Origin of the sequence: Haloarcula quadrata (genome assembly GCF_003634715.1) — an archaeon.
Lineage (GTDB): Archaea > Halobacteriota > Halobacteria > Halobacteriales > Haloarculaceae > Haloarcula > Haloarcula marismortui.
Genome location: NZ_RBWW01000002.1, coordinates 1 through 113,811, shown reverse-complemented (window position 1 = coordinate 113,811; position 113,811 = coordinate 1). Strand labels below are relative to the sequence as shown.

General features: G+C 57.2%; 103 protein-coding genes and 18 pseudogenes (1 of these 121 only partly in view). 60 read left to right on the top strand and 61 right to left on the bottom strand.

Translation table 11 applies throughout. The features are described from left to right. From BDK61_RS17760 to BDK61_RS23570, 3 genes are all read right to left on the bottom strand, one after another. On the bottom strand, positions 1 to 1,745 hold the 5' portion of the coding sequence (locus tag BDK61_RS17760; protein WP_121304013.1) for a GAF domain-containing sensor histidine kinase. 247 nt of this gene lie to the left of the window's left edge; the window shows 1,745 of its 1,992 coding nt (coding positions 1-1,745); it begins with the start codon at positions 1,743 to 1,745; its stop codon lies off the left edge, out of view. Positions 1,746 to 1,921: 176 nt separating this feature from the next. Continuing rightward, positions 1,922 to 2,950: a sulfite exporter TauE/SafE family protein gene (locus BDK61_RS17755; RefSeq protein WP_011224898.1), complete on the bottom strand. Its 1,029-nt coding sequence runs from the start codon at positions 2,948 to 2,950 to the stop codon at positions 1,922 to 1,924. A 3-nt stretch (positions 2,951 to 2,953) separates the two neighbouring features. After that, entirely contained in the window at positions 2,954 to 3,115 is a 162-nt protein-coding gene (locus BDK61_RS23570; protein ID WP_004966626.1) for a DUF7512 family protein, read from the bottom strand. 378 nt (positions 3,116 to 3,493) lie between these two features. On the opposite strand from BDK61_RS23570, the gene BDK61_RS17750 reads away from it, so the two are divergent. Next, positions 3,494 to 4,333, top strand: a complete 840-nt coding sequence (locus tag BDK61_RS17750; protein WP_121304012.1) for a universal stress protein — start codon at positions 3,494 to 3,496, stop codon at positions 4,331 to 4,333. Between the two features lie 8 nt (positions 4,334 to 4,341). Here the strand turns inward: BDK61_RS17750 and BDK61_RS17745 are convergent, their stop codons facing one another. From BDK61_RS17745 to BDK61_RS17730, 4 genes are read right to left on the bottom strand one after another with little or no spacing between them, the layout of a single operon-like run. Beyond that, a complete protein-coding gene (locus BDK61_RS17745; protein WP_121304011.1) occupies positions 4,342 to 5,523 on the bottom strand; it encodes an inorganic phosphate transporter in 1,182 nt (393 codons plus the stop codon). Positions 5,524 to 5,542: 19 nt separating this feature from the next. Continuing rightward, positions 5,543 to 6,013, bottom strand: coding sequence for a YeeE/YedE family protein (locus BDK61_RS17740; RefSeq protein WP_004966623.1), 471 nt, complete (start codon positions 6,011 to 6,013; stop codon positions 5,543 to 5,545). Further along, complete coding sequence (locus BDK61_RS17735; RefSeq protein WP_004966622.1) at positions 6,013 to 6,504, bottom strand: YeeE/YedE family protein; 492 nt, start codon at positions 6,502 to 6,504, stop codon at positions 6,013 to 6,015. The genes BDK61_RS17740 and BDK61_RS17735 overlap by 1 nt, the downstream gene beginning before the upstream one ends. 6 nt (positions 6,505 to 6,510) lie before the next feature. Beyond that, positions 6,511 to 7,752 carry an MBL fold metallo-hydrolase gene (locus tag BDK61_RS17730; RefSeq protein WP_121304010.1) on the bottom strand — a complete coding sequence of 414 codons (1,242 nt, stop codon included), beginning with the start codon at positions 7,750 to 7,752 and terminating at the stop codon, positions 6,511 to 6,513. 249 nt (positions 7,753 to 8,001) lie between these two features. On the opposite strand from BDK61_RS17730, the gene BDK61_RS17725 reads away from it, so the two are divergent. From BDK61_RS17725 to BDK61_RS17715, 3 genes are read left to right on the top strand one after another with little or no spacing between them, the layout of a single operon-like run. Continuing rightward, a complete protein-coding gene (locus tag BDK61_RS17725; protein WP_004966620.1) occupies positions 8,002 to 8,247 on the top strand; it encodes a sulfurtransferase TusA family protein in 246 nt (81 codons plus the stop codon). A gap of 1 nt (position 8,248) precedes the next feature. Continuing rightward, positions 8,249 to 8,821: a DsrE/DsrF/DrsH-like family protein gene (locus BDK61_RS17720; protein WP_004966619.1), complete on the top strand. Its 573-nt coding sequence runs from the start codon at positions 8,249 to 8,251 to the stop codon at positions 8,819 to 8,821. Between the two features lie 41 nt (positions 8,822 to 8,862). Then, the gene (locus tag BDK61_RS17715; protein ID WP_121304009.1) at positions 8,863 to 9,573 is read left to right on the top strand and encodes a type 1 glutamine amidotransferase; all 711 of its coding nucleotides are present in this window, start codon (positions 8,863 to 8,865) and stop codon (positions 9,571 to 9,573) included. Between the two features lie 9 nt (positions 9,574 to 9,582). On the opposite strand, the pseudogene BDK61_RS24375 reads toward BDK61_RS17715, so the two are convergent. After that, a pseudogene (locus BDK61_RS24375) lies at positions 9,583 to 9,714 on the bottom strand (aminotransferase class V-fold PLP-dependent enzyme); the annotation flags it as partial. 183 nt (positions 9,715 to 9,897) lie between these two features. Between BDK61_RS24375 and BDK61_RS17705 the strand changes: the two are divergent. The 3 genes from BDK61_RS17705 to BDK61_RS17695 are packed head-to-tail and all read left to right on the top strand — an operon-like array spanning position 9,898 to position 11,698. Beyond that, on the top strand, positions 9,898 to 10,146 hold the full coding sequence (locus BDK61_RS17705) for a sulfurtransferase TusA family protein (protein ID WP_121304008.1): 249 nt from the start codon (positions 9,898 to 9,900) through the stop codon (positions 10,144 to 10,146). Further along, the gene (locus tag BDK61_RS17700) at positions 10,143 to 11,288 is read left to right on the top strand and encodes an NAD(P)/FAD-dependent oxidoreductase (protein WP_121304007.1); all 1,146 of its coding nucleotides are present in this window, start codon (positions 10,143 to 10,145) and stop codon (positions 11,286 to 11,288) included. The genes BDK61_RS17705 and BDK61_RS17700 overlap by 4 nt, the downstream gene beginning before the upstream one ends. Positions 11,289 to 11,299: 11 nt before the next feature. After that, positions 11,300 to 11,698: a hypothetical protein gene (locus BDK61_RS17695; RefSeq protein ID WP_007188601.1), complete on the top strand. Its 399-nt coding sequence runs from the start codon at positions 11,300 to 11,302 to the stop codon at positions 11,696 to 11,698. Positions 11,699 to 11,820: 122 nt separating this feature from the next. On the opposite strand, the gene BDK61_RS17690 is transcribed toward BDK61_RS17695, so the two are convergent. The 3 genes from BDK61_RS17690 to BDK61_RS17680 all read right to left on the bottom strand — a co-directional run bounded on the left by BDK61_RS17690 (position 11,821) and on the right by BDK61_RS17680 (position 14,065). Further along, on the bottom strand, positions 11,821 to 12,045 hold the full coding sequence (locus tag BDK61_RS17690) for a YgaP family membrane protein (protein ID WP_004966614.1): 225 nt from the start codon (positions 12,043 to 12,045) through the stop codon (positions 11,821 to 11,823). Between the two features lie 220 nt (positions 12,046 to 12,265). Beyond that, a complete protein-coding gene (trxA, locus tag BDK61_RS17685) occupies positions 12,266 to 12,676 on the bottom strand; it encodes a thioredoxin (protein ID WP_004966613.1) in 411 nt (136 codons plus the stop codon). 324 nt (positions 12,677 to 13,000) lie between these two features. Then, positions 13,001 to 14,065 (bottom strand): ABC transporter substrate-binding protein, encoded by a 1,065-nt coding sequence (locus BDK61_RS17680; protein WP_121304006.1) that lies wholly within the window; start codon positions 14,063 to 14,065, stop codon positions 13,001 to 13,003. 197 nt (positions 14,066 to 14,262) lie between these two features. On the opposite strand from BDK61_RS17680, the gene BDK61_RS17675 reads away from it, so the two are divergent. Continuing rightward, entirely contained in the window at positions 14,263 to 15,498 is a 1,236-nt protein-coding gene (locus BDK61_RS17675; protein ID WP_121304005.1) for an ABC transporter substrate-binding protein, read from the top strand. Between the two features lie 96 nt (positions 15,499 to 15,594). Here BDK61_RS17675 and BDK61_RS17670 read toward each other — a convergent pair whose 3' ends face one another. After that, entirely contained in the window at positions 15,595 to 15,939 is a 345-nt protein-coding gene (locus tag BDK61_RS17670) for a GNAT family N-acetyltransferase (RefSeq protein WP_338036083.1), read from the bottom strand. Positions 15,940 to 16,052: 113 nt separating this feature from the next. Then, positions 16,053 to 16,166 (bottom strand): annotated as a pseudogene (locus BDK61_RS17665) (IS6 family transposase); the annotation flags it as partial. Between the two features lie 180 nt (positions 16,167 to 16,346). On the opposite strand from BDK61_RS17665, the gene BDK61_RS17660 reads away from it, so the two are divergent. Further along, entirely contained in the window at positions 16,347 to 17,912 is a 1,566-nt protein-coding gene (locus tag BDK61_RS17660; RefSeq protein ID WP_121304003.1) for an ABC1 kinase family protein, read from the top strand. A gap of 355 nt (positions 17,913 to 18,267) precedes the next feature. Here BDK61_RS17660 and BDK61_RS17655 read toward each other — a convergent pair whose 3' ends face one another. Both BDK61_RS17655 and BDK61_RS17650 read right to left on the bottom strand, forming a co-directional pair. Further along, complete coding sequence (locus BDK61_RS17655; RefSeq protein ID WP_244209796.1) at positions 18,268 to 19,602, bottom strand: IS4 family transposase; 1,335 nt, start codon at positions 19,600 to 19,602, stop codon at positions 18,268 to 18,270. A gap of 42 nt (positions 19,603 to 19,644) precedes the next feature. Further along, a complete protein-coding gene (locus BDK61_RS17650; RefSeq protein ID WP_121304002.1) occupies positions 19,645 to 20,496 on the bottom strand; it encodes an IS5-like element ISHma10 family transposase in 852 nt (283 codons plus the stop codon). Positions 20,497 to 20,656: 160 nt separating this feature from the next. On the opposite strand from BDK61_RS17650, the gene BDK61_RS17645 reads away from it, so the two are divergent. Then, complete coding sequence (locus BDK61_RS17645; protein WP_121302948.1) at positions 20,657 to 21,802, top strand: ISH3 family transposase; 1,146 nt, start codon at positions 20,657 to 20,659, stop codon at positions 21,800 to 21,802. Between the two features lie 276 nt (positions 21,803 to 22,078). Next, positions 22,079 to 23,317, top strand: a complete 1,239-nt coding sequence (locus BDK61_RS17635) for an MgtC/SapB family protein (RefSeq protein ID WP_121304001.1) — start codon at positions 22,079 to 22,081, stop codon at positions 23,315 to 23,317. Positions 23,318 to 23,450: 133 nt separating this feature from the next. Here the strand turns inward: BDK61_RS17635 and BDK61_RS17630 are convergent, their stop codons facing one another. The 4 genes and pseudogenes from BDK61_RS17630 to tnpC all read right to left on the bottom strand — a co-directional run bounded on the left by BDK61_RS17630 (position 23,451) and on the right by tnpC (position 30,047). After that, positions 23,451 to 25,871, bottom strand: coding sequence for a heavy metal translocating P-type ATPase (locus BDK61_RS17630; protein ID WP_121304000.1), 2,421 nt, complete (start codon positions 25,869 to 25,871; stop codon positions 23,451 to 23,453). Between the two features lie 59 nt (positions 25,872 to 25,930). Beyond that, positions 25,931 to 26,680 (bottom strand): helix-turn-helix domain-containing protein, encoded by a 750-nt coding sequence (locus BDK61_RS17625; RefSeq protein ID WP_121303999.1) that lies wholly within the window; start codon positions 26,678 to 26,680, stop codon positions 25,931 to 25,933. 215 nt (positions 26,681 to 26,895) lie between these two features. Further along, the gene (locus BDK61_RS17620; protein ID WP_121303998.1) at positions 26,896 to 28,083 is read right to left on the bottom strand and encodes an orc1/cdc6 family replication initiation protein; all 1,188 of its coding nucleotides are present in this window, start codon (positions 28,081 to 28,083) and stop codon (positions 26,896 to 26,898) included. 490 nt (positions 28,084 to 28,573) lie between these two features. Next, positions 28,574 to 30,047 (bottom strand): annotated as a pseudogene (gene tnpC / locus BDK61_RS17615) (IS66 family transposase). Positions 30,048 to 31,939: 1,892 nt separating this feature from the next. Between tnpC and BDK61_RS17605 the strand changes: the two are divergent. Further along, positions 31,940 to 32,590, top strand: coding sequence for a metallophosphoesterase family protein (locus BDK61_RS17605; RefSeq protein ID WP_121303996.1), 651 nt, complete (start codon positions 31,940 to 31,942; stop codon positions 32,588 to 32,590). A gap of 408 nt (positions 32,591 to 32,998) precedes the next feature. Here the strand turns inward: BDK61_RS17605 and BDK61_RS17595 are convergent, their stop codons facing one another. After that, entirely contained in the window at positions 32,999 to 33,577 is a 579-nt protein-coding gene (locus BDK61_RS17595; RefSeq protein ID WP_121303995.1) for a type IV pilin, read from the bottom strand. A 95-nt stretch (positions 33,578 to 33,672) separates the two neighbouring features. Beyond that, positions 33,673 to 34,380: pseudogene (locus tag BDK61_RS17590) on the bottom strand (IS1595 family transposase); the annotation flags it as partial. Positions 34,381 to 34,413: 33 nt separating this feature from the next. Between BDK61_RS17590 and BDK61_RS17585 the strand changes: the two are divergent. After that, positions 34,414 to 35,559, top strand: a complete 1,146-nt coding sequence (locus BDK61_RS17585; RefSeq protein WP_121302321.1) for an ISH3 family transposase — start codon at positions 34,414 to 34,416, stop codon at positions 35,557 to 35,559. Between the two features lie 174 nt (positions 35,560 to 35,733). Here the strand turns inward: BDK61_RS17585 and BDK61_RS17575 are convergent. Continuing rightward, a pseudogene (locus BDK61_RS17575) lies at positions 35,734 to 35,937 on the bottom strand (transposase); the annotation flags it as partial. Between the two features lie 762 nt (positions 35,938 to 36,699). Continuing rightward, complete coding sequence (locus BDK61_RS17570; protein WP_275040188.1) at positions 36,700 to 37,245, bottom strand: GNAT family N-acetyltransferase; 546 nt, start codon at positions 37,243 to 37,245, stop codon at positions 36,700 to 36,702. 277 nt (positions 37,246 to 37,522) lie between these two features. Here BDK61_RS17570 and BDK61_RS17565 point away from each other — a divergent pair, with 277 nt between their 5' ends. Both BDK61_RS17565 and BDK61_RS17560 read left to right on the top strand, forming a co-directional pair. Next, positions 37,523 to 37,957, top strand: coding sequence for a hypothetical protein (locus BDK61_RS17565; RefSeq protein WP_232508582.1), 435 nt, complete (start codon positions 37,523 to 37,525; stop codon positions 37,955 to 37,957). 116 nt (positions 37,958 to 38,073) lie between these two features. Next, positions 38,074 to 38,415, top strand: a complete 342-nt coding sequence (locus BDK61_RS17560; RefSeq protein ID WP_121303994.1) for a VOC family protein — start codon at positions 38,074 to 38,076, stop codon at positions 38,413 to 38,415. 2,268 nt (positions 38,416 to 40,683) lie between these two features. Here the strand turns inward: BDK61_RS17560 and BDK61_RS17545 are convergent. Both BDK61_RS17545 and BDK61_RS17540 read right to left on the bottom strand, forming a co-directional pair. After that, entirely contained in the window at positions 40,684 to 41,295 is a 612-nt protein-coding gene (locus BDK61_RS17545; RefSeq protein ID WP_011225071.1) for a hypothetical protein, read from the bottom strand. 131 nt (positions 41,296 to 41,426) lie between these two features. Then, positions 41,427 to 41,897, bottom strand: coding sequence for a hypothetical protein (locus BDK61_RS17540; protein WP_004966527.1), 471 nt, complete (start codon positions 41,895 to 41,897; stop codon positions 41,427 to 41,429). 494 nt (positions 41,898 to 42,391) lie between these two features. On the opposite strand from BDK61_RS17540, the gene BDK61_RS17535 reads away from it, so the two are divergent. Continuing rightward, positions 42,392 to 42,784, top strand: a complete 393-nt coding sequence (locus BDK61_RS17535) for a hypothetical protein (protein WP_049939204.1) — start codon at positions 42,392 to 42,394, stop codon at positions 42,782 to 42,784. A gap of 267 nt (positions 42,785 to 43,051) precedes the next feature. Here the strand turns inward: BDK61_RS17535 and BDK61_RS17530 are convergent, their stop codons facing one another. From BDK61_RS17530 to BDK61_RS17505, 6 genes and pseudogenes are all read right to left on the bottom strand, one after another. Continuing rightward, complete coding sequence (locus tag BDK61_RS17530; RefSeq protein ID WP_121303993.1) at positions 43,052 to 43,498, bottom strand: hypothetical protein; 447 nt, start codon at positions 43,496 to 43,498, stop codon at positions 43,052 to 43,054. A 374-nt stretch (positions 43,499 to 43,872) separates the two neighbouring features. Continuing rightward, a pseudogene (locus BDK61_RS23085) lies at positions 43,873 to 44,148 on the bottom strand (hypothetical protein); the annotation flags it as partial. 18 nt (positions 44,149 to 44,166) lie between these two features. Further along, a pseudogene (locus BDK61_RS17520) lies at positions 44,167 to 44,712 on the bottom strand (IS4-like element ISHma1 family transposase); the annotation flags it as partial. A 5-nt stretch (positions 44,713 to 44,717) separates the two neighbouring features. Then, a complete protein-coding gene (locus BDK61_RS17515; RefSeq protein ID WP_121302811.1) occupies positions 44,718 to 45,683 on the bottom strand; it encodes an IS1595 family transposase in 966 nt (321 codons plus the stop codon). A 67-nt stretch (positions 45,684 to 45,750) separates the two neighbouring features. Continuing rightward, a pseudogene (locus BDK61_RS17510) lies at positions 45,751 to 46,494 on the bottom strand (IS4-like element ISHma1 family transposase); the annotation flags it as partial. Positions 46,495 to 46,605: 111 nt separating this feature from the next. Beyond that, positions 46,606 to 46,785: pseudogene (locus BDK61_RS17505) on the bottom strand (archaellin/type IV pilin N-terminal domain-containing protein); the annotation flags it as partial. Positions 46,786 to 46,805: 20 nt separating this feature from the next. Between BDK61_RS17505 and BDK61_RS24370 the strand changes: the two are divergent. The 4 genes and pseudogenes from BDK61_RS24370 to BDK61_RS23565 form a co-directional block, all read left to right on the top strand. After that, positions 46,806 to 46,928: pseudogene (locus tag BDK61_RS24370) on the top strand (radical SAM domain-containing protein); the annotation flags it as partial. Between the two features lie 258 nt (positions 46,929 to 47,186). Then, positions 47,187 to 48,038: an IS5-like element ISHma10 family transposase gene (locus tag BDK61_RS17495; RefSeq protein ID WP_121301968.1), complete on the top strand. Its 852-nt coding sequence runs from the start codon at positions 47,187 to 47,189 to the stop codon at positions 48,036 to 48,038. Positions 48,039 to 48,231: 193 nt separating this feature from the next. After that, complete coding sequence (locus BDK61_RS17490; protein WP_004966533.1) at positions 48,232 to 48,630, top strand: hypothetical protein; 399 nt, start codon at positions 48,232 to 48,234, stop codon at positions 48,628 to 48,630. A gap of 150 nt (positions 48,631 to 48,780) precedes the next feature. Further along, a pseudogene (locus BDK61_RS23565) lies at positions 48,781 to 48,924 on the top strand (hypothetical protein). A 149-nt stretch (positions 48,925 to 49,073) separates the two neighbouring features. Here the strand turns inward: BDK61_RS23565 and BDK61_RS17485 are convergent. From BDK61_RS17485 to BDK61_RS17475, 3 genes are all read right to left on the bottom strand, one after another. Beyond that, complete coding sequence (locus tag BDK61_RS17485) at positions 49,074 to 49,400, bottom strand: DUF7521 family protein (RefSeq protein WP_004966534.1); 327 nt, start codon at positions 49,398 to 49,400, stop codon at positions 49,074 to 49,076. Continuing rightward, positions 49,400 to 49,765: a winged helix-turn-helix domain-containing protein gene (locus tag BDK61_RS17480; RefSeq protein WP_232508581.1), complete on the bottom strand. Its 366-nt coding sequence runs from the start codon at positions 49,763 to 49,765 to the stop codon at positions 49,400 to 49,402. The genes BDK61_RS17485 and BDK61_RS17480 overlap by 1 nt, the downstream gene beginning before the upstream one ends. A 107-nt stretch (positions 49,766 to 49,872) precedes the next feature. Then, positions 49,873 to 51,135 carry a hypothetical protein gene (locus tag BDK61_RS17475; protein ID WP_121303991.1) on the bottom strand — a complete coding sequence of 421 codons (1,263 nt, stop codon included), beginning with the start codon at positions 51,133 to 51,135 and terminating at the stop codon, positions 49,873 to 49,875. Between the two features lie 136 nt (positions 51,136 to 51,271). Here BDK61_RS17475 and BDK61_RS17470 point away from each other — a divergent pair, with 136 nt between their 5' ends. The 6 genes from BDK61_RS17470 to BDK61_RS17445 all read left to right on the top strand — a co-directional run bounded on the left by BDK61_RS17470 (position 51,272) and on the right by BDK61_RS17445 (position 56,136). Continuing rightward, on the top strand, positions 51,272 to 51,508 hold the full coding sequence (locus BDK61_RS17470) for an antitoxin VapB family protein (protein WP_121303990.1): 237 nt from the start codon (positions 51,272 to 51,274) through the stop codon (positions 51,506 to 51,508). After that, entirely contained in the window at positions 51,441 to 51,773 is a 333-nt protein-coding gene (locus tag BDK61_RS17465; RefSeq protein WP_244209872.1) for a PIN domain-containing protein, read from the top strand. The genes BDK61_RS17470 and BDK61_RS17465 overlap by 68 nt, the downstream gene beginning before the upstream one ends. A gap of 67 nt (positions 51,774 to 51,840) precedes the next feature. Further along, on the top strand, positions 51,841 to 52,863 hold the full coding sequence (locus BDK61_RS17460) for a hypothetical protein (protein ID WP_148709160.1): 1,023 nt from the start codon (positions 51,841 to 51,843) through the stop codon (positions 52,861 to 52,863). A gap of 1,008 nt (positions 52,864 to 53,871) precedes the next feature. Continuing rightward, complete coding sequence (locus tag BDK61_RS17450; RefSeq protein ID WP_121303987.1) at positions 53,872 to 54,780, top strand: acetamidase/formamidase family protein; 909 nt, start codon at positions 53,872 to 53,874, stop codon at positions 54,778 to 54,780. 280 nt (positions 54,781 to 55,060) lie between these two features. Then, positions 55,061 to 55,198, top strand: a complete 138-nt coding sequence (locus tag BDK61_RS23560; protein WP_164734791.1) for a DUF7129 domain-containing putative zinc-binding protein — start codon at positions 55,061 to 55,063, stop codon at positions 55,196 to 55,198. Positions 55,199 to 55,284: 86 nt separating this feature from the next. Then, positions 55,285 to 56,136 carry an IS5-like element ISHma10 family transposase gene (locus BDK61_RS17445; RefSeq protein WP_121301968.1) on the top strand — a complete coding sequence of 284 codons (852 nt, stop codon included), beginning with the start codon at positions 55,285 to 55,287 and terminating at the stop codon, positions 56,134 to 56,136. Here the strand turns inward: BDK61_RS17445 and BDK61_RS23080 are convergent. Beyond that, the gene (locus BDK61_RS23080) at positions 56,093 to 56,797 is read right to left on the bottom strand and encodes a hypothetical protein (RefSeq protein WP_148709159.1); all 705 of its coding nucleotides are present in this window, start codon (positions 56,795 to 56,797) and stop codon (positions 56,093 to 56,095) included. The two genes, BDK61_RS17445 and BDK61_RS23080, sit on opposite strands and share 44 nt — an antisense overlap. Then, the gene (locus BDK61_RS17440; RefSeq protein WP_148709158.1) at positions 56,710 to 57,225 is read right to left on the bottom strand and encodes a hypothetical protein; all 516 of its coding nucleotides are present in this window, start codon (positions 57,223 to 57,225) and stop codon (positions 56,710 to 56,712) included. Before BDK61_RS17440 ends, BDK61_RS23080 begins: the two co-directional genes overlap by 88 nt. A 135-nt stretch (positions 57,226 to 57,360) precedes the next feature. On the opposite strand from BDK61_RS17440, the gene BDK61_RS17435 reads away from it, so the two are divergent. The 6 genes from BDK61_RS17435 to BDK61_RS17410 all read left to right on the top strand — a co-directional run bounded on the left by BDK61_RS17435 (position 57,361) and on the right by BDK61_RS17410 (position 63,541). Further along, a complete protein-coding gene (locus BDK61_RS17435; RefSeq protein ID WP_121303985.1) occupies positions 57,361 to 58,287 on the top strand; it encodes a transcription initiation factor IIB in 927 nt (308 codons plus the stop codon). 372 nt (positions 58,288 to 58,659) lie between these two features. Then, positions 58,660 to 58,947: a hypothetical protein gene (locus tag BDK61_RS23075; RefSeq protein ID WP_148709157.1), complete on the top strand. Its 288-nt coding sequence runs from the start codon at positions 58,660 to 58,662 to the stop codon at positions 58,945 to 58,947. Between the two features lie 35 nt (positions 58,948 to 58,982). Beyond that, a complete protein-coding gene (locus tag BDK61_RS17425; RefSeq protein WP_121303441.1) occupies positions 58,983 to 59,813 on the top strand; it encodes an IS5 family transposase in 831 nt (276 codons plus the stop codon). Between the two features lie 13 nt (positions 59,814 to 59,826). Then, complete coding sequence (locus tag BDK61_RS17420) at positions 59,827 to 60,216, top strand: hypothetical protein (protein WP_121303983.1); 390 nt, start codon at positions 59,827 to 59,829, stop codon at positions 60,214 to 60,216. Positions 60,217 to 60,392: 176 nt separating this feature from the next. Then, positions 60,393 to 61,019 carry an RAD55 family ATPase gene (locus BDK61_RS17415; RefSeq protein ID WP_121303982.1) on the top strand — a complete coding sequence of 209 codons (627 nt, stop codon included), beginning with the start codon at positions 60,393 to 60,395 and terminating at the stop codon, positions 61,017 to 61,019. Further along, a complete protein-coding gene (locus BDK61_RS17410) occupies positions 61,004 to 63,541 on the top strand; it encodes a hypothetical protein (protein ID WP_148709156.1) in 2,538 nt (845 codons plus the stop codon). Before BDK61_RS17415 ends, BDK61_RS17410 begins: the two co-directional genes overlap by 16 nt. A gap of 406 nt (positions 63,542 to 63,947) precedes the next feature. On the opposite strand, the gene BDK61_RS17400 is transcribed toward BDK61_RS17410, so the two are convergent. The 3 genes from BDK61_RS17400 to BDK61_RS17380 all read right to left on the bottom strand — a co-directional run bounded on the left by BDK61_RS17400 (position 63,948) and on the right by BDK61_RS17380 (position 66,214). Continuing rightward, positions 63,948 to 64,661, bottom strand: coding sequence for an HAD family hydrolase (locus tag BDK61_RS17400; RefSeq protein WP_121303979.1), 714 nt, complete (start codon positions 64,659 to 64,661; stop codon positions 63,948 to 63,950). Positions 64,662 to 65,156: 495 nt separating this feature from the next. Further along, positions 65,157 to 65,645 carry a hypothetical protein gene (locus BDK61_RS17385; protein WP_121303977.1) on the bottom strand — a complete coding sequence of 163 codons (489 nt, stop codon included), beginning with the start codon at positions 65,643 to 65,645 and terminating at the stop codon, positions 65,157 to 65,159. Positions 65,646 to 65,662: 17 nt separating this feature from the next. After that, positions 65,663 to 66,214: a DUF7342 family protein gene (locus tag BDK61_RS17380; protein ID WP_121304408.1), complete on the bottom strand. Its 552-nt coding sequence runs from the start codon at positions 66,212 to 66,214 to the stop codon at positions 65,663 to 65,665. Between the two features lie 136 nt (positions 66,215 to 66,350). Between BDK61_RS17380 and BDK61_RS23555 the strand changes: the two genes are divergently transcribed. Further along, complete coding sequence (locus BDK61_RS23555; RefSeq protein ID WP_167467393.1) at positions 66,351 to 66,491, top strand: hypothetical protein; 141 nt, start codon at positions 66,351 to 66,353, stop codon at positions 66,489 to 66,491. A 60-nt stretch (positions 66,492 to 66,551) separates the two neighbouring features. Then, positions 66,552 to 66,725, top strand: coding sequence for a hypothetical protein (locus BDK61_RS23550; protein ID WP_167467396.1), 174 nt, complete (start codon positions 66,552 to 66,554; stop codon positions 66,723 to 66,725). 191 nt (positions 66,726 to 66,916) lie between these two features. On the opposite strand, the gene BDK61_RS17375 is transcribed toward BDK61_RS23550, so the two are convergent. After that, the gene (locus tag BDK61_RS17375) at positions 66,917 to 68,251 is read right to left on the bottom strand and encodes an IS4 family transposase (protein ID WP_244209796.1); all 1,335 of its coding nucleotides are present in this window, start codon (positions 68,249 to 68,251) and stop codon (positions 66,917 to 66,919) included. A 200-nt stretch (positions 68,252 to 68,451) separates the two neighbouring features. Between BDK61_RS17375 and BDK61_RS17370 the strand changes: the two genes are divergently transcribed. The 5 genes from BDK61_RS17370 to BDK61_RS17350 all read left to right on the top strand — a co-directional run bounded on the left by BDK61_RS17370 (position 68,452) and on the right by BDK61_RS17350 (position 71,570). Continuing rightward, positions 68,452 to 68,832, top strand: a complete 381-nt coding sequence (locus BDK61_RS17370) for a hypothetical protein (protein ID WP_121303976.1) — start codon at positions 68,452 to 68,454, stop codon at positions 68,830 to 68,832. 69 nt (positions 68,833 to 68,901) lie between these two features. Further along, entirely contained in the window at positions 68,902 to 69,564 is a 663-nt protein-coding gene (locus BDK61_RS17365) for a DUF6735 family protein (protein ID WP_121303975.1), read from the top strand. Positions 69,565 to 69,638: 74 nt separating this feature from the next. Next, a complete protein-coding gene (locus BDK61_RS17360; protein WP_121303974.1) occupies positions 69,639 to 70,061 on the top strand; it encodes a hypothetical protein in 423 nt (140 codons plus the stop codon). A gap of 103 nt (positions 70,062 to 70,164) precedes the next feature. Beyond that, complete coding sequence (locus BDK61_RS17355) at positions 70,165 to 70,665, top strand: PX domain-containing protein (RefSeq protein WP_121303973.1); 501 nt, start codon at positions 70,165 to 70,167, stop codon at positions 70,663 to 70,665. Positions 70,666 to 70,718: 53 nt separating this feature from the next. Then, on the top strand, positions 70,719 to 71,570 hold the full coding sequence (locus BDK61_RS17350) for an IS5-like element ISHma10 family transposase (protein ID WP_121301968.1): 852 nt from the start codon (positions 70,719 to 70,721) through the stop codon (positions 71,568 to 71,570). Here the strand turns inward: BDK61_RS17350 and BDK61_RS17345 are convergent. Beyond that, positions 71,457 to 72,872, bottom strand: coding sequence for a PAS domain S-box protein (locus tag BDK61_RS17345; protein WP_121303972.1), 1,416 nt, complete (start codon positions 72,870 to 72,872; stop codon positions 71,457 to 71,459). The genes BDK61_RS17350 and BDK61_RS17345 overlap by 114 nt on opposite strands. A gap of 315 nt (positions 72,873 to 73,187) precedes the next feature. On the opposite strand from BDK61_RS17345, the pseudogene BDK61_RS17340 reads away from it, so the two are divergent. After that, positions 73,188 to 73,736, top strand: a pseudogene (locus BDK61_RS17340) (transposase); the annotation flags it as partial. A gap of 56 nt (positions 73,737 to 73,792) precedes the next feature. Further along, positions 73,793 to 74,473, top strand: a complete 681-nt coding sequence (locus BDK61_RS17335) for an IS6 family transposase (RefSeq protein WP_011224962.1) — start codon at positions 73,793 to 73,795, stop codon at positions 74,471 to 74,473. A 653-nt stretch (positions 74,474 to 75,126) separates the two neighbouring features. Here BDK61_RS17335 and BDK61_RS17330 read toward each other — a convergent pair. Both BDK61_RS17330 and BDK61_RS23545 read right to left on the bottom strand, forming a co-directional pair. Next, entirely contained in the window at positions 75,127 to 75,495 is a 369-nt protein-coding gene (locus tag BDK61_RS17330) for an ASCH domain-containing protein (RefSeq protein ID WP_121303971.1), read from the bottom strand. Next, positions 75,492 to 75,638: a hypothetical protein gene (locus tag BDK61_RS23545; RefSeq protein ID WP_167467395.1), complete on the bottom strand. Its 147-nt coding sequence runs from the start codon at positions 75,636 to 75,638 to the stop codon at positions 75,492 to 75,494. The genes BDK61_RS17330 and BDK61_RS23545 overlap by 4 nt, the downstream gene beginning before the upstream one ends. 81 nt (positions 75,639 to 75,719) lie before the next feature. Here BDK61_RS23545 and BDK61_RS17325 point away from each other — a divergent pair. Further along, positions 75,720 to 76,340 (top strand): annotated as a pseudogene (locus BDK61_RS17325) (Tm-1-like ATP-binding domain-containing protein); the annotation flags it as partial. A gap of 106 nt (positions 76,341 to 76,446) precedes the next feature. On the opposite strand, the gene BDK61_RS17320 reads toward BDK61_RS17325, so the two are convergent. The 3 genes from BDK61_RS17320 to BDK61_RS17310 form a co-directional block, all read right to left on the bottom strand. Beyond that, the gene (locus BDK61_RS17320) at positions 76,447 to 76,836 is read right to left on the bottom strand and encodes a DoxX family protein (protein ID WP_011224959.1); all 390 of its coding nucleotides are present in this window, start codon (positions 76,834 to 76,836) and stop codon (positions 76,447 to 76,449) included. Positions 76,837 to 76,911: 75 nt separating this feature from the next. Next, a complete protein-coding gene (locus BDK61_RS17315) occupies positions 76,912 to 77,493 on the bottom strand; it encodes a VIT1/CCC1 transporter family protein (protein ID WP_121303970.1) in 582 nt (193 codons plus the stop codon). A gap of 6 nt (positions 77,494 to 77,499) precedes the next feature. Next, entirely contained in the window at positions 77,500 to 77,790 is a 291-nt protein-coding gene (locus tag BDK61_RS17310; RefSeq protein ID WP_007190508.1) for a DUF211 domain-containing protein, read from the bottom strand. 340 nt (positions 77,791 to 78,130) lie between these two features. Between BDK61_RS17310 and BDK61_RS17305 the strand changes: the two genes are divergently transcribed. Beyond that, entirely contained in the window at positions 78,131 to 79,015 is an 885-nt protein-coding gene (locus BDK61_RS17305; RefSeq protein ID WP_004966677.1) for a universal stress protein, read from the top strand. A gap of 125 nt (positions 79,016 to 79,140) precedes the next feature. Further along, on the top strand, positions 79,141 to 79,755 hold the full coding sequence (gene rdfA / locus BDK61_RS17300; RefSeq protein WP_121303969.1) for a rod-determining factor RdfA: 615 nt from the start codon (positions 79,141 to 79,143) through the stop codon (positions 79,753 to 79,755). An 83-nt stretch (positions 79,756 to 79,838) separates the two neighbouring features. Here rdfA and BDK61_RS24490 read toward each other — a convergent pair whose 3' ends face one another. Next, positions 79,839 to 80,117 carry a DUF7576 family protein gene (locus BDK61_RS24490; RefSeq protein ID WP_121303968.1) on the bottom strand — a complete coding sequence of 93 codons (279 nt, stop codon included), beginning with the start codon at positions 80,115 to 80,117 and terminating at the stop codon, positions 79,839 to 79,841. A gap of 1,250 nt (positions 80,118 to 81,367) precedes the next feature. On the opposite strand from BDK61_RS24490, the gene BDK61_RS24265 reads away from it, so the two are divergent. Continuing rightward, positions 81,368 to 81,499: a hypothetical protein gene (locus BDK61_RS24265; RefSeq protein ID WP_255458705.1), complete on the top strand. Its 132-nt coding sequence runs from the start codon at positions 81,368 to 81,370 to the stop codon at positions 81,497 to 81,499. Positions 81,500 to 81,700: 201 nt separating this feature from the next. On the opposite strand, the gene lpdA is transcribed toward BDK61_RS24265, so the two are convergent. The 10 genes from lpdA to BDK61_RS17240 form a co-directional block, all read right to left on the bottom strand. Continuing rightward, the gene (gene lpdA / locus BDK61_RS17285) at positions 81,701 to 83,134 is read right to left on the bottom strand and encodes a dihydrolipoyl dehydrogenase (RefSeq protein WP_121303967.1); all 1,434 of its coding nucleotides are present in this window, start codon (positions 83,132 to 83,134) and stop codon (positions 81,701 to 81,703) included. Beyond that, on the bottom strand, positions 83,134 to 84,663 hold the full coding sequence (locus BDK61_RS17280; protein ID WP_121303966.1) for a dihydrolipoamide acetyltransferase family protein: 1,530 nt from the start codon (positions 84,661 to 84,663) through the stop codon (positions 83,134 to 83,136). Before BDK61_RS17280 ends, lpdA begins: the two co-directional genes overlap by 1 nt. A 1-nt stretch (position 84,664) precedes the next feature. After that, positions 84,665 to 85,681 carry an alpha-ketoacid dehydrogenase subunit beta gene (locus BDK61_RS17275; RefSeq protein WP_004966546.1) on the bottom strand — a complete coding sequence of 339 codons (1,017 nt, stop codon included), beginning with the start codon at positions 85,679 to 85,681 and terminating at the stop codon, positions 84,665 to 84,667. Then, positions 85,678 to 86,826 carry a pyruvate dehydrogenase (acetyl-transferring) E1 component subunit alpha gene (gene pdhA, locus BDK61_RS17270; protein WP_004966548.1) on the bottom strand — a complete coding sequence of 383 codons (1,149 nt, stop codon included), beginning with the start codon at positions 86,824 to 86,826 and terminating at the stop codon, positions 85,678 to 85,680. Before pdhA ends, BDK61_RS17275 begins: the two co-directional genes overlap by 4 nt. Positions 86,827 to 87,492: 666 nt before the next feature. Next, the gene (locus tag BDK61_RS17265) at positions 87,493 to 88,197 is read right to left on the bottom strand and encodes an ABC transporter ATP-binding protein (RefSeq protein ID WP_121303965.1); all 705 of its coding nucleotides are present in this window, start codon (positions 88,195 to 88,197) and stop codon (positions 87,493 to 87,495) included. After that, positions 88,194 to 89,021: an ABC transporter ATP-binding protein gene (locus BDK61_RS17260; protein ID WP_049939231.1), complete on the bottom strand. Its 828-nt coding sequence runs from the start codon at positions 89,019 to 89,021 to the stop codon at positions 88,194 to 88,196. Before BDK61_RS17260 ends, BDK61_RS17265 begins: the two co-directional genes overlap by 4 nt. Further along, positions 89,014 to 90,321 carry a branched-chain amino acid ABC transporter permease gene (locus BDK61_RS17255; RefSeq protein ID WP_121303964.1) on the bottom strand — a complete coding sequence of 436 codons (1,308 nt, stop codon included), beginning with the start codon at positions 90,319 to 90,321 and terminating at the stop codon, positions 89,014 to 89,016. Before BDK61_RS17255 ends, BDK61_RS17260 begins: the two co-directional genes overlap by 8 nt. Beyond that, a complete protein-coding gene (locus tag BDK61_RS17250; protein WP_004966553.1) occupies positions 90,318 to 91,415 on the bottom strand; it encodes a branched-chain amino acid ABC transporter permease in 1,098 nt (365 codons plus the stop codon). Before BDK61_RS17250 ends, BDK61_RS17255 begins: the two co-directional genes overlap by 4 nt. Positions 91,416 to 91,708: 293 nt before the next feature. Further along, a complete protein-coding gene (locus BDK61_RS17245) occupies positions 91,709 to 92,827 on the bottom strand; it encodes a pyridoxal phosphate-dependent aminotransferase (protein ID WP_121303963.1) in 1,119 nt (372 codons plus the stop codon). Positions 92,828 to 93,011: 184 nt separating this feature from the next. After that, positions 93,012 to 94,211 (bottom strand): ABC transporter substrate-binding protein, encoded by a 1,200-nt coding sequence (locus tag BDK61_RS17240; RefSeq protein ID WP_007188558.1) that lies wholly within the window; start codon positions 94,209 to 94,211, stop codon positions 93,012 to 93,014. A gap of 1,260 nt (positions 94,212 to 95,471) precedes the next feature. On the opposite strand from BDK61_RS17240, the gene BDK61_RS17235 reads away from it, so the two are divergent. From BDK61_RS17235 to BDK61_RS17210, 6 genes are all read left to right on the top strand, one after another. Beyond that, positions 95,472 to 97,175: a thiamine pyrophosphate-binding protein gene (locus tag BDK61_RS17235; RefSeq protein WP_121303962.1), complete on the top strand. Its 1,704-nt coding sequence runs from the start codon at positions 95,472 to 95,474 to the stop codon at positions 97,173 to 97,175. 61 nt (positions 97,176 to 97,236) lie between these two features. Beyond that, complete coding sequence (locus tag BDK61_RS17230; protein ID WP_121303961.1) at positions 97,237 to 98,199, top strand: NAD-dependent epimerase/dehydratase family protein; 963 nt, start codon at positions 97,237 to 97,239, stop codon at positions 98,197 to 98,199. 113 nt (positions 98,200 to 98,312) lie between these two features. Continuing rightward, entirely contained in the window at positions 98,313 to 99,581 is a 1,269-nt protein-coding gene (locus BDK61_RS17225) for a M24 family peptidase (RefSeq protein ID WP_121303960.1), read from the top strand. Positions 99,582 to 99,667: 86 nt separating this feature from the next. Beyond that, positions 99,668 to 100,672 (top strand): LLM class flavin-dependent oxidoreductase, encoded by a 1,005-nt coding sequence (locus BDK61_RS17220; RefSeq protein WP_011224944.1) that lies wholly within the window; start codon positions 99,668 to 99,670, stop codon positions 100,670 to 100,672. A 163-nt stretch (positions 100,673 to 100,835) separates the two neighbouring features. Then, positions 100,836 to 101,219, top strand: a complete 384-nt coding sequence (locus BDK61_RS17215; protein ID WP_007188563.1) for a PaaI family thioesterase — start codon at positions 100,836 to 100,838, stop codon at positions 101,217 to 101,219. 53 nt (positions 101,220 to 101,272) lie between these two features. Then, positions 101,273 to 103,273, top strand: a complete 2,001-nt coding sequence (locus BDK61_RS17210) for an AMP-binding protein (RefSeq protein WP_121303959.1) — start codon at positions 101,273 to 101,275, stop codon at positions 103,271 to 103,273. Between the two features lie 113 nt (positions 103,274 to 103,386). Here BDK61_RS17210 and npdG read toward each other — a convergent pair whose 3' ends face one another. Then, positions 103,387 to 104,058: an NADPH-dependent F420 reductase gene (gene npdG, locus BDK61_RS17205; protein WP_049919470.1), complete on the bottom strand. Its 672-nt coding sequence runs from the start codon at positions 104,056 to 104,058 to the stop codon at positions 103,387 to 103,389. A gap of 134 nt (positions 104,059 to 104,192) precedes the next feature. Next, a pseudogene (locus BDK61_RS17200) lies at positions 104,193 to 105,562 on the bottom strand (NAD-dependent succinate-semialdehyde dehydrogenase). Positions 105,563 to 105,669: 107 nt separating this feature from the next. Here BDK61_RS17200 and BDK61_RS24365 point away from each other — a divergent pair. The 6 genes and pseudogenes from BDK61_RS24365 (at position 105,670) to BDK61_RS23915 (ending at position 110,364) form a co-directional block, all read left to right on the top strand. Beyond that, a pseudogene (locus tag BDK61_RS24365) lies at positions 105,670 to 106,396 on the top strand (EthD family reductase). 1 nt (position 106,397) lies between these two features. Then, a pseudogene (locus BDK61_RS17190) lies at positions 106,398 to 106,983 on the top strand (HD domain-containing protein). Between the two features lie 872 nt (positions 106,984 to 107,855). Continuing rightward, positions 107,856 to 108,686 (top strand): IS5 family transposase, encoded by an 831-nt coding sequence (locus tag BDK61_RS17185; protein WP_121303441.1) that lies wholly within the window; start codon positions 107,856 to 107,858, stop codon positions 108,684 to 108,686. A gap of 33 nt (positions 108,687 to 108,719) precedes the next feature. Then, positions 108,720 to 109,684, top strand: a pseudogene (gene hutI, locus BDK61_RS17180) (imidazolonepropionase); the annotation flags it as partial. Positions 109,685 to 109,729: 45 nt separating this feature from the next. Then, positions 109,730 to 110,146 (top strand): aromatic amino acid ammonia-lyase, encoded by a 417-nt coding sequence (locus tag BDK61_RS23920; protein WP_244209869.1) that lies wholly within the window; start codon positions 109,730 to 109,732, stop codon positions 110,144 to 110,146. Positions 110,147 to 110,214: 68 nt separating this feature from the next. Next, positions 110,215 to 110,364, top strand: coding sequence for a hypothetical protein (locus tag BDK61_RS23915; protein ID WP_244209868.1), 150 nt, complete (start codon positions 110,215 to 110,217; stop codon positions 110,362 to 110,364). Positions 110,365 to 110,373: 9 nt separating this feature from the next. On the opposite strand, the gene BDK61_RS23910 is transcribed toward BDK61_RS23915, so the two are convergent. Then, positions 110,374 to 110,538, bottom strand: a complete 165-nt coding sequence (locus BDK61_RS23910; RefSeq protein WP_244209867.1) for a hypothetical protein — start codon at positions 110,536 to 110,538, stop codon at positions 110,374 to 110,376. 15 nt (positions 110,539 to 110,553) lie between these two features. Here BDK61_RS23910 and BDK61_RS23905 point away from each other — a divergent pair, with 15 nt between their 5' ends. The 3 genes from BDK61_RS23905 (at position 110,554) to BDK61_RS24260 (ending at position 111,380) form a co-directional block, all read left to right on the top strand. After that, a complete protein-coding gene (locus BDK61_RS23905; RefSeq protein WP_244209929.1) occupies positions 110,554 to 110,610 on the top strand; it encodes an aromatic amino acid ammonia-lyase in 57 nt (18 codons plus the stop codon). A gap of 91 nt (positions 110,611 to 110,701) precedes the next feature. Then, positions 110,702 to 111,280, top strand: a complete 579-nt coding sequence (locus BDK61_RS23900; RefSeq protein WP_244209866.1) for an aromatic amino acid lyase — start codon at positions 110,702 to 110,704, stop codon at positions 111,278 to 111,280. Continuing rightward, positions 111,258 to 111,380: a hypothetical protein gene (locus tag BDK61_RS24260; protein ID WP_279629724.1), complete on the top strand. Its 123-nt coding sequence runs from the start codon at positions 111,258 to 111,260 to the stop codon at positions 111,378 to 111,380. Before BDK61_RS23900 ends, BDK61_RS24260 begins: the two co-directional genes overlap by 23 nt. 7 nt (positions 111,381 to 111,387) lie before the next feature. On the opposite strand, the pseudogene BDK61_RS24360 reads toward BDK61_RS24260, so the two are convergent. After that, positions 111,388 to 113,811, bottom strand: a pseudogene (locus tag BDK61_RS24360) (AAA family ATPase); the annotation flags it as partial.

The window sequence follows — 113,811 nt, the reverse complement described above, 5'->3', positions numbered from 1 at the left end:
GAGAGCGTTACTGTAATCTGTCCATTCGAGTCGGGAGTAGCATCGGCGGCGTTTCCGAGTAATTCACTGACCGCTTCGCGCATGACAGTCGGGAGGTGTGGTGTCACACCATCTGGCAGGTCGTTCCTGATTCTTGTCTCGGCGACGAACTCGTCAGCTCTGGCGGTCGCGTGGGCAACGAGTTCGTCTACCGCCGTGGTGGCTTGCGAGTGTCGTTGTTCTTCAAGCACCTGTCCAATCTGCCGTGTCTTTTCGGTCATGTCGGTCCACTTATCCAGAATCGCTTCAATGCGCTCGAAGTATCTCGACTGCGCTTCCGAATCAGGCAGGGTGTACAGCGCTCCAGTGAACCCCCGGAGCTTCGTCAGGTCGTTGCGCATATGATGTCGCATCACACGCTGCATGACCTGTAGATGATCTCGATGTCGGCTCTGTTTTGTGATGTCCCGCCCCTCGACCACCAACATATTTACACACCCGTCTTCGTTGGTCACGGGCTTGACGGTGAAGTCGATAGTCCCGACTTCCTGACTGTCCCGAACTTCTGTCTCGTAGCGGGCAGACTCACCGTCGGCCGCGCGCTTGAGAGCGTCCCAGACACGGTCACGGACGGTTTCAGAGTGACTCCACCATGGCGCTTCAGCGAAGGGTTTCCCAACCATATCTGCACGGTTGAAGCCACCGAATTCGAGGGTCGCATCGTTGGTCTCGATGACCGTTCCATCGGGTTCGAGCAGTACAGTGAACTGATAGGTCTGGTTGAACACACTGTCAAAAAGTCGGGCTCGTTGTTTGCTGGCAGTCGTGCCGCGGGTATGAGATAACAGGTCATCAACTGCGTCGGTTTCAAGTGCGTGGGCCGGCTCATCAACAGTTTCCAGTGCCATTTCACACCGTTCCAACCGTTTGCTCTGTCTCTCCTGCTCGATTTTACTCCCGAGCCACTGTGCAGTGAAGTCGACAAACTCCCGTTCGGACTGCCCAAACGCACCTTCGCGTGTCGCCAGACCAGTGAATTCAATGACACCGTAGGTATCTTCACCGACTGCCACGGGTGCGCCGGCGTACGCTCCGTGCGCGTCTAGAGAGCTGTGCTGGCCTTCGCCCACGACAAACGTGGCAGGATCCGTTACGGCACCAGTGATTACTTCACTGGCGATAGTCTCACCGAGGGGCATTGACTGCCCCGGTTCGTACACGGCGGATTCACTGCTGGTATACTCAACCGTGTACGTGGCATCGTCGATGCGTGCAAGCGCGCCGGCGTCAGCTCCAAGGTAGTCACATCCCAGCGTCAGCAATCGCTGTGCGGTGTCTGCAACGCTCTCGCTCTCCATCGCAGCTTTATGCAGTCGTCGGAACGCATCCTTTCCCGGCAGCGTCAACGACTCAGGTTCTGCCGCTGGCAGCCGAAGCGTCGTGCAGACGTATGTTTGCGGCCCGATACGAACCGTGTAGCTATGCTGTTCGACGGTTGTCCGCGTCCCGTCGGCACATTCAAGAACTACATAAGATCGTCCGTCCGTCTCGGATAACGCCGTCCCAACTTGCTTGTCGGAATCATCCGTACCTGCGGCACAGAACAGGGCAGATAGTGGCATCGCAAGCAACTCTGCTTTTGAGTAGCCGGTCACCCGTGAGACCAGCCCAGTTGTCTCAACGATTTCCCCGCCAGAAGCACTCACAACCAGCCCTTCATTAGTGCCAATGTCTGGACGTGGACTCCCGCACTCGTTGTTACTCATGTGAAAAACTTCCCCTGAGTTCAGTCACGTTTAGGCGGGCCATTGGGGAAAGAACGCAATGTTTCCACTTAACGAGTTGCGAACTGTGCAGTGAGGCAGGGACATACTCGGAAGTAAGTACCGGCTCAATTGAGGGTGCGTGTCAGACCGTGAGAAAAAAGTGGTCTGACGCACCCTCACGCGGGCGATGACGACTGACGCTCTTCCCGGAGCGCAGTGATGCTGCTGTAGACGACAGCACCACTGACCAGCAACGCGGAGCCGAGGATGAGCACCAGACTGACCGTGTTCAGGGCGTCGATACCGTAGACGTTGCCGATTTCACGGACCGCGACAGCGAGGGCGCCGCCGAGCAGCATTAGCCCGAAGTACACCTTGATTTCGTCTTCGTCGACGATGCTCGTCGCAGCGGAACCCACACGGGCCCCGAAGGCGCTCCCTGCCAGCAGCGGGAGCACAATGGAGAGGTCGACACCACCGTCCAGCGCGTACAGGAAGCTCCCGAGCCCGCCTGAGAAGACGATCTCGAAGAGGTCGGTCCCGACAGCGATGGGGACGGGAACTCCGATGAGATAGAACAGCGCGGGCATACGGATGAATCCGCCGCCGACACCGAGGAAGCCCGAAAGCAGGCCGGTAACGAACGCGACGCCAAGTATCATCCAGAGGGAGACGCTGACGCCGCCGCGAAGCGATATCATCGGCGGGATGCGGTACGATTGAATCTTCTTTGCGATGTCCGGGATGTCGTCGGCGTCGACGTCGCCCTCCGCGGCATCGTGGTCGATCCCCTCGCCGCCATCGCCACCTCGAAGTGCCTCGTAGGTGACGAACGCGCCGATACCGCCCAGAAGGACGACGTACGTGACGCTGATGATACTGCCAGCCAGCCCGAGCGTTTCCAGATGGAGGACTATCTCTTTCCCGGCTTCGATGCCGGCGGTCGTTCCGGCGATCATCAGCACCCCCAGTTTGTAGTCGACCTGCCCCATATCTCGGTGCTTCAGTGTAGCGATAACCGATGTGCCAAACACGAATGCGAGCCCGCTCCCGACGGCAACACGGGTGGGATACCCCATCACCAGCAGTGCCGGGGTGACCAGGAACGACCCACCCATCCCGAAGAAGCCAAACAGGACGCCGATGAGCAGGCCGAACCCGACAAACAACACCACCATCGCCAGGCTGAGTCCCAGTATCTCCATTCGTCACTCCCCTCGTAACCGCTCAACGACACGCTGTCCGAATGCCTCTTCTACTGCCCCGTACCCGACGTAGAGGATGGCCGCCTCCAGCAGCACCGCGCCGATGAGCATTGCCGCGTCGATGCCGTCTGCGCCCATCGATGTGAAGGCCGCGAGGTCTACCATGGGGATTCACCTCTGATATTGTGCTGTCGTGAACGTATCATACTTTTCTACTCAATCACCCCTAATCGGAGGGTACTGATAACAGTTTTGGGACTGTCAAACAATATTATCGACGGGTATCACACCGCTATCCCACGGAGATATCTGCATACGTTATACAAATATCGGCCACATATGGTCACTGTTCAAAACCCTGCTTCTTGCCTGTAATAATGTTGCGCGCGCTGTTCTGTCGCGTTTATGTAATCGGCTCTCAGTACGGCGTGGCTACCTAGATTGACCTACCGTCAGGTGAGACAGCAGCTCTACAGACCAATCCAAATCTGACTGTCTTGTACAAACAAAACAATATTAACAGTTGGTCGCGTACCGTCGAGTATGAGAGCCATCTATGCGACAGACCTCTCGGCGGCGAGTGAAGCGGCGATACAGAACGAGACCTGTCTCGAGTGCCTCGGACGCATCGGTGTCGATACGGTCCACCTCGTCACCGTCATCCCATCGAACGTCCACGCAGGGATGCCGGGAATGAACTTCAGCAAGCGGCGCAAACAGGGACTTACGCGGTACCAGAATGTGATGGAGGACGCCGGGTTCGACACTGAGACCCACGTCGTGCGTGGGACTCCCCACCGCCGCATCAACGGTATCGCGGAGGCAGAGAAAGCCGACGTGACAATAATCGGGTCCCGGGGGCAGAGTCCACTCAATAACCGCGTCATTGGTTCCACTGCTCGGAACCTCGCGCGAACCACGGTGGTGCCGTTGCTGGTCAACCGCATCGAACGCAGTACAGACGAACCGGACGTGCTCAGGGAGCACCTGTTCCAGCGGGTGCTCTACGCGACTGACTTCTCTGAGAACGCAACGCGTGCCTTCGACGCGTTTCAGTATCTCCGCCACGCGACCCAGGAAGCGACGCTTGTCCACGTGGAATCACCGAAAGATGCGACGAGCGAGGCGGACCCAGCTGAACAGCTTGCGTCGCTCGCCGACACACTGTCACAGTGGGACATCGAAACGAACGTCGAGGTCCGCCGTGGCGACCCCGCTGAGGAGATTCTCGATGTCGAAGCGGCCGTGACGCCAACGACAACGCTCGTCGGCTCTCGTGGCCAGAGCCGGATGCGCCGGCTGTTGCTCGGCAGCGTCTCCGAGGATATTGTCGCGCAGGCGACCGGGAACGTCTACCTCGTCCCGCCGCCACGAACCGCCTGAAACGGGGGTCAGAGCGCGCCCATCGCGGTCATTAACCCGAAGCCAACGGCCAGCGCAAGCGTGAACGACCCGGCCCACGCGCCAACCGTGACCACAATTTTCTGTGGGTCAACCGCCTCGCTGCCGCCGACTGCGGCACCGCTTCCGATGATCGCACTGACGATAATCTCGTTGAACGACACCGGCACACCGAGGAAGACGGCGAGTTGCGCGATGAGGAACGAGGGGACGAGCGCGGCGATAGAGCGCCGCGGGCCCAGCGAAGAATAGTCCTGTGCGAGCGATTTTATCATCCGTGGCGCGCCGGTCCACGACCCGACCAGAATTCCGAGGCCACCCCCCAGCAGGACGACCGCTGGCGAGAGCGCCCCAACCTCGTCCAGCAATGGGAGCAACGGACCGACCGCCAGCCCGACCTGACTCCCACCGGCTGAAAAGGCGACCAGAGAACCGAGCGCTAGCAGGACGTGTCTGAGTCCGCCCGCCTCGTCGTGGCGGATGTCTCGGTACACCGCGGCCCACACCACGGCGGCGACAGTGCCGGAGAGAACGACTGTCGCCACGACGCCGTCGATGCCGAGCAGTCGCTGGCCGAGGCTCGTCAGCGAACCGGGGCCGCCGCCGGACCCGAGAAACGCGAACTCGACGTTGGCCAGCACGACGCCGACCAGCGCCGCGAGCGTCGGAATGGTGGCCTTTTCGGGGGCATCAGACCGCGGCAGCACGCTCGCGATGGCGTAGGCGAAACCGCCGCCGACGACCGGTGTCAGGACCCAGACGGCACCGATTTGCTGGTACTTCCCCCAGACGGGGGTGCCACCGAGGGCCAGCCCGACACCGATGATTGCGCCGGTCACAGTAAACGCCGTCGCGATGGGGTAACCGGTGTAGATACCGACGGCCATGAGCCCAGCGCCGGCCAGCAGCGCGACGATGACCCCAGTGGCGGGAAGGGTGACGCCGCCGATGAGGCCGCGGCCGACCGCTTCCGAGACGTTCGCCCCCTGTGTCACCGCGCCCGCGAGCCCGAAGATGCCGACGATGAACGCCGCCCGCATCGTCGAAATGGCGTTGGCACCGACAGCGGGCGCGAACGGCGTCGCGCCGCTAGAGCCAGCACCGATAACCCACGACATGAACAGGCTCGCGAGACCGGCGGTCAAGAAGAGCGCGAGAAGCTGGAGTTCCATTGTGAAAATCGGGGTACGTTCAGTCCGCTCCCGTGGGGGACGGGTCGACGCCGTCGGTTGCGCGGCTTCGCCACCACCCCTGGAGGTACGCACCGAGGAACATCCCCGCGAGCGCCCACAGAATAGTCACGTTTCCGATGCCGAGGCTGGCATAGGCGGCACCCGGACAGATCCCGGAGAGCCCCCAACCGACGCCGAATATCGCGCCGCCGATCAGCACGTTCCGGTCGAAGGACTTCAGCCGACGTTCGAATGGGTCGCCGGTCAGCGGTGCCCGGTCCAGCACGCGCGGCATGACAAAGAACACGATCCCTGTCACGGCCGCGCCGCCGAACATCACGAACAGCAGGCCGAAGTCCTCGAACTGGAGGAAGTTCAGCACCACCTCGGGACGGGCCATGTGGCTGTAGCCGAGGCCGAAGCCGAAGATGAGCCCGCCGACCAGCACGAGCGGGATGAACAACGGGTGTCGGTCCGTCGACGTCGCCATTACGGCGTCACCCCCAGTGCGGCGACGACCTGTGCAGTCAGTATCGCGACCAGCAGGAAGGCGAGGACGCCCGCCAGTGACGTTTTCGAGGCCGATCCCACGCCACAGACGCCGTGGCCCGAGGTACAGCCCTTCCCGACGCGGGTTCCGATACCGACGAAGATGCCACCAAGCAACAGCCGCCACCAGGAGACATCCGTTGTCCACGCGCCACCCTGATAGACGACCGCGTACACGGCCGCGCCGAGGATGATGCCGAGCGTGAACACGAGCCGCCAGTCCCGAGAGGCGACGTACTGCTGGAACCGCGACTGGCCGGAGACGTACGACAGCGTCGATTCGAGGAACGTGCTCGCGCCGGCGCTAATGCCGGTGCCCACGTAGATTACCGCCGCGCCGAGACCGACGAAGAGGCCGCCGATGGCGTACCGGCTGATACCGTTGGGGAACAGCTCGGCGGCCAGTTGCAGCGGGACAGGGTCAGCTACCATCGACGGTTAGTCACCCGCGAGCGATTCCTGGCTCGCCGCGCAGTTGTTCGGTCCGAGTTCCAGCGTGAACGCCTCCTCGTCGTCGACGGTGTTCTGGCCGAGGTTCGTCGCGATGATGTTCTCGTAGTTCGCCGGTCGCGGTGGCATATCGGCCAGAATCGTCTCGACGAAGTCGTCCTCGTCCATAGTGAGAGCGTCCATCTCCTCGACAAGCTGGCCGATCGGTGCGGTGTAGGTGCCGTCGTTCGCCGGTTCGGCCGCGTCGCTGAAGTGCGCGCCACCGATGAGCGTATCATCGGGCAGTGTCAGCACGCGCTCCTGCAATGACTCATAGAGCATCCGAGCTGCGTCGGGTGCGCCCTCGTCGCCCTCTTCGAGGTCCGGTCGGGCGACACTCTCGATGAAAAGCCCGTCACCGGTGGCGAGCAGGCTGTCGTCGACGAGATACGAGGTCATCCCGGTCGTGTGGCCGGGTGTCGCGACGGTCTCGATGGTGACGTCGCCAACCTCGAAGGTGTCGCCGTCCTCGGCAGTCGTCAGGCCGTCGGCGTCCTGCCGAGCTTGCGAGACAGGGCTCGCGGAGCTCTGCTCCGCGGCGTAGGTGACCCCGCGGTCCACGGCGGCTGCGGGGATGACGCCCTCGACGCCCGCCGCATCGAGGCCGCGGACCCCCGAAATGTGGTCCGCGTGGATGTGCGTGTCAAGCGCGTATTTCAGGTCGACGCCCAGCTCGTCAGCATCGTCGAAGTATCGGTCGGCAAAGGCGCGCAACGGGTCGATGATAGCGGCTTCGCCGTCGTCGTAGACCAGATAGCCGAGACAGCCGGAGGACAGCCGCTGGTACTGTAGGAGTGTGCCGGCTCCGACGTAGTCAGTGACTTCGACGGTCTCGTAGATGCGCGCCCACCCGTTCATGCCGTCTTCGAGGTGGTGAACGTCGTAGCCGCGGTCTGCGAGTGTGCCCGCGACGTACTCGCTGGCCCCGCCTTTCGCACAGAGAACCGTAACCTCGCGGTCGTCCGGAACATCCGCGATGATGTCTGCATCTAGCTCGTCTTCCAGAAAGTGGAAGTACGGGACGTTGATGGATTCGACGTTTTCCCCGTCGATGTGCCATTCCTCGTAGTCCCCGGACATACGCGCGTCGAGGATCGTGACCGACTCTCCGTCGTCGATACGCGATTTCAGCGTTTCGGGCGTGACCGATTCGACGTCTGCGTCCGGCGTCGGGAAGTCTTCAGCGTTCATGTAGTACACTCATTGCTACAGGGTTGAGGCATAAAAGAGTTTGTATAGAAATTCCCAATATATACAATATCATTCCGTTAGAGAACACCGATAAAGTACAGTTATGGTGTAAGAGGCTCCCTGGAAGCTATTTGGGAGCTCATTGTCCAAAGTTGGTGTTGCTAGAATAGCACAATAATCGATATTCTTTTAACCATCCACCCGATATTGTGTAGTAGCTCCAATACAGTAGCTGGAGTCTTTCCAACAATGAGTGAAGCATTCGACATCGCAGAGACGCTCGACGTGAAAGGTGCATCGTGCCCAATGCCGGTCGTCAAGACGAAACAGGCGATAGACGACCTCGCCGAGGGGTCAGTACTGGAGGTCATCGCGACCGACAGTGGCAGTATGAGTGACATCGAGGGCTGGGCCGAGGGAACGAACGGCGTGGCACTACTCGAACAGGTCGACGAAGGCGACGTGTACAAACACTACGTCGAGAAGACGGACTAAAATGAGCACGGACACACCATCGGCGGGCGACGGCGATTCGATGACCGAGGCGGAGCTGCAGGCTCGGATCGAAGAGCTCGAAGAGACCGTCGCTGACTTGGAAGCCGACGACGAGCAAAAGAAGATGACTATCGTCGCGACCCAAGGGTCGTTTGACATGGCATATCCGCCGCTCATTCTCGCCAGCACCGCGGCCGCGTTCGGCTGGGACGTGGTCGTGTTCCACACGTTCTGGGGTCTGGATATCCTCCACGAGGAGAAGTCCGAGAACCTCCAGTTGTCGGCCGTCGGCAACCCGAACATGCCGATGCCGAACGCGCTCGCGGCGCTGCCTGGCATGGACCGCATGGCAACGCGGATGATGGAAAAGCGTATCGACGACAACGGGACGGCGACGATCGACGAACTCATCGAGTTGTCGCTGGACCAGGGCGTCGAACTGCAGGCCTGTCAGATGACCATCGAACTGATGGACTACGACGAGGACGACTTCTACGACGACGTTACTGTCGGCGTCGGGGCGGCCACTGCGCTCCAGCATATGGCCGAGTCCGACATCCAACTGCTCGTCTGAGCGACGAGAGCCACTGAGCGGCTTTTCCCGGCCCCCCAAACATGAACCAGACAATCGCAATCGTCGATGCATCAGTCGGTGAGACACCCGCAGAACGAAATCTGACCCGGTCGCTTGACGCCGAGACGACGGTGTACAAAGTCAGCGATGGTCATCTCCCACCGGTGCCCGCGGGCGGCGACTGGCGGTACGACGGCGTGGTTATCAGTGGGTCACAGACATCGGTGTACGACGACCACGGCTGGATTCACGACCTCACGTCGTGGGTCCGGGACGTCCACCGGGCGGACGTACCAACCCTGGGGATTTGCTGGGGCCACCAGTTCCTTGCGCAGTCTCTCGGTGGGCGCGTGGTCGACATGGGCGAACACGAACTCGGATACCGAACAGTTCACCGGCGAGACGAGGATCCGCTGTTTGCCGATATGTCGCCGTCGTTCACCGCGTTCCAGACACACTCTGACCGCGTCGCCGAACTGCCTGCGGGTGCGGTAGAACTGGCGCGAAACCAGTACGGCATACAGGCGTTTCGGCTCGGCACACGCTACGGCGTGCAGTTCCACCCCGAGTACGACCGCGAGACAGCCGAGTGGGTCATCGGCAACAAGGACCTCACCGACGAACGGCGGGAGGCAGTAACGGCAACGATCACTGATGAGTCGGTCGCAGCCGCCCGGGAGGCGACGACGGTGTTCGAGAACTTCCTCGGACTGGTCGCCACCCATCAGCGGCGACCGGGTCGACTCGACTGACTCGGTACGTCAGAATTCCGCCGTCAGTGCCGTCGCAAGCCGGTCGACTTCTGACTCAGTATTGACTGCGTGTGTCGACGCCCGCACCGCCGATGGCTCGGGTAGCGAACGGACGACGATGCCTTCATCGGCCAGCCGTTCGTCGGCCCCACCGGATTCTTGCCATCCTCCCCGCTCTGAAGGGCGGCACGTTCGCCCCGAACTTTACTTAAACTGGTGTGTGGTCACCGAGGGTGTTTGCGTATAGATAAACTGCTTTCTCACAGTCTTGGAACACCCATACATTATTAAATTCATAGCTTGCCTATGTACAGATGAGAAAGCATGACCACCAATCAAAGTCACACTGAGGCTGACACGACTGTCGACGCTCGGGGCGCGACCTGTCCGGGTCCGCTGATGGACCTCATCTCGGAGGTTCGGGCCGTCGGCACCGGCTCCGTTATCGCCCTGTTGAGCGACGCTGAGGAGTCGCCGTCGGAGGTCCAGGAGTGGGCCGACGAGTCCGGCAACGAAGTCCTTGACATCGCCGATGAAGGCGACCACTACAGGATTCACGTGAAGAAACTATGACCGAACATATCGCAATCGTCGGTGGCGGCACCGGTGGTACCGTACTGGCGAACACCCTCGTGGAGAAACTCGATGCGGAGCTAGCCGCCGGCGAGGTCGAGATCACGCTATTCAACGACAGTGGGGACCACGTCTACAAGCCGGTCTGGCTCTACGTCGCTTTCGGACAGCGCGAACCTGCGGACGGCCGCCGGCCCCTTCGAGAGGTCGTCGATAACCGCGTCACCATCCGGCAGGACTACGTCGTTGATGTTGACCACGAGCGCAAGGAACTCGAACTTGTCGACGCTATCGACCCTGCGCCGTACGACAAACTTGTCGTCGCGACAGGGGCACAGCTCGAACCAGAGCGGGTTCCGGGCCTCGCCGAGGGCGGGCACCACTTCTACGGCGAAGACGGTTCCCAAGCTCTCCGTGATGAACTCTTGGAAATGAACGGCGGCCACATCGTCCTGAGCGTTGTCGGGACGCCACATATGTGTCCGGCCGCGCCGCTTGAGTTCACGTTCATGGTCGACGACTGGCTCCGAGAACGCGGCCGTCGGGACGCGTTCGACATCACCTACACCTACCCCATCATGCGGGTCCACGGAAACGAACATATCGCGGAGTGGGCCGACCCGCGACTCCGGGAGCGCGATATCGCCATTGAGACGATGTTCAACGCCGAGGCTGTCGACCCCGATGCGGAGACGATTACGTCGATGGAAGGGACGGAGCTGGACTACAACCTCCTCGTCGCCATCCCGCCACACACCGGCAGCGACTTCGTCGAGTCGGCCGGCCTCGGCGATGGAGGGTGGGTAGATGTCGACAAGCACACGCTCGAAGCGACCGGCTTCGACGACGTGTACGCCATCGGCGATGCCGCCCAGACCGGGGTCCCAAAGGCCGGGAGCGCGGCGCACTATCAGGCCCACGTCGTCGCTCAGCGACTCGCGAGTGAGGTCCGCGGCCAGCCAGCGACAGCTGTCTACGGCGGCAAGACCGTCTGCTTCATCGAGACTGGGATGGATGACGCCACGTTCGTCGAGTTCGACTACGAACGCCCGCCTGAGCCGAGTGAACCGAGTCGGGCCATGCACTGGTCGAAGCTTGCGTACAACGAATCCTACTGGCTCACAGCGCGGGGGCTACTCTGAGGTGACAAACAATGAGTGAACAACAATCATCGGCTGACGATCTGAGCGAGGAACTGACCACCGCCATCGAGGAGAACCCCGAGGCCTTCGCCACGTTCGTCCGCAATCTCGATACGGTCAACGAACTGGTCGAAGTAGCCGAACTCGGGACCGCTGCGATGGACGACGAGATGGTCACCTCCCTCGCCGGGACTGGCGCCTCGCTCGGCGAACTCGCCGAGACAGCCGCCAGTGATGACACACGAGGCGCGCTACAGACTGTCCTCGGCGCACTCGGCGACGCGAACTCCAGCGGGCCAGTCGATCTGCACGATGTCTGGGATGGGATCCGAAGCGGCGAGTTTCTTACCGGCATCCGATACGTGCTCGCCATCGTCCGGTCGCTCGGTCGTGCGGTCCAGAACCAGTGAAATCGTATTTTTCGTCATTGCCAGATGCCTGGCCACCTGTCTGAGAATAGGCTGACCGGGAACCTCGATTCGAAGAATCAGTCGCTGCTTGGCGTGAGCCGATCAGGCCCCGCCCCGATTGTTCACCGGGTGTCGACAGAGCAGGTGTCGACACCCAGGAGTCCGTACAGCCCGCAGAATCCGGTGAAGCCAGTGACGAGCAACAGCACCGCGGCGAGCCCGAGCACAGGTGCAAGTATTGCTGGCAGCGGAACGGTGCTGGCGAGGATACCGAGCGATACCAGCCCCGCGATGGCACCGATGAGGATTCTGGCAGTCTTGTCTGTCGAACCGACGTTACGCTCCATACAACACGGTTAGTCCTCCAAGAACAATAAATCTTTGATTGTACAATATAAACAATAGTAGCTCTGTTGAAACACTGGGTCGCTACCAGCGCTCAGAAGCCATACTGGCTAAAGTCTAAGCCGGTTAGCGATCTTCCGCTGGCGATTGAGACGTGAATCCACCAATACACCAGATGTGACTCCAGTGCGGTAGCAAACTGGGATGACACAGCCGAGAGAATCAGGTGTAGCTCTCGATGAGCGACCGGAGTTGCGGTTCCTGTTGCATCCCCACTAAGCGCTCGACCGGCTCCCCATCAACGAACAGCAACAGCGTCGGTACGCTACGGACGCCGTATTTGGCTGCCAACTGCTGGTTTGCGTCGATGTCGACTTTCGCTACGGTCGCGGCGGTGCCAGCGGCGATGCGCTCGACGACGGGTTCGAGTTGCTTGCACGGGCCACACCAGTCGGCGTAGAAGTCCACGAGGACGACCCCATCATCAACGGTGTCCTGTAGGTCGCCTGCGCCGTGGACGTGGACTGGTTCGGCTGCCGACTCGCTGTTCTCGTTCTCAGCAGCGGTCCCTCGCTCTCCGTTTCGGAGCTCTTCGAGCTTCTTCTGTCGGATCTCTGCTAGCTCGTCGGTCATCACCGTTTAGTATGCGCTCGCGGCGTTTATTTGTTTTGTAGCTAACGCACAATACCGCTCTCTGGAACGGGGGCCCTGAGTTCGTTGCGACACACTCGCGAGTCATCTCGCCGACACCTGTGTTCGCCAGGTAGTTCGGACACGCACAGACTAATTTCCGATTATGACTGTTCATCTGTCCACCACTCCACATTTCCTGTGAAATCTGGTCGCTATCTGGTGGTATTTTACTGGAAACAGTGGTGTGTCCAGAACCGTGGCAGTAGCGTGATAGCGCTCGCCATCGATGACACTGGTTTCATGTCTGGCCGTCACCGCAGTCAGTCAGGTAGAGCCGGTGATGATATCTGCCACCCGCTGCCGGTCGAACACTGTCTCCTCGGAAAACTCGTCGGAGTAGATCCGCTGGGCCGCGGCTTCGGTCTGGAAGAGGTTGATGATCGGCCCCTGATCAAGATATCCACCACGGTAGACTGCGTCGTTCTGGACAGCGGTCAGTTCGCTGGCGACAGGGTTGTTCCGCAGCGAGTCGACGATGGTCTCCTCGAAGGTTGCCTGATCCTTTTCAACCTGTCCACGGACCAGCAGAACATCCGGATCAATATCCAGCAGCGTCTCGAAATCCACCTTGAGACTCGTGTTGCCCGAATAGTGTCCTACGTCGGTCCCCTCGAAAGCGTCCCGGAGCCGTAGATCACGCCAGTGTTTCTTTCCGACACCACCGTCATAGAGCTGGTAGGGGTAGAACGTCTCCGGTGTCTTGTCTGCGGGGTAGAGCAGTGCCGCCTCTGGAGTCGTTTCGGGCAGTCGCTCCTGGAGGTTGGTCAGGAACTCCTCGTGGAACGACGCGAACTGCTGGTAGCGCTGCTCGCGGTCCAAGACCTGTGCAATCTTCTCGAAGGCCCCGTACAGCGAGTAGTACGGGTAGTCGTGCCAGTCGTCGCTACGCCGCCGGATGAAGTTCCCGAAGAAGGGACCGATGTTCTCTTTGACTTCCCGAATGTCTCGGTCGTCCCAGTCGTACCAGTTGCGTAGCTGGTTTGGTTCCATGAAGTGGATGTCGGCATCTATCTCGTAGAACAACTCTTTATCGACGCCATCCTGATAGAGGGTCGTCACCGCATCGGGGTCGTACTCGACACCGGGGAGTTCTTCGTAAAACTCGGTGGCATACCGGTATGGCAACTGTATTCCGAGCGTCTGGCCTGCGTCGAGGGCCATCCCCATGTCGGCGTAGCTCGGGAGCAGTGCCACCCAGTCTTCCGGAGGCCCGTCAAAGGTCACGGGCCCCATCGGTTCCATCGAGACAGTGTAAGAGTCGGCCGATTCGGGCGTTGACTCACTCTCACTGCTCCCACTACTACAGCCCGCCAGCAGGCCGCTTGCCATTACTGTTCCACTTGCGATATAGGTTCGTCGTCGCATATTTTTAGGCTAGCCTAAAAACACAAAGTCCTATTGGAATCTCTCTCTGGCTGAAATCAGTCTGCGCTGCTGTGCAGCATCACAGCGTGCTCCGCCAGTTGCCGTGATTCCGGCGTGTCCGAAGCACAACGCTTATTATATTTAGGCACGCCTAAAATTCTATGGATGATAGCGAAGCGACATTAGTGACGCGGCGTCGCATCCTGCGAACGAGCGTCGGTACTGTTGGGACGCTGGGGGTAGCTGGTTGCCAGTCCGGGGCCGAAGAGGCGGCGTCCGCGACTGGAGACACGCCAGCAGAGAACGAGGACACGGCGACACTCACCGATGAGCAGCGGACCACGGCCGAGGACGCGGCGACCGCGAGCAGTTCTTACTCAGTGTCGATGGAACCGGTCGGGGAGGTCACCTTCGAGTCCGTCCCCGACCGCTGGATGACCTACTACAGCACGTACGGGGATATGGGGATTGCCCTCGGCCACCTCGACGGCCTCGCCGGGCTGTTCTACGTCGGTGACTGGCCAACCGACTTCTACGACCGGCTCCCTGGTGTCGGCGTCTCCCTTGAGGACGTCCAGAAAATCAGTGCGAGCGATGGTATCGACCGCGAGGTGTTCTACGAGATGGATTGCGATGTCCACCTGATGGATCCAAACATGCTGACCTGGATCGACGACAACTGGAGCGAATCCGATGTCGAGGACGTCCGAACCGAGGTCGGCCCCTTCGTGGGCAACCACATCCGTCGTCGCGGGTATGAGTGGCACAATTACCGGCCGTACTCGTTGTACGAGGCCTTCGAGACCGTGGCCGAGGTGTTTCAGGAACACGATCGATACGAGGTCCTGCGCGAGGTCCACGATGGGCTGCTCGCCGACCTGCAGGCGGGCCTCCCGCCGGAGGACGACCGCCCCTCAGTCGGCTTCCTTTCGGTCAACTCCGATTTCGAGTCCGGGACGTTTTACGCCTATCCGCTCGGAGCGGGCAACGGCAAGAAACAGTACCGTGACGTTCGCATCGACGACGCCTTCGCGGACGACATCGACGGCGCGTTCGCCGAGTGGGACTACGAACAGTTGCTGTCGGCTGACCCGGACGCACTCGTATTCCTCTATGGCTTCTCACACACGAGCGCCGAAGACTTCGAGTCCGGAGTCGAGCAGATGCGTGACGACCCGGTCGGGAGCCAACTGACCGCCGTCGACGAGGGCCGACTCTACCGCGGCGGCACCGAGTACCAGGGCCCGATCATCAATCTCTTCCAGACCGAAGCCGCCGCAAAGCAACTGTACCCCGACCAGTTCGGCGCGTGGAACGGGCTCGAAGATCCCATACCCGAAGCGGAGCGCCTGTTCGACTATCACCGCGTTGCGGACGTCATCAACGGTCTGGCCTGAGGCGAAGCGACTGACGCTGTGTCAGAGCCTGCGCCTCTTCCCGGGATAGCGATGTTTGGAGCAGTTCTCTGTGCGCTTGTGTCCGACGTACTGCCACTACTCGTGGTTCATCCGGGCTTCTACGCTGGCTACCATATGACACTTCGTCTGTTCGAACCCGAGCTTCTCGTAGAAGGCGTTGGCTCGGTTGTTGTCGACATGCGGATCGAGACTGAACTCTTCACACCCGGCGTCGTGTGCCCAGTGTCTGAGACGGTCAAACAGGTCCTCTGCCAATCCCGTTCCACGATACGGTTCGTCAACGTAGATGTCACAGATGAACAGTCGGTCGGGGCGGTCAAAGACACGCGGCGCTTCGTCGATTTCGGCCGCGATATACCCGGCAAACTCACCGTCGATATCGGCGAGCGGAGTCCCATCGGTGAATCCATCGACGGCGATCCATGTTCGATAGTCCGGCGAATCGAGGCGGTCGACGCGGAATGGGAGTTCCGCCGCGACGAGGTCGATGTCGTCGGCGAGTGAGAACGCATCAACGGTCGATTCGAGTTCACCGCAGTATGGAGACGCACCCCAAACCGCCGGACGGGTGTCGGGGTGCGCTCATTCTCCCAAACGTCTTGGCTGTCCTCATCTAACGTTTCTCTGAGGAGGTCTGCGAGTTGCATGGACACTTCTCGCTACGACCTCCTCGTTTCTCAAACTCGCCCAACTAGACAGTGCCTGCAATCCTAAGAGACTAAATATCCGAGGGGATCCAGTTTTCCTCCATTTATATATGCCACTTGATCGAAACCAATGTATGTACTGTCAATTGACGCTCCTCGACCGCTATTCACTCCGATAGAATGAGCGGGTTGTTTCGCCGGTACTTGGTCGTTCTCGTCCGGTTTTTCCCATTCGCGCTGGCATTTCTCCGCGATCGACGGCGGTTCATCCTGTTTGGCTCACGAAGGCAGGTCCCGGACGAGGCCCATCGACAGCGAGCCGAGCAGATCCGGGATACGATGCTCGAACTCGGACCAGCGTTCATCAAAGTCGGGCAGGTACTCTCGACACGCCCCGATATCGTCCCGCCGGTCTATGCCGACGTATTCGGAACCCTCCAAGACGAGGTCCCCGAGGGCGCGGGGGGAGATCCAAAGCACGTCATTGCACAAGAGCTTGGCGACGAACTCGATCAGTCGACACTCGAACCGGTCGCCGGCGGGTCGCTCGCGTACGTCTATACGGCGACCTACCGAGGTGAGCGAATCGCACTGAAGATGCGACGTCCTGAACTGAAGCCCATGATTACGCGTGACCTTCGGGTCGTCCGGGGACTGGTTCCGTTGATTCGCCCCTTCGCTACCGAGCGCCAGCAGTATTCGATCGAAAATGCGGCTGACGATTTTGAGGACATAATTCTGGACGAACTGGACTTCGACCGCGAAGCGACGGTCATGGCTGACATCAGGGAGAATTTCGACGGCGATGAGCGAGTCGTGATCCCTGCCGTCTATGAAGACCTGTGCTCGGAACGAGTGCTAGCGATGGAGTATCTGACCGGGCAGAAAGTAACTGACGGCAACGCCTTCGACGGTATCGATATGACGCCACACGAGATGGCGACACGGATCATCAATGTGTATCTGCAGATGGGACTCGTCGACGGCGTGTTCCACGCTGATCCCCATCCGGGTAACCTCGCCGTCACAGACGACGGCCGTCTGTTGCTCTTCGATTTCGGCATGAACGAACGCCTTCCACCCACGGTTCAGGAGGACATTGTCGCGCTCTATCGGGCACTCGTCCGTCGTGACGTGGATGATCTGGTAGATGCGCTTGTCGCGCTCGATGTCCTTGAGCCACACGTCAACCGTGCTGAGGTCGGCCGGGTGCTTGCGCTCGTCATCGAGAACCTCGAAGGCCGCTCGGAAGTCACTTGGCGGATGATAATTACGGAATTGACGACAAATCTCCGTGCGTTCCCGTTCCGGATTCCGCCGGACGTAATGTTACTCATCCGGGTCGGGACCGTCGGTGAGGGTGTCTGTCGGCAGCTCGATCCGGAGTTTGACTTTCTCGCCGCTGTGCGCTCATTCCTCGTCGAACAGGGGCTCATCGAGAACGAACTCAATGCACTCATCGAGGAAACGCGGGCAGATATTCGCCGGTCGCTTCCTGCACTGGCACGGGTCCCCTCTCGGGTCGATAGAACGTTGTCCCGGCTTGAGCGGGGCGAACTGGTCGTCCGTACAGACCCGGTTGAGGGACGCGGAACGGGTGCACAGAAGCTCGGCTACGCGGTGGTCGCTGGCGCGCTCATCGTGGCCGCAGCGATTCTGACGTTCCACGAGCGCCCGTACGAAATCCCCGTGGGTGCCGCCGCCGCCGGCTTTCTGCTGTTCTATCTTGTCGACATCAGGTCATAATTTTCAGATTCACCGGGTCCCAGAAGAACAGACGGCAATTCGCCCGAGGAACAGGACAGAGAGTGACAGCACGGGGAGACGGTCATCTGAAATGGCTCGTCCAGTTTGCTGCTCTCCAAATAACTCGAACCGAGCATGGCCCCATAGCACCCCATCCGTTCTAGTCTAACTTGATTCGGCTGACAGAGATTGTGCCAGAGCTGGTGATACATCTACGGTGAATAACTGGCGCTGAAGATTCGATCTGCTCGTGTGTGACAGCCTGAACTTCTCTCAGGAGGAAGAAGCACTGAATTGCCCATCTGGACCGAGTAGCGCAGCTAACCAGCGACGCGAATCCAGCGTTCTCGCTGGATTACGCGAGCTTGGCGTCAAACGAGTTGTACTGTACCTCCTCAAGCAATAAGGTACGGTGAGCGTTCGGGTTCAATCCGTCGTTCATCAGCGATTTGACGAGACTTGGCGTCTCATAGCCGAGTCGCCGAGCGACTCGGCGGAGTATCCGATCATTCCGGCGGCTCACAGCCTTTGCCCAGCGCTCTCGTGGCAGCAGTGACGACGGCTCAATGTCGTCGTCACTGCAGTTGTCTTCGAGAATCTCGATGAACAGTTCTCGAAGTGTCCGGCTCACAACGAGTGAAATGAGGCTGATCAGAATGAGCGCTTCAACGACCTCTGGTTTGGTTGTATCCATCTTGTCAAGGGCGTATGTAGTCTTGAGTTCACGGAAGAGAAGCTCTACTTCCCATCTAGCTTGGTAGAGCTTTGCGATATCTGAGGCAGCGTAGTCGTCAGCTGGAAGATTCGTGATGTAGAGGTGGTACTGCTGTTGGTCCTCGTTCCAGACACCAACGACGCGAAACGTCTCAACGGCACGGCTGCGCGTGCCGTTGTAGACGCGTCGCTTGAACTCGACCTCGCTCTTGGCATCAATCACGTCACGATGCAGATCGTCCAGAATATCCTGAACTTTTTCTCCCTCCAGAGAAATGGCGTTGCCACGCCATTCCCTGAGTTCGTCGACGATCTTCGGTTGTGCGTTTGGCTTCAACCGCGTCAGGAACCAGCCGCCGTTAGTGTCGATCAAGTCCATCGTCCGGTACTCGAAGTACGCCTGATCGTACAGCAGCAGTGCGTTCTCCAGCCATGGTCCAGTCGACAACTGCGTTGACTCGTGCGTGCGAGCGTCTGTGATAGAAAACTCGGTAGGGAGGCCTGTACTGGTTGATTCGACCACGTGGAGCTTCGCTCCAGCGTGGTCGTCACCAAAGCCAGGGAACTCATCAAACAGCTCCTGGAACAGCGTAATGACTGTCATATCCACGATGAAGACTTCACGGAACTCCTCAAACCGTCCTTGGAGACGGTCGCTCTCGTGATCGAGGTCCTCAAGGGCCTCCTTGAGGACCTCTCGAAGGAATGTACACAGTTCAGGCGTGAACCACTCGTAGAAGGATGAGTACCTGATCGTGCCACCAAAGGTATCGATGTAGGTTTGGCGGAACGCTTCGATTGTTCTGTGCCCGGCTGAGAGAAATCCGAGCGCAAGCGCCCAGAACAGAGCGTCAGCTTCCAACTTCCCGCCGTCGCGCTGCACCAGTCCGGTTGCGCGAGCCAGCTCGCGCAGCCGGCTGTTTGGAAAAGTATTCACCAACCGCTCTTCGATTACCTCATCCGGTGGTAGTTTCATTCACTTTCCACGGCTCAATTGAATCCGGCGAATTTCGGCGTTTCAGCGTTCAGTTGCCTGCTCCACGTTGTAAACGCCGGCTATGAGCGTTATCTCCCGGAACTGGCGGAACCAGTCACGCGCTCGGACGGCGGAGCCGTGCGAGCGCTTGATTGAGGAGTTGACGGACTCGGTCTGTGATCGCTGACCATAGAGCTCGTCGTCTATTCGGGCGTTGTGTGCGTGATCGTAAGGAGCGAAAACACGGTGCTTTATCAGCGGACGAATCCCGGCGTTTCGAAGCTCCTCACGGAAGCTCATGTCATCATAGCCTTTGTCAGCGGCCAAGCTTCGAAGGTCGCCCGCGTTCCGCAGGGCGACCTTCGGGCCGATCTTGGTTTCGTCAGGCCACTTCGTGCTGCAGTGTAAGTCAAGAATTGCTCCCTCAGCTGTATCTACGAGAAACGTCGTCTGGATCGTTTTGACGGAACGATCAATCCGTCGCAAGTAGTGAGACGATGCTTGCTGACGGTCGAAGTAGGTGGCATCAATTGCGGCGTGACCATTCTGGTCCAGCAGCTCCGCCGACCGGCGGAGCAGCTGTCGCCAGACAGTCATCGATGCCCGTTTGAACGCCTTACACAGCGTCGAAGGCGCGGGAAACTCTCCGCGTTGAAGATTCAATACCGCTCGAACACGTTCCATCTCTTCGGCCCAGTCGATGATTTCCTCGTACTCCGCGCTCATGTGTTCGCGCAGATAGAGCAAGACTGCGTGCTTCCAGCCGGCAAACCCGTTGCCGGCTGGATCACTCAGTTCCATCAGCGCAGCGTCAGTAAGCTTTTGAGCGAGTGAAGCCACTTGCTTCACGAAGCGGAAGAGGGTGTTGTGCATAACATTACTCTCCCGCTTCATACCCGTGATTCTAACGACCTATCCCGGCGCCGTCTGTGGATTCAATTGAGCCCTTTCCACCGGTTTCTCATCCCGGTAACATCTGGTGGTTTTCCTGCTAACTCAGCCTTAGCCTCAGTCGATCACATCGGGTTAGAGGAAGCGTCTACTTGGGAAGAGTGTGGAAGCCACCCAAGCAGACAGCGAGATAGAAGAAGAGCACCTGCTTAATTTTGTCGTCAATAGTCTTGACGAGGAACTTTCATTAGATCTCGGCGAGAATGTCAAGGTCACGGCAGAGACGCTCTATGAGGTCCTCGCCGGCGCCAGCGCCGGCGGGACCTCGATCAATCACGTCTGCGAAACGACTGACGACTCACCACACGCTAATACCGTCCGTGGACATCTCAGCGATCAGTTTGAACTGGATTCGGTTGAATCGGTTGGAGACACGCTGCTTCAACGAGATACGCTTGAGACACTTCCAGATCGACCGGTGGAGGTCTGCGCAGACCTCCACCTCGATCCCTACTACGGTGATGAGGACGAAACCGAGGCTCTGTACTCCTCACAGGCCAAGCGTGGAACAACGACGTTTCACGCCTATGCAACGCTCTACGTGCGCGTACGCAACAAGCGATACACGCTGGCGGTTCGCCAGCTCGTTGCTGGCGAAACCACCAGCGATGTCCTCGGTGAGTTTCTTGAACTCCTTGACGGCCTTGACCTCGGCGTCAAGGCCGTCTACCTTGATCGAGGTTTCTACAACAGCACCTGTCTCAAGCTGCTGTACGCGCACAATTACGCCTATGTGATGCCGATCGTCAAGTGGGGTGAGACGATTCAAAACAAACTCAGCAAAGGCTGGAGCCGCGAGATCGAACACGATCTCGCTGGCGAGGTGGAGTTCCCTGTGTTCATCGACTGCGTGTACCAGCAGGGACGGTACGACGAACACGGGGTGGCGCGTCACGGCTACGCCGCTGACGCGCCCTTTATCGACACGCCACGAGATGCACGAGATCACTACAGCAAGCGCTTCGGCATCGAATCAAGCTACCGATTAGCCAAGCAGAGCCTCGCTTTCACTAGTTCTCAGGATGCTGGACTACGGTTGGTAATGTTTGTAGTGAGCCTACTGCTTCAGAACAGCTGGCGATATCTCCACTGGAGGTACGTGGCGGCGCCCCGCCGTGGGGGGCGCCGCCTCTTGCAGTGGTCGTTCACGGAGTTTTGCGAAATGACGCTTCGCGCAGCTTGGACAGCACTTGGTGTCCGCAGGTCTGTTCCAGCGAATCAACCACTTGACGGCCGGTTCTTCCGGTAGCTGTCCATCGGGCCGGACGGCGGTCGTCAGTGGTGACACTGTCGCGTCGGCGGCAGTCCGCCGCCGACAGCGACGGTCCATCCCGAAAATCATGCTCACCAGCGGTTCGAAGATGCTCCACAGCTAGTTCGGTTTAGTTCACCGTAATCAAACGGGGTTACGCGGCTGTCGATGTGATCGACTGAGCCTAGAACGGATGCATAGCACCCACAGTAGACAATTGATTCCGGGCCTCACACCCGAAGTTTGACAACTTGGAGGACTGAACTCTAGAGAATGGTCGAGATCATCGACTCGCTTCTCCTTCGTCTCCTCGTTGCATTCGGTATTGGCGCTCTCATCGGACTGGAACGGGAACAGGCGGAATCTGGGGGAATGTTCGCCGGCAGCCGGACGTTTCCGCTGTTTGCCCTCGCCGGCGCAACCGTTCAGGCGTTCTTTCCTGCCCTCTTCCCTGTCACAGTCCTCGCTATTGCAATCCTCCTGACCGTCGCGTATGCCGGGAAAGTTCTGACCGAAGGAGATATCGGACTCACGACGGTGACTGCTGCATTGCTCACTGTCCTTCTGGGCGCGTTAGCAGTGTCCTCCGAACGCGGGACGGTCTTCGCGATCATTCTCGGCGGGCTTGTCACTATCCTCCTGTCTGCGAAGCCGACGATCCACAGGTTCGTCGACAAAATTGACGAACGTGAACGCCGTGCGTCCCTCAAATTCATCCTCGTCGTGTTGGTCGTGCTGCCAATTCTGCCTGATCGTGAACTCGATGTGCTGTATGGTCTCAATCCACGGTTTATCTGGGTGATGGTCGGCTTTGTCACCGGGCTGAGCTTCGTTGCCTACATCCTGAGTCGGGCTGTCGGAGCCAAGCGAGGAATTGCCCTCACGGGAATCCTTGGCGGATTCGTCTCTTCAACCGCGACGACGGTCTCGGTGGCCGAGCGAATCAGTGAAACTCCCGACCTCTACAGGATCGGCTCGTTTTCGGTTGTTGTCGCATCGATTGTCATGTTTCCGCGCGCACTCCTCGAGGTCGCTGTCGTGAACCGGGCACTCCTCCCTCAAGTCGCTGTGCCGCTCGGAGTGATGACTGGTGTTGGCGTGTGTATCGCCGGCATCGTCTACTGGCAATCGACCACAGAGTCGGCGGTCGAGACCGATCTCACGAACCCGTTTCGTCTCCGACCGGCACTGTTTTTCGGCGCTGTCTTCGCAATCGTGCTCCTGGTGTCCCAGTCCGCAAATACCTGGTTCGGCGATTCGGGTATCTACGTGACTGCGTTTCTTTCGGGGCTTGCTGACGTCGATGCGATCACGCTTACGCTGAGCGCACTCGAAGCGGACGGTGAGATCTCTGCCAGAGTCGCAACTACCGGTATCGTCATCGGTGCTATTGCGAATACGCTCACAAAGGCCGGCCTCGCGTGGCTACTGGGGACGGTCGAACTGGGCCGGCGGGTGACGGCCGCTCTTGGGGTCGTCGCCGCCGCTGGCATCGTTGTCGTCGTCCTGTGATTCGCTACGCTAGCGGAGCTACGTCGCTCTCAAGAGAGCGCGTCTAAAAGCCTGTACCGACTGCGGTCACACAACTCTGGTGTCGCGACGGTCTCAGAATAGCTATGGACGTGAGTGGTGAGGTGGCGAAACGTCAGGCGTCGAAAAACCGGTCAGGCTTGATTCGCGATAGCCGCATCGCGTTTCCGGTGACGCCGAGGCTCATCCCCATGTCGCCGACCACGACCGCGAGCGCGACGCTTACCAGTCCCAGTGGGACGCCCAGTGCGAGCAGGAGCTTCACGCCGAGGCTCACCCAGATATTCTGTCGGATCACGTCGGTGGCGGTGTGTGACAGCTCGTACAGGTAAGGGAGCTTCCCGATGTCATCGCCCATCAGTGCGATATCCGCAGTTTCCAGCGCGGTGTCGGTGCCGGCAGCACCCATTGCAATGCCGACCTCTGCGGTGGCGAGTGCTGGTGCGTCGTTGATCCCGTCGCCGACCATCGCCACCGTACCGTACTCCGCCTGCAACTCCTCGACCGCGTCGACCTTCTCGTCTGGCAGGAGTTCGGCGCGATACTCGTCGACACCGACCGTGTCGGCGATGGCGCGGGCGGTGCCTTCGTTGTCGCCAGTCAGCATCACGACACGCTCGATACCGAGCGCCTGTAAGCGCTCGACAGCCTGTTTTGAGGCGGGCCGTACCTCGTCGGCGATAGCGATGGCACCCAGCAGTTCCGAGTCCGTTCCGACGATAATGACTGTCTTGCCCTCCCGCTCCAGTGCGGCGAGTGTATTCCCGGCGAATGCCCCGCCACCGGACACAGGTGTCTCTTCCGACACGACGCCACCGTCAGACCGATGATCTGAGGAGTCCCCGGTCGCTCCGCTCCTGAGGACACCGTCTGCCTCGCGGCGAGTACGTGAGAGGTCGAAGCCCACCTCCTCGAAGAGCGCAGGCTTGCCCGCGTAATATATCTCGCCGTCAATCTCTCCGCGGATACCCTTTCCGGTGAGAGTCTCGAAGCCAGTCACTGCAGGCAGGTCCTCTACACCGTCCTCGGTGGCACGGGTGAGAATCGCCGTGGCGATCGGATGCTCGCTGTGACGTTCCAGTCCGGCGGCGTGACTGAGGAGCGTCGCCGCGTCGGTGTCGCCGGCAGGGACAACATCGGTGACAGCGAGTTCGCCTTTCGTGAGCGTCCCCGTCTTGTCGACGGCGACAGCGTCGACCTCGCCCATCGCCTCGAGATAGTTGCCGCCTTTGATGAGAACGCCGTTCTTTGCGGCGCTGGTGATGCCCGAGACCACCGAGACGGGCGTCGAAATAACGAACGCACAGGGGCAGGCAATCACCAGCAGCGTGAGCCCACGGATGAACCACGTCTGCCAGTCGCCGACGAACGTGACTCCATACCCCGCTACAGCCACTGACACTGGGTCGGCGATGACCAGTGGCGGGATGGCGGCGGTCAGAATCGCCAGCACAACGACGGCTGGCGTGTAGTAGCCCGAGAACCGGTCGACAAACTGCTCAGTGTCGGTATTTTTCGCCTGTGCGCCCTGCACCATCTCGATAATGCGCGAGAGCGTCGAGTCGCCCGCCGTCGACGTGACCGTCACTTCGAGGTATCCCTCTTCGTTGATTGCGCCGGCGTAGACCTCGTCACCGGCGACCTTGTCGACGGGAACACTTTCGCCGGTGATCGGTGACTGGTCGACCGCGCTCTCGCCCTCGACGACCGTGCCGTCAAGCGGGATCTTGTCACCGGGGCGGACGGCCACAGTCTCACCCACCTCTACCTCGTCGGCGGGCACCGTCACTTCCTCGCCATCGCGCACAACGGTGGCCTCGTCAGGTGACAGTTCCATCAGTTCACGCAGAGAGTCTCGTGCCCTGTCCATCGCGTAGTCTTCGAGCAGTTCTGCAATGCTGAACAGGACGGCCAGCGTCGCAGCCTCAACGAAATAACCGATGCCGGTCGCGGCGATGATAGCCGTGCCCATCAGCAGGTCGATATCGAGACTTAGATTCTTCGCAGAGTAGTAGCCACTGCGGACGACGGGGACACCGCTGACGGCGACGGCTCCCAGAAACAGGGCGTCGGCAACGGACAACGGATACCCGAGAGCGCTTGCTACCGCGACGTTCTGTGCCGTCAGGAGAAATTTGAACAGGAGACCGAACGTGACCAGCGCTGCGCCGAGCCACGTCTTCTTCGCGCGGGGACTCGTCCAGACCTCCGACGGCGGCGCGATATCGGCACCGCCACCCGTCTCCGCTTGCTCATCGGCGTCGGAGTCCGGGCCGCCGCTGACCTCGTAGCCAGCGGCCTCAATCGCCTTGACCACGTCTGTCCCGCTGGTGCGCTCAGGGTCGTACGTGACAGCGGCCGTTCCCGTGGTCGGCTGGAGGGTGGCGTCGACAACGCCGTCAACGCGCTGGAGGCTCTTATCTACCTTCTGGGCGCAGGAGGGACAATCCATCTCGGGGACTGTGAGGCGGACAGTCCGCTCCTGTCGCTGACCGTCGCCACCCGCCCCCTCCTCCGCATCCGGATTCTCTGTCATTACTTCATGATTGGTGCGTGAGTTCGATAAGGCTTTATTGGAATATTCCAAACCGAGCGTCAGCGTGATACCGGCGGCTCTTCGGTCAGTCGCCTGCCTGCGACGTACTGTTTTGCCAACTGTTCCTCGGCCCGACGCAGTCGGTAGGTCAGCGTCGACCGCGGGACATCGAGGTGCTCGGCTAACTCGCCGCCGTCGACTTCCCGGGGTGACTCGTAGTAGCCGTGCTCGACGGCGGCCTGGAGTGCGGCCTCTTGTTCCGGCGATAGAGCGCTCTGTGTCCCGTTGGCTTCTCGCACCGACGCCGTCGTGTCGGCAGTACGGAGTATCTCCATCTGAGCACGTTCCCCGACGGCCGCCGCGAGCTCGTCGAAGAACGCGGCCACGTCACCGTCGCCGGAGTGAATGAGTCGCCACGTGTAGTGACGCCCCTCGTGGCGCGTCTCGAACAGCACCCCGTCGCCCAGGTGGTCCTGAGCGATGTGGGGAACCGAGGCACAGGCAGGGGTGCGCTCCCAGTCAGAGTAGAGGACGAGCATGTCATCGGCTCGGTCAAGGACGCGAGTGGTCTGTGTGGCACCGCAGTCCTCGGTGGCAAGACAGTCAGCGTAGTAGTCGCTGGTGAGGAAGGCGTCCTCGATGGCGGTGAGTGCGGCTGGCGTTCCAGTCGCGTGGTCAACCCGCCAGAGACGGTCAGCAGTGGCGTGCAGCGACAGCGAGCGGACGCGGGCATCGGGATGCTCGGCGAGGGCGTCTGCAACCCTGTTACAGCCCGGTTCGTAGTCAAGGGCGAAGACGAGTTCGCGCATACGCATCATACAGCCCGGTTCGATAAAACACGTCGGCACGGTACTGGCCAGCGCCAGTGAAAGTCAGAGCACGCCATCGGTATCGGGTAAGTCCTGTATTCGGCGGCTTTCGGTAGGCTGGTACCCGTCCAGAGTTACGTCACTGTGGGTAGTATAGTTCTGCTCTCTGTCTAACAGCGGAACCGGTGGGGTGGCTAACAGCGGAAGCAGTGGGGTCACGGGCTTTTTTTCAGGAGTTCTGAGAGGCCCGTTTTGATTGAACTGATGGATTGCTCTAACTCGAACTTCTTGTACTTGCCGCCGCCTTTCCCCCGGTTATACTCCGTCGAAGACACAATTCCGAGTTGTGTGAGTCCACCGAGATAGTCACGGACCGACCGCTCTGAAACCGGGTCCAGACCCTCCTCACGTGCTAACTCCTGATATGCACCCATGATATCCCGTGTCCGTGCCGGGGTGTCATCTTCCTCGGCGAGCCCAGTGAGTGCATAGAGAACGAGTTGCCCGTGGTCAGAGTAGTTGCGGATCCCTTCGACGACTTGGTCAGTTTGAAGCCGTTGCCGGGCTTCACGTACGTGGTGTTCAGTTACGAGCTCGTCGTCATACTTTCGAGCAAGGTCGCCGGCCTCAAGTAGGAGATCCAGAGCCTGACGGGCGTCTCCGGAGTCTTTCGCACCGTACGCAGCACACATTTCTATAACGCCGTCGTCAAGGACATCATCCTGAAACGCGACGGCCTCGCGCTGTTTCAGAACTAGCTGTAGCTCATTGGCATTGTATGCCGAGAACGACACTTCCTTTTCACAGAGACTCGACCGGACTTTTGAGGACAACTGGTTGCGGAAGTCGAGGTCATTTGAGATACCGATGACACCCAATTTCGCTTCGGAGATGTCACCGTTCGATCTGGCGCGGGGGAGTTTGTACAGCAGCGAATCGTCCTCAATGTGATCGACTTCGTCGAGAATGATAAGCACCGTTCCGCCCAGATCGTCGAGTGCATCGAAGAGGAATTGATACACTGAAGCCTGTGGATACCCGGTGTTTGAGATTTGATTCGCTGGATCACGAAGCGTGTTGACGATTGCGACCGCGGCCTGATAGCTCGAATTGAGTCCATCGCAGTTGACTTCGACCGTACTGAGGTCTAGTCCGTCGACATCTGCTGCATCACGTTCCAGAGCGGAGAGAAGGTATCGAGTGGCAGCGGTCTTCCCGACTCCGCTTTTTCCGTACAGAAAGATGTTTGACGGGGTTTCGTTGTTGATGACTGGCTGGAGCGCAGCGTGATACTTCTGGAGCTCCTCGTCACGTCCGACAAGCTCCTCAGGTGTCCACTCTTCAAGCAGTGCCTCGCGTTGTTCAAATATTGTGGATGTCGGCGAGAAAGTAATGTCGCTCATTTGTCTATAATTGTAACATGAAATGACTTAACCTTTGGTTCCGCTGCTTCCGCTGTTCGGTTGGCTATATAAGTGGACGACCCCACTGCTTCCGCTGTTAGATGAGAAATGGGCAGCTGCCCCACTACACCCCCACCCCACCGCTTCCGCTGTTAGGAGGGTGGCCAGGTGGTGCGTTTTTTGAGGAACGGGACCGGATAATTATGAGTAGGTAGACAGCGGGGTTGCAGTAACGGAGCGACACACCCACCCCACCACTTCCGCTGTTAGCTCGACAAAACGGGAGTGGGCTGACACAGCCCACTGCGTCTCCAGTCTGTACGGACCGAGCAACGCTGGTTTTTCCAGTCTATACAGGGCGAGTGTCGCGGTTTTTGACTCTCAGAGGATACACCACCCCCGCTCGAGGGATTTTTTGAGATGAGGGAGTCGGTATCCCAGAACCTCCCTCACGAATTATCAGTGCAGAGTCTGCTGTATAAGTATGTGTTTACCCTGTGGATTCAACGACCGGTACAGCGCGAGCTCGTGAGATCATCTCGTTGTCCCGAACGACTCGCTTGAGTTCCTCATAGGGATTGCGTCCCTGCTGGCTCCACGTTGCCAGCAGGGAGAAGAGGGTTTCGTGGACGAACATTCCGCGGTCGTTCCGGAGTGTCCCGATGATTTTCCGAAGAACGACTGGTTCACGTAGCGCGTTTTCCGCAGCGTTGTTCGTCGGCGAGACCGCTGGCTCACCGACGAAGGTGAGCCAGTGGTCGAGGCCTCCTTCGATCTTCCCGAGTAGTGTTGCCACTGGTCCGTCGGGGACCGACCGCTCAATCAACGATTCGAGTTCTCTCCGCGCGACACGCTGTAATTCTGCCCGCTCGCGCAGTGTCAAGTCGCTCTCCAGCTGAGTCTGGAGAGCGGCATACAACTGTGTGAGCGCTCGGTAGATCGGTTCGCCTTCTTCCTGCTGTTCGGCAGCATCCTCGGCCTCCCGGAGAATGTGCGCCCAACACCGCTGGAGTTTCTTGCTGAAAGCTGGGTACGCTGTCCACCCGTCACAGATAATCGTTCCTGCGAAGTCCTCCCCGAGGACTTCCGCAGGAACATCGTGGCCACGACTTTCCCGGACGGCGTACAGCGTGTGCTTGTCCGTTCGGAACGTCCAGAGCCACGCTTGGTCTCCGTCGCGCTTGATTCCCGTTTCATCAACGTTGACCACGTCGGCCTGTTGAATCTGTCTACGTATCTGCTCGTACTCCGAGCGACCGGCGCGCGCTGCGCGCTCGGTCGCATGCCACGCGGACGCGCCCGAAAGGTCCAATCCGTGGAGTTGGTTGAAACGATCAGCGATCTTTCGGTAGGGAAGCCGGTGATCGTACCGGGAAAGAGCCGCCTGCGCGATGACGTTCACCCCGAACTGCCCCTCATCGGGGCAGTCGGGGTGTGATGCCACCGTCTCGGTTCCGCACGAGTCGCACTCGTAGTAATGGCGGTTGTACTGGGTAGCTTCCACAGGCTGCGGATCAGGAATCTCTTCGACGAGTCGCGGGCTGACGCCCTCCGACTCATCGAACTGCTCACCACAGTCAGGGCAACAGTCACACGTGACTTCGACCTCCTCATCTGGATCGGGTGCAGACCGCCACTCGGGATTATGGCCGGATTTTCGACCCGGTGTCCCGCCGTCAGTACGAGGTTCTTCGTCGTCCTCGTCGGATGAAGACGAGGACGACTCCTCAGAGTCAGATTGTTTCTGACTGGAGGGGGTGTGCGGTCCTTCGTGCCAGCGAAGTTTGGCTCTGAGCCGCTTGTTCTCTTCGCGGAGGTGTTGATTCTCCTGTTCAAGCTTCTCAACACGATTTTTGAGCGCAAGAAGTTCCTCACGCGAAACCTCAACGCTGTCATCTGAGGAAGTCACGCGACTGCACTCCCCAAAGCAGACGACACGGGATGGTCTCTGTCAGAGAGACCATCCCTCACAATCGCCTTTGTCGCCTGCATTGACCTACTGGCAGGTCAGGGGCAATCTACGAGAGAGTACCGAAATCGTTCTGGGGGTAAACCGATGCGATTTAGCGACCTATCCCGACGCCGTCTAGTGATTCAACAGAGCCGTTTGCGAGGAACCTATGCAGCCTGCGAGGGCTTGCACGTGTGGTGGTTGTGGTGATGCTAGTCACAGCGAGCGGATGTAGTGCAATCGGGAGTTTATCCAGTGAGAATGAGGAGCTCCCATCAGAGGATGAGGCAACAGACCGCTACGCGTCGGTAAATGCCGTCAACGCAACAGTAACTACAGTCCAAACCCGGAACAACAAAACAGCCACAATCGTCACTCAAAAGCGGGAACGAGTTGGTTCGTTTGCGTATTTTGAACGAGTGATGTCGGTTAATAGAGCAGAGGAGATGAGACAACCACGGGTTGGTGAAGGTGGATTTATTATTGCGAACGGATCAACGCTTGTTTCCTATGATCCAGAGTCGAATGAGCTTCATCGAATGTCATTCCAGACCGATAATAGCTCTACAGAGGCGACGTATCCAGAACTCCTCGCCGCTGCGAAGAATAACCGCCCTGTCCCTCAGCCAACGGCGACACCGGGCATTTCACCCCTGCCAGTAGTGCCACAAAAAAACGAGTCTGGAGAAAACAGTTCGTCTGCGTATCGTGGCGGGAATGTGACAGTCCTATACAATGGGACAGAATCGATTGACGGGCGAGAAGCCTATCGGCTAGAGCTAGCTCCGGCCAGTGAAGATATGTCGCTGCGGTCACAGACGCTGTGGCTAGATACTGAGTCCTTATTTCCAATCAAACGACAGACAGAGTTCGTTGCCTATGGTGATGACTATGAGTATATAGTCACATATCGGAATGTAACGTTCAATCCGACATTCGAACCTGGAACGTTCCAACTTGAACCACAAGAGATTCCGGACGACGCACAACAAATTCAATTTAATAACTACGAGTCGCGAGCAGCGCTGGCCGACGCTGCTTCACTCCCAGTACCAGACCCGAACATGCCAGCAGAATTCGAGTTAGAAGTTGCTTCACACCGCACATCTGATCCCGAAGTGGCGACACTCAGGTATGAGGCCACTGGCAATGACACCCAGTACAGGATTTGGATTCTCAACGGGACACAGAATACGACTACGGGAGTGCCCGTGCAAGTGGGTGAGTTTGAGGCAAGGCAAACGCGTACAAACAGGACGGTACGCATTAGTTGGTCGGTGGATGGGACCACCTATTACGTGAGCAGGTACCCAGCCGACACAGCCAATAATAGCACGCTACGGCGTGTTGCACGCTCGGTTGCTAGAACTACGTGACAGCCATCTGATTTGATATGTCGCTATCTCAGTCTTTGCAGCCACTCATAGGTCACGGTCAGCCGTTTAATTAGAGCGCCACACAGTCGTAGCTGAACGAGGTGGGTCCTGTGTTAAAAATGTTCCAGACAGGTTATCTAGATGCAGGCGTGGCACTTTCGACTGTGGTCAGATGACCAGACATCTTCTCGATTCACAAAACCGACTTCAAGATGTGTCTTGTTGAATTGAAAAAGTCCGATGGCAGCGACAGAGCGGTTGGCCAATTGCTCAGATACGTTGGTTGGACCCGTGAGCACCTTGACAGCCTATAGAATGCCAGTGAGGCTGCTAACAAAGGCCAATTGACCGTCAGTGAACCAACTAAGAAACTGGAATGGGCATTATCACCCCGCTCTAGACCACACACATCGCCAGTACAATGTTGATGTGAAGCTCAGAACACCAGACTTAGCTGTCGACCAATGATCACACGCCGATGGCTGGCCCGTAGGTTAATTACGGTCCACATGTCAAATTTAGGAATGCGATGACCGAGGCGACGCGCATCGGGTTGCTCTCCGATATTCATGCCAACGCTGTTGCATTGAGGGCGGTCCTTGACGATATGGAACCTGTCGATGCACTCCTCTGTGCCGGTGACATTGTCGGCTACGGGCCATCGCCCCAGGCGTGTCTAAACATGGTCAGGGACCGAAGTATCCCGACCGTCGTGGGAAACCACGATCGCAATGTCGTCAGGGGGATGACTTGGGAGTCTGGCGACGAATATGCTCGTCGAGTCCTTTCGACGGACGACCTCGAGTGGTTAGAGGATCTTCCCCGCGAACTCCAACTGTTCGACGAGCGACTCAAAATCGTGCATGACCATCCTGACGAGCAAGACCGATACACAGAACCGGCTGACTTTTCGCCAACACTCCTTGAGGACGAGGATGTCCTCGTTTTGGGCCACACGCACATCCAACACGCCGAGACATTCGATGACGGACTCGTGATCAACCCCGGCAGTGTCGGCCAGCCTCGTGACGGCGATCCAGATGCTGCATATGGAGTCGTCGATTTATCCGACCTGTCTGTCGATCTCTGTCGGGTTCCATACGACATCGAACGCGTCCAACAGCGTATCGAAGGGACTTCGATTTCTGGCCGGAATGGAGAGCGACTGGTGTTCGATTAGAGGGGGAAGGAACCGAACGCCCCGCCACCGATGACTTACTGGCAAGCACTGATACGCTCCAGCAGACCGGTGTGTCAGTATTCGTCTCAATATCACCCAGATACCCAACGATGGACGGGAACGACTTTAGCCCGGGACGGCGAGTCCGTCGAACATCTCATCTAACGACCAGCACATCGGCAGAACATACACCACGGCCCACGCTCAACCGACTAGTTTGTGAACTATATGCAGTTAGCTAGCCAACTGTCGAGGCAATTGCACCACCAAGGCCGATTGGGAGGCGGGAGAGCAACCGTCACAGATGACCTTCTCGACTTGCCACGGGTTGGACCCCCTGCCAGCAACAGTGAAACGTAGCTAGTATTCCCATGGCGGGAAGCCGCTCCGTTCACAGCGCAGAGGATATCATTGAGCTGTCAGTTCTGTATCGATCATCACCGTATTTGTGGGCGAATGGACTACCATGACTTCGATCGTCTCGCCAGCAGCCAGTGAACACGCGCCATTGGTTATTCGAAACTCGAAGGACGACCCGGCAGCAAACGTGTTTGTCGTGTCTTCGTGGAGAACACCTGCATCCCAAGATTGACCGACTGTTCCCTCACTAAGCAGGTCTTGGTTACCTTGGAAATTCCCCTCATCGAACGGGAAATACGTCGGCGTCGACGCGGTCCGCGTCGTCGGAGCAGGCAAATTAATGAGTCTAGTTGCTTTCCCACACGCCCTGACAACGAGTTCCATTTCAGACACTGCAACGGAGTCACCGGCGATATGTGTAATTCGGACGATTTGATCATCTGCACCGCTCCTGTCGCCAATAAATTCCGCAGTAGATTGTCCGACCACCGGGCCGGCATCGTTTAGATCATCGGTTACCCCCAGAGCAAGGACGGAGATCGTTGTTCCAAGAATCACGACAGTTGCTACCAACAAAATGGTTGAAACAACTGGAGAGACAGCGCGCGGCGACTGTGGGATCTCCATACTATACTCTCAGCATGTTTCAACGGGAATAGCTATTGGAAGCAGTCATGCAATTCCTGTATTCTCTACGCTCTTGTGAAGCACGTTGTTGATTTTTAGAGGGCGGCGTCGATAGCATGTTTGAGCGCGTCGTCACCTGGTTTTCTGTAGAGTTCACAACGGAGCTGAAACGCTCTGAGATACGGCGTTAGCTTGTCTTTTGACACTCCTCGGTGGGGTGAGAGCCACCGTCGCGTCAGCGACGCGTGGCTCTCGCAGGTGTTGACGTGAACGTCGCCGTCAACGTATTCTCCGTCGCCGTGGACGACGTATTCACGGGTGAATGCGTCGTCTTTTTCGAGCGGTTCGTACGCTCGAAATCCGTCCGTATAGACGGTCAACGACTCCTCGTCGTGGTCAGCAAGCAGGAGTCGAATGGTCGATTCGTCGGCGGATTTCGCTGGCACGACGTAGCGCTCGTCCGAGCTACGATCGACCAGCGTGAACACCGGTGGTTTGTCGCCGTTGTACGACCCTCGTCCGCGTGTGGATAAGCCACGCGAGCGCGACTCTTGGTCGCGCTCGCGGCCTTTGAGACCGGCAGAGACGTACACTTCGTCGATTTCGACCGGTCCAGACAGTGTGATCGAAGGCGCGTCGAGCGCGCTGGCGAAGCGCTCGACGCGCCGTCTCACCGTTCTGTACGAAAGATCGAGCTCCGCCTCGATCTGCCGAATACTCGTATTGAACCGTAAGAACACGTAGATCGTGAAGTACCACTCTTTCAGCGAAAGCTTCGAATGAGCAAAGATCAGTCGATCACATCGGGTTAGAGTAAGCGTCTGCTTGGAGAGGATGTGCAGTCAACCCAAGCAGACAGCGAGATAGAGGAAGAGCACCTGCTTAATTTTGTCGTCAACAGTCTCGAAGAGGAGCTCACGGTAGACCTCGACGAGAACGTAGAGGTCACGACAGAGACATTGTGCGAGGTCCTCGCCGGCGCCAGCGCCGGCGGGACCTCAATCAACCACGTCTGCGAAACGACTGACGACTCACCGCACGCCAATACCGTGCGTGGACATCTTACCGATCAGTTTGAGCTTGATTCGGTTGAGGCGGTTGGAGACACACTGTTACAACGAGATGCGCTTGCGACACTGCCAGATCGACCGGTGGAGGTCTGCGCAGACCTCCACCTCGATCCCTACTACGGTGATGAGGACGAAACTGAGGCTCTGTACTCCTCACAGGCCAAGCGTGGAACAACGACGTTTCACGCCTATGCGACGCTCTACGTGCGCGTACGCAACAAGCGGTACACGCTGGCGGTTCGCCAGCTCGTCGCTGGCGAAACCACCAGCGATGTCCTCGCCGAGTTCCTGGAACTCCTTGACGGCCTTGACCTCGGCGTCAAGGCCGTCTACCTTGATCGGGGTTTCTACAACAGCACCTGTCTCAAGCTGCTGTACGCGCACAATTACGCCTATGTGATGCCGATCGTCAAGTGGGGTGAGACGATTCAAAACAAACTCAGCGAAGGCTGGAGCCGCGAGATCGAACACGATCTCGCTGGCGAGGTGGAGTTCCCTGTGTTCATCGACTGCGTGTACCAGCAGGGACGGTACGACGAACACGGGGTGGCGCGTCACGGCTACGCCGCTGACGCGCCCTTTATCGACACGCCACGAGATGCACGAGAGCACTACAGCAAGCGCTTCGGCATCGAATCAAGCTACCGATTAGCCAAGCAGAGCCTCGCTTTCACTAGTTCTCAGGATGCTGGACTGCGGTTGGTAATGTTTGTAGTGAGCCTACTGCTTCAGAACAGTTGGCGATATCTCCACTGGAGGTACGTGGCGGCGCCCCGCCGTGGGGGCCGCCGCCTCTTGCAGTGGTCGTTCACGGAGTTTTGCGAAATGACGCTCCGCGCAGCTTGGACAGCACTTGGTGTCCGCAGGACTGTTCCAGCGAACCAGCCACTTGACGACCGGTTCTTCCGGTAGCTGTCCATCTGTCCGGACAGCGGTCGTCAGTGGTGACACTGTCGCGTCGGCGGCAGTCCGCCGCCGACAGCGACGGTCCATCCCGAAAATCATGCTCACTAGCGGTTCGAAGATGCTCCACAGCTAGTTCGGTTTGGTTCACCGTCATCAAACGGGGTTACGCGGCTGTCGATGTGATCGACTGAAGATGGTGCCGGTCTTGTCGTTGAACGTCCGGCCGCAATTCTTACACAGATACCGCTGATACTCCCGATAGCTGCCGTTTCTGACCGTCAGGTCAGAACGGCAGCGGGGGCACTCGACGCCATCACGCCAGCGAACCTGCTGCAACAGGTCCGCTGCAGCCGATTCCGACACGAACCGGCTTATTGGGAACATATCGGGCACCGCTGGCGCGGTGCCCTTGCCCTCTTCGACTTTCAGCCACAGTTCTCGCTATCAACAATCTACTTCGCAAGAGCGATTCTCTAAAACATAAAGTGGTATAAGACGAGATACGCCGCAGTAACGTCTGGAAAACCGAAATCTGAAAGAGAGAACTATCGCTGCTATTTATAAGAAGCAAGCGAATGATGGAGAAAATTTATATCTACAACTTCTCTTCTTCAGATCGCTTAGTTCGCAACCGCCCAGTGAGATGGACGGATGCGAATGCTGCCTACGCGGCCCCGGAAACCACAGCTGCGAGGAAGAGCAACATAACCACAATCCGCAGTGCGGTATGAGAGCACTCAAGCATCAGCTTGAGTACCCGGAGGCGGCGTCGAACCTGTTCCGAAGTCAATTCGTGATCGTTGCTACTCATTTTTTATGGCTTTCAGCATCGGAGGAGGTCAACCGTGTTTTCCGGCCCCTCCGGGCCTGCCGCCAGCTGAGACGGATGTTCTTACTATTTTAGCCGTAACTGCTTGTTTGTAAAGTATACTAATACTTCGTCCAATAGTCAGTTTCATCTGATTGTCAATAACATACCAAGTAAAATTGACGAGATGAGATTGGGTGATTATGGCAAAAGGAAGACAGCCTCAGTATAGATTGAACAGAACCAGTGAATAGCGAAACCACGGTTTGAAAAAGGAATTTACGGCTGTATAATCGCTTGGCAGAGAGGGTGAGAAGTATTACATGACACGCTGCTGCTTAGAGCAACCTGGACATCCGGTACGTCATTCCTGATGAGTTGACTAGGGAGAATCCTGCCCGATTGTAGAACTGCTGTTGGTATCGTTTTCTTTTCTCAACGGAGAGCCAAACGTATGTTACACCAGCCTGTTCTGCATGGCCGAGCCCAGCGGCTATCAGGTCACTTCCGATGCCTGCTTGCTGATAATCCGGATGGACAAATATCATGAGTTCGTGCCGGCCCGTTCCGTCGGGTACGAACCCAATATGGCCGACAATTTTGTTATTAACAGCGGCTACAACATGTATTCCGTCAAGGGCGTCAGAGAGCCATTCGCGAATAGCTTCAACGCTACGTGGCGGAACGCCCTGTGCACGTTGTGTTGGGTCGAAGTCGTCGTACATTGTGACCAGTGAATTGCGGTCACTTTCAGAATATTGACGAATCTGAACTTCTCGATCATTGGCATCAGTGACAGTCACGGGTGGGACAATGGGTCTAATCCGACGTGGTCGAAGACTGGCGGTGAGTGTCCGGATACTGTTCAGCAGTCGCGTGACCATGGTCGCCTCTTCTGGATCCTCAGTACTCATTGGATTTCGAAAACCTCCTATTTTTTCTCCAAAATAGGTGTATCTTCATGATTTCTTACGGCTAGTAGTAAACATCTGGCTCAAATTATATAAGTTCTTTGTGCGAATATTCAAATAACCTTCAGAAGAGGCCTTATCGCTAATAATTCATAGATAAACGCTGTACGCTCCTCATACTCTGGGTTGTCTACAGGCCCTACGCACGTCCGAACTTGACTGACACTCTGATCGTCATATCCTCCCGCTAGTGTACCAACCACTGACACTAACTCGCGTCGTGTCGTGGGGCTTTTCGCCGGCCATTCCACTGTTGATTATTGGTGCTTCGGTCGTCCCTGGTGCAACAGTTAGCATCCAGTTCTTCGAACTGATTTCGACTGCACTACTTGTCGTCCTGTTTATTTATATGCTGTTTGGTCTGTGGGCCTACAAAAAACATCCATTGCTGTGGCCGGTGTTTCTGGTATTGACACCACTGGCCGTTGTCCTCCATGCAATCGGGGCTGCATGGGGTGTTCTTAGTCCAATCGAGGAGTTTGAGGTCACAACGAAAGTCGCACCCGAGACCATCGAAGAGGTCAACCCAGAATTGAGCGAGGGCGCGATTGCCGCTCATGATGGAGAGGACCGTCTCGTTCGGGACTCAACTGACGAATTCGATACGGAACTGTTCAAAGATTAGCTGTTGGTTACAACTTACAATAGATCTTTTCTCTGTCAAAATCGGTAACAATTGTCGTTGACAACAGGTGTTTTGACCCTGTAGAATGACTGATATGCATGGAAAAGCTATAATTTATTACCTTTGCTTGTACTGATGCGGAACGACTGGCGGAGTTCTGGTCGGAAGCTCTTGATGGTGAACGACAGGACCTTCCGGGATCGCTTGATCCAGAAATTGTTGAGCGTCCTGGCGGTAGCCCAAATCTGCTGTTCAAAGAACAACCGAAAGGAACGGAGCGCGACCTCCCCATCCATCTTGACTTGGCAACCCAGAATCGTGAGGAGACAGTTGAACAACTCCGTCAGCTCAGGGGATCCGTCCGTGAAACCAAGACCCAAGCGTACGAAACGCACACGGCAACTTGGACGGTAATGGAAGACCCAGAAGGAAACGGCTTCTGCGTGAGCGAATATTAACAATAGCTGGGGTGACAGCGGCTTTGTCAGTTATGTATACGTGAGATATTTGCGGTCAGAACCAAACCAAGTACTCACCAGATGGAATAAATTGCGCAGCTGTGCTGCATAGATCCTCTATATGTTGCGCTGTCTTTTGTAGCCATCTTCATGCGAACATTTTCTACTCGGATCACCACCGCAGTAAATCAGCTGTGAATGGTTTTATGGCAGGATAGTTTGCTGTCTGCTGGGGTTGGATATCCTCCGACGAGTATCTAAACATATCACTTACCCGTGTGCGTACCCAAGTTTCACGTGCTCTGCTTATTATGGTCCCCGGAGAACCACTGCAGGACCCGTCGGACAAACATGAGGAATATCCGCCGATCCAGTGTGATGCATGTCGGTCTGCACTGGAGTCACCCGATGGGATGCCGTCGTTCCTGCTCATTGACCAGCTAACGGTTCCGCTCGTTGGCTGTACTGATCACTTAAAACAGTTCAAGTCTGTTTGTGGATACACGACTACAGCCACCGCTGAAATCCTAAATCACAGGCCCGCTGGCGGCGTGAGCTGCCCCAGTTGTCACCTCGCACCGTACAACCCACAGCAACCGGTGATTCAGGTTCAGGATGGGGCCGTCGCCGTGCTCGCATGTCCAGAGCACCAATCTGAGATTATCACTCGGTTTCACGCAGGACTGGACACGCAGCAACGGCTGACAGCACAATTTGACGCCTCATCATAGTGTGACGCAGGCACGGTCAGTGTAGCGTGACCGATAGGCTAGTAGAAGGACAACTGCGAAGAGAGTGATTAGCAGACCGCGCGACTTGGACATGACGTGGCTCCGGTGGTGGTGATTTTGTGGAGTGGTGCCAGCCAGATTCCTGAAACACTGTTCCTTGGGCGATTGTTTCCGCCCATTGGTGTGTCCTCTTCGGCACTGCCATGCTAGCAGCAGCAATTATGTTACTCTGTGCAGCACTGGGCCTTCTGGCACAGGGCGTACAGACGCTCGCGAAGCATGTATACACGTGGCGAGCGTGGCTGGGACGTTGCGCCACACGGTGGTGGGTCGCTGGTCAGCGGTCTTACCCGATATCTTGAGGCGGCAACTGTACCGTCGAAGAGCGCAACCGAGTGCGGCGTGCAGCGCGGGCGATCTGGAATAAAGTGGGACTGAGTTGGTTGATGCACTCGGCAAACAAGATACGCGTTCGTGTAACCCAGTGGTGAAGAATTACCACACTGTCGTTAGAAGCGACTGCATGGACACCCGACGGAACCTCTACGTCGCGGCATTCGTTGGTGCATCATTATCGTATATTTTCAACGTGCTTGCGTTCACTGGTACCTTCGATGTGTTCCGTTGGTTCGTGTTCGCTGTCGTTTTTCTCGGCTTTACGTTTGGGTTTGAGAAGTTCATCGGGTGGCAGACTAGATAACAAGAGCCTCGATTGGGACGAGTTGGCACTCAGTGCTGCAGACAACTTCTGTGTGTATCACACCACTCCTGAAGGTATCGAATCGTTCCCGAGGATGCTGTGCATACAGAGCGCGAGCCCTGTAGTATGTCGCCTCCCGCCTCCTGCAGCACAATCGCGTAGCATAGGAAAGGTCGTTTTACTGGTATCACGTTGAAACATCCTTTGTATCGTGAGCAGGAACGCGTATCGTATGGTCCCCTATATTAGCGAGACGCTGTTTAATGAGCCACAAGGCCGTCCACTTGCACTCGTTCAGTTTGGCGTGTCGCTCACCTTCTTATGTATGTTCGCGTGTACCGCAAGCACCGGCGGCGCAGGCGATGCTAGATGGATATTGGTTCTCGTCGTCGGAACCGCGCTGTCCGGAACCGCAGAGTCTCTCCCCAAGAATCGGCGACAGGCGGCGGGTGTACTCCGTTTCGCGGCAATTCTCGCCTTCGGAATTTTAGTCGCTGCTCCGTTCATCGGTTTTAGATTCATTATTGGAGGATAACCGTCCGTATTGTTGCTCTCTGTGCTGAGCTTCCCCGGCGAGCGTATTGTTATTGGAGAGATAATTCGAAGTGTTACTCTCCACCTGCTTTCCTGCAATCTATTTCAGGCAAATATCCTCCTGTTACGCACTCTCTGGATCGGTCGCGCTGTTACTGGTAGGGGTAGTATAGGTGGGAGCGCGCTATACAGCAGAGTCGCATGACTACGAAGTAGCTATTGATCGGTACAGGAGCGCACCGTCTCCAATCAAGTCGTTCACCTAGAACAACTGCTCGGTAGGCGTGTGTATCCTTTAGTCAGTCACGCATCCGTGATCATGAACGTCGTCGAGATTGTGCTCCCTCCCAATCCGAAGAACGCGAAGCGATACTCGCCCGGTTCGAGGGCCGAGCAGACGTGATAGGCTGGGTTGTAGCCGTTTTGCCGTTCCAATCCGTCGTTGGTGGCCGTGAAGGTCCACCGAAAGCCACCGCCGGGGTACACGCGGACGCCTAAGTCTGTCCAACCGGCTTGGCTCTCTGTAAAGTAGATCGGTTCCCACCCGTCGTGCTGCCGGAGAATATTGTATTTGTATTTTTCTCCGATCCCCCGCGGATTGTCTCCGATATTTGTGAGTGTGAATGTAATGCGCTCACCGATAGTGACGACACCCTTCGATGCCGTCAGTTCGAATCCATTGGCCCGGTCTGAGTAAGAGTCACCAGCGGCGCGGGATACCGGGCGTGGGTCATCGTCGCAATCGATTGGGTCGGGTGGTGTCGTCATCGGTAATTCCCGTATTTGCGACTCAGGAGTCATCTCTGTCCCTGTCTTGCTGGGTGTTGGGGTGAGGTCTGTTGTTGTGTCGGAAGAACACCCTGCCACCAGCGAGAGGCTACCGGTGACAAGCGCGAGGGCTTGACGGCGGCGCATACGTCAGTTGTCTGGCCAAATTGGTAAATGCTTTCTCTGGATCTCGTATACCCCAAAAGCCACAGTGTAGGCCAGACTTGGTCGTGGCCGAACCCGCGGTCAGGTCGAAACTAGGACTGCAAACGGACACGCTACCGATCATCAGCTCGTACGTCGGCTTCCCCATTCAACAAGCGAAACGCCCCGCGCATTAACAGGATGAGCCCAACAAGCCCAGCTATGTAGCCGAGTACATTCACGAAGCCACAGAGCTTGCATCTTGAGGCGGTGAGTATACTGTATATCGTCCCGTTCTTTTTGACACGGGCAGCGGCCACTGTGTCACCCGTTGGATAGTCGAAATCTGGCGGTGACTGATACACCCTGATAAATCCATCAGCACGCAGTCCTTGGTCGAACACGTCCTGACCCCCCTCTGAAAGGTTAGTGTACCTGAGCACCTCGGCATCGGGAGGAACTTCTGATTCATCCTCCTCCGTGACGAGAACTGGGTGCGCCGTATCCGGGGCAACGAAAAGGAGTAGACCAGCTATGATGAACGCTGCTACAGCAATTATAATGAGCGCGCGGCCACTGAATCGAAATCCTGCTGGTGTGCCCATTTTAGAGACTGTCTGAAATAGATCAGAGAGCTATTTTCAGTATCTTAATTCGTCAAGCGAGGTAGTGATTTCATGTCCCGTGCAAGTGCGTATATTCTTTGTGGCATCGGTGGCTCTCGCAGGGATGATGGCGCTCCTGCTGTCGATTAGCGCGGATGTCTTCGGCTTCCAGATCGCTATTTTGCAGCCGTCGAGAGCGGGTAGCGTAGCCTTCGCTCTGGCAGTAGCTGGATTCGCAAATGTTTCTCTTGGCGGAGACTCAAATTCGGGCTGAGACACTATGCACATTCAGCACTCCAAGCTGACGAGCAGAGTCGGTCGTCGAGATGCATACGATCTGACTATGTCGCCAGCACTCGTCTGTGATGGATTCACAGATGGATTTTTTATGCGTCTACTAACATGACAGGCCCATGGAAAAGTATGATTCTATCGAAGAATATATTTAGACGCTATCGGGGAGACTCGATGAGTTTGAACAGTCGACGACGACGGTGGACGACCAACAGGCGACGGTATTTCACGACCGCTCGCTATCGATCTCAAAGTTTGGATTAGTCGACACCGTATTCGTGGTCGGCACGGCGGAAACAGCCTCTCAGGCACAGGCGTTCAGTGAGGCTAGCTTCAACTACGGCCTCTCCCTGAAATCGAAACTCCTGCGGGGATTAGGCGGCAACCTCGTCGTCTATCCGGTCATTGTTAGCGAGACAGGTCTCATCGATTGGGTCCAACAGTATGACCCGAAACACTGGTCATCCTTCGAATTTCCAGTCATCATTGACCCGACTGAGGGCACCGTCGATTACTACGAATCGACGCCGTTGTGGGGTATAATCTATTACAAGGGCTTCAGGCAGACGGCTGAGACGATTCTTAAACCATAGACTCCTCATCGACAGACGGCTGGTGAAATTGTGGACCAGAGTGCTTTCTGGTTAGCTCTCTGGATTGAGTGCTCAGTGTCATCCATAATCAGTAACTCTCCAGTACTGACCCCTTCAGTAGAGTGTGCGCGGTCAATGGTGTGGATACTGCGTACTGTGGCCGGTCGGAAGTTCGACTGAGCGGGTCACTGGTTGGCCGAACTGCTCGGGTACTGAAAAGACGGTCTCTAAGGGAATGAGTAGGGAAGCGAATTTCAGGTGTCCGCTTCACCCCCACCGAAGCCATCGAATCCCAGTAATGCCCATCGCAATCCCAGTGAGGAGGAAGGGGCCTATCTTAATGTAGTCGAAGATGTGACCTGCCGATCCGCTCGTCATCACCTCGTATATCGTTCCCTCGCTCTGGACGTAATAGAAGCCAGTATCATCGGAGTAGTACCATTCCGGTGGCCGGTTTTCTTTGCCGTGAACAGTATAACTGCCCTCGTTAGCCAAGGCCTCTCGGAATGCTGATTTCGCTTCTGGCGACAGATCACCGACCGGAGTGACGGTTTTACTCTCTGGCACTTCGTCGGCTTCGACGGTTCGCGCAATACGATGTGTCGATTGTGCCCCGCCAGGGTGAGGGACCAGAATAAACCCGAGTACAACGATAATGAGACTGGCGATAACGAGAGCACCACCGGCAGGTTGTCGATTGTTTGTGGAGGGCATCGATGGCACCTGTCAACGACGAGTGACAATATCCTTCCGGTATCCTCAGGCGTGGAGCGTAGCGCCATGCGTACCAGAAGGCGACCCGTGCTGCCCGTACAAAAGCGGTCTGAGCGAAACTAGTTTACTTCACAGCGAGACTGAACTTGACCCACTGAGGGTCTGTGGGACAGTTAATTGAATCTCGGTGGTTCCACCAGTCGGTGTGGTAATTCGTATCGTCGCCAAGTCACCCTCTGCAAGCGAGTTACCGAAGTTGCCTATGTTAGTTCCACCGACGCTAACATCGAACGGGGCGGCTCCGATGTCGAGCGTTATCTTGAGCCGGTCGGCGCGGTCGTTCAAGACTGGCCGCGACCCGTCGCCGTCCTAGATTATCGTCGTTCCGAACGTTCCGTCTGTGACACCACCCGATTGGCTCTGATGGACCAGACTGTACAAGCCTGATGAATCGACCCATTGATAGTCGTCTCAGACAGATCGATATTACCGACGCCCGGCGCTCGACTCACGCTGATGTTCACGACGCCAACACGGTCTTCGCCGCTCACAGTACCGATCTGTCCGGTTGCGGAGGTTACCTGTAGCCGGTTGGTGACTTGGTCAGAGCTCTGTTGCCCTGTCTGTTCGGCGCTTGATTGAAGAAATCCGGCCGCATTCGTCTTTAGCTAAGACTCACACCTCGGTTGTGTAGCGGTAGCGAGCGTCTCTTGTAAGATCGGTCGTTGTTGGTGGATCTTCTGAGCATCCTCGATCAGCCGCTCCAGCAACGGCGGTGGCGAGTAGCCGAGGTACTCACCGAGTTCGTGGAGGATGAGCTGGGCGTGCGACCGGAAGGTCGCCGCCCAGCGTTCCGGCGGAAACACGATCTCATCGTCGGCCTGCTCGGTGACCAGATCCAACAACTCTCGGCTCACCAGCAGTGACAGCAACGCAGCGTATAGTAGAATTTTCACGACATCAGGGTTGTTCGTGTCGAATTCGTCCAGTTCGTACTGCGTTTTCAACTCACGGAACAACGTTTCTACCTCCCATCGACACCGATACAGCGTCGCTAGATCCGCCGGGAGAAACTCCTCTCTCGGCAGATTCGTGATGTACAGGTGGTAGTCGTCGGCGTCCTCGTTGCGGACGCCGACGACGCGAAACCGCTTCGTGTCCAGCGACCGAGTTCCCTCGTACTGGCCGCGCTTGAATTCTGCTTCGGCTCTTACATAACTCAGCGAAACACGTTGACGACGAAGCAGTCAAGAAGGCCGTGTAGTGGTGCTCCAGCGAGGTTTAACGTCCGTACGAACCCGTAGGTTCGGACGGACTGCTCCAATCCAGGCTTGGAGAGGCCGCGGAACTTCTGTAGCCATGGATTCACTAGCGACCAGAGGCATTCGACTTGGTTGATGTGGACGCCGTCATCAGTGACAAATTCTTCGGAGTGAACAACGGTCTGCTCGTTCTTGTAGACGAGTGGCGCGTACCCGCGCCACCCGTCGTGCCAGACCTCATCCAGTTTCCCTGAGAGAATCTCTACCTCATCAAGTGCTGGTTTGAGTTCTTCCGGTTGAGCACCTGGCTCGGCGCGAATTACACGAAGTACATCACGACAGGCACCGATCAGCGTCATGGTATCGCCAGGTGCTCCTTCCCACCGTGATCGCCCCCCTTCCCCAGAGCCGCCGCGGGAAAGCCCATCCCGCGGCGGCGTCTGTCCCTTGTAACCAGAGCACTTGTGGCCGGTTTCGTCGATCTGAGTTGGGCCGTCGATAGCGTGTTGGATGCGCTCCCAGACGAGGTAGAAGCCGCGCTGGAAGGCGGCTTCTACCTCTCGAATCGTGGAATGAACCGTGTCGTAGACCGCTTCGAAGAGCTGGGTGATTTGGTGGATGCTGAGAAGTGTGTCGGCATAGAGGACGAACGCAATGACGATTTCGCCAGGAGAGAGAGTGCGGCCTTCGAAGGGCGTGTTGCGGGTGTAGGAGAAGACATAGCGGCAGTTGGTGCACCAGACCCGGGGACTGCCGTCCCCGGACTGGATGGCGGTTTCACCACACTCCGGGCAAGGAGCTTGTTCCCATGCCTGCTTACAGCGCCGCTCGATTTCCTCATCGAGCGGCTCTGGGCGCAACACTATTGACGTGAGCTCAACAATATCCTGTAGCATCCCGCCGAAGGCTGTTTGATTGTACATAGCAACTAGCCTACGGCGGGATGCTGTAATTCTCGGGGTACTGTTTCACTCAGTTCGGTAAGAGCCCTGCTTCCACCTCTACGTCGATGTACTTCCGCGAGAGATCATTGACCACGTCGTGGATCTGCTTGCCCTCCAAGGGAATGGCGCGGCCGCGCCATTCCCGTAATTCCGCCGTTATCACCGGATTTGCGTTCTGCTTCAGCCGACTCACAAAGTAGCCGTCGTTCTCGTCGATCAACGCAAAGCGGCGGTATTTGAAGTACGCCCGATCAAACAGAACCAGTCGTCCTTGCAGCCACGATCCCGTCTTGAACAGCGCGCTGTCGTGCGTTTTCTCATCAGTCACATCGACCCGTTCAATCGTCTGGTCGGTGGCGTTGTGGAGCAGGTGGAGCTTCGCTCCAGCCTGCTCCTCGTGGCGGGCTTGAAACTCATCAGAGAGGAACTCGTGCAACCGCAACACGGTTCCATCAGCGATCATCACGTCCCTGAATCGGTCGATATCAGCGTCAACAGCATCAGGGACAGCGACCTCGTCGAGCGCGGCCTCGACGAGGTCGCGGAGATACTCTGCAAGAGTAGGCGTCAACCGGTGATAGAAACCGCCAGAAGAGATCGGTTCGTCAGCTGTAGCGTTGTAGCAGCGTCTAAACCCAGCGAGTGTTCGGCTCTCGCCTGCGGCGAAGCCGAACACGAGCGCCCACACGAGGACAGGAATCTGAAGCTTGCCCTCTCGCTCGACCACGCCGAGTTCCTCGGCGTGCTCTTCGAGGAACTCGGAGGGAAACAGTGTAGTGAGCCGACGCATGATTCTCGACGAGGAGGTGTCAGTGTGCACAGCGGACTCCTCCTCATTCCTCTCGAAAAGTAGCCTCGATAAGCCGCTGCTGTCACGTGGTTCGTCTCTTAGCTAAAGACAGATGAATCCGGCCGTATTGATCAGAACGCCGGCCGCGATTGCCGCAACGAGTACCATCGCAATGAAAACGATGAGCGTGCCGATACCAACCTGTCCACGAGAACCATCTGGGCCCGCGTCGTAAGCCCTTCCATATAATATCAAACAAATAGAACCGGTATATAATGTTTCCTGCAGCATTTTCACACGTGATACTTCCGACATGCTTCGACGGGCTCGAAGTACATTCCTAGCCAGATGGTGAGCTGGTGCGCTCGGCAAGCGGCCAACTCCGGTCAACGCTCAAGGCAATGCAACAGGCTGTGTCACCGGAGTTGTTCTCATGGCCGGCCCCAACCATGACCGGTGTCTCATTTTTGTGGATGATACAGCAGAGTGGCATTTCGTTGGGTATCCGGAAACGCTTGTCAGAACTGCCCCCGCGAATGAGAACAAAAATTCGATCAGCGGGTCATCACCAAGTTCACTGATCGCTCCCATGATCGAAATTCACTCCATCGTCCTCTAAGCACTCGTGTTCTGGATAACCGGCTCAATTGAATCCACAGACGGCGCCGGGATAGGTCGTTAGAATCACGGGTATGAAGCGGGAGAGTAATGTTATGCACAACACCCTCTTCCGCTTCGTGAAGCAAGTGGCTTCGCTCGCTCAAAAGCTTACTGACGCTGCGCTGATGGAACTGAGTGATCCAGCCGGCAACGGGTTTGCCGGCTGGAAGCACGCAGTCTTGCTCTATCTGCGCGAACACATGAGCGCGGAGTACGAGGAAATCATCGACTGGGCCGAAGAGATGGAACGTGTTCGAGCGGTATTGAATCTTCAACGCGGGGAGTTTCCCGCGCCTTCGACGCTGTGTAAGGCGTTCAAACGGGCATCGATGACTGTCTGGCGACAGCTGCTCCGCCGGTCGGCGGAGCTGCTGGACCAGAATGGTCACGCCGCAATTGATGCCACCTACTTCGACCGTCAGCAGGCATCGTCTCACTACTTGCGACGGATTGATCGTTCCGTCAAAACGATCCAGACGACGTTTCTCGTAGATACAGCTGAGGGAGCAATTCTTGACTTACACTGCAGCACGAAGTGGCCTGACGAAACCAAGATCGGCCCGAAGGTCGCCCTGCGGAACGCGGGCGACCTTCGAAGCTTGGCCGCTGACAAAGGCTATGATGACATGAGCTTCCGTGAGGAGCTTCGAAACGCCGGGATTCGTCCGCTGATAAAGCACCGTGTTTTCGCTCCTTACGATCACGCACACAACGCCCGAATAGACGACGAGCTCTATGGTCAGCGATCACAGACCGAGTCCGTCAACTCCTCAATCAAGCGCTCGCACGGCTCCGCCGTCCGAGCGCGTGACTGGTTCCGCCAGTTCCGGGAGATAACGCTCATAGCCGGCGTTTACAACGTGGAGCAGGCAATTGAACGCTGAAACGCCGAAATTCGCCGGATTCAATTGAGCCGGATAACCATATCTAAGAGTAATACCGGAAACTCAGACAGATAAGTGCATCATCCGCAGCTGTCATTAAATGGCTCTGCCAGCAGGATTTCAGACGGTCTGAGTATCACAACTGGAAATGTGCGAGGTGGATTAATATACACTGAGGTGGCAACGTGTGATCATGGCACAATCGATTTCAGAGTATGTCGAGTATGAGGAGCAAGACGGTGTCGGTGTCTGGTATATTGAGGATATGCCTGCAGCCGTCGAGAGCGGCGACATGGAACAAGCTGAACAACATTATGTTGAAACAGCAAGCGATCCGGAGATGCATAGCGTCGTCGTTGAAATCGGGAATGTAGAAAACGCTAACCGCGAGGTTCTCAACCACGTCAATCAGAACTGGACTGAAGTCTCCGAAGAGTCTGGCGTCAAAACGACTGCATATGTCGCTGATGGGCTGTCACGTCTAGCAATTAGCCAGAACAATGAAGCTGAGAGCGTCACAACCAAAGGATTTGAAGACTTTGACGACGCACTTGAGTGGGCTCAGGAGCAACAGCAGAAGCTCATGGACTAAGACGGTTTAGTTTTGCAGTCACCCTCCATCTGAGATCAGGTTTCACGGTGGTAAGTAGGTATCTTGTCTCGACTGACGGCAGGCACACAAGAGAGGCGTGACTTCGACAGCTGAGAAACGGGTACTCGGGAGCATCAAAGAGTCGAGCGTGTGACGATTGACGAGAAGGTCCGCCAGTGTACGAGCGATATCAGGCGGCTGAAAGCGACGGTGAGCGACGTAAGGTTGCTCTTGAGCTGGGGACTCAACGGATGCCGCCACGTCGACATCTATGTGGCGCTGGAAAACGAGTGAGGAGTCTCACGTTCTACGCTTGCTTGTACAGTGTTGTTCGGGACCAGACGCTGCTTGGTCGCCTCTTCTGGATGGGACCGTTCTCTTGTCGTAAGCTGAATCAGTCTCCGAGCGCGTCGATCCCGGGGTAGTAAACCACTCCAACCGTCTCAGTCGCGCCGATGGAGTGCGTACGCGATGCACACCAGCCCCGCGAACTGGAGTATATTGCTCACTGTCAGGAAATAATCCTGCTGCGGGAGCGAGAGGATACGGAACTGCAGTAGTATTGACCCGACGAACGTGACGGTGTACGTGATGGCGGTCAACAACAGCAGCCCAACTGCGAGATACCGCATTGATGGGTCGCCGTGGCGGTAGAAACTCTGGAGCGATCGGAAGCCGATGTAGAGCCCGACTGCGGCCGAGCCGCTGGCGAAGCCGCTGGCGATAAGCTCGATGACGCGAAAACCGTAGAGGTTCGTCTCGAATACCATCAGAAATCACTCCACAGTCGATGTAATCTGTCAGCTGGGTCCTCATCGGTCTCGGTCTCGATCTCGAAATCGAAGCGACCGTCACGCAGGGAGAAGTGAAGGTCGGTCAACACCGCTGAGTAGACCGAGTCGTGGTGGCCGTCAGGTCGCACCCGCGTCTGTTCGTCGAGGAAGCCGACCGCCTTGAGCCGTTCCACACGCCGATACAGCGTTGACGGGGATGCCTCCGTCCGGTCGGCGAGCTCCTGTACCGTCATCGGCTCGGTACTGGTTGCGGTGAGGATAGCTCTCGCGTACTCGTCGTCAAGGAGGGCAACGACTGTCTCGAGGTCCTGTCCGTCCGTCACTGTATCCCTCGTTGTCATGTCTCGAATATAATCGTCGACGATCCGCTGCCGGTTTCGACCGGGACGTCCCCAGGAATTTGGGTGTTGCACGGGTGTCCGGACGGCTGTCGTGAACTCACCATTCATCACTGGTCGAGCAGGCTGGGCGGGAAGTATACGAGTTCGGTCCAGACGTAGTTCCTGCTGGCGGGCTCTCCGCGGACGAGTATCTGCCACCTCTCTTGACTGCTAACGTCCACTGACAGGGAGTTGCCCGGCCCGATTCGGCCGTAGCTGTCACTAAACTGGGCGTCTGCCGGCTCGGGCTCGCGCGGTCCGTCTGTCCCGTCATTCGCCCCTGCCGAGACGTCTTGCAGGTAGACAGTGAACAGGTCTGCGTCGACTGAATCACCGGCTTCGTGTGTGAGGAGCGCCGTCGAATCGCCCGGCTCCCACGCGAGCCCCCAGGTGATTATCGGTTGGTCGTAGAGGCCGATGCTGTCCATATCCCGGAAGGTATCTGGCGGCATCTTCGCGACGACGGTGGCGATGTCGCCATCAACGGTCACTTCGGCGCGGTCGGCCTCTAGCGCCTCAGGGTACTCGCTGATTCGGTCCCTGATGGACTGTTCCGACACGCCGGCACCGTCCTCGAACAGAAAGCTTCGAGTAGTGTAGATCATCGACCCGCCGAATCCGACGCTTCTGGCCTCCAGAACGGCCGTGGAGCCGTCGACGGTGAAGGTTCCTGGCCTGATTCGAGTCCACGGGGGTGCCCCCACACTGTCTGTCATCCATTCGAACTGGGATTCGGCCTCGTGCAGCCGTGTCTGACGGCCAGATTCGGCGTCGATTCTCGGCCCGACGAACTGCAACGGCTCGTCGATATAGCCCGAAAAGAGTACGTAGTTGTCCCCGTGGGCGATGACCCGCTGGAGGTCATCGCGCTCGTAGATCCTGTATCCCTCGTAGTTGTCGTACTGCTGGTATCCGGTTTCCTCCAGCGCTGCCTTGACGGTGTCCGTGTTTACCGACCCCTTCGCTACGACGCTTCCCCGGGATTCAACCGCCCACTCGAACGCGGAGAGGGCCACACCGATGTCGTCCATCCCCGGTTTGACCCCCTGTCCCCCGTAGGGGGTCCCAAGTAGGTCCGCTCCGCGGTTATCTGGTTCGAGGTACTCCAAGCTCGTTCGGACCCTGTCGAACTGGTCGCCTCGGTCCTGCGTCGGTATCCAGTCCCGGTAGTGTGGTGACCCTGTTTCGGGTTGGTCGACTGATCCGAAGCGGACCCCCTGACCGAATGACGGTAGCGTCGTACAGCCAGCTATTGAAGCACTGCTTACGGCCAGCCCTGCCAGCAACTGCCGTCGGGTACCACACGGTTGGTCGCCAGTATCCTCTGTCATACGTCAGCCGACGATATCCGATAAAAAAGAACGGCACCATAGCTGGCAGACCTGACAATCCGTCGGAATTTTTATATACCCGCTGGTGCCGAGTAACCGGCTTTTCGGTCTGAACCGGTGACGCGACGGGGCGTTGATGAAACGGGAAAATGAGAGTGTCACAGACGTTCTCCTCCGGATGACGGGAGACGAGCAGGACGTCATGAAGGGGTTCGGTGCTTGGAAAGACCGCGGACTCCGCGAGGAAGTCGAAGCGACGCGAGAGGAACTTGACGAGGACTTCAGGGAACGTCAAGATAAACCGTTTGGACACTACCGCGCTCATCGACTACCTGCACGGGGACGAGGCGATAGCCGAGTATCTCGAACATAACGAGCCACTCCCGCTCTTCGTGCCTACGGTGGCACTCCATGAGGTATTCGCCAGCGCGGGCCGATTGCGGGGCCGTGACGGCGTTGAAGAGGCCCGCGATGACCTCGATTGGGTCAAACCACTGGAACTCTCCGCCGACGGGGCAGCTGAAGCTGCATTGGTAAGAGCCGAGCTCCGAGAGAGCGAGAATAAGATCGGTTCGATGGACACGTCGGAGCGCTCGAAGATCGTTCGTTTGAGCGACTCACCAGAGAACAGGTCTTGATCCGGTTGTAGTCAATACAGGCTTCGTTTGTATCGACTGTTTCACCCTTTCATTTCAAAAATCAATAGTGTTATCAAATATCGGTCACGTAAGTGTAACCAAGAGGAGCGTATACGGCATATTCTACTCTACGATGGATAAACAGTCGTTCACACGTCGCGCTGCTCTCGGTTTTATAGCTGGAGGTGGCATGCTGCTGGTATCTGAGTCGCTTGCGTTTACACAAACCAGTGCTCGCCGCGAAAGCGACCTTGACACGGCAGCAGATGCCAACGCACTTCTCGGATTGGTCGATACATCTAGAACTGCTCAGGTCTCTGGAGAGAATGACACGGCAACCGTGTACGAAATAACCGATAACATCGGTTCGCTGTCTGAGTCAGATATCGATGTGAGTGTTGTGAAGTTGGTTACACAGGACGGGACAGAGGTTACTTCTCCACCAGTTGATGCTACCGTCCGGAACACAGGCTTCGGCCAGTTTGACGTGGACATCAGTTGTACCAACGAAACCGATGATCTCGGGGATTCATATCAAGTTGTCCTCGATTTTTCGGCGACAACGGACGACATATCGGTTACTGCGACCCGGAGAACCAGTCCCAGGTCCTACGTCGATATCAGCTGCACATTCGACTACGGCGATTCGAACAACTATCGTGATGGTAATGATGGTGACGCCCCTCAACCAACAGATCCGAGTGGGAATATCGAGAATCCCGCTGCAGTCAACGACGACGATAGTACAACTGCGGCAGCTCTCTCTTCGGGGGGGCAGGAGGACCTTAAAGTTGGATACTCACTGCCGGCGGTAGACGAGACAGCCGCTGAGTACGAGATGCTCTTCGACATAGAGCGCATTCAGATCGGCAGTGGCTCCTTTGGATTCTATCTCGTCAATGGTGCTGGCCAGCAGCTCACGACTCGACAAGTCCTTGCCACGGGGACCAACAGCTACCCCTTCACAGATTCAGAAGAGCAACAAATCGCTGCAAATAACGACAATCTCTATTTGATCCTCGACTCAGATACCAACGGGAAAGGCAATAGAGAACTCGAGATTGACTACTTCGAATTAAACTCGGTGTGACTCGTTTAGCGCGCAGTTCTACTGAGCGTTGTATTCGCCTAGTTGAGATTGATAATATACGATTTCGGTAGTAGCGACTTGTACAACAGGCCATGAACCGATCAGTACAGGAGTTTTATCCCTCATTATAAGAGCCAACGCATAGATTAAAAAGCCAATAGGCGATTACACTCACAACTATGACACCGAAGCTCCCAGCCAGCCAGTTACCATTAACAACAAACTCACGGATATCTCCTGTAGCGCCTCTAAAGGCAAATAGGACAAGTAAAACAAGTGCTAAGCGGCGAAAATAAAAACCGAGGCCCTTTCCAGAGTCATGGCTATCTGTGTTCATGTTCTGAAATTATCATCTCTATCTGAATAGTTCTTTCACTGTTCAGTTCGCAGTAGCTACCTAACGGCTGTTTCAGCGGTATCAGTGTCAAACTAATAGTATTTCAACAAAGCTTCCCATCCCAATATTTTCTACCCTGAGTGGTCCCAGTTCTGGATGTTTCTATGACACGCTCTAACAGGAAACAGCTTGGTCCAGTGGTCGGGTTTCGAACCTTCCGTAGTGGATTGTGCCTGCGTGTGGCTTCCCTACCAATATAGAGGACAGGGTTTGAGAGGGGGCTCGACGTAAGAGGTGTATGGAGAAAAATTAACTCGTTGAACTCGCGCTCTACTATATTGCAATGTTGCTGCTGGTATTTTTCATTCTTGAACTATCCCAGGCCGTTGTGGGTGACATTGCAATCTGGCTCGAATTCGGTATTATCCTTGTTGTTGTCTTCGCGTATCGATATATCGCGGTCTGGCTCGGTATCGACCCCAGTGGCCGAGAGTAAGGGGATGAGCTAGCGAGCCAGGCCAGTTGCCTTGTGGGTACGCTCACGGGCTCTCTCAGACAGTTATGCCTCGGCTGGCTTCAGCAACAACCGCAGCGGACGAAAACACAGCGGTTGAGCGCGTCCCAGCGTATCGGGGAGACTTTTTTGTAGCATTTGCCCGAAGAGAATCTATATGTCACGCCGATGTGTCTCATTCGACGAGGACGGCCACATCTACGAGTTCTCTCCGGAGATGGATCCGGTCTATACAGCTGCCGACGGGGAATCGCTCACAATCGAGACTGTCGATAGTCTCAATAAAACGATTCAGACTGGTGACGACCTCCTTGATTCGATTCCGGACGAAGTGAACGCAGCGACCGGCCCAATCGAAGTAGAGGGTGCTGAGCCCGGTGACATCTTGGCGGTCGAGATTGAAGCGGTGCGGGTCACCGAGGGGCAGGGCCGAGTGGTCACGACGCCGGACTTCGGATTGCTACAAGACGACGAAGAGATTGAACACCCTGCGACCCGAATCACCGAAGTCGATGGTGACACGATCGAATTCGACGGCCACGAAGTTCCGATCGAGCCGATGATCGGGACAATTGGTGTGGCTACCGCAGAAGAGACCATCACGACACTGACCCCTCACGACCATGGTGGGAACCTCGATACCACCGACATGACCGGCGGAACCACTGCTTACTTCCCCGTATTTCAGGACGGGGCAATGTTGGCGATGGGCGACTCCAAGGCCGCTATGGCCGACGGAGAGATGTGCGGGACAGGTGCCGAAATCGGGACCGAAATCGATGTCACGGTTTCAGTGATTTCGGACCCCGGTGTTGGACTCGACCGTCCCATTGTAGATACGGGTGAGAATATCAAGTCAATCGCCAGCGCCGACACGATGGAAGAGGCAGTCAAATTGGCTAACCGTGATATCCTTGACCTCTTGCAAGCCGATCACGACATGTCGAAGACAGAGGCATACCTGTTTTCCAGTCTTGTTGGCGGACTCGAAATAAGCCAAGTCGTCGATCCACTCGTAACCGTGCGAAACTCCATCCCTGCAGAGCACTTGTCGCACCCATTCTGATTCGGGTATGGTGTCGCAGTTGTTGGTCGGTTTTGTTGGATTGGATGTGTTTCTCGCGAGGATTCAACGGCTGGAATAACGTGAACAAACGCCAGTAGGTGATAGTCTCTCAGGTGGGGTTCAACTACCCCCGCTATAGGTTATTCTATACGCCACATTTCACTATAATAACCCATTGTATATACTCTCTTACTACCGGAGAGATGTGCTCATAGTGTAATTGGGTGAATGATATGATGGCCGAAAAGAATTATTACTATAGGGATACTAAATATGCCATATGAGCCGGCGAGACCCACTTGCGAAAGAGCAAAAAGAGTTCAAATGTACCAACTGTGGCTATCGGACAACGGCACCGAGCAGGGAACTCACGTGTCGCCGCTGTGAGGGACGGATGAAAGATGTCGTGATTCCGTAGGCAGTCACTGGCAGCCTCCTGATTAGCTTGAAACGGCTCAATTGAATCCACAGACGGCGCCGGGATAGGTCGTTAGAATCACGGGTATGAAGCGGGAGAGTAATGTTATGCACAACACCCTCTTCCGCTTCGTGAAGCAAGTGGCTTCACTCGCTCAAAAGCTTACTGACGCTGCGCTGATGGAACTGAGTGATCCAGCCGGCAACGGGTTTGCCGGCTGGAAGCACGCAGTCTTGCTCTATCTGCGCGAACACATGAGCGCGGAGTACGAGGAAATCATCGACTGGGCCGAAGAGATGGAACGTGTTCGAGCGGTATTGAATCTTCAACGCGGGGAGTTTCCCGCGCCTTCGACGCTGTGTAAGGCGTTCAAACGGGCATCGATGACTGTCTGGCGACAGCTGCTCCGCCGGTCGGCGGAGCTGCTGGACCAGAATGGTCACGCCGCAATTGATGCCACCTACTTCGACCGTCAGCAGGCATCGTCTCACTACTTGCGACGGATTGATCGTTCCGTCAAAACGATCCAGACGACGTTTCTCGTAGATACAGCTGAGGGAGCAATTCTTGACTTACACTGCAGCACGAAGTGGCCTGACGAAACCAAGATCGGCCCGAAGGTCGCCCTGCGGAACGCGGGCGACCTTCGAAGCTTGGCCGCTGACAAAGGCTATGATGACATGAGCTTCCGTGAGGAGCTTCGAAACGCCGGGATTCGTCCGCTGATAAAGCACCGTGTTTTCGCTCCTTACGATCACGCACACAACGCCCGAATAGACGACGAGCTCTATGGTCAGCGATCACAGACCGAGTCCGTCAACTCCTCAATCAAGCGCTCGCACGGCTCCGCCGTCCGAGCGCGTGACTGGTTCCGCCAGTTCCGGGAGATAACGCTCATAGCCGGCGTTTACAACGTGGAGCAGGCAATTGAACGCTGAAACGCCGAAATTCGCCGGATTCAATTGAGCCGTTTCGATGCACCTGTGTTTCTTTTTCTCGGTCGAGCCGCTGCTGGAGGAATTCGCGGAAGGTATCATGAATCCGATACGATTTAGTACCGTTATCGTTCCATCCGAGATCTTGAGTAATTACTCGTTCACTGAGTCCTCGAAGTAGCCGGTCAATACTTACGCTGTCGAACGGTTCGTCGTCGGGAATGACCGCTGTACACAGGCGTTCGTCGAGTTCAGAGAGAGGAGATGTTAGCCGGAGGAACCGTTGTTCGTCGCCTGAAAGCGATTGGAGATACCGTTGCTGAATCTCATCGTATACCTCTCCTTTCGGTATTTCCGGGATATCATCAGGTTCGTTACTTTCAGTTAGTAACCCGATGTAGAGCGGATGGCCACCTAATTCCTGATGTATTTTCGTCACCCTCTCTTCAGAAATATGATTAAACTCGGCCTGAAGTAGGGATTTGGTCTGTTGTTTTGTGAAGGTGGAGATGGTAACCTCGGTGTCAAGTCGATCAAATGAGAGCTGGCCAGCAGTAATCAGAGTGATGTTCTCGGTTAGTAGATCCGCTGCTTCCTGAATAGCATCCTTGACTGCGTTCTCGTCGATGCCAAGTTTGTGGATATCGTCGATACAGAGTAGCAAGTGATGATCTTCGGGGTGTATTGTTCGGCGGCTTCCTCGAGCACGTCTCGATACCTGAACTTTACTTGAGGCGCATCGGCTTCTTCAGTATCCCACGACGCACTTGCGCCAAATCCAGCAGCGCTTCCACCCAAGCCAGTCAGTCGCCAACCTTCCTCCTTCTTGTCTTCGGGTAGATTTTTGAGAATGGTTCGATAGATGATACCGTAGAAGTCTTCAACATCGAGATGGCCGCCGATTGAAGCAATTTCAACGTCCTTGTTCCCGGTATAGGCTCGCTCGATCTGGTTTATGATCCACGTCTTTCCCACTCCCGGCTCCCCTGCTATGTGAATCAGGCCAACGTTCCCATCAATGAAACCGAATATCTGATCCTCAACCTCTGGACGTGAAACGTAGTAATCTGGCTCAGAATCTCCGCTTCTCATTATGATATGCGTAGACAAGAATAACGTTTGAAACTTCCCCAAAACACGACCCTGTCGGTCCCGCAAAAGGTCTATTTGCCCCTCGATGGGTGAGGGGTTCGCCGTACTGGCGAGTTCCTCAGTACGGTGAGAAATATGGCAACTAGAGACATCTACGAAACTGGATTCGACGAAGACATCCAAACGGAGTCGAGCGCAAACCAGTGTCCCGAGTGCGACGGGCACGTCACTACGAATATAGAGGAAACCGTCTGCGAGGAGTGTGGCCTCGTCATTCAGGAGCAACGTCTCGATCACGGGCCGGAATGTCGAGCGTACGATGAGGACGAGCGGGAACGGACGGGTGCTCCGCTGACAGCAGCGCGTCACGACCGAGGCCTCTCGACCGAGATCGGGCGGGGAACCGACGCGAACGGGAACGAACTCTCCGCACGAAAGCGCCGGCGGCTCGCCCGGATGCGGCGCGAACAGACCCGTGGCCGGTGGCGGTCGAAAGCCGAACAGAACCTCGCCCACGGACTGGGCGAAGTGCGTCGGTTGGCAAGTGCCCTCGAACTCTCCGAGTCGGTCCGTGACCAGGCGTGCCAGCTCTTCCGGAGCGCCCAGAATCAAGATCTGCTCCGAGGCAGATCCATCGAGGCGATCGCCGCAGCCAGCGTGTACGGGGCGTGCCGATGTAACGGCCGGTCGCAGCTCCTCGACGACATCGTGGGGGTCGCGACAGTCGGGGAATCACGGGTCACGAACGCCTACAAGACACTCAACGAGGAACTGGGACTCCCGGCCAAACCCGCGACGCCGACGATGTACATTCCGCGGCTCGCATCTGACCTCGACTGTCCGGAGCGGATCCGACGTCGAGCGCGAGCACTTGCCGAAGCGGCTGAGGACGTCGGCGTGACGACTGGCGTCCATCCCGCCGGCTTCGCTGCCGCCTGTCTCTATAAGGCCGGACAGGAGGCGGGTCGGTGGCTAACCCAGTCTGATATCGCCGAGGTCGCCAACACGTCGACCGCGACCGTCAGAAACCACCGCGACACCCTCGAAGAACAGGTTGTCTGAATCTCAGTCCGACCACTCAGGAACTTGTTCGCTTTTTGTCGGCCTATCATTTAAACCGGAAAACGGGACATGCTCTCTGTAGATCTCTCTATGACCGGCCGCGACTACGATTTCGAGGAACTACGTCCGCTCGGTGAAGCGTCCCGAAGGCCCGATCATCAGCTGGACGATCGCACCAACACCGCCCCTCGTCGACAGCGGTATGCGTCGGTCGAAACAGGATACCCTGGGAATCAAACTGACGACAAGGCAGAGTGCAGATCTTGTGGGGCAACGATACCGGCGTCACAGACTAAATGCCGATTCTGTCTCACCAACCATCTCGGCGACTCCGACACCGCAACAACAGAGACTGGCCGAGAAGCAACACTCGTGGGAATCGTGTTCACGCTCGTCGAGTCGTCGACGTTCTACGGCGCTGTCGCGAAGGGGGCAGCCGCCGGGAATCTGCTCGTCAACAGCGAGACCGAGGGCATCACCGAGCATCAACTCATCTACGACCTCACTGAGGGGCCTGCGTCGCAGCTGGTCGATCAGTGGCCGTCGCTACCGGATGCTTCGAAGGTTTCCTCAGAAACCGGGGAGCAACTGCTCACGGCTATCCGAGACCGGATGAACGGCTCTGTTGAATCACTAGACGGCGTCGGGATAGGTCGCTAAATCAAAGGAGTTGAAGCGGGATGATTCGGTTGCCTATGACACAAATCTCCCGCTTCACTGGTGAGATTGTGCCGATTGCTCAAGTTGTTACCGGTGATGGAGACGAATCCGCCGCCCCGGAAGGCGGCGGCGGATTCGCCGACTATGCCATCGTTTCCCTGCATTGTCTGCGGATCTATCTTGATACATCCTACCGGATGACGATTGACCTGCTCAAAGAGATGCCACAAATAATCGGGGAGATCGGCCTCAGCGCGGCCGATCTCCCCTCTCCATCTACGTTGTGTAAAGCGTTCGACCGAATCGAAATGAGCGTCTGCCGAGTGTTGCTGCGCCAGTCGGCGCAGCTGCACGACCCATCGAAACACGCTGCTATCGACGCTACATTCTACGAACGCTCAGCAGCGAGCCGTCACTACTGCCAGCGCATAAGCTACCGCGTCCAGAAGCTGAAAGTCACGAAACTCGTCGATACAGAGACCCAAGCAATCCTTGACGTACACTGCTCAACGACTCGGGAAGGAAGCGACGCAGACCTCGCTGAGCAGATCGTCCGCCGGAACGCGGGCGATCTGCGGTCTCTAGCGGCCGATAAAGGCTACGACAAGCAAGCGCTCCGTAAAGCACTGCGTGAACTCGGCATCAGACCGCTCATCAAGCACCGCATCTTCGCTCCCTACGACCACGCTCACAACGCCAGAATCGACAAACAACGCTACAATCAGCGCTCTATGACTGAGACCGTTAATTCGGCCGTGAAGCGCTCGCTCGGCTTCGCCGTGCGAGCGCGTTCCTGGTTTCGTGAGTTCCGAGAAATCGCCCTGATGTGTGTCGTCTATAACATCAAACGTGCCGTCAAACAGTGAATTCCACCGCCTTATGGCGATTCAACACAGCCGGATGAACGGTCAGGAGCATTCGACGTTCGCAGGAGCGCAGGAGGCCGGGGCGTGCCTCTACGACGAACGAGGAGAAGCCCTCCGGACTGGATCGCGTCTCGATACGATGCTCGAGACAGCTGATGACCCGATGTGGCTGGTCCCGGGAATCGCACTCCAGGAATCAAGCGGGGATAGCGATCAGGACGAGCAGCCATCCAATCTCCGGACACGAGTTCAGCTCAAGTGTCACCACTGCGAATCCGAAACAGGGCATCGGTTCACCACCTACGAATCGCTCCCGTACGACACCTGGTCGGGGCAACCAATCTGGGAGTGTCGAGAGTGTGGGGCGTGCCGCTACGGACCGGAGATACAACAGCTGGAATGATTAGTTGGGTGATCTATTGGACTAGATGGTAAACCTGATACTTCATCAGGGGTAGGGAGGATAGCTTCCTCACCCCAGTTATTGGCTTAAATTGGTTCCCAGGTATTTCTCTGTAGCTTTTGTCCATATATTGGTCCCAAATCTTAATGTCGGAGTGATATGAAGGCACATTATGTGTGAACTTGAGTCTACCCTGTTTTGAGGATCCCGAAATTGACAAGATACTAGAAGAACTTCCGGAAAGCGCGAGTATTTCCATTCGGGGTGTTTCTGGATCGGGCAAGACCCTCGTGTGTGAAAATATTCTGGAGTCCGCACTCAAAGCCGGACAAGTTTGCAGATACCTTATTGTCGGCAGTCAAGAAGACGGAAGAGAAGCATTAAACCAAGCAACTGGTACCGGTGTTGACCTCCTTTCTCACATTCCAAAAGGCGATCTCGCAATCGAAATAATTGATGAGCCGGGGCTACGTAGTATGTTGTATACTCTTATCAAATTCAGAGAGGTAGATGTATTGTTGATTGATTCACTTGATGCTGTGGAAGGTGTTGACCAAGCGGTGGCTGAACAGGCGTTGTTTTGGTTGGGATCGAAATATGACACGAATATAATGTGCATATCTCGAGACAATGTCGGAGACTCCCGCTCTTACTCTGATTTGACAATAGATATGGACCGAGCTGGGGAAGAGGTTGAGTCATTAAATGCCGATTCAATTCTTTCAATCAGAACGAGTGAAAAAGCGGTTGAACGAGCCTTCCTTGTCGAAGGATACGGTTTTCGTATGTGGGACCTGAGATGAGTTTATACGGTCTCAACCGGCGGCGTGCGCTGGTATTAATTGCTGTCTCTGGAGTCCTTGTTCTCAGTTCTGGATTCCTGTGGCTTCAGTATCCATCACCAGTCACTCTGACGATATTCCGAGCCATGCTAGGTGCTTTCTTAGGATCGATTGTGGTTCAAGCAGTCGTCGAATATCTCAGGAGAGGTGAAGAGAGCAACATTGATGACGGAGATGACCAAAGATTAGAATTACTTACGCCGTTAGTGGCGATGCTTCGACAGGAGCAAGATGTAGACTCTCAAGGGGATGTAGGAGAGTTCTTCCGAACTCCACCTGCCTGGGTCGATTTTGAGGAAAATTATGTCGTTGACCACCCAATGCTTGACAGAATATTTAATCACGTCACTGCGGATGATGACGGGCTCTTTGTAATTGAAGGTAAACCCGCGTGCGGTAAATCTTTCTTATTGTACAGTATTGGTAAGAAGTTAATAAGTGATGAAAATCTTACGGGACAAGAAGCTTCTATACTTCGATTGAAAGATGTCGACCGCAGTCGTCTCGATCGGCTGGCAGACGAAATAAATTCATTGCCTGAAGGGGCTTACGTCCTCGTAGATGACATCCACCTCGACCCCGTTCAACTGATCGACGTAGCAGAACGATTTGCTACTCAGTCCATAACGTTGGTATATGCGACTCGACCTGTACAAAATTATCCCCGAAACCAAGACGAGCGCCTCGAGAGCTTCACAACCAAGCACTATCAAATCGTATCAGAGACAGTCGCAAGCTCGATAGTTGATCGGTACTTGGAGATGGAAGAACTGTCTGAAGACGAGCTTAGAAGTGTTAGAAGAGAATGCTTAGAACACAGACATGATCTCTATCTTTTGTCAACTGCTCTTCTAACGTACAGCGACAAAGGTAAAGTATCAGATGAAGCGATATACGAGTGGATCGCAGACAACGTTCTTGATGCAGACAGGTTCAGCGAACCGATAAACCCGGCGCCATTTTTAATCGCTATTGCATGCCTTTACCGATTTGAGGTTGCGGTTACGAGATCTTTCCTAACAAACTTCCTTGACTTATCGGGATCGGATCTAAGAGGGCTTGTGAGAGAGGGTGAAGTTCTCAAACCATCCGGTAACACCTTTGCCCTCCATCACTCATCAATTGCTCAGCTTATTATCAGTACAGCTCATTATGAGTCGCGGCACTCTATACCGCCTAAATTGCGAGAAATCAGCCGATCCCATCCAATGGAATGGCACGAAGCTGCTGTTCAGAACTACATAGAATACGAACCACAATTAACTGTAGAGATTTTAGCTGGTATTACGAAGACGGAAGAGGAGGGGCGAGAACTCGCTCACAAGCTTCTTGATCGAATTGACCCGACGATCGTTGCTACAGGGATCAACCCATCGAACACCAGCGTCGAGAACCTCGGGTCCTTTTTTGCCTTGTACTTGGGGCGGGAAGACCGCATTGATGACGCGTTAGTCGCTGAATTGAATCAATTTGCTCAAGACTGCGATAGCAATAGCGCTTCTGCATGGGCCTGGACGACAGAGATTCTGGCGCGGCTAAATATCGATGCTGCGTGGACGTTCGGCGATAAACTCGCCCCACTACTAGAGACAGTTAAGCCCCAGATGGTAGCTGACATCCTTACAACAATATCCTACGGAGAGATTGAATCACTAGCAGAATCAATCGCTGAAGATGTCGATCCAAGGCGAATCGAAAACCAACTCAAATCCACCGACCTCCCACCAGAGGAGTTAGCGAAAGTGATCGCGAAACTGGTTTGGGTATCTCCCAAACAATTCACCGAACTTGCGATCAATTTCGACACTCTATTGCTCAATGTTGAACCTCAAGACTTTCCTGTCGTATTATGCCGTGTCGCATGGGGGAATGAAGACTCTGCCCGCAAAATGTTAAATTCACTATCAGTTGAAGAGATCGCGAGTTACCTCAATAATATTGACAACGATCAACACTATTACCAAGCGCTCGCAGCGATATATCTGGTTGATCCTTCGGTTATCAAAGCATTGGAGGATGAACTCAATCAGACGGGGTCAAAGAATATTGAGTCTTCTAGATACCGTAAAGCTGCGTTGAGTATCGTCTCTGAAGCAAGTGATGTACCAATTGACGGGCTACAGGCACCGGTCGAAGGCCCAGCACATTTGAGTGTTGACAAGGAAGAGTTATCTGCCTATCAAGAACTCAGAACGTGTGCTACTTCCAGCGATTTAGACACAATAGAGTGTTTGAAGAGGATTGCTGATTCGCACGATCCATTGGTCTGCCTTACAGCCTTGATCCTGATATCACCTGAAATCAAAAATGCGCTCGAACCCCGGCAAATTCACTCTTGGCTCACCGAGGAACTGGCCGAAGAGTTACCACCATATGTGATTGAAACTACAGGTGCTACGATGAGTCTGGCCAGAGAGAACGGCCCCAACGACACAAGTGAACCTTCCATTCAAGAAGAAGAGGAGGATCAGCAGACCAATTGAGTTTGGAGGTTAATTAGCGTAGCAAGAGGCAGTATCGAATTAGATCGAGAATGCGGACCGTTCCGAAATATGTCCTATCTCAAGCCGTATGAACATACTCCAAACAGCAGACCAACTCCATAACAACGCAAGGGCGATATTAGAGGGTAGATCGCGAATCTAATCGATAATTATTGGACTCCGTTTCAGCGATTTCACCGGTGTATAGTAGTTTCTTGAGAGCCAATTCAAGCTTCCAATCGGGGATGTCGTCAAACTTATCAATTTCTATTATTTCGTCGTACGACAACTCTTCATGAGTCTCCAGCACTTCATAGATTCTTTCCATCAATTCTTCTGTGCGCAATCCTTTGCGTTGACCTGACATGTTTTCACCAATTTCTTCTGTAGTTAACAGATAATTATTTCAATTTGTATCTGTATGTTCAGATGGACTTATTTGTTCCCCCACCCACCTGTCGACCGGATCTAGAATCAGCTCCAGATCCCCATCTTCAATAACAACATCCGATTTGTCGACAGCTGCTTGGGACTCTGGGTTGAACGCAATAGCGAGGTTGTCTTGGTGGACTTTTTGTAAGTCGTGTTTTGAGTCCCCAATCAACGCTACGTTTGATGGGCTGATACCGTATTTCTCTACGATATGTTCAAACTTTTCCTTCTTATTGAGATCGGTTACCTGTATATCGGATTCACCAGTCAGTTTCCCGTTCTCAATGTCAATATGGTTGGATATAATAAAATCAACGGGTACCTCTTCAACTATACTTTCCACATATTGTAAGACACCGGCACTCACTACGCCGACGACGAATCCTTTGTGCTTCAATGATTGGATTGCTGTACTAATTCCATCAATCGGAGTTGCCTCATTTATTGCTTCCCGAAAGTTCCCAGCCCTCCTGTTGCCCCAATGTTCAACGGTAATACGCGACCATTCTTTCATATCAATTGCCCCACTTTGATACAATTCGAGGTGCTCACGCTGGTGGTCTGTAGTTTCCATCTTCTCGTGGATGGCAGTCCACGATCCTTTCCTATACGCAAGAACACCATCACAATCGAAGATAGCTAATCGGTCTTTTTGAGACATGTCACCGTCACCGAACTCTTTCATCATTAGTTTCAATCCGGAGTTGGACTCACTTGAGATTTCGCATGCTACTGGGGATGAGGACAGCAATCGGGACAAGCAGTCACCTAACCTCCAGACGCAGGATCAGCTCGAGCCTCACCACTGCGACGCTGGAACCCGGTTACAGTGTAACACCTGCGAATCGCTCCCTGGCGACCCACGATCGTGCCAATCAATCTGGGAGTGCCAGGTGTGTAGCACAGGCCGCTACGGGCCTGCCCCCGAATAGGGCAGGAGGAATCTCGCCGGTTAACCAACAGCCTCCGATGGAGATAGCTTCTGTTGGTTAATACGGTGAGTACCCTCAAGTCCGACGTCAGTCACGGCGAGTGTTCATTCGGCAGGGGTCGCAACAGCTTGCCTCCACAGATCGCGGCGAGAACAGGGGCAGTGGGTAACGCACCGTGACATCGACCAGTCCGGAAACGTCACGCCGACCACGGCACGGACGCATCACCAGATGCTCGATGAACTCGCTGTCTAGACGGGCCAGGTAGGGAGCGAGGGCGCTCCATTCTTCCAGTGAATCGCATCTAACGCCGCCGGCAACTGCTGTAGTCGGTCATCGAGAACGGCGAGTGGATGCGCATCGAGAAACGTCGCCTCGTGCCGATCAACCGGCGTGTCTTCGTGATTGAGTTGGATGTGACAGGGCCCAAGCTCCGGATGGTCGGCATCCTGGTGGAAGCCGAGCATCAGATTGCGGTCCGGTTCGACCCAGTTGATGCGGTAGTATTCGTGGTCGACGCCGGCGGGGTACCAGAAACGAATCTCCAGTCGTGCTGTCGCCGCGTCGTACGAGTCACTCAGGAACGTCGTCGGATCGACATCCGCGATGACGTACCGGGGTCGGCGTCGAGACGGGCGATAGCGGACCTCTTCACACCCTGGCTGGTTCGTCAATCGGTCGTGAACGTCGCGGAGGAGGGTCCGCTGTGTATAGCGGTCGCGACCGGCAAGAAAGATCATTCTGTGAGAGAGGAGGATTAACTCGTGGCGCGGTCAGCCACATCGGTCATCTGCTCGCGGGCGGCTTCGACGTCGGAGTAGAGTTCCAGTGCGTGCTTGATGAGGCGGCGATCCTCCTCGTTCTCGCGCCAGAACGCGATGACGTCGCGCCGGTCCCGGAGCTCCGCACTTGTGAGGTCGCCGTCGGCGAGCGACTGTTCGAGCTCCTCCCACGTCTCGACGTCGTAGGTCGCCTGCCACTTCTCGATCTCCTCGGTAATCGCGGCCAATTCGCTCCGCAGCTCCTCGCGGGTGTTTTCCTCGATGAGCGTGCGGATCTCCTCGAAGAGCAGTCGCGTGTAGTCCGGGTGGTAGCGCGTGGTCTCGCCGGCCTCGACGCGACGCAACTGGCCCTGGTCGACGAGATCCTGAAGTTCCTCGTTGGTCGTGCTCCAGGCGGCGTCGGCCTGCTCGCTGATCCAATTGACTGAGCGGGGTTCGCGAAGTGACTCGGCGACCGCCCGAATGCGGTCGCGGGCGCTCATCGACTCAGTCCACGATTGGACCCCATCTCGCGGGGATTCGGTCATGGTTGGCACCTCTTGGGGCAGTGTTCACGCCCTACTCTCATATATGTTTGTACTGTCTCGCATAATCAAGAATGGGATGCGAGTGAAGCCGTCCGGACGTTGAAATTCGATACCGACAGAAGTTGTGAATCAACCGATGTACGACCGATATTCTGACTTTGAGCAACTACGGCCGACCGGCGAGGCATCCCACATCCCGGACACGATGCTGGACGACAGGTATGAGAGTGGCCTCCTGGCGGCAACGCGTCGCGGCGAGCACTGGTGGCGACGCTGATGCGCCGACGACAGTCTCGTAAGGAGTCTTTCTGCGCCGGCGAGTGGTGAGGCGCTTCCGATGAATCAGCAAGTCGAACAAGGCTACCGGATGCATCGTGTGCTCAGCAATCTCAGCCGGCTCGACGTCGACCAGTTGGACGACGCGGACCGAGAGCGAGTCGAGACTGCAAGAGACCTCCTGGAAGAAGTGAGTCTACTCACGCGACCAGAGGACAGGAGCCATCCGTTCTAGTCTAACTTGATTCGGCTGACAGAGATTGTGCCAGAGCTGGTGATACATCTACGGTGAATAACTGGCGCTGAAGATTCGATCTGCTCGTGTGTGACAGCCTGAACTTCTCTCAGGAGGAAGAAGCACTGAATTGCCCATCTGGACCGAGTAGCGCAGCTAACCAGCGACGCGAATCCAGCGTTCTCGCTGGATTACGCGAGCTTGGCGTCAAACGAGTTGTACTGTACCTCCTCAAGCAATAAGGTACGGTGAGCGTTCGGGTTCAATCCGTCGTTCATCAGCGATTTGACGAGACTTGGCGTCTCATAGCCGAGTCGCCGAGCGACTCGGCGGAGTATCCGATCATTCCGGCGGCTCACAGCCTTTGCCCAGCGCTCTCGTGGCAGCAGTGACGACGGCTCAATGTCGTCGTCACTGCAGTTGTCTTCGAGAATCTCGATGAACAGTTCTCGAAGTGTCCGGCTCACAACGAGTGAAATGAGGCTGATCAGAATGAGCGCTTCAACGACCTCTGGTTTGGTTGTATCCATCTTGTCAAGGGCGTATGTAGTCTTGAGTTCACGGAAGAGAAGCTCTACTTCCCATCTAGCTTGGTAGAGCTTTGCGATATCTGAGGCAGCGTAGTCGTCAGCTGGAAGATTCGTGATGTAGAGGTGGTACTGCTGTTGGTCCTCGTTCCAGACACCAACGACGCGAAACGTCTCAACGGCACGGCTGCGCGTGCCGTTGTAGACGCGTCGCTTGAACTCGACCTCGCTCTTGGCATCAATCACGTCACGATGCAGATCGTCCAGAATATCCTGAACTTTTTCTCCCTCCAGAGAAATGGCGTTGCCACGCCATTCCCTGAGTTCGTCGACGATCTTCGGTTGTGCGTTTGGCTTCAACCGCGTCAGGAACCAGCCGCCGTTAGTGTCGATCAAGTCCATCGTCCGGTACTCGAAGTACGCCTGATCGTACAGCAGCAGTGCGTTCTCCAGCCATGGTCCAGTCGACAACTGCGTTGACTCGTGCGTGCGAGCGTCTGTGATAGAAAACTCGGTAGGGAGGCCTGTACTGGTTGATTCGACCACGTGGAGCTTCGCTCCAGCGTGGTCGTCACCAAAGCCAGGGAACTCATCAAACAGCTCCTGGAACAGCGTAATGACTGTCATATCCACGATGAAGACTTCACGGAACTCCTCAAACCGTCCTTGGAGACGGTCGCTCTCGTGATCGAGGTCCTCAAGGGCCTCCTTGAGGACCTCTCGAAGGAATGTACACAGTTCAGGCGTGAACCACTCGTAGAAGGATGAGTACCTGATCGTGCCACCAAAGGTATCGATGTAGGTTTGGCGGAACGCTTCGATTGTTCTGTGCCCGGCTGAGAGAAATCCGAGCGCAAGCGCCCAGAACAGAGCGTCAGCTTCCAACTTCCCGCCGTCGCGCTGCACCAGTCCGGTTGCGCGAGCCAGCTCGCGCAGCCGGCTGTTTGGAAAAGTATTCACCAACCGCTCTTCGATTACCTCATCCGGTGGTAGTTTCATTCACTTTCCACCGGTTTCTCATCCCGGTAACATCTGGTGGTTTTCCTGCTAACTCAGCCTTAGCCTAGAACGGATGGGACAGGAGCGGACCAGACGCCCCAACAGACGACTGATCAGCGTCGCCGTCGACGCCAGTGGCACCTCCAGTGGCGGTTTATCGCCCCCCAAGAGGGGTGCGGGACTTCCCCGCGAGTCCAGACATGGCGACACTACAAGCTGCGACGACGTCAACCGGCGCGATCGTATCGGATCCACAGGCAGTCCGCGAGCTCTGTGAGGGCTACTGCTTCGGAACACTCAGCTGGGAGGTCACCGACGAAGGCGAACTCACGATCTGGGGCTACGACGACTTTGAAGTGTACGAGGCGCGCGAGAATGGCCTCCCTGACTACGAAGGCGGCATCGTGACCCACGAATTCTTGCGAGAACTTGCCGACCACCTCGAAGCTGACGAGGAACTCGACATCCAGACAGCGGGGTTCACTAAGTGTCGCTTCCCAGTGCTGGCGAAGCGGTACGTCGTTCGCGACGGCGAAGTCCTCCACGCTGACCTCAGTTCTCCCGAACCGATCGACGAGTAGAGTTGTTCATCCCCCGGGAGGGGTGCGGGGCGATCCAGTCGTGGGGCGCCCTGCGAGGTGATTGTTCAGATGGGTCACCGCGCACTTGTTGCGTACGAACGGACAGACGGACAGTACACGCTCCACTACTCTCATTGGGGTGCTGCGAACCTGAAGCTCAAGCACCGAATCTCGGCTGAGTCGCCGTTCGGTGGCGACGACACCGACTCCAAGTGGGCGAAACAGCTGCTGGCTGAACTGGCCGATGGCCTCGAGGCAGATGCCGTCGACGGCTACCTCACCGGCGAAAACCGCCCATCGACGGTCGTCGAGCCGAAGCCCCGTGCCACCGACCTCACCCTCGAGGAGATCATCGCTGACCATCTCGACTACCTCCATCACGAGGCGTTCTACGTGGTGTCACCGACCTTCGAGGTGACCGCCTACCGGACGCTGTGGTTCGGCCTGCAGTACGATTCGGAGACAGTCGACCACGGTGAGACGGTCGGGAACGGGGCGCTCGCGACCGTTCGGTGGCACGACGGCGAGCCGGTCGGCGACGGCCATCTGAAGGGGCAGTTCCGGGCGCTGAAGGACGTCGTCGGCGATATGGTCGACAAGGGTGTGTTCACCCAGTCGACGGCTCGCCAGTACCTCAAGCAAAAACTCGGCGAGTGGGTCGGGAAGCGGCAGGAGTTGCGCATCCCGAGCGGTGAAACACCGTCACCGGACGCGACACTTAGCCGCTCGTAGGCCGATCTGCGTCGAAGCAGATGGTGGTTTTCTGGGACAGAAAGGACTGAGCCCCACCGTGGGCTCGTGATTGGATGTCCGAGAAACCAGACGACGACCCATTCAACGATTGCGAGTTAGGTCCCGACGCAGTCCTCGGGACCCGCACCTTCTACGATGTCCTGTTCACCGACGATACCGAGACACCGGTGAACGTGCTAACCGGTGAGACGCCCGCACATTCGCAGGCGACTGTCGAGGAAGCGAAGGCGTTCGCTGCGAGTATCGACACGGACACACCACAAATCGCGCTCCCGGCCTCTGTCGAGACGCAGGTCGAAACCCAGAGCAAACCCTACACCTCGGCTGCGTTCTTCCACTTCAAGGCGACCGGGTCGCTCGAACTGCACCGTGCCTACCACGCCGCCTACGACTCCGACGCGTTCAACGTCGATTTCGAGGCCGACTACGAGTCGGGCAATCTGACGATCACTGTCGAGCGGACACGCGACTCCTGAACGCGATCTCGCGAAGCAAGTTTTTCGAGCGCCGGCGATGGGTGCCGGCGCACCGAGCAGACAGAGTCGAGCCCGGTGAGTCGGCGCTCCGAGGTGATCAAAGATGCATATGGTCATCTACGCGTTAGTCGAGGCACCGACACGGCATGATGCCCTGATCGAAGGAAAAGCAGTCTTCGACCGTCTCGTCGGGGCAAATCCCCACGGCTGCGCCGTGTTTGATTACTACTGTACTTTCGACGAGGAGGATACGACGGTCGCCGGGAAGGCTCGCTGGGGAGATCTGCCGACGGCAGCACCCATCAACTCAGAGGAGGGCGGTGAACTGCTCGATCGAGCCTGGGACACCACAAAGGAAGAGTTTCAGCGGAATCTCGACCGCGTGAAGGAGGCGCTCGACGAGCTCAGCGACGAGGCGATCATGCGCGACGAGGACCTCGCCCGCCACGCGTTCCACCAGGTCGGCGCATACGAAGGGCCCTCGATCCCGATGTACGACCAGCACGCACAGGGGATTCGACATCGGGATCAGCTCGAGCGAGTCCTCGAGGAAGACGAGGACAGCCAGACGCTCTGGATCGTCCCCGCAGACGTTCACTTCTAACGGCTCAATTGAATCCACAGACGGCGCCGGGATAGGTCGTTAGAATCACGGGTATGAAGCGGGAGAGTAATGTTATGCACAACACCCTCTTCCGCTTCGTGAAGCAAGTGGCTTCGCTCGCTCAAAAGCTTACTGACGCTGCGCTGATGGAACTGAGTGATCCAGCCGGCAACGGGTTTGCCGGCTGGAAGCACGCAGTCTTGCTCTATCTGCGCGAACACATGAGCGCGGAGTACGAGGAAATCATCGACTGGGCCGAAGAGATGGAACGTGTTCGAGCGGTATTGAATCTTCAACGCGGGGAGTTTCCCGCGCCTTCGACGCTGTGTAAGGCGTTCAAACGGGCATCGATGACTGTCTGGCGACAGCTGCTCCGCCGGTCGGCGGAGCTGCTGGACCAGAATGGTCACGCCGCAATTGATGCCACCTACTTCGACCGTCAGCAGGCATCGTCTCACTACTTGCGACGGATTGATCGTTCCGTCAAAACGATCCAGACGACGTTTCTCGTAGATACAGCTGAGGGAGCAATTCTTGACTTACACTGCAGCACGAAGTGGCCTGACGAAACCAAGATCGGCCCGAAGGTCGCCCTGCGGAACGCGGGCGACCTTCGAAGCTTGGCCGCTGACAAAGGCTATGATGACATGAGCTTCCGTGAGGAGCTTCGAAACGCCGGGATTCGTCCGCTGATCAAGCACCGTGTTTTCGCTCCTTACGATCACGCACACAACGCCCGAATAGACGACGAGCTCTATGGTCAGCGATCACAGACCGAGTCCGTCAACTCCTCAATCAAGCGCTCGCACGGCTCCGCCGTCCGAGCGCGTGACTGGTTCCGCCAGTTCCGGGAGATAACGCTCATAGCCGGCGTTTACAACGTGGAGCAGGCAATTGAACGCTGAAACGCCGAAATTCGCCGGATTCAATTGAGCCTCCGAAGCAGTTTGCGCGACCGTCTCGTACTGTTCGAGTTCGCGCTTGCGCTCCTGTCGAGCAGTGACATCCCGGAGGACCCCTGCAGTCCCGCGGAACTCGTCGTCCCCGATCAGGGCGAGGCGGTTCTCCACGATACGACGCTCTCCGTCTTCTACCTGCAGTTCGAACTCGGCAGTGGCCGACCGCTCATCCGTGCCAAGCAGTTTCTTGATCTGTCCCTGAATCCGTTCGATGTCCGCTGCTTCCATCCCGATGGAAACGTGTTCGCCGATGATCTCCTCGCCGTAGCCGAACTCGCGTTTCGCGGCGTCGTTGACGAAGGTGAAGCACCCGTCGGTGTCGAGCGCGTACATGGGGTCGTCGACAGCCTCGACAATGCTTTCGTACCGCTCCAAGTCCTCGACTCGGCGACGACGCCCGAGTTCGTTTCCGAGCCACTGCGCGAGGAGTTCGACGAACTCCCGTTCCCGCTGGCCGAACGGCCGCTCGCGTGTGGCCGGTCCGGTGAACTCGACGACGCCATAGTTGTCATCTCCGACGATGACGGGCACACACATAGTCGCTCCACGCACGTCCGAATCGGGGGACTCACGCTGGCCCTTGGCGACGGTGAACGCGCGCCGCTCAGATGCACCCCCGGTGACGTGCTCGTCAATAATAGTTTCTTCAAATGGCACGGCCCGTCCCTGCTCGTACACGTCAGTCTCGCCGGTGGTGTGCTCGACAACGTACGTGTCGTCGTCGACACGTGCGACCGCACCGGCGCTCGCTCCGAGGTACTCACAGCCCAGCGCGAGCAGTCGCTCCACAGTGTCTTCGACGCTGTCGTCGTCCATGGCCGTTCGTTGTAGTCGGCTGAGGGCGTCCACTGTAGACATCGGCGGCTCGTCACGGCTCGTCGCTGACGCCGCCGCCTCGCCGTCACCCGGAAACAGCACCGTCGTGCAGACGTGTGTTTCTGCCTCCGGGCGAACCGTGTAGCTCCGTTGTTCGACGGTGATTCGTGATCCATCTGCGCACTCGAGAAGTCCGTGAGAGCGGCCCTCCGTCTCAGATACCGGAGCCCGGGTATGTCCGCTGTAGTTGTCACCGTCTCGAAGCCAGAACAGGGCAGCCGTCTCCATCCCAAGTAACTCCGATTTCGAGTAGCCGGTCACCCGGGGAAGGGGTTCGGTTACGTCGACAATCATGCCATCAGAGTCACTCACAATCAACCCTTCGTCGTCGTCAGGGTCCGGGCACAGGCCTCCGCGTGCGCTACCATTCATACGAGCAGCCCACCCCAGAATCAGTCGAACTCGCGTCTAACATACCAATTAAGTAAGTGTAATAGCTATTTATATTCTACCTAACCGCGCAGTAGCGGTGAAACACACTTCCAGGTAAGTGCACATCCGACAGCCCGCAGTTTGCGATTCGTCCACCCCATTGTCGCTTTTGACACAACACGATACCGGCCGCGATATCCGTTGTACCTGACGACTAGATTCTCTCTTCGAGCTGCCCGGTGATTCCACTGGTTCTACTATCTGCTCGGCTCTGCACGTTTAATTCGGCGCACGATGTATGCCGTCTAACGGCCGATGCTGCCAATAACGGACTTCCTCTCGTGTACTGACCCACTGGACGAGTTCGATTCGTTGTCGTATCACCAGACACGTCACGCCAAGACGTACGTGACAGGTCTTGCTGCAGCCCGCAGCAGGACCGTGACTGGGATCGCACGAGAGGTCCTTCCGGCAGGGAGTGACCGAACACTCAACAAGTTCCCCACCGAGTATGACTGGGACGAAGACCAGCTCAACCATGAGCGGTTAGAGGAGCTGCAAAAACACGGTGAAACGCGGTGGTCACAGGACGGCTACATCGTCATCGACGATTCGGTGTTCCAGCGAACCGGGAAGGAACTTCCCGGTGCTGGCAAGTTCTACGATCACACCGAAGGCGAACCCGTCTGGGGGCAGGATCTCGTTTACTCGTTCTATACCGACGACAAAACGTCCTATCCGCTCGTGTTTCGCCAGTACAAGAAAGCTGACGACGAGGATCAGGATGACGCAGACGAGACGAAGTACGATCTTTCCCGGGAGATGGTCACGGAACTGGAAGAAGAGGTAGGTGTTCCTGCGGACGGCACTGTCTAGTTGAGCGAGTTTGAGAAACGAGGAGGCCATAGCGAGAAGTGTCCATGCAACTCGCAGACCTCCTCAGAAAGACGTTAGATGAGGACAGCCAAGACGTTTGGGAGAATGAGCGCACCCCAACACCCGTCCGGCGATTTGGGGTGCGTCTCCATACTGCGGGGCTGTCGATCAGGGAGACGGTTGCTATCTTAGACCTGCTGGGTGTCGATCGTTCTCACGGCGCGGTCTGGAATTGGGTGCATACACTGTCTGAAGCCCAGAGCGACCCGCCGACGGCGGAGCCGTCGCGGGTCGCGGTCGATGAGAAACAAATCGAGGTTGACGGCGAAAAGAAGTGGTTGTACGCCGCTGTCGACACCGAGTCAAAACTGCTGCTTGAAGTTGACGTGTTCAGCCGCCGCGGGACTGACCCCGCGGCGGCGTTCCTGCATCGACTCACTCAGAAACACGATGTCGCCGATTCAGTGTTTCTCGTTGATGCTGGCGCCTATCTGACTGCCCTCTCACGTCACGATTTGAGCGGTTGGCTCGACTACCGAATCCGGAACCACATTGAAAAGTGGTTCCAGACTGTGACCATGCGCATCGACCGCTTTCACTCCTTCTGGAGGGGCAGTCAATCAAGCGCGAAACAGTGGTTACGACGATTCAGACACCACTACAACCACGAACGGCCGAACCAAGCTCTTGACGGAAAAACGCCAGCTGAGGAGATCCAGAACTAGACAGTGCCGAAATCTCAATACCCCCTGAACGGGAAACTGTCAATTCGTAATTGCCCTTCTCAGTGATTTGGAGTGGGACAGATATTGTTTGGTCAGCCGCTACCTCATATTCTCCCTGCGTTATAACTGAATCCGACCCCTGTACGATGAGAGAGATACTCTCTTTATTTTCGGCCCGATTACGAATTTCAAGATACTGTTCGTCAAAGTCTTCAGGGTCGCCAGTCATCGTAGAGGGGGTGCTTGTACTGCCCGGCGACGAAGCACAGCCTGCCAGACAACCACAGGTGGCGGCGCATAGTATGAGAAGGTTCCTTCGGAGCACTGAGATGATGTGTGTGTTTGTTTTCATAAGTACCTTCTCAAAAATACGTTCCACCGTTAATTGGCTGGTGAACCGCTTCTGAGTCAAACCAAGCACACACCTTGTCTCTGGTGAACGTTATAGCGTACTTTTCTCGAAAGTATTGGTCATAGGAGGAGATATGAGAACTGGTGTGGATGCGCTCCAGACCACGACACCTCCAACCGGCAGTCGACGTTGATACATTGCGTTCCTCAGTCTCAAATCTGTCCGTACTTTCTCTCGAACAAATATGGGCCCAGAGAGTGTCTGAAACCAAAAGCAGGCGGTTTGCTACTGCCGGAAAGGTTCAGGCACCACTTGCTGCGGACTCGCTCGGCCGCTCTCTGCCGACGTATTCGAACTCAACGACGTCAACGACAAGTTCCGGGTCCCAGTCGCCGTTGATCTGCGTCCATGCCTTGCGGAACTCGGCCATGTCATAGCCACCTTCCTTTCGAGCGTCCTCGTGGCTCATCTCGCCGAGCGGTTCTTGATACAGGTTAGTGATACGAAGATAGCAGTCACACGCTTCGTCGCTGGTGAACATCTCTGTCACAGCCATTCGGATGTCGTCCTCGGACGGTCGCGGGTAGTTGTCAGCCCAGTCACGGCGGGTCGCCGTCTTCGTGCCGTCTCGAATCGCCGCAATGTGGCGGGGTTTGAACAGAAGTGTCATTTCATCTCGTGTCTCATCTTCTGCCGCTTGTCCACAACAGTTCGGGATTCGTCGTTAGCGGCCAGAATGATGGCTTCGAGCACGTCGATCTTGCAGACAAACACGAATCCGATCAGGCCGGCAAAGAGAATTTTGCGGACCATTATGCTACGTCTGCCACGTCTACCTAAAAAAGACCTGGTCAGTTTACGTGTCTGGTCCTCAGCCCGATTAGATATTACCTGGCCAGAGAACACCTTGAAGAATCGGGGTACGAAACAATCGTCTTTCACGCGACCGGCACTGGCGGGCAGGCGATGGAGAGACTGATCCGGGAGGGTATCATTGACGGCGTGCTCGACATAACGACGACCGAGTGGGCGGACGAGCTCGTCGGCGGTGTGCTCAACGCCGGGCCAGAGCGACTGGACGCCGCAGCCCAGACGGGCGTTCCGCAGGTTGTCTCGACGGGGGCGCTCGACATGGTAAACTTCGGCCCGCGTGATTCGGTCCCCGATGAGTTCGAGGGGCGACAGTTCCACGTCCACAACCCGCAGGTGACGCTGATGCGAACCACGCCCGAGGAATGTGCGGAGCTGGGCGAAATCCTCGCAACAAAGCTGAATGCCGCGACTGGCCCAGCGGCAGTGGCACTTCCGCTCGGCGGGGTCTCGGTGCTAGATGTCGAGGGTGAAGACTTCTACGACCCCGAGGCGGATGCAGCGCTGTTCGACGCCATCCACAAGCACATCGACCCGGCGGTCGAACTGTTCGAAATGGAGGCCCCCATCAACGACGAAGCGTTCGCACGGGCGCTGGCGGAGAAACTGGACGAGTACATGCGTGCCGCCGGCGTCGGTCCCTGAACGAACCCGATACCATGTGCTCGACGTTCGAGACTTGTGATAAGCGGAATAGGGCCGGTCCGTCGAAGGAGGGGCCGAGCCCGGTCACTCGGAGGAGTCCCCCCACTCAGTCAGTGTACCAGTACGCCCAGAGGATCAACACGCCCTGAACTGGCAGCCGTGCCCAGCGGACCAGCGCAGATGGATCGCCGCCACCCGTCCCCTCAATGGTGACCATGGAGACAGCCATGTAGACGTTCGCGGGAAAGATCGCGACGAGCAATGCGATCGTCGCCCAGGCGGCGTGCGATCGCGTCCGCGGTACCAGCAGGCCGAGCCCGACTGCGACCTCGGCGACGCCGGATAGATACACCAGCGCAAGTGCCGCCGGCAAGACCGGTGGCACGATCTGGACGTATAGTTCCGGCACGATGAAATGCAATATTCCAGCAACGACGTACAGGAGCGCCATCACATAGCACAAGGGCCGTTTGAACTGCCGCAAGCCAACACGCATCTACTATCGGGTATGGCGGCCAGTGAAAAGCAAGTTGGGATTTGTGCTCCAGCCCGGAAACAGAGGAGCGGCCACTCACCCTGGAAGAAAGAGGTTGAGGATCGCAACGACCAATCCGGCAAGTCCCATCCGAACGGCAGCAACGTACCACCGCTGGTCCGAAATAGAGCCCATGTAGGCACCGAACACACCTAACACACCGATACCCAGGCCGACCGCAATGAGTGCCGCCTCTGCCATTGTGACGACGGTCCCCGCTACGAGGAACGGGGTCAGCGGAATCAGAACCCCGATAAGTGGCCCCAGCCCGCTCATCGTGGCGTGGACGAAGCGGACACCGCGCTGGTTCCGCTGAACGCGGGTATCGTCAAGGTCCGTGAGCATCGCTTGTTCGATACGTCTGATTTCGGCCCGGGTTTCGGCACGTTCGATTTCCCAGACGCTCCAGACCGCAGAGGTCCCGAGACCGACTGCCGCGCCCAGTCCGATTTTGATCACAGTGTACCCATGAGGGACCCCGGAAAGGACAGCACCAACGATGATACCAATGCTCGTGAGCGTCCCGTCGAAGCCGTTCGAGATGAAGTACCGACGAGAGATCGCAAGGACATCTTCCTTCCCGAGAAGCCGCCTGAAGAGTTGTCGAATGGACGCCACGGCGTCTCAGCCATCCTGTAACGTCCGTCGATCCGTAACAACGGAGTCACCGCAGGCAACCTGATCTACAGAGTGTACCGACCCACCGAGGTTTTCGATCGTTTCATCGATCGCCTCGAAGTCCAGATCGTCGCTTTCAAAGGTGAGCTTGATGTTTTGCACTTCCTGATCTAGTTCGATCAGAGACGATGTTACGCCCTCGACGCTTTCAATTTCGGCCAGTTGCTTGGTGAACGTCAGTAGCGGCGGGTCGTGTGGTTTCAGTACATCGATGACCAGTCGTCGGACTGCTGCCATATCCCAACACGCGAGGGGTTATGGTAAAAATGTGTGCCAACACTACACTGTTACCGCGCTAAACGTATTGAGGCGTCTAACGGCGGTGCTGTCCGTTCACTATCCGGATACAGAGGACTGCAGCAGGCGAGATGTTATTAGATACCCCTGTGTAGTTCTTCGAACAGCGTCTCTGAAGTGCCATGTATCTGAAAAGACACCGAGGCCAACAGTTTGAGACACAGGCAACGACACAGAAGCCACGCTCAACGAGGAACAAACAGGGACCCGTCCCCGAGTACCGCGCTACGTACGCCGTTGCCCAGATAGCTGACTGACATGCAAACACACGACTACCAGTATGTACGACACCATCCTGTTCCCGACCGACGGAAGCAACGCCGCAGAATCGGTCCTTGAATACGCGCTACAGATCGCATCCGAACATGAGGCGACGATGCACATCCTCAACGTCGCCGACACTGGCCGAGACAGCGTCACTACGATTCGTGGAGAGGTCATCGACGTGCTCGAAACAGAAGGAGAGCGCATCGTGGCGGAAGCCACACAATATGCGAAAGATGAGGGCGTTCCCGTTGTCTCTGCGGTGCTTCAGGGTGACCCGCACAAGACGATCGTCGACTACAGCCAACAGTCCGACAGTGATTGCATCGTTATGCCGACACACGGACAGCGTGGGATCCAGCGAATCCTGCTCGGGAGCGTCACTGAACGCGTCATCAACACAGCGGAAGTTCCTGTCATTGCGGTCAACCCTGACAGAGATCGGCCACTCGTGTATCCGCCACAGCACGTCCTCGTCCCGACGGATGGGAGCCGTGGCGCAGATCTCGCACTGACAGAGGGGATTGCTGTCGCGAGGGCGACGGACGCAACACTCCATCTGCTTCACGTTGTCGAGACTGGTGGCCTCGGGCCGGATGCACGCTCCGTTCTGAAAGAGGGGGAGCTGACTGAGCGAGCGAACGAAATTATGGCCGGGGCGACCGAGAAGATCGACGACACCTCGCTTGACACGGTCACCAGTGTCATTGAGCACGGTGACCCCTCGAAGGTGATTTGCGACTACATCGACGAGAATGAAGTCGATCTCGCGGTTATGGGGACACACGGGCAGACTGATTTCAGCAGGTACGTCATGGGAGGCGTCAGCGCCAAACTCGTCCGAAAGTCCCCGGTCCCGGTGACGTGGGTTCGCGAGCCCGAATCTGCGTCAGATGAGTAGCTCGGTTTGTGAATCGGTCAACGCATACCAGCGTACAGGCCCGATACAACTCTGCGTGTGAAGGCCCCGGCAGGGCTCTCGATATGCGAGAGTGTTTAGTAACTATGGGGCTCTTAAATCGGATCATGACCACAGACGACTCACAGTCCGATGGGGGAACGAGCAAGGTCGATGCCGTAATTCAAAAATACGATCTTGTCGGGATGGGTGCAGAACTCGAAAATCGGTGGGTTGGTGCTGACGGAGAGAAAGAAAGTACTCGCGACCTTGCTGACTACTTCAACCGGTCGGTGCTTGAGTCCGCCATCGATGGGAGTGACGCTCCGACATTGAGTGGCGACATCCAGCAGGTCTATCAGTCACTGCACGAAGATGATGCGGACGCCCCGCTCATACGCTCTCGGCTTGAACAGAGCGGGATCGATGTCGAATCCGTGATGGCTGATTTTATCTCCCACCAGACGGTGTATCGCTATCTCAAGAACGACCGTGGCGCGGCCCGACCTGAGCAGACGCCCGCAGAACGAAAAGAGAGCGCCATCGACTCAATACAGCGCCTCCGGGGCCGAACCACCGCTGTCACGAGACAAACTATCGAGAGTCTGAACAAAAACGATGCTATCTCGGTCGGCGATTTCAACATCATCAACGAAGTACAGGTGCTGTGTGAGGACTGTGGCCGTAGCTACGATATTGTCGCGTTTCTGAAACAGGATGGCTGTGACTGTCAATCCAAATGAGATATCTGTCCGTATTGTCAAAAAGAAGCTAGTAGCCCAGCTAGCGGTCCGGTACGCGGACATTCCCCCACGACAGCCAGTGCTCAGCCGAGCCGCGGGAACCGAGCCGTCTTACAATCGACACCGCAGAACGCGTATTCCGTGACGTTGCCAGCACTATCTCTGGTCGTGACATTTCGATACCGGACGTTTTCACCGATCGGCGTTCCGCAGTGGTCGCAGTGTCGCGTTGCAATCGAGCTAACTACGACCCGGATAGATTGGCTCTCAACGCTTTCAGGGACCGCCCTCCGCGCTTGGTCTGCGTTTGCGATGTCTGCTGATTGTTGGCTACAGTACTTCTGCGTGTTTTGTGCGTTCATGATGTCGCTGATTATGATTTCGTCGTTGGTGTCGCAGCGCTTCGTGAGGTGGGTCGTCGCGACCCGAAAACCGTCGGCTGGCGCTTTGGGGACCAGCCAGGACTGACGTTTTCCACCTGTGTGCCGGCGTTTGCCCGCACTGTGGTGGTCTACGTCAGTTTAAAATTTGAAAAATGTAAAAAACGTAAAACCGGATGTAGAAGGGTCTGCACTGATCAGCTGCCGGGACAGCGGGCTTGCGTTCCAAGCCATACAGTCGACGCCCGGGTTCATGAGACTATCTTTAACGGATGTACACTTAACCATTTTGTGAGTGGTGTTCACACCCAGCACTCAATCGAGCTAGTGAACGGCCCCATCTCAGTGAAAACACTGACCAGACCAACCAAATGATTAAATACGATAGTTTAGTATACGAAGGTATGGAGCCGGGTACCCAGACGGCAAAAGCGCCCCGGAAAACGATGGGACCAGTGGCTATAGCGACCGGTTATCCGTTTTTTACACTGCCTACCCGATAGCCTGCGTAGACCACTACAGTCCGGGCGTAACCCGGCACAGGTGGAAAACGTCGGTGAAACGACCGTAGCGGTTCCAGAGTCGTGTGTAACAGTAGATGGAACGAGTGCAATCGCTGTCAACAATCAACCAAGGCAAACAATGAATGGACAAGCTGAGGCGGAGCAATCACTAACAACTGCTCGTTGCGCTATGGAAGCCAGCAGCAACGCAGTCGCTACTGAACTGAATATCCAGAACAAGTCAACTCGAATCTTGGTCGGTGGGTCACCGGACTACCGCTGTGATTACTGTGGACAGGTGATCAGCGAACAGATGAGGTATAGCGGGGTTACGATACGTAACTCGGACGGGGGGGGGGGATAACAGAGCATTTCTTCTGTGAAGAGGAATGCATGACATCGCAGTACCCCGATATCTAACATACCTGTTTCGGCGAGGAGCAGACCCGGTCATGAATCTACAGCGAGAGTGTATATAATCCAAAATATTCGGATTACACTCAGCATTGTAGAACTGCAAATGATGAGAAGGACTGGCACACGATGCAACGACAAAGTGTTCAGCGCAGAAAATGGTCCGAATGTGTCTATATCTTCGCCGAATCGAAACAGATACGCTATTATACTGTTCTGAGATATCGTTCAATATATAAACATTCCCGGAATGTTAATATTCAGTGGTACAGAGTAAGGGACGAATTTATATACGTCTGTCAGCCATGCCATCGTATGACATGCTACAACGCAAGCAAGGGAATTCTGTACGAAAACCTCCCAACAGACGCACCGAGACCCGAAGAAGAGGAAAACAAACTGAGCGCCAGTGACGCTGGCGCAACCCAGACGGTCGCAAACGACTGACTCTGGATCGTCTCGGACGTCCGACTCTGGAATCAAACTACGGTCTGTCTGACCCACACAAGGCGGAGAGCCCGGTCAGAGAACGACTTGTTCTGGAGCTGCATCTTCAAACCGGCAAACAGTATCGGATAGACGATGACTGGATAGATATCCGCTCGGTTTGGCTGTGTATCCCGTGACTGAGGTGTCAATATGGCCTGGTCAGTTTCGTCTGTGTATCGCCTTCCCTCTCGCATTCTGTGCAGCTTCCATTATCGCTTCACTTAATGTTGGATGTGTGTGAACAGTTGAGCCAATGTCCTCAAGCTTTGCACCCATCTCTATCATGGCTGCGATTTCTGCAATCAACTCGGATGCCTCTGGACCGATAATCTGTGCACCGATCACACGTTCGGTTTCTTTTGTGGCGATAATTCGGACAAAGCCTTCTGCCCGGTTTGCTGTTAGTGCTCGTCCAGACGCCTGGAACTGGAACTCGCCTGTGACAGGTGTCATACCCTTGTTCGCTGCTTCGTTCTCTGTCAGCCCGACAGTTCCGATTTCCGGGTCGGTAAACACGGCGGCCGGGAGTGCCTGATAATCGACCGCAGCGGGTTCACCAGCAATGACCTCCGCTGCAACCTCCCCTTCTTTCGATCCTTTGTGTGCGAGCATCGGCTCACCAGCAACGTCACCGACCGCGAAAATGTGCTCCTTGTTCGTCCGGCATGTGCTATCTGTCGGAATGAATCCCTGAGCATTGGTCTCGACGCCGGCATCGTCGATGCTGAGCGTGTCTGTCACCGGGCGTCTGCCAACAGCAACGAGTATTCTGTCAGCGGTGAGTTCTATATCACTATCATGCGCCGCCTCGTCTGCAGGGACAGCAGTCAGGACGGCCTTACCATCCGACGCTGCCCAGCTGTCTGCGGTGTACCCGAAATGGAAATCCACACCGAGACGCTCTGCTCGCTTCCTGACTATCGAGGCAATGTCTTCCTCATAGCTGGGAAGCGCCTGCTCTAGCATCTCAATGACCGAGACATCGCTTCCAAGTCGGCTATAGACAGTCGCTAGCTCCATGCCGATGTATCCGGCTCCAACGATTACGAGCTCGTCGGGCACTGTGTCGAAGTTCAGCGCGCCATCTGACGAAACAATACGCTCATCCTCAAAACCGAACCCTGGAATTTCAATCGGTCTGGACCCCGTCGCGATAATACAGTTTTCGAATTTCAGCGATTCAGACCCCTGGCCCTCGCCCTGATGGATGATTCTGACCTTGTTTTCGTCGGCAAATTCGGCAGTCCCTTTCAGCAGGTTCACCCCAGCTGCCGTACACAGTTGCTCGATACCGCTCGTTAACTGGTCGACAACGCCGTCTTTCCAGTTAATCATCTCGTCGAGCGCAACTGTTGGGTCTGCGTAAATCCCCAGTTCCTCCGCCTGGCCCGCCTCTGATGCCAGTTTTGAACCGTGTATCAGGGCCTTAGAGGGGATACAGCCACGATTGAGACAGGCGCCCCCATACTCTCCTTTTTCAACAAGCGTGACATCAAGGGCAAGCTGTGCAGCGCGAATCGCGGCGACGTATCCGCCGGGGCCCGCGCCAATAACCAGTACGTCAGTCGACGTAGTTACATCTCCGACAACCATTATTCTAGTAGTAGCAGGTTTGGATTTTGCAGGTACTTCTGTATGGAGTTTGTAAATTGTGCGGCGTCTGCGCCATCAAGCACTCGATGATCGAACGACAGCGAGAGTGTCATGATGTGACGAGGTTCTATCGTCTCTTCACCATCCGCTTCGACGACCCGTGGCTTCTTTTTAATTTCACCCAGTGCCAGGATAGCGCTCTCCGGCTGGTTGATGATTGGCGTTCCATACTCCCCGCCAATCCCGCCGATGTTCGAGATAGTAAATGTCCCGCCGCGCATTTCCTCCGGCGAAAGACTGCGTTCTCTCGCTTTCTGGGTTTTTTCGTTGGTTTCCGATGCGACCTCCAGCAGGCCTTTCGCATCAACATTCTCGACAACGGGAACCAGCAGCCCGTCATCAGTTGCCGTTGCGACACCGATGTTGTAATACTGCTTTTCGACTATCTCTTCGTTTGCTTCGTCCAGAGAGACATTTACCTGCGGATTCTCTTGTAGAGCCGCGGCACACGCTTTCATTACGAACGGCATATACGTCAGTCGGATATCGTGCGCCTCGGCCTCCTGTCTGAGGGTCGAACGAGCATCGACCAGCGCAGTAATATCAACCTCATCCTGATGAGTGACGTGTGGGGCCGTATATTTCGACGATGTCATCGCCGCTCCAATCGTCTGCCTGATCCCCTTGTACGGCTTCCGAGACTCGGGGCGCGCTGGCTCGTCTGCCGCTGCCCTCTCAGCTACCGCGTCTCGATCCGTCTGCTGTGCCTGCTGCTGTGCCTCGGCATACTCTTGGACCGCTTCGAGCGTGACAAACGGTTCTCCGTCTTTTTGTTCATCAGTGGGGACAGTATCGAGATCAATCCCTTCCTCCGCTGCGATGTGTCTCGTTTTCGGGACGGCCACCGTCGTCTCCCGGTCTACCACTTCTCTCGTCTGTGCCGGACTGACAGACTGCGCCGGGGCTGCCTGCTGTGTTCGTTGCTCGGCAGCAGTGGTCTGTTGGCTTGAACGCTCCTGAGTCGAGGATTCCGGACTCGCGTACGCGCGGACATCCGGCTCCGTTATACGTCCCGAAGACGAGTCCGCAACGCTGGAAATATCGACGCCCAGTTCGCGGGCGAGACGCCGCACAGACGGCGGGGCGGGGACCTGGACGCGCTGTGTAATCGCTGGTTCTGACTGCGTCTCTTCGGCTGGCTGTGCCGTGGTTCCGTCGTTGATTTGTTGGCCAGTGTCCGCAGTAGCGTCGTCTGCAGGCGTTGTTTCAGTTCCGCCTGGTTCGTCTTCCCCCTCGACTCGGAAGACGATAATCACGTCACCGACTGGGACTATTTCACCTTCCGCGGCACGAAGTTCTTCGACAACACCGTCGACAGGGGATGGGACGTCAACGACGGCTTTGTCGGTCTCGACTTCCGCGACTGGCTGGTCCTCGGAAACTGCGTCACCCGGCTCAACACGCCAGCGAAGCAGTTCGCCCTCGGCGACGCCTTCTCCGACATCGGGGAGCTCGAATTCGCGTACCATGTTAGAAATCGACTGTTTCGCGGATGCCGTCTTGGATACGGACCGCCTGTGGCAGGTAGTAATCCTCCAGTGAATGGAGCGGCATGGGGGCATCGAAGCCAGCAATTCGTTTAATTGGCGCTTCCTGATGCACGAGTGCTTCTTCCTGAATCGTCGTTGCGATTTCAGCCCCTAATCCGCCAGTCTTCGGTGCTTCGTGGACAATCGCAGCTCTTCCGGTCTTTTTGAACGAGTCAGTGATCGTCTCTATATCGAGGGGGGACAGGGTTCGCAGGTCGATGACTTCGACATCGATGCCGTGTGACTGGCTAAGATTCTCCGCAGCGATCAGCGCCGGCCGAGTCATTGCGCCCCAAGTGTAGACTGAGATGTCGCTCCCCTCACGCCGGATAGCGGCCTCATTCAGCGACACTTGGTATGGTTTCGTCGGGACATCCTCACGGAAGGCGCGGTAGATCAACTTCGGCTCGAGGAATATAACTGGGTCAGGGTCACGAATCGACGCCGCTAGCAGTCCCTTGGCATCGTAGGGCGTGCTCGGTGAGACGACCTTGAGCCCGGGCTCGTGCACGAAGAACGCTTCCTTTGACTCGGAGTGGTGTTCCGGGGCCCGGATCCCACCGCCGTATGGAGCCCGTATCACCATCGGCACTGAATACTGCCCCTGACTACGGCTCCGGAGGCGTGCAGCGTGACTGACAATCTGGTCGAAAGCAGGATACATGAAGCCCATGAACTGCATCTCAGGAACAGGCTTCATGCCGGTCTGTGCGAGTCCAATCGAAGCCCCGATGATTCCGGCTTCGGCCAGTGGCGTGTCGATGACGCGGTCTTCGCCGAACTCTTCGTATAGCTGGTCAGTTGCTCTGAAGACACCGCCGTTCTTCCCGACGTCTTCGCCCAGAACGACGACGCTGTCGTCCTGTGACATTTCTGTGTACAGCCCGTCCTGTATCGCCTCCACAAGGGTGAGACTCTGGGCTTTCTGGCCCGTCTGCGCGCTGGCTGTCGAACTCATTCCAGCACCTCCGAGAACGCGCCGTCGTCATATTTCTCGCGCAGTCGGTTCAATTCGTCCCGCTGTTCTTCGAGTCGCGCTGGAACGTCCTCGTACACATGCTCGACGATGTTGTCCGGACTCGCTTCTGTCTGCTCTGCCGTCTCTATCGCCTCGCTGACTTCCTGTTCGATACTGTCCTGGATCTCACTCTCGAGGTCGGAATCGAGGATGCCCTCGTTGTACAGATACTTTTCAATGCGGTCCACAGGGTCACGGTCCCGCCAGGCCTCCTCTTCTGATTCGTCTCTGTAAACAGACGGGTCATCCGCGGTCGTGTGTGCGCCGAAGCGATACTGGACAGACTCAATAAGCGTTGGACGGCGCTCTCCGGGACCCGGATTCCGGGCTTTCGCCAGTGCCTCACTGGCGACTTTGTAGACCGCCAGCGGGTCCAGTCCATCGACTCGAACGCCGTCGATACCATACGCCTGTGCCTTTTCAGCGATGGTTTCGCTCGCGGTCTGTCGCTCTCGGGGGACCGAAATCGCCCATTGGTTGTTGTTGCAGACGAATACAGCGGGGACGTCGAACACCCCGGCGAAGTTCAGTCCTTCGTGGAAATCTCCCTCTGAGGTCGCACCATCTCCGAGATGACACAGGACGGCCGTCTCGGTCTTTCCCTGTAGCTTGTGTCCCCACGCCATTCCCATGGCCTGTGGAACCTGCGTTGCAATCGGAATATACTCCGGCATCACGTTGACATCGTCCGGGATCGCGTATCCGTCTCGATAGCCTCTCAGTGGCTCGAACAGGGATACCAGATCCATCCCATGGGCGTACTTCGCCGCGTGCTCTCTGTAGGTCGGGAACAACCAGTCCTGCTCGGCAAGTGCCAGGCTCGTGGCGACCTGGGATCCTTCTTGCCCGGTCATTGGTGCATACGTCGCGAGCCGCCCCTGTCGTTGGAAGCTGATGGCCCGCTGGTCGAAGTGCCGAGCAAGCTTGATTGTCTCATACATCTCAAGTAACTGCCTGTCTGAAATGTCCGGGACAGACGCCTGTGGCAGTACGTTGCCCTCGGCATCCAGTACCTGGACCAGATCCGAGTCTTCTCTTACGGGCGCTGGCAAGTCCGTGCTTCCTGCTTCGTTTTTCATGTTCATTGTTTTCGATAATGTTTTATAATCAACAGACGCTCCCTCAACAGACCCTGATAACCCGAACAGCCGCTGGTTACGGCTCTTCGAGCGCGTTCAAGGCTGGCGTTTTCCACCGGAGCACAGGGCCCACCTGTGCACTGGCAGTCTACGCCAGTTTAAATGTCGAAAATGTAAAAAATGTAGCTGTGGAAGAGGGCAGTGCCCAATCCATTAACTGCCGGGACAGCTGACCTGCAGGGCAGGCGATAGGGTTCAAACCCGGATGCATATATGAAGTCTAACATGGTAGATACTTATTGTTTGTGCGACACCCGTTCACACGCCACAGTAGCTAGTCCGGTGCGAATGGTGACTGCTGCTGGCCCGAAGAAGCGTAAATGCAACAGGAAGTAACACACAATTGACTAGAATATCTATGTACTACGTCTTGGGAAAGTGTTGATACAGACGCCACTCAGACATTCTCACTGACAGATGGCTTTCACGAACCGCTGCTAAGAACTGTATGTGTGCAATTATCTGTAACGTCACTGGAGCCAAGTCTGTAGTGTGGAAATCTGTTCGCCGGTTATGAAATTAACTACGGACTCAGCAACCAGTACAGTGTCTTGTGTCGATCCTATGGCCGTGGCAGAGCATAGTCACCAAGCCAGTGCTGGGGTACAAGAGCTACCCGCCGAGGAAGTCCTCCCGCACCTGTTGGTCGTTGAGAAGTGCCTCACCGCTGTCCTCGTGTCGGTTCTGCCCCTGCACAAGGACATAACCGCGGTCACACCGCCGCAGTGCCTCCTTTGCATTTTGTTCGACGAGGAGAACGGCGGTACCGGCGTCGTTGATCTCGTCAATGCGGTTAAACATCTCGTCAACGAGGTCGGGTGCAAGGCCAGCACTGGGCTCGTCAAGGAGTAACAGATCTGGATCGAGCATGAGCGCACGGCCCATCGCCAGCATCTGTTGTTGCCCTCCAGACAGTGTCCCAGCCTTCTGCTCCGACCGCGTTTCCAGTATTGGGAACCGGTTATAAACCGCCTGAAGCCGGTCCTCAGGGAACTGATCCAGCGTGTATGCGCCCATCTTGAGGTTCTCTGTGACGGTCAGTGGCTCGAACACGTTGTTGCTCTGGGGAACGAAGCTTAACCCATATGAGATGATATCTTCCGGTTGTTCGCCGGCGATATCTCTGTCGTCGAATATGATTTCACCCCCCATGTACGTCGTCAGTCCAAACACTGATTTCATCACCGTGGACTTGCCTGCACCGTTCGGGCCGACGATGGTGATGTACTCACCCTGTCCGACTTCCATGTCGACATCTGTGAGAATCTGCAGGTCACCGTACCCGGCGTCCAGTTGCTGTACTGACAGCAGACTCATATTTTCACCTCTTCTCCGAGATATGCATCAAGCACTTTTTCGTTGTTTTTCACTGCGTCTGGTTGCCCCTCTGTAAGAACACTCCCCTGGTGCATCACGATGACCGTGTCGCAGTTATTCATAATAACGTCCATGTCGTGTTCGACGAAGAGGAAGGTGTACCCCTGCTCTTTGAGCGTATGCAGCCGGTCAATGAGTTTCTCCTCAAGTGTTGGGTTGACTCCCGCAAGCGGTTCATCCAGCAGCACCATCTCGGGATCGGTCATGAGCACGCGCGCCATCTCCAGCAGCTTCCGCTGGCCACCTGAGAGATTCCCGGCGGATTCGTGCGCGACGTGCTCAATCTCAAACAGTTCGAGCATCTCCCAGGCCTGTTCTCGAAGTTCTTTTTCTTGTTCGACGACCTGTGCTCTGGCTCGCGGGAGGACCGCTCGCCAGACTGTTTCGCCGGCCTGGTTCTGTGGTGCCAGCATCAGGTTTTCCAGCACGGTCATCTCTGATAGCTCTCGTGCTATCTGGAAAGTCCGGACGAGGCCCTGATTTGCGACCTGATCTGACCGATACCCCGTTATCTCCGTGTCATTGAACTCGACTGCGCCCCCGTCTGGGCGTTGCACACCGGTAATCAGGTCAAATGTCGTCGACTTGCCGGCACCGTTCGGACCGATCAGACCAGTGATAGACCCCTTTTCGACGTGGAAAGAGACGTCAGCGACAGCGGTAATACCACCAAATGTCTTTCGCAGGTTTTCCACTTTGAGTATCTGCTCTTGCTGTCCGTTCCGGGTCTGATCGCTCCGTGCTGAATGTCCGTTCTTACTCATTATCGTCCTCGCGAGTCGCCTGCTGTGAGAGTGCAACGCTCGATGCGATTGCTTTTCGATGGCCAAGCAGCCCATCCGGGTGCCGTTGCATGAGATACACCAGAACGATACCGAGCAGCATGAGTCTGAGAGCCGAAATACTCACGTCCTGCACGGAGTACGCCAGCAGCGGCGTGACATCGAGAGTTCCTAACTCGGCGAGGGCACTGACAAGCGTATCGGGAGCGTTGCTGAGCTGGAGGTACTCCGCCACCACCCGGCGGATGAACGAGGGGCCCTCGAAGAGCAGGCTCGCGAACAGAGCACCGCCAACGATACTCCCCGTTGGCGAGCCAGTTCCACCGATAAACAGCGCAATGAAGATGTAGAAGGTCTGTATCGGCTTGAACATCCGTGGCGATGCATAGCCCCCGGAGAGACGCCAGAAGATGGCAATCAGGCCCATGAGCGCACAGCCAAGCGCGAACGTCTTGATCTTGAACAGACGCGTATCTTTTCCCAGCGCCTGCGTGACTTGCTGGTCCTCGCGAATACTCTTGAGCACCCGTCCGAAGGGTGACTTCCCGATGCGGATCATCAACCAGTACAGGAGGCCGAGACAGAGACACAACACAATTACGTACGCCCAGCCGATGACCAGCGTCTCCTCGATTCCCAGCGGTTCCACGGCGCTGAATATCGCCGCACCTAGAGCATTTGGCGCTGGGGCTGTTGTGGCCGGGTCTGTGTAAAATAGAATCCGGATCGGGTTCGATGGCAACGACAGCCCCGTCGCACCGCCCGTTCCGAATGCAACGCCGGCAATGCGAGTGTTCGCGAACTCCGGCGCACGGAGTGTGAGGCGGACGATTTCCGAGAACGCGACAGTGACGATTGCAAGATAATCGGCACGAAGTCGGATCGCAGGCAACGCTGCAAGGCCGCCAACGATTCCAGTCACGAGGATAGCACCCACAATCGCGACCGGAAGTTGCAGCCCGAAGCCGGGCGGACTGGCCGTCACTGGAGCGGTCAGTATCCCCATCGTGTATACACCGATGGCCATGAACCCGGCCGCACCGAGGTTGAACAGACCCGCGTATCCCCACTGGAGGTTCAGTGCAAGCGCTAACATGGCATAAATCGCGGAGAGGAACGCGACACGACGGAGCGTGTTGACTGTGCCATTCAGCTGGAATCCAAGCACGACACTGAAAAGCGCGTACAATCCCCCGATCGCGAGTGCCAGAGCGATGAGCAAGCGGATGTCATTGTTGCCAAGCCAGCCCTCAGCCCGCGCCTGAAGAGAGCCTGTACTCATGCCGTCGTCCTCCCACTGAACAGCCCCGATGGACGCACGAGCAGCATGACGATCATGATAACGAACGCCGCAACCAGAAGGAAGCTGGCTGGAATCCAGACGAGCGCGAGTCGACTCGCGAGACCGAGAATGACACCGCCGACCATTGCGCCGTAGATCGAACCGACACCGCCGAGGATGACCGCTGCGAACACCAGTAACAGCAGGTCCCACCCCATTGTCACTGTGAGCGTCCCCTGCTGTAGTGCGATAAGAAAGCCTGCACACCCGGTAAGCCCGCCGCCGATAATCCACGTGAGTTTGACAACGCGCTCCGTTGGGATGCCCGTGACTTTTGCGAGGTCCTTGTTCGCAGCCATTGCACGCATCGCGGTGCCGATTTTGGTGTACTGGAGCAGAATGTGAGTCCCAAGCATCAGGAGCGCGGCGACGACGACCAGCGTAATCTGGTGTCCCCCGAACGTGACGCCCGCAACAGTAAACTGGGGGACGTTGCCGCCTGTCAGCCCACGGCTGTCAGTCAGAAACGAATAGGTGAGGAAATTCCGGAGGAACAGCGCGACGCCGACGCTGGCAATCATCAAGGTCACACCGTCAGCGCTGCGCATCGGTCTGAACACGATTCGATCCAGCAAGAGCGAAAGGGCGGCTGTCAGAACCGCAGCGACGAGTAAGCCAGCCAGAAGCGCCAGCGGGGTATTGACAACATTGATGCCAAGCTCATTCGAACCGACTGCGATTGGGCCGCCGATAAGAATGAGCGATTCGACAGAGAACTCTCCCAGCCCGGCAATCAGAAACGCCGTCGCCCATCCGGCGAACGCACCGCTCGTAATCAAGTCACCGTGGGCAAAGTTCGCGAAATTGAGGATACTGTATGTCATTGAGAGGCCGACACCGGCCAGTCCAAGCGACATGCCCAGCACCAGTCCGTTCCAGAGATAACTCATGAGGTCTGTGATGGCAACTGTTCCAGTGCCTACCTGTCGAAGAATATCGAATACGAGAAACACGCCGATAACTGCGAATATAACGAGTACTGGGCGGTTGTATACCAGATTCTGTCCACGGCTGTAGTAGTCTCGTGCCGCCATACTTTGATGCTCTGTACCCAGTCTTAAAAATCTTGATGTAAAATAGTCATAGATACCGCGAAACCGAAGATATGCGCCTATTTCACGCTAGTTTTACCCACGGTATCTGTTGACAATAATAGACGTGACGGCTAAATCAGACTGGCTTTGCAACTGTCGGTGTCGAATGCAAGATTCGGTGCATAGTTCCGTACGCATGCGCCCGCGACGAGAAATATGACACCGCTCATCGGATGACGAAGATGAAACCGCTCGCTGGACGAAACAGTCAGTCGCGAGTCCCTGCTGGTGCGCTACAGAGAGTTCGTGACCGTTCGCATCACTTCCAGCGCCTCTTTCAGCTCAGCCGTACTCGTGGCATACGAAATGCGCGCCTGTCCTTTACCACTCGGCCCGAACGCCTCGCCGGGGACGACGATAACATCGTTGTCCAGCATCTTCTGGGTCCATCCGTCCGGGACGTGGGGCATCGCATAGAACGCTCCCTTCGGCACTGGCGTGTCAAGGCCGATATCCGCTAACCCGTCGAGAAGGACGTCCCGACGCTCCTCGAAGGCTGACACCATCTCTCTCACTGGTTCCTGTGGACCGGTGAGCGCCGCTTCAGCAGCGTACTGTGAGGGGGCACTGGCACACGCCTGTACGTACTGATGCACCCGAAGCATCCGTTCGATTCGCTCTGCACTGGCCGCCACCCAGCCGAGCCGCCAGCCTGTCATCGAGTACGTTTTAGAGCACGCACTGGCCTGAATGACCCTATCAGAGTTAGCGAATTCCGCCGGTGAGTGGTGTTCACCATCGAAGACGATCTTCTCGTAGACCTCATCGGAGAGACAAATGACTTCATGCTCATCCGCGATCCGCGCGAACTCTGCCATATCTCGCTTCGATTGCACTGCACCGGTGGGGTTTGCAGGACTGTTAACAATAAACAGCGACGTGTTATCTGTGATAGCATTCTCGACAGCAGCGGGGTCAAGGGTCAGGTCGTCCCTGAGTTCGACCCGTTTTGGTTCGCCGCCGGCGAGCAACACCAGTTGTTCATAGGCCAGAAACCCGGGGTCAGGGCAGAGTACTTCGTCGCCTGGCTGGACGTGGGCTTCGATTGCGACGTGAATCGCCTCGCTTGCGCCGGCGGTCGCAATGATATTTTCAGCTGGTATGTCCTGCCCATTGTCGGTAGCATAGCGGTCACTGATGGCCTCTCTGAGTTCTGGAATCCCCTTGTTGGACGTGTATGAGTCACCCATCCCGTCCTGAATCGCACTCATCGCTGCCTCCCGAGCGTGTTCTGGAGTTGGGAAATCAGGCTGACCGAGACCTAGATTTATTGCGTCTTCGCCTGCCGCTTCGAAGACTTCTCGGATGCCACTGATATCCATCTCTTCGACGCGTGCTGCGTACTGAGACATCAGTTCATAAGTATAACAGTATTTGATTATAGTCTTTGGGTTGTGCGTGAGTGAGTATAACACCAGCTCTGCCAGACAACATGGCGCACGGTCCCTGAGTTACGGCCACGGCACAAAAGCCATTCAGTCTGCTGTATATGCGGGGTAATCGTAATCCGGAGTGTGGAAGCCCGCAGTGTTCTCGTTACACTTCCACCTGCTCGATATTCTCCGTGCCGTTCTCTGTATACCTGAAGTAATTGTACACGGCGCTGGCCAGGTCACCATTGTCGTCAAACTCAACTGGGCCCGAGACGCCCTGATAATTGATTTCGTTCCCGTCGGCCGCCAGCGAAACGCCTTCGCCCAGATTTTCAGGTCCGACTGCTTCGCCACCGGAGTCTGTAACCGCCCGCATCTGATCGCGGATTGCAGTCCCGTCATCTTCACCGGCCGCCGCACGTGCCAGCATGAGGACTGCCGCAGCATCGAACGACTGCTGATTGAACGGCCCCGGTGCAGAGTCATACTCGTCTTGATACGCAGATTTGAAGTACTCAATTCCCGGTCCGGCTGAGGATGGGTTGGTCCCGCGGACGTTTGTCATGTCGTGGCCCACGTTCCCGGGCAAGTCATCGGCCCTGAGTCCGTCCGGGACCAGAATATCCATATCCGCTCTGTCGAAGTTCTCGTAGAAGTTCCGGAAGATTTTGTTCCCGCTCTCGGGGTAGCCGATGATCACGAGCGTCTCTGGGTCACCGTCAAGCGTGTTCTGCAACTGTGACGTGTAGGAAGAGCGACCTGCCGAGTACGAGACCTGATTCAGGACCTCACCGCCATACTCCTCCTCAAATGTCTTCGTGAATCCGTTTGATAGGCCGTTCCCGTACGCGTTGTTGAGAAAGAGGATAGCTGCGCTCTCCTTCTCAAGCCGTTCGGCCGCGATCTGTGCCAGCAGTGATCCCTGCAACTTGTCCGTTGGCGGCGTCCGGTACACGAAGTCGTTATCCTCCAGTGAGGAGACATCCGGCGACGTCGCCGATGGTGAGCACATCACCGTCTGATTCGGAATTGCGACGTTCTCTGCGACCTGCAGCGTCACTGATGACGCTAGTCCCCCGCAAATCATCGGATAGCCACCATTCACGAGTGCTTCTGCACCACTCACGCCCCGACTCGGTTTGGTCTCCGTATTCTCAAACTGCGTATCGACTGAGAACCCGTTGTCCGCGTCTCGGACCTGTTTTACAGCTAGTTCTGCTGCATCCCGAATTGCGGGGCCCACTTCGGACAACCCACCCGTTACCCCCATTAGGATGCCCATGCTGATGGTGTTCCCACTACTACCACCGTCTGTCGAACAGCCTGCAAGTCCGACAGCGCCTGCGGCACCAATGCTCTTCATGACAGTTCGACGGCTGACTGTATCGTGCATCGCAACACTCCCCATAACACAATCTTTCGTGATAAACGTTATTATGAACCGTAGCGGTTCCACGCAGCCATAAAGCGAACTCGGAGAGGGCCTGAGTTGGATGCAGAAAACACTCCGGCTGCTGCGCTTACCTCACTTTACTGTCGCTGACCGCGGGCGAGCCCTATTGGACACCGACCACACTGATGTTCAGACCACTCGCATCTGAACTGCCTGTATTTTCTCCACAGTTGCGTCCGTGCCGCGGCAGTGCCGATTCCCGTTCGAACCATACGAACGGCGCCGGGGACAGGGCGTCGTCCGTACCCGCTGGTCCCTACAGCGTACTCCTGCCCCTCATCGGCACGGTTATCGGAGACGCAGATGCTGATTCGAGTGTCACATCGATCGCCAGCGCTGGACCGCCGACACCGAGTGTGAGGCGGATGATTCTCGTACCGGGAGACAGTCCCAGATCCGGAGTCCCGTTGTCACCCCCGTCTATGTAGGCGACCACTCAGATGCCGCTAATATATAAATCGGTTGTACAGTCCGAGAGTTCGAATTATTAGAACGGCGGGCCGGCGACGTCCACTTCGACCGCTCCTACGTAGTTCGATCGTGGAATGCCACCTGTTATTGACTTTTCAGAAACTCCCGCTGTCATTGCAGCGTTGAAGAACGGACATTTCTACCACATATAGGCTCTATTCGTAACGGCATCTGCTAGAAAACTGTAGTTATTCCACAAGGTTGTTCTGTGGGCACAGCTGCTGTTACATCTATATAATTGTAACATTATTTCGACCCCACAACCGATATCTGTTACAGTAGTAACGCTGTAATCCGTCATCGACTGTATCCGAACTTACGAGATGTAGCCTGACCGCCCAGAAGACGAAAAGGCATCCAGAGCGCTTATAACGGGCATCTATACAAAATGTTGTAGTAATAGTGATATAGAATTACAGCTGCAATTCTGGAATATATTTTGTCCCAACTATTAGAACGCTCCTCGTGTGGAACACTGCAGAACACGGACAGTAGAGCGATTGAAAGCAGTGGAAACAGGCACTGTGGCATAATCGACTTACTTGAACGCCACAGTAGGGCCGTTGGGTTCACAGGACCCGAGTATCCGCCTATTCAATCGTGACTACTGCAACGTTGCACCCCAAACTCTATATCTTGGGAGTTACCCACAGTGGGACGTAACGCGACAATAGATAATGACACCCAAATCCACTACCCATGACTGAAACAGGAAAGCGCCTTGTCGAAGAACTGGACGAACAAGGCGTCGAGTACGTTTTCGGATATCCCGGTGGTCGTGCCATCGAGATCCTTGACCACGTCCCGGATGCTGATGTCGAGATGGTCCGACCACGCGATGAGCGCGAAGCCAGCGTCATGGCCGAAATGCACGGGCGACTCACCGGCAACCCCGGGGTCCTCGCGGGGCAAGGCCCCTGGATCGGCAGCCTCGGCGCAATCGGCCAGATGGAGGGAAAGCTCGCTTCGTCACCGATGGTCGTTATCACCGAGGCCAGCGAGCGTGGCGACTATTCCACGCTCGCGCCGTACCAGCAGGCTCGCGGTGATTACGGGGGATTGGACCTTCCATCTGCGCTCGATGCCTACACCAAGGAAAACTGGTTCCCGCGCTCACCAACGGAGACAGTACGCAGCCTCCAGCTCGCGTTCAAACACGCGACTGCTGGCCGGCCGGGGCCAACGGCAATTATCCTTGATGGCGACGCCGTCACCGAGGAGATGCCCGAAGATCCGATCCCGCCGGTCTGGGACGGCCACGATCAGGTACAAAACTGGGAATCGCGACCGGCCCGCGAGGATGTCAAAACAGCGATTACAGCGTTGAGCGAGGCTGACCGGCCGGTTATCATCGCCGGCAACGGGGTTCACGCCGCCGACGCCTACGACCAGCTTGAAACTGTCGCGGAGGCGACTGATGCCGTCGTCACGACTTCCTATCTCGGCAAGTCGACGTTCCCAGAAACCCACGAGTTGGCTGCGGGTGTTATCGGCTCCTTCGGTCACGAGGGTGCAAATCAGGTCGTCAGTGAAGCGGACGTACTCCTCGTCGTGGGCTGTCGCATGAACCCAATGGACACCAACTGGCAGTCCCCAGAGTTCATCCGGCCCGACGAACAGACCATCATCCACGCAGATATCGACACACGCAACGCCGGCTGGGTTTACCCCGCAGATGTGGCACTCATCGGTGATGCGGCACACAGTCTCGATGACCTGGCGGCGAACCTCCCCGAGAGCGCTGGAAACGACTGGGCGCGTGACCGTGCGGCCGCAGCGCAGGAGTCATTCTATGCTCCCAAATGCGAGTCGGATGCGTCGCCGATCAAGCCACAGCGTGCAGTCAAAGAAATCGAGGCTGTCGTCGATGCGGAAACGATTGTAACCGCCGACTCCGGGAACAACCGGTTCTGGTTACTCAATTACCTTCAGACACCGGGCACCGGGACCTACTACGGGAGCGGTGGCGTCGGCGCGATGGGGTGGGCAACACCGGCTGCGGTGTCAGCCGCCATCACGACGGAGAAAGAGATCATCGCCGTCGCGGGAGACGGTGGCTTCACGATGACGATGACCAGCGTGGAGACAGCCGTCGAGAACGGCGTCGCGCCCACGTTCGTCGTCCTCAACGACACCAGCCTGGGGATGGTTCGTCAGATGCAACACGAGGAGGGCGACATCGCTGGCGTCGAGTTCCACGACACCGACTTCGTAAAAGCAGCCGAGGCGTTCGGCGCTGAAGCGACGCGGGCAGTGACGCCTGCTGAACTTGCGACTGCACTCGAAGAAGGGACCAGCGCCGATGTCCCCTTCGTTATCGACGTTCGCATCGACCGTGACGAAGAGATGGTCGAGTCCCTCCAGTCATCGTTCTACAAAGAAGTGGGCGGGCTCCACGAATGAGCTCCCAGACACGGTTTAGCAAAGAATATAAATCAACTACGCAACACACATTGATATAACAATGACAGATACGACGGTACTCGTCACTGGCGGAACCGGCTTCCTCGGCTCGTACGTCGTCGAGGATCTCATCGAACACGGACACGACGTCGTTGCCTACGACCTCTCGACGGACGACCACATCCTCTCGAAGCTGGGTGTCGCCGACGATGTGACCATCCGGCGTGGGGATGTCTCCGAGGCGACGGACGTGATTCGTGCCGTCAAGGAGACGGGGACGACACACATCGTTCACCTCGCGGCACTGCTGACGAACACAGCACGGGACAACCCGCGGGCTGGCCTCGATGTCAATATCAAAGGGACGAACAACGTCTTCGAGGCCGCACGCACTCTTGACGACCAGATCGAGCGTGTCACCTGGGCCTCCAGCGCTGCAGTGTACGCGCCGCCACACAACTACGCTGCCGAGTACGTTGACGAGAACGAACTCGTCTATCCGGATACGCTCTACGGCGCAACCAAGGAGTACAACGAACATCAGGCTCGTGTCTACCACGAGGATTACGGGGTCGACCACGTTGGACTCCGTCCGACAGTCGCGTACGGCCCCTACCGCGAAACCGGTGGGTCGGCGTTTCTCGCAAGCATCATCGAGAAGCCGGCACTCGGCGAACCGTTCAGCGTCGAATACGGCGACCAGGTTATCGACTGGCAACACGCACGCGATATTGCACAGGCGTTCCGGAAGGCAACGTTTGTCGACGAAGACGACCTCAGCCAGCGCATCTACAACGTCCGCGGCGTCCTCGCGACGATCCGTGAAGCCGCCAACGCTGTCCGGGAAATCGTCCCGGATGCCGACCTTGCGGTCTCTGATGAGGGCGAACTCCCCTGGACCCAGAATCTCGATATGACCGCCGCACAGGAGGACCTCGGTTACGAGGTCCAGTACGACCTCGAATCCGGGTTCCGGTCCTACATCAACACTCTCCGGGAAGAGAACGGGCTCGACTCGCTCTGATACAGCAGTTCCGCCGTCGCTGTGTGACGTGCGTACGGTGAGAGTCGCGTCTGTCTCGTCTCGGCCAGAGTGAACCCAGTGTTTGATTAGGGACCTGCCTGTACGCATATGTGATGTACGAGCGCGACTTCATGGAAGGAACGCGTGGCACCATGGCCGTCGACTGGGAAGAACGGATCGACGTCAAGCGGATGCGACGCGAGCGAAAAGAACGTGCCCTCGACCGACTGCAGGACTCCGAACTGGGGTCGATGCTGCTGATCAATGACCCGAATGTCCGGTATGTCACTGGGCTGGCGATGACTGGCGGGAGCGGGGCAGACCACTACACACTCCTGACCGAAGACGGCGATGTGGTCCACTGGGACACCGCAGACCACGCATCGAACCAGCGGTTCAACTGTCCCTGGCTCGACGACATCCGGTATGCCTGTCCGGGACTCGGCAACGTTCCCCGGGCGTCAGGCAGCGCTTCTGCACGCGACTGGCTCAAGGATAAGATGGCGGAGACGGTGTATACGGCCATGGAGGAGTACGGTGTCGATCGGGAGCCGATGGGCATCGACGTGGGGAACGGGACGCTTATTGAGAAGTTCGAAAACCGCGGCGTCGATGTCGACACCAGCGCGGCGACCGATATCATGCTCGACGCGCGGAAGACCAAAACCCGTGACGAGATAGAGTGTCTGCGACAGGTCGCTGCCATCTGTGAGGCAGGCTTCCAGAAGATTACAGAGAGTGCCAGGCCAGGCAAGCGCGAGTCAGAAGTGTGGGGCGATGCGGTCAGCGAACTCTGGGGACACGGCGCAATGGCCCAGGGTGGCTACGTCACCTCCGGCCCGAACACCTGGCCGAAGCATCAGGCGAACACGACCGACCGGATGATTCGACCGAACGACCTCGTGTACGCTGATTTCTACAACATCGGCTATCTGGGCTATCGTTCCTGTTACTACCGGACCTTCAGCATGGGCGAACCGACGCAGGCACAGAAAGACGCCTACGAAAAAGCTCGTGACGACCTCTATGACGTCCTTGAACGGATCGAGCCGGGGGCCACGACCGACGAGATATGCAAGGGCTTCCCCGACAGAGACGGCGAGCATATGGACTGGTACGACGCCGACGAGTTCTGGCAGATGACGACCAACCACTGGGCCCATGGGCTGGGGCTGCAGCTCTACGAAACCCCGCTCATCTGGCGTGGACTTTCCCCGGACCACCCGATCGAGATCGAGGAGGGTATGACGATGGCTGTCGAGACGATGCAACCCGCAGAGCGGCAGGGCGTCCGCGTCGAAGAGATGGTCGTTGTCCGCGAGAACGGCGTTGAGATCCTCAGCGAATGGCCCGTTTCGGAGATCACGCGGATAGACTACTGACTGGCAGGCATCTTGGCCGATTTCACGCATTGTCTGGTCGCTGGCGTGCCACTACCGTTAAGTCGGTCGCGCCGTAACGGGAATTTATGCAACTGGGAACAGGCCTGTTTACCTGTCAGCAGCGCCCGGACGACGACCGCGAAACCAGCGAGATTTACGACGAAATGCTCGAACTGGGAGAAGTTATCGACAACGCGGGGCTCGATAGCGCCTGGGTCTCAGAGCATCACTTCCTCGACGACGACTATCTGTCGGGCGTCACACCGGCGCTCGGGGCGTTAGCTGCAGTCACCGACAACATCGAAATCGGCTCCTGTATCGCACTCGCGCCGCTGTATGATTCAATCCGACTCGCCGAAGATATCGCAACCGTGGACCAGATATCCGGTGGCCGAACGACGCTCGGGATGGCAATCGGGTCCAACGTCTCAGAGTTTGACGCCTTCGGAATTCCCGACGACGAACGGGCTGAACGGCTAGCCGATGCGGTCGACACGCTTCGCGGTGCCTGGTCCGACGGGCCGCTCGACTACGAGCCGGAATTCCACGACATCTCGTCGGACGTCACTGTGACACCGAAACCTGCACACGACGTCCCCCTCATGCTCGGTGGGGCCTCTCGGCCTGCCGTCCGGCGGGCTGCCCGGACCGCTGACGCATGGTGTGCCCCGTCGTCGCTGTCAGTCGATGGCGTCCGGAAGCGCGTCGAAGACATCCGAAACGTCCGTGACGACGAGGATATCGAGGGCGACTTTCAGGTGTATGTCCTCCAGCACGGGTTCATCGGTGACTCCCGCGAAGACGCATGGGCGCAGATGCGCGACGGCTACCTCTACATCCAGCGCCGGTACGAGGAGATATTCTCCGGCGAGACGGTTGCAGAACTCGACGAAGAGCGCAAACAGGAACTCAAAGAACAGGCTATCTTCGGGACACCCGACCAGGTCACGGCGGAACTTGAATCGTACCGCGAGGCACTGGGCGACGACATTCACTTCATCTTCCGGACGTACCACCCCGGAACCGGAACACAGGAGATGGCCGAGTGTATCCGACGCCTCGGAGAAGAGGTGCAGCCGAAGATCAGCTAAGACTGATACGTCGTGTCGGTGACTGTTGAACCGTCAGATGCTGTCTAACCCGGAAGGGCTGAGACACCACGAGCACCAGTGACCCCCTAAGTGTCGACCGTGTGTTTCGGACCCCGTGAACACCAATATTTATTTCCCCAGGTGAAGAACCGAATTGATGAGAATGGACATCGAAGCATTCTTCGAGAACATGCCGTTTGCCGACCTGCTCGATATCGAGATAACCACTGTCGATAACGGGCACGCCGAAGGCCATATCGAGATGCGGGAAGAACTGTCGTGGAACGAAGAGCAGATAATGGCCCACGGCGGCGTTACGTTCACGCTCGCGGACACCGTTGGTGGGGCCGCTCTGGTGTCGCTCGTCGACCAGCCGGTGCCGACCATCGATATGCGAATCGATTACCTCGAAGCCGGGACAGGGGACCTCCGAGCGGAAGCGGATGTGGTTCGTCACGGTGGTGATGTTGGCGTCGTCAGTGTCGAAGTGTACGCCGAAGACGATACACAGGTCGCGGATGCACGCGGCGTCTACAAGACGGGGTAGCTCGACTGCAGCAACTAAACAGCTTCTGGACATCGTCACAGCCACTAATCCCAATGTCAGATTCACTCACAGCACTCGACGAGGTACGGTACGAACCGAGCGAGACGTTCGTGACCGAGAGCAACGTCTACGCGTTCATGCAAAAGCACGGCATCGAGGAGTTCGAAGAACTCCACAGGCGGACGGTCACCGATATCGACGGTGAACCGGCATCCGGACTGGACTGGTTCTGGGATGAGATAGTCGACTATCTCGACCTAGAGTTTTACGAGGAGTACGAGCAGGTCCGCGATGACACAGACGGCCCGCAGTTCACGGACTGGTACGTCGGCGGGGAACTCAACATCGCCCACAACGTCGTTGACCGTCATGCAGCCCCCGACGCTGCGAACCGAAATACAATCGCGACACTCTGGGAAGGTGAGGACGGGACAGTCCGTGAGATAACCTACCACGAGCTCCACCAGCAGGCCAATCGCATTGCCAATGCACTCGAAGCGCGCGGTATCGGACCCGGTGACACCGTCGGGCTGTATATGCCGATGGTCCCGGAAATCGTTCCGTTGCTGTATGGCTGTTTCAAAGTCGGTGCGATTGCTGTCCCTATTTTCTCCGGCTTCGGGGTCGACGCGACAGCAACCCGTATCGAAGACGCCGAGTGTTCAGTCCTGTTCACCGGCGATGGCTTCTACCGCCGGGGCAGCGAAATCGACCTGAAATCGGCCGCTGACGAGGCTATCGAAGCGGCCGGCCACGTCGAACACACCATTGTCTATAATCGGCTTGGTTCTACGGAGTCTGGGCTCTCGTGGGACTCAGACCGTGACGAATGGTGGGCAGACGCAGTCGGGTCCCAATCTGATGAGTACGAGACCCAGTCGCTCCCCGCCGACCACGAGTCGATGCTGCTGTACTCATCCGGGACAACAGGCAAACCGAAGGGTATCGTCCACACACACGCTGGCGGGCTCGTCCAACCGGCGAAAGAAATCTTCTTTTCCTTCGACCACAAGCCCGCAGACCGGTTTTTCTGGGTCTCGGACATCGGCTGGATGATGGGGCCGTGGACGCTGATCGGCAATCACGTCCACGGTGGCACCGTCTTCCTGTATGAGGGGGCCCCCGACTATCCCGAGCCGGACCGGTTCTGGGAAATGATCGACACCCACAATCTGTCGGTGTTTGGGATTTCACCGACAGCGATCCGTTCGCTACAGAAACACGGCGACGAGTGGCTGGAGGGCCACGACCTTTCGACGTTGCGCCTGCTGGGTTCGACTGGTGAGCCGTGGGACCCAGATTCCTGGGAGTGGTTTCTGGAGAACGTCGGCGACGGCACGACACCAATTATGAACATCTCCGGCGGAACGGAGATCTTCGGCTGTTTCCTCCAGCCGACGCCGCTGCATTCGCTGAAGCCGGGGACGCTTGGTGGCCCGGCGCTCGGCATGGACATCGACGTTGTCGATGCACAGGGGGAATCCGTTGCCGAAGACAACGAGAAGGGGTATCTGGTCTGTCAATCGTCAGCGCCGTCGATGACAAAGTCGCTGTGGAGTGGTGACGAGCGGTATCTTGCGGAGTACTGGTCGCGGTTCGGCGATATGTGGGACCACGGTGACTGGGCACAGAAAGACGAAGACGGGTTCTGGTTCTTGCACGGTCGTTCAGACGATGTCCTCAACGTCGCCGGTCGGAAGGTCGGCCCGGCCGAGGTCGAGAGTACACTTATCGAACACGATGCGGTCAACGCCGCTGTTGCGATCGGTGCGGACGACGAAACGAAGGGGACTGCAGTTGTCACATATGTCATCCTCAACGAGGGGTTCGAGGAGTCAGCGGACCTTCGCGAGGCGCTGCGCGCGCAAGTCGGGAGAGCGCTTGGCAAGCCGTTCCGTCCGCGTGAAGTCCGCTTCGTCGATGAATTTCCGGAGACCCAGTCGGGAAAAATTGTACGGCGAATCATTCAGAATGTCTACGAGGGCGCAGAACTGGGGGACCTCTCAAGTATCGAGAACCCCGACGCGATCGACGAAATCGACAACGCGCGGTGAAATACTTCCCTGTCTGTTTGTGACTGTTTGCGGACACAGGCAATACAAGCACACAATCAGCCGCACGACGACACTACTTGAATCACGGCGGAGGACAGAACCGCTGCCGGAGTCTACGTAAAGCTCACACCGACATCGTGCATATCCTCGTTGTATCGAGCGATATTGATGAGCAGTGGCGTCAGACTCTCGACCTCCGTAGCGTTCGATAGCGGCCCAGCAGGGATAGGCCGGATACCTGCGAGGTCAGCAGTTAGCGCCACGACTCGCTCGCTGATCGTCGGGTCATCCGCGACCACCAGCGTATCTACATCGAGCGTGGCCTCTAGATCTGCCAGCCGGTCCGCTGCAAGGTTGTGGAACGCGCCGGCCACTGGAACAGATTCAGGGGCTCGCTCCGCGACAAACTCAGTAACGCTCCCTGTCGACGGTGGTCGGTAGTGAAGTCCATCCCCATCGCCGTTCATTCCGACGGCGGGGCTAATGAGCAGTTGGTCTGAGAGCACGTCATCTTCTGCCAGTGCTTCAACTGTATCGCCGACGTGATGTGGTGGAATGGCCAAGATAACCACGTCTGCACTGGCCGCGGCGCTACTGTTATCCGTCCCGTCGATTTCAGTCTCGACACCGTGATCGGATAATCGTTCTTCGTACGCTCTGGCTCGCTCGCCGGCCTTTGCAGCGTCCCGCGAGCCGATCGTAATCGCATGGTCCGTATCGGCGGCAAACCGCATCGCGAGTCCCTCACCAATGTCACCAGTTCCGCCTAAGATAGCTAACTCCATGCACCTACATAACGCCCCTTGAAACAAGAAGCTTTGTCCTGCCACACGGATCGCTACCGACCGTACGTTGCTGCCATCACGTCAAAACCGGGCACGCCAGCAATAGAAGTACCGTCCAGTATCAACTGCGGTGGTTATTCGACCCAGACCGTCTTTTTGTTGACGAACTCTTTGATTCCCATCTCCGAGAGTTCACGGCCGTAGCCAGCGTCCCTTGATGCCGCCGAACGGGACTCGCGGGTCGGATTTGGTCATCTCGTTGATGTAGACACAGCCCGCGGAAATATCTCGTGCCAGCCGCTGGCCGCGTTCTCGGTCGCTGTCCAGAGGCTTGCACCAAGGCCAAACCGGGTGTCGTTTGCGACTGCGATTGCTTCCTCCGCATCGGCAACCTCCGTAGACGGTCGCCACTGGTCCGAATGTCTCCTCTGTGTCGGCAGGGCATCCTGAAGGGACATCAGTCAGTACTGTCGGTGGGTAGAACGCGCCGGTCCGGTCAAGCGGCTCGCCCCCGGTCAACAGCGTTGCTCCGGCGTCGACGCTGGCCTGTACCTGGTCGTGGAGTTCGGCCATGAGGCCCAGGGTCGGCCTGTGGACCGACATCAGTTTCGTCGGACATCGGGTCGCCGACAGTGAGGCCTTCGAAGGCAGCGACGAGTCGATCAACGTACTCATCGTAGACGTCTGTGTGAACAATAAAGCGCTTTGGCGGCGATACACGATTGGCCACCGTTCAGCGTCCGTGCTTGCACCCCAGTTTCGAGGGCCGCATCGAGGTCTGCGTCGTCAAGGACGATAAACGGGTCAGACCCACCGAGTTCCAGTACGGTTCTTTTTCAGGTGTTTGCCGGCGGTTTCGGCGACGGCACGGCCAGCAGGGCCACTTCCGGTCAACGTCGCCGCACGGACACGGTCGTCTGCGAGGATGCCGTCAACGTTACTGGAGCCAACCATCAGCGTCTGGAACGCGCCGTCAGGATAGCCGGCTTCAGCAAACACTTCCTCAAGTGCGAGCGCACAGCCGGGGACGTTTGAGGCGTGTTTGAGGAGGCCAACGTTGCCGGCAGTGAGATAGGGTGCAGCAAAGCGAATGACCTGCCAGAAGGGGTAGTTCCAGGGCATCACTGCAAGCACTGGTCCGAGCGGGTCATGGACTGTCTTTACCTCTGTCCCCGGGTGGACTGGGGTGGTGCTCCTCGGAAGATACTTGTGTGCGTATTCGGCGTATGGTCACACGCCCAAGCACACTTTTCGACTTCAGCGACGGCTTGCGTGATTGGTTTCCCCATCTCCCGGGTCATCAGTTCAGCGTACCGCTGTTTGTTCTCTCGTAGAAACCTCACCGGCGGTTTACCAGCAATTGCTCGCCGCTTGCGCAATGGGACCTCACGCCAGTCCTCGAACGTCGACGTGGCAACGGTCCAGTTTCCGTTCGACTGCGGTCGTCGTCATCAAGGTCGTACACGTTTAGCCGCTCGCCTGTGGCTGGGTTGACTGCATCCATATCAGTTCAATATTCAGCGTCATGCATACATTAATCTTTAGTGACCCAAATATTCTGACAGGCAACAACGTTAGCTTTTATACTCATAGGTCAGAAATGTGTTGATGATGTACAAGCATGTAGCCCTGTTAGTCAGACCAGGACGATATGTCTCACGAGGATTTCGTTGATTACTGGCAGGCCAATCACACGCCCGATTGCCAAAAAGACATCGAGGGCGTGGTTCGCTATCAACAAGTCCTGCCAACAAAACCCAGCACACGCCGAAGTTTGACGGAATTGGCGGAACTGTAACTTCGAGACGCTTGAGGACCTGCACGAGGCATCTGGGTAGCCCCGGCTCCCGGGACTAATGACCCCACCAAGGAGAATCGCCGCAAAGGCCCGCGAGGACGTGAACAACTTCCTCGCTGTCGAGGAACGGCCGCGTATTATCGGCGAAGAAATCGTCCAGAAAGACGAGGTCGACGGCGACACTGACGGTCTCTACAAGCACTCGGCGTTTCTCGTCCGACAGGACGACATGACCACGAGGAGTTCGTCGACTACTGGCAGACCAACCATACGCCGATTGCCCGCGAAATCGAGGGCGTCGTCAAGTACAACACGGTCATCCCAACAGACCCCGAGAACGCCGAGTTCGACGGTGTCGCCGAACTCTATTTCGACGATATTGAGAAGCTATACGACGCTCTCGGTAGCGAAGGCTCACGGGACTACGCACCGGACAGAGGCAAAGCGAAAGCGGCCCGCGAGGACGTGAATAACTTCCTGGCTATCGACGAGCGGCCCCGGTTTATCGGACAGGAACAGCTCGTCAAGGACGAGGGGTAGTATGCCCGATTACGAGGAGCAGGTCACGCAGGCGTTCCCGGAACTCGATTACATCTCTCATCGGACGACCTTCGTAGCAAGTCATCGAAGCGTGGACACTCGCGCTCGACCGAGGCGGCTGGCGCGACATTATGGACATTCCCTATGCGTGGAATATCCACGAGGTAACCAACGTCAGGCACGTCCGCGGTGTCACCAAAATTGCGCGGGAATCCGCTATCGAACAGCAGGAGTTCCACGGAGCCGACCCCGATATCGACGTCATCGTCGCGGCGACATTACTCCACGATGTCGGAAAGTGCTATGAGTACGTTGACTTTGTCGAGGACGAGAAGCTACTCGACCCAGACCCAAGATACGCAACCGAAGAGATCCCACACTCCCTGTCGGGCTATGCGCTTGCTCACGAAGTCGGCTGTCCGCTGGCGGTCCAGCGAGCGATTCCGCACTTTATCGGCGAGATTCCGACGCGGACACTGGAAGCCGAACTCGTCAAGAGTGCAAACTCCGCGTCCTCGAACGCGATTACGCAGTCAACGATGGGTATCACGTTGCAGGAATGGGTTGATGAGTACTCCCAGACGTAGTCACTGGCGCGAGCGATAACGCCCCGCGAAAGAATCGGTCGGCGGAGTTAGTCCCTCGTAGCCCACCGATAGTAACTGCGTAATCCAACGCATCGTTGTCACCCGGTAGCTTCGAGGTTGGCAGTACTGAAGACACTACGCCGGGGTTCCCCTACTCGTATTTTGCGATCAGCAGCTTATCTCTACCTGCTTAGCAGCAATTTACACCTAAACGCACGGAAAGTATTTTGACCGAATGATATCCATTGGTATAAATATCTCTACAACAGGTCGACCCATTCATACCTGTCTCAAAGACAATTAAAATTATTTTTAATGCGCGTACCTGGGGAGAATACAACTCTTTGGACCAGATATGCACATACAACGGGTGTGCTGTAACTCAGGTGCTAAACTCAATGTACGATTTGATGCTATCCGATGAGCGCTTGCGTAGTATTCAATATTCTCTCCCCACGAGCGAGGACAAGAGTTTGTTTCATAATGTGAAATTATTCGGACAACCGCCAGAAGTAGCTAGCAAGGCGGAATCACTTCCTAAATGAACTCTCATAGCTGAGAGCTGTTAAGATAGCACCGCTGCTTTGTTTCGTAATGCGACATCTGCGGAGTGTTCAGATAACAGGCGTACAGGTATTATTAGAGTGGTCTCCATCTCTCACCAGACGCACAAGAGGAGCAGGAAGACACACTCATTCCTGCCTGATATTCAACAGATATGAACAACACAATATAATCCTGATGGTTGCACTGTGGGACACTACTACTCGCAAGTTCCAGAGTATCGGTCATAGCGGCTCTGTTGAATCACTAGACGGCGTCGGGATAGGTCGCTAAATCAAAGGAGTTGAAGCGGGATGATTCGGTTGCCTATGACACAAATCTCCCGCTTCACTGGTGAGATTGTGCCGATTGCTCAAGTTGTTACCGGTGATGGAGACGAATCCGCCGCCCCGGAAGGCGGCGGCGGATTCGCCGACTATGCCATCGTTTCCCTGCATTGTCTGCGGATCTATCTTGATACATCCTACCGGATGACGATTGACCTGCTCAAAGAGATGCCACAAATAATCGGGGAGATCGGCCTCAGCGCGGCCGATCTCCCCTCTCCATCTACGTTGTGTAAAGCGTTCGACCGAATCGAAATGAGCGTCTGCCGAGTGTTGCTGCGCCAGTCGGCGCAGCTGCACGACCCATCGAAACACGCTGCTATCGACGCTACATTCTACGAACGCTCAGCAGCGAGCCGTCACTACTGCCAGCGCATAAGCTACCGCGTCCAGAAGCTGAAAGTCACGAAACTCGTCGATACAGAGACCCAAGCAATCCTTGACGTACACTGCTCAACGACTCGGGAAGGAAGCGACGCAGACCTCGCTGAGCAGATCGTCCGCCGGAACGCGGGCGATCTGCGGTCTCTAGCGGCCGATAAAGGCTACGACAAGCAAGCGCTCCGTAAAGCACTGCGTGAACTCGGCATCAGACCGCTCATCAAGCACCGCATCTTCGCTCCCTACGACCACGCTCACAACGCCAGAATCGACAAACAACGCTACAATCAGCGCTCTATGACTGAGACCGTTAATTCGGCCGTGAAGCGCTCGCTCGGCTTCGCCGTGCGAGCGCGTTCCTGGTTTCGTGAGTTCCGAGAAATCGCCCTGATGTGTGTCGTCTATAACATCAAACGTGCCGTCAAACAGTGAATTCCACCGCCTTATGGCGATTCAACACAGCCCTATCAGGACATCCTCGCCGAAGGCGGCGGCATCCTCCGAACGGTCCGGGCGGTCAGGGACGCCGACGAGGAAACGCTGCTGTCGAACCTGCTGGCCCATCTCGACACAATGCTCGCCCACGGGACGACGACAGTCGAGGTGAAGTCCGGCTACGGGCTCGACACGGAGACAGAGCTACATGCTCCGGGTTATCGACAGCGCTGACGCGGTCCATCCCGTCGACGTGGTCCCGACATTCATGGGCGCACACGCGGTCCCCGAGGGGTGGGACACAGACGACTACACCGCGGCGGTCGTCGACGAGCAGGTTCCAGCGGTCGAGTCACAGGGCATCGCCGAGTTCTGCGACGTGTTCTGTGAGGAGGGCGTCTTCTCGGTCGCGCAGTCCCGACGGGTCCTCGAAGCGGCGCAGCCGCCGGGCTGACGCCGAAGGTCCACGCCGAAGAACTGGCCCACATCGGCGGGACGCAGTTGGGCGGACGTGGGCGCGGCCAGTGCCGACCACCTCCTGCACGCGACCGGCGAAGACATTGACGCGCTTGTCGACGCTGCCGTAACGCCGGTGTTGCTCCCCGGAACGGCGTTCGGTCTCGACGCAGCGTACGCGGACGCGACGGCGTTCCGCGACCGGGGTGCGCCCGTCGCGGTAGCGACGGATTTCAATCCGAACTGCCACAGCCACAGCATGGGCTTTGCGCTGTCGCTGGCCTGCGTCGAGATGGGACTGACGCCGGCCGAAGCGCTAATCGCTGGAACGAAACACGCCGCGCTTGCGCTGGACAGGACCGACGGACTGGGGACGCTCCGGGAGGGCGCGCCCGGAGACGCCGTAGTCCTTGCCGCGCCGAGTCACGTCCACATTCCCTACCAGTACGGGACCAACGTCGTCGACGCCGTCCCTGAAAAGACGGCTCGGTCGTCAGCACCCCACACATGATCATACGACGCGGGAGGTGCAACCATGACCGCCGAAGTCGTCCTTCAACGGCGAATCTCTCACACCCGCCGACGTGGTCGCCGTCGCCCGGAACGGCGCGACCGTCACCGTTGCCGACACCGCCCGCGAGCGAATCCCGCGAGTCCCGCGAGCGCGTCGAGAGCGTGCTGGACAGCGCGAGGCGGGTGTACGGCGTCAACCACCGGTTTCGGCGACCCTCCGTCGACGAGCGCATCCCCACGCGAGGACCCTCGATGCCCTCCAGCGGAACCTCCTGCGGAGCCACGCCCGCCGCGGTCGGCGGGAGTTGACGACCGAGGAAGTCCGGGCGATGATTAGTCCACACGGGGCGACACCGCTGGCGAAGGGGATATTCAGTGCCATCCGTGAGTCCGTCGTCCGATCCTGCTGGTGGGGCGATGCTCGCACGCGGGGGTCCACCCCGGTCAGTCCTCGTCGCGGGGGCAGCCTACCGGTGCTGAGCGGTTGACCTTCGCCCTCGCTCGCAACCATATGTCCGGCTTGGTGCTCATACGGGGAGGGGGAAGCCGAGGTCGAATGGGGGACCGACTTCCCCGGGCGACGAGGCGCTCGACGCAGTCGGCACTCGAACCGGTGATCGCTCCGGGCAAAGGAGGGGCTTGGCGCTCATTCAACGGGACGCAACTGACCGTCGGCGTCGCCGCGCTTCCTGCTCGACGACGCTGAGCGGACTGGTCACTTGCCGCCGACATCGCTGGCGCGCTCACGACGGAGGTTGACCCTCTCCTCAACAGTACCGTCCCACGAAGCCATCACCGACGTCCGCCCCCACGCGGCCAGGCACGCGAGTGCGCGAAACATCCGGGCGGCTGACGGCGACTCCGATGTGGTCGAGTCCACCGCAACTGCGACCGCGTGCAAGACGCCTATGCGATGCGCTGCCTGCCGCAGGTCCACGGCGCAAGTCCGTGACGCTGTCGCCCACCTCCGGGAGGCGTCGAAGGTGGAACTCAACAGCGCGACCCGACAATCCGCTGGTGTTCCCCCGCGAGGCCGAGCGTAGTTGAGTCCTCGAACCAAAGCGAGCGGGAGCGACCGACGAGAGGCGGGCCGCGAGGCAGGCGTTGTTGAGCGTCGACGACCGGGCCTCGGCTCCGATAGCGCGGGCGTGCTGTCCGGCGGGAACTTCCACGGCGCGGTACTCGCTATGCGTCTCGACTATCTGACGAACGCGCTCACCGAACTCGCAGCCATCTCGGAGCGCCGGACCGACCGGATGCTCAACCCCACTCTGCAGGAGCCACACCTCCCACCGTTTCTCACCGAGCGAAGCGGCGTCCGCTCGGGCTACATGATTGCCCAGTATACCGCTGCGGCGCTGTTGAACGAATGTCGGTCCTTCGGCCGGCCCTCGATGGACAACACCCCTGTCAGCGGCAATCAGGAGGACCACGTCAGCATGAGCGCGCAGTCGGCCTATCTGGCCCGGAAAACGGCGCGAAACGCCGCCGCGATTCTCGGCGTCGAGCTGTGCTGTGGGGCGCAGGCCGCCGACTTTCGTCGACAACGACCTCGAACTGGGCGTCGGGTCGGCCGAGGCCTACGACGCTGTCCGCGCGGTGGTCCCAAAGCTGACGGCTGACCGCCCGGTCCACGAGGACATAGAGGCCGCGGGCGCGCTTGTCGAGTCACCGGCCTTCACCGAGCGGGTTGCTGTGGCCCTCGACGAGGAGCTAGAGTGAGCCGTCCTCAGGGCCCGAGCCCCAGGTCCGCGGTGCCTCAGCCCCCTGATAGCGGTCGCGGTCGTCCCAGTCGGCAATGCTCGAATGGGTCTCCCGGACGGCGATTTCGAGGTGCTCCTGCGTGATTTCCGAGCCGTCTCGCAAGGCGTGGCGAGCCGCGTCCTCGGCGACGAGTTCGAGGTCGCTGGCGGCGTAGCCAGCCGTCGGCTCGACGATGGCATCCCAGTCGATGTCGCCGGCAACGGGCCGGTCCTGCAGGTGGATCTCTAGTATCTGCCTGCGAGCCTTGGCATCCGGCGGCGGGACCTCCACGCGCTCGTCGAAGCGGCCCGAGCGCCGTAGCGCCGTGTCGATGTCCTCGACGAAGTTCGTCGCCGCAACCACGACGATGTCGTCGGCCGCCGCGCCTTCGAGTTCGGTGAGCAGCTGATTGACCAACTGTTGCTCGCTTGTGTTCATCGAGCCGCGCCGAGAGCCGGCGATACCGTCGATCTCGTCGATGAACAGCACGCAGGGGGCGTTCGCGCGGGCCACCTCGAACACCTCGGCGACGTTGCGGGCCGGCTCGCCCATCCACTTGCTCGTCACGTCCGCGGGGCTGATTTCGACGAAGCTATGCCCGAGTTCACCCGCGAGCGCGCCGGCGAGATGGGTCTTCCCACAGCCGGGCGGGCCATACAGCAACAGCCCGGAGAGCACGTCGATACCGTACTCGGCGTAGGCGTCGGCGTTCTCCAGTGGGTCGAGGACCGTGTCTTCGAGCCGGTCCTTCAGTTCGCCCATCCCGCCCACGTCGGCGAAGTCGCGTCCCGGGTCAGTCTCGACCAGCGAACTGGCCTGCAGGTCGACGCCGTCGGGCTGGACGACGCCATTCTCGGCGACCATCTCGGGGTCCACCCAGTCCGGGATGCTGGTGTCGGTCTCTGTGGCAGCCTGCAGCAGATGGTCCGTCCCGATCGGGGCATCCGCCCGCAACGCCTTTCGGGCGGCGTCCTCGGCGAGAAGTTCGATGTCGCTGGCCGCGAAGCCGGCCGTCTCCTCGACGACGGGGTCAAGGTTGATGTCGTCCGCAGTGGGTCGGCCAGCGAGGTGAATCTCCAGAATCTGCTTGCGAGCTTGGGGGTCCGGTGGCGGGACCTCGACTCGTTCGTCGAACCGGCCCGAGCGGCGGATGGCGTCGTCCACGTCTTCGACGAGGTTCGTCGCCCCGAGCACCACCACGTCCTCGTCTGCGATGCCTTCGAGTTCGGTGAGCAGCTGGTTCACCAGCTGTTGCTCGCTGCTGTTCATGTTGCTGTCACCGTCGCGTGCGCCGGCGATGCCATCGATTTCGTCGATAAAGAGGATACAAGGCGCGTTCGCGCGGGCGATCTGGAACAGTTCTTCGACCTTCTGTGCGGGTTCGCCCATGTACTTGCTCGTCACGTCGGCCGGCGTGACCTCGATGAAGGCGTGGTCGACCTCACCCGCGAGCGCGCCGGCGACATGGGTCTTCCCACAGCCGGGCGGGCCGTGCAACAGGACGCCGTTGACGACGCCGATGCCGTACTCCTCGAAGGCGCTCGGGTCCTGCAACGGCCGGACGACCTTGTGGTTGAGCGTCTCCAGTAGCTCGGACATCCCGCCCACGTCGGCGAAGCTCCGGGATGGGTCCGGGTCGACCAGACCGTCGGCTTCCATGTCGACGCCGTCGGGCTGGACCACCGTCCCGTCGTCCGAGGGGCCGCTCGCGGTTTATCGAGGGCGCGCCGTCGGTGCTGTCGGAGCCAGAATCGCCGCCCATCCCGGCCGTGCCGGATTCGTCGGACTGGTCGATCCGCTCCCGGATGTTCCGTTCGAGGCGGTCCGGGTTGACCTCGTAGCCGTACTCGGCCAGCCGGCGGGGTTCGGCGCTCAAAAACTCCGCGAGCCAGCCGTGGCGCTGTAGCTCCTCGGTCGAGGCGTCTGGGTCCCGGAACGTGACGAGCTTGACGTCCGTGCTGTCGGGCGAGTGGTACTCGGCGAGCCAGAAGGGGAGATACAGGCGGTCGACACCGGTCACGCCGTCGAACCCGTCGGGGTCGAAATCTCCGGGCAGGCCGTAGGACTCACGCAGTTTCCGGAGGAATACGTTGGCCGTGCCAGAGGCGGCGTCCTGTTGCTGGTCGCGGTACTCCGCAACGCGCTGGGGCAGTAGCGACCGGGCGTCGTCGTCAGTGACCTGAAACTGCAGCAGGACAGAGCGGCCAAGCACCGGGTCGCTGCGGCCGAAATCGTAGTCGCTGGTCGCTCGGCGGACCACCGCGTCGGTGTCGTCGACGTACTGCGAGACGGCCCGGTCGTTGTCCGCCCAGAGTCCGTCGAGAAACGCTGTCTCAGACTTCGTCGTCGTCCCGAGCAGCTTCCCCTTCCCGGTCTCGTACTCGTAGTCGACCTTGAACACCGGATAGAA

What these genes read in the sequence shown, in the direction of transcription:
- BDK61_RS17700 (WP_121304007.1), top strand. Translation starts at nt 10,143, where the DNA reads ATGACCGAACATATCGCAATCGTCGGTGGCGGCACCGGTGGTACCGTA.
- BDK61_RS17310 (WP_007190508.1), bottom strand. Translation starts at nt 77,790, where the DNA reads ATGGCAGCAGTCCGACGACTGGTCATCGATGTACTGAAACCACACGAC.
- BDK61_RS17210 (WP_121303959.1), top strand. Translation starts at nt 101,273, where the DNA reads ATGTCAGATTCACTCACAGCACTCGACGAGGTACGGTACGAACCGAGC.
- BDK61_RS17715 (WP_121304009.1), top strand. Translation starts at nt 8,863, where the DNA reads ATGAACCAGACAATCGCAATCGTCGATGCATCAGTCGGTGAGACACCC.
- BDK61_RS24490 (WP_121303968.1), bottom strand. Translation starts at nt 80,117, where the DNA reads ATGAACGCACAAAACACGCAGAAGTACTGTAGCCAACAATCAGCAGAC.
- BDK61_RS17245 (WP_121303963.1), bottom strand. Translation starts at nt 92,827, where the DNA reads ATGTCTCAGTACGCAGCACGCGTCGAAGAGATGGATATCAGTGGCATC.
- BDK61_RS17385 (WP_121303977.1), bottom strand. Translation starts at nt 65,645, where the DNA reads ATGATCTTTCTTGCCGGTCGCGACCGCTATACACAGCGGACCCTCCTC.
- BDK61_RS17705 (WP_121304008.1), top strand. Translation starts at nt 9,898, where the DNA reads ATGACCACCAATCAAAGTCACACTGAGGCTGACACGACTGTCGACGCT.
- BDK61_RS17625 (WP_121303999.1), bottom strand. Translation starts at nt 26,680, where the DNA reads ATGCGCGAACTCGTCTTCGCCCTTGACTACGAACCGGGCTGTAACAGG.
- BDK61_RS17695 (WP_007188601.1), top strand. Translation starts at nt 11,300, where the DNA reads ATGAGTGAACAACAATCATCGGCTGACGATCTGAGCGAGGAACTGACC.
- lpdA (WP_121303967.1), bottom strand. Translation starts at nt 83,134, where the DNA reads ATGGTTGTCGGAGATGTAACTACGTCGACTGACGTACTGGTTATTGGC.
- BDK61_RS23550 (WP_167467396.1), top strand. Translation starts at nt 66,552, where the DNA reads ATGAATCAGCAAGTCGAACAAGGCTACCGGATGCATCGTGTGCTCAGC.
- BDK61_RS17375 (WP_244209796.1), bottom strand. Translation starts at nt 68,251, where the DNA reads ATGAAACTACCACCGGATGAGGTAATCGAAGAGCGGTTGGTGAATACT.
- BDK61_RS17355 (WP_121303973.1), top strand. Translation starts at nt 70,165, where the DNA reads ATGCATATGGTCATCTACGCGTTAGTCGAGGCACCGACACGGCATGAT.
- BDK61_RS17735 (WP_004966622.1), bottom strand. Translation starts at nt 6,504, where the DNA reads ATGGTAGCTGACCCTGTCCCGCTGCAACTGGCCGCCGAGCTGTTCCCC.
- rdfA (WP_121303969.1), top strand. Translation starts at nt 79,141, where the DNA reads ATGACCACAGACGACTCACAGTCCGATGGGGGAACGAGCAAGGTCGAT.
- BDK61_RS17450 (WP_121303987.1), top strand. Translation starts at nt 53,872, where the DNA reads ATGTCACGCCGATGTGTCTCATTCGACGAGGACGGCCACATCTACGAG.
- BDK61_RS17660 (WP_121304003.1), top strand. Translation starts at nt 16,347, where the DNA reads ATGAGCGGGTTGTTTCGCCGGTACTTGGTCGTTCTCGTCCGGTTTTTC.
- BDK61_RS17250 (WP_004966553.1), bottom strand. Translation starts at nt 91,415, where the DNA reads ATGGCGGCACGAGACTACTACAGCCGTGGACAGAATCTGGTATACAAC.
- BDK61_RS17440 (WP_148709158.1), bottom strand. Translation starts at nt 57,225, where the DNA reads ATGAGAAGCGGAGATTCTGAGCCAGATTACTACGTTTCACGTCCAGAG.
- BDK61_RS17185 (WP_121303441.1), top strand. Translation starts at nt 107,856, where the DNA reads ATGACACAAATCTCCCGCTTCACTGGTGAGATTGTGCCGATTGCTCAA.
- BDK61_RS23545 (WP_167467395.1), bottom strand. Translation starts at nt 75,638, where the DNA reads ATGGTCCGCAAAATTCTCTTTGCCGGCCTGATCGGATTCGTGTTTGTC.
- BDK61_RS17480 (WP_232508581.1), bottom strand. Translation starts at nt 49,765, where the DNA reads ATGACAACGAGGGATACAGTGACGGACGGACAGGACCTCGAGACAGTC.
- BDK61_RS17605 (WP_121303996.1), top strand. Translation starts at nt 31,940, where the DNA reads ATGACCGAGGCGACGCGCATCGGGTTGCTCTCCGATATTCATGCCAAC.
- BDK61_RS17225 (WP_121303960.1), top strand. Translation starts at nt 98,313, where the DNA reads ATGTACGAGCGCGACTTCATGGAAGGAACGCGTGGCACCATGGCCGTC.
- BDK61_RS17215 (WP_007188563.1), top strand. Translation starts at nt 100,836, where the DNA reads ATGGACATCGAAGCATTCTTCGAGAACATGCCGTTTGCCGACCTGCTC.
- BDK61_RS17345 (WP_121303972.1), bottom strand. Translation starts at nt 72,872, where the DNA reads ATGAATGGTAGCGCACGCGGAGGCCTGTGCCCGGACCCTGACGACGAC.
- BDK61_RS17635 (WP_121304001.1), top strand. Translation starts at nt 22,079, where the DNA reads ATGGTCGAGATCATCGACTCGCTTCTCCTTCGTCTCCTCGTTGCATTC.
- BDK61_RS17515 (WP_121302811.1), bottom strand. Translation starts at nt 45,683, where the DNA reads ATGTACAATCAAACAGCCTTCGGCGGGATGCTACAGGATATTGTTGAG.
- BDK61_RS17260 (WP_049939231.1), bottom strand. Translation starts at nt 89,021, where the DNA reads ATGAGTAAGAACGGACATTCAGCACGGAGCGATCAGACCCGGAACGGA.
- BDK61_RS17235 (WP_121303962.1), top strand. Translation starts at nt 95,472, where the DNA reads ATGACTGAAACAGGAAAGCGCCTTGTCGAAGAACTGGACGAACAAGGC.
- BDK61_RS17320 (WP_011224959.1), bottom strand. Translation starts at nt 76,836, where the DNA reads ATGCGTGTTGGCTTGCGGCAGTTCAAACGGCCCTTGTGCTATGTGATG.
- BDK61_RS17475 (WP_121303991.1), bottom strand. Translation starts at nt 51,135, where the DNA reads ATGACAGAGGATACTGGCGACCAACCGTGTGGTACCCGACGGCAGTTG.
- BDK61_RS17680 (WP_121304006.1), bottom strand. Translation starts at nt 14,065, where the DNA reads ATGGCAAGCGGCCTGCTGGCGGGCTGTAGTAGTGGGAGCAGTGAGAGT.
- BDK61_RS17240 (WP_007188558.1), bottom strand. Translation starts at nt 94,211, where the DNA reads ATGAAGAGCATTGGTGCCGCAGGCGCTGTCGGACTTGCAGGCTGTTCG.
- BDK61_RS17255 (WP_121303964.1), bottom strand. Translation starts at nt 90,321, where the DNA reads ATGAGTACAGGCTCTCTTCAGGCGCGGGCTGAGGGCTGGCTTGGCAAC.
- BDK61_RS17675 (WP_121304005.1), top strand. Translation starts at nt 14,263, where the DNA reads ATGGATGATAGCGAAGCGACATTAGTGACGCGGCGTCGCATCCTGCGA.
- BDK61_RS17370 (WP_121303976.1), top strand. Translation starts at nt 68,452, where the DNA reads ATGGCGACACTACAAGCTGCGACGACGTCAACCGGCGCGATCGTATCG.
- BDK61_RS17350 (WP_121301968.1), top strand. Translation starts at nt 70,719, where the DNA reads ATGAAGCGGGAGAGTAATGTTATGCACAACACCCTCTTCCGCTTCGTG.
- BDK61_RS17445 (WP_121301968.1), top strand. Translation starts at nt 55,285, where the DNA reads ATGAAGCGGGAGAGTAATGTTATGCACAACACCCTCTTCCGCTTCGTG.
- BDK61_RS17335 (WP_011224962.1), top strand. Translation starts at nt 73,793, where the DNA reads ATGCAACTCGCAGACCTCCTCAGAAAGACGTTAGATGAGGACAGCCAA.
- npdG (WP_049919470.1), bottom strand. Translation starts at nt 104,058, where the DNA reads ATGGAGTTAGCTATCTTAGGCGGAACTGGTGACATTGGTGAGGGACTC.
- BDK61_RS17265 (WP_121303965.1), bottom strand. Translation starts at nt 88,197, where the DNA reads ATGAGTCTGCTGTCAGTACAGCAACTGGACGCCGGGTACGGTGACCTG.
- BDK61_RS17380 (WP_121304408.1), bottom strand. Translation starts at nt 66,214, where the DNA reads ATGACCGAATCCCCGCGAGATGGGGTCCAATCGTGGACTGAGTCGATG.
- BDK61_RS17470 (WP_121303990.1), top strand. Translation starts at nt 51,272, where the DNA reads ATGAAACGGGAAAATGAGAGTGTCACAGACGTTCTCCTCCGGATGACG.
- BDK61_RS17540 (WP_004966527.1), bottom strand. Translation starts at nt 41,897, where the DNA reads ATGGGCACACCAGCAGGATTTCGATTCAGTGGCCGCGCGCTCATTATA.
- BDK61_RS17275 (WP_004966546.1), bottom strand. Translation starts at nt 85,681, where the DNA reads ATGAGTTCGACAGCCAGCGCGCAGACGGGCCAGAAAGCCCAGAGTCTC.
- BDK61_RS23560 (WP_164734791.1), top strand. Translation starts at nt 55,061, where the DNA reads ATGAGCCGGCGAGACCCACTTGCGAAAGAGCAAAAAGAGTTCAAATGT.
- BDK61_RS17755 (WP_011224898.1), bottom strand. Translation starts at nt 2,950, where the DNA reads ATGGAGATACTGGGACTCAGCCTGGCGATGGTGGTGTTGTTTGTCGGG.
- BDK61_RS17230 (WP_121303961.1), top strand. Translation starts at nt 97,237, where the DNA reads ATGACAGATACGACGGTACTCGTCACTGGCGGAACCGGCTTCCTCGGC.
- BDK61_RS24265 (WP_255458705.1), top strand. Translation starts at nt 81,368, where the DNA reads ATGACATGCTACAACGCAAGCAAGGGAATTCTGTACGAAAACCTCCCA.
- BDK61_RS17740 (WP_004966623.1), bottom strand. Translation starts at nt 6,013, where the DNA reads ATGGCGACGTCGACGGACCGACACCCGTTGTTCATCCCGCTCGTGCTG.
- BDK61_RS17330 (WP_121303971.1), bottom strand. Translation starts at nt 75,495, where the DNA reads ATGACACTTCTGTTCAAACCCCGCCACATTGCGGCGATTCGAGACGGC.
- BDK61_RS17495 (WP_121301968.1), top strand. Translation starts at nt 47,187, where the DNA reads ATGAAGCGGGAGAGTAATGTTATGCACAACACCCTCTTCCGCTTCGTG.
- BDK61_RS23570 (WP_004966626.1), bottom strand. Translation starts at nt 3,115, where the DNA reads ATGGTAGACCTCGCGGCCTTCACATCGATGGGCGCAGACGGCATCGAC.
- BDK61_RS17690 (WP_004966614.1), bottom strand. Translation starts at nt 12,045, where the DNA reads ATGGAGCGTAACGTCGGTTCGACAGACAAGACTGCCAGAATCCTCATC.
- BDK61_RS17745 (WP_121304011.1), bottom strand. Translation starts at nt 5,523, where the DNA reads ATGGAACTCCAGCTTCTCGCGCTCTTCTTGACCGCCGGTCTCGCGAGC.
- BDK61_RS17280 (WP_121303966.1), bottom strand. Translation starts at nt 84,663, where the DNA reads ATGGTACGCGAATTCGAGCTCCCCGATGTCGGAGAAGGCGTCGCCGAG.
- BDK61_RS17595 (WP_121303995.1), bottom strand. Translation starts at nt 33,577, where the DNA reads ATGGAGATCCCACAGTCGCCGCGCGCTGTCTCTCCAGTTGTTTCAACC.
- BDK61_RS17650 (WP_121304002.1), bottom strand. Translation starts at nt 20,496, where the DNA reads ATGAAGCGGGAGAGTAATGTTATGCACAACACCCTCTTCCGCTTCGTG.
- trxA (WP_004966613.1), bottom strand. Translation starts at nt 12,676, where the DNA reads ATGACCGACGAGCTAGCAGAGATCCGACAGAAGAAGCTCGAAGAGCTC.
- BDK61_RS17365 (WP_121303975.1), top strand. Translation starts at nt 68,902, where the DNA reads ATGGGTCACCGCGCACTTGTTGCGTACGAACGGACAGACGGACAGTAC.
- BDK61_RS23555 (WP_167467393.1), top strand. Translation starts at nt 66,351, where the DNA reads ATGTACGACCGATATTCTGACTTTGAGCAACTACGGCCGACCGGCGAG.
- pdhA (WP_004966548.1), bottom strand. Translation starts at nt 86,826, where the DNA reads ATGAACATGAAAAACGAAGCAGGAAGCACGGACTTGCCAGCGCCCGTA.
- BDK61_RS23915 (WP_244209868.1), top strand. Translation starts at nt 110,215, where the DNA reads ATGGGGGACCGACTTCCCCGGGCGACGAGGCGCTCGACGCAGTCGGCA.
- BDK61_RS17730 (WP_121304010.1), bottom strand. Translation starts at nt 7,752, where the DNA reads ATGAACGCTGAAGACTTCCCGACGCCGGACGCAGACGTCGAATCGGTC.
- BDK61_RS17655 (WP_244209796.1), bottom strand. Translation starts at nt 19,602, where the DNA reads ATGAAACTACCACCGGATGAGGTAATCGAAGAGCGGTTGGTGAATACT.
- BDK61_RS17725 (WP_004966620.1), top strand. Translation starts at nt 8,002, where the DNA reads ATGAGTGAAGCATTCGACATCGCAGAGACGCTCGACGTGAAAGGTGCA.
- BDK61_RS17750 (WP_121304012.1), top strand. Translation starts at nt 3,494, where the DNA reads ATGAGAGCCATCTATGCGACAGACCTCTCGGCGGCGAGTGAAGCGGCG.
- BDK61_RS17570 (WP_275040188.1), bottom strand. Translation starts at nt 37,245, where the DNA reads ATGGTCACGCGACTGCTGAACAGTATCCGGACACTCACCGCCAGTCTT.
- BDK61_RS17485 (WP_004966534.1), bottom strand. Translation starts at nt 49,400, where the DNA reads ATGGTATTCGAGACGAACCTCTACGGTTTTCGCGTCATCGAGCTTATC.
- BDK61_RS17220 (WP_011224944.1), top strand. Translation starts at nt 99,668, where the DNA reads ATGCAACTGGGAACAGGCCTGTTTACCTGTCAGCAGCGCCCGGACGAC.
- BDK61_RS17400 (WP_121303979.1), bottom strand. Translation starts at nt 64,661, where the DNA reads ATGATGAAAGAGTTCGGTGACGGTGACATGTCTCAAAAAGACCGATTA.
- BDK61_RS17630 (WP_121304000.1), bottom strand. Translation starts at nt 25,871, where the DNA reads ATGACAGAGAATCCGGATGCGGAGGAGGGGGCGGGTGGCGACGGTCAG.
- BDK61_RS17720 (WP_004966619.1), top strand. Translation starts at nt 8,249, where the DNA reads ATGAGCACGGACACACCATCGGCGGGCGACGGCGATTCGATGACCGAG.
- BDK61_RS17435 (WP_121303985.1), top strand. Translation starts at nt 57,361, where the DNA reads ATGGCAACTAGAGACATCTACGAAACTGGATTCGACGAAGACATCCAA.
- BDK61_RS17305 (WP_004966677.1), top strand. Translation starts at nt 78,131, where the DNA reads ATGTACGACACCATCCTGTTCCCGACCGACGGAAGCAACGCCGCAGAA.
- BDK61_RS17545 (WP_011225071.1), bottom strand. Translation starts at nt 41,295, where the DNA reads ATGCGCCGCCGTCAAGCCCTCGCGCTTGTCACCGGTAGCCTCTCGCTG.
- BDK61_RS17360 (WP_121303974.1), top strand. Translation starts at nt 69,639, where the DNA reads ATGTCCGAGAAACCAGACGACGACCCATTCAACGATTGCGAGTTAGGT.
- BDK61_RS17530 (WP_121303993.1), bottom strand. Translation starts at nt 43,498, where the DNA reads ATGCCCTCCACAAACAATCGACAACCTGCCGGTGGTGCTCTCGTTATC.
- BDK61_RS17420 (WP_121303983.1), top strand. Translation starts at nt 59,827, where the DNA reads ATGGCGATTCAACACAGCCGGATGAACGGTCAGGAGCATTCGACGTTC.
- BDK61_RS17490 (WP_004966533.1), top strand. Translation starts at nt 48,232, where the DNA reads ATGGCACAATCGATTTCAGAGTATGTCGAGTATGAGGAGCAAGACGGT.
- BDK61_RS17425 (WP_121303441.1), top strand. Translation starts at nt 58,983, where the DNA reads ATGACACAAATCTCCCGCTTCACTGGTGAGATTGTGCCGATTGCTCAA.
- BDK61_RS17620 (WP_121303998.1), bottom strand. Translation starts at nt 28,083, where the DNA reads ATGAGCGACATTACTTTCTCGCCGACATCCACAATATTTGAACAACGC.